General features: G+C 35.3%; 109 protein-coding genes, 1 tRNA gene and 3 pseudogenes (2 of these 113 only partly in view). 33 read left to right on the top strand and 80 right to left on the bottom strand.

The genetic code is table 11. The features are described from left to right. The 7 genes and pseudogenes from NBX25_RS08960 to NBX25_RS24785 all read left to right on the top strand — a co-directional run. A protein-coding gene (locus tag NBX25_RS08960) for a type IV secretion system DNA-binding domain-containing protein (RefSeq protein ID WP_250253410.1) crosses the window boundary here: on the top strand, positions 1-657 show its end. It extends 1,338 nt beyond the left edge of the window; the window shows 657 of its 1,995 coding nt (coding positions 1,339-1,995); the start codon falls outside the window, past its left edge; its stop codon occupies positions 655-657. Then, entirely contained in the window at positions 654-1,493 is an 840-nt protein-coding gene (locus NBX25_RS08965; RefSeq protein ID WP_002978090.1) for a M23 family metallopeptidase, read from the top strand. Before NBX25_RS08960 ends, NBX25_RS08965 begins: the two co-directional genes overlap by 4 nt. A 31-nt stretch (positions 1,494-1,524) precedes the next feature. Next, positions 1,525-2,220, top strand: a complete 696-nt coding sequence (locus NBX25_RS08970; protein ID WP_002978089.1) for a hypothetical protein — start codon at positions 1,525-1,527, stop codon at positions 2,218-2,220. A 52-nt stretch (positions 2,221-2,272) separates the two neighbouring features. Further along, positions 2,273-4,288 carry a hypothetical protein gene (locus NBX25_RS08975; RefSeq protein ID WP_002978088.1) on the top strand — a complete coding sequence of 672 codons (2,016 nt, stop codon included), beginning with the start codon at positions 2,273-2,275 and terminating at the stop codon, positions 4,286-4,288. A gap of 66 nt (positions 4,289-4,354) precedes the next feature. Continuing rightward, complete coding sequence (locus tag NBX25_RS08980; RefSeq protein ID WP_002978087.1) at positions 4,355-5,035, top strand: hypothetical protein; 681 nt, start codon at positions 4,355-4,357, stop codon at positions 5,033-5,035. Continuing rightward, positions 5,028-10,169 carry a helicase-like domain-containing protein gene (locus NBX25_RS08985; protein WP_250253411.1) on the top strand — a complete coding sequence of 1,714 codons (5,142 nt, stop codon included), beginning with the start codon at positions 5,028-5,030 and terminating at the stop codon, positions 10,167-10,169. Before NBX25_RS08980 ends, NBX25_RS08985 begins: the two co-directional genes overlap by 8 nt. Before the next feature lie 186 nt (positions 10,170-10,355). Beyond that, positions 10,356-11,135: pseudogene (locus tag NBX25_RS24785) on the top strand (recombinase family protein); the annotation flags it as partial. A gap of 748 nt (positions 11,136-11,883) precedes the next feature. Here NBX25_RS24785 and NBX25_RS08990 read toward each other — a convergent pair. From NBX25_RS08990 to NBX25_RS09000, 3 genes are all read right to left on the bottom strand, one after another. Then, positions 11,884-11,955 (bottom strand) — tRNA-Arg (locus NBX25_RS08990). Between the two features lie 68 nt (positions 11,956-12,023). Next, on the bottom strand, positions 12,024-13,802 hold the full coding sequence (locus NBX25_RS08995; RefSeq protein ID WP_123911118.1) for a TonB-dependent receptor: 1,779 nt from the start codon (positions 13,800-13,802) through the stop codon (positions 12,024-12,026). 72 nt (positions 13,803-13,874) lie between these two features. Beyond that, positions 13,875-16,838: a tetratricopeptide repeat protein gene (locus tag NBX25_RS09000; RefSeq protein ID WP_250253412.1), complete on the bottom strand. Its 2,964-nt coding sequence runs from the start codon at positions 16,836-16,838 to the stop codon at positions 13,875-13,877. 257 nt (positions 16,839-17,095) lie between these two features. Between NBX25_RS09000 and NBX25_RS09005 the strand changes: the two genes are divergently transcribed. The 3 genes from NBX25_RS09005 to NBX25_RS09015 all read left to right on the top strand — a co-directional run bounded on the left by NBX25_RS09005 (position 17,096) and on the right by NBX25_RS09015 (position 21,591). Continuing rightward, positions 17,096-19,336: a CocE/NonD family hydrolase gene (locus NBX25_RS09005; protein WP_250253413.1), complete on the top strand. Its 2,241-nt coding sequence runs from the start codon at positions 17,096-17,098 to the stop codon at positions 19,334-19,336. Positions 19,337-19,440: 104 nt separating this feature from the next. Beyond that, complete coding sequence (locus NBX25_RS09010) at positions 19,441-21,123, top strand: APC family permease (protein WP_123911115.1); 1,683 nt, start codon at positions 19,441-19,443, stop codon at positions 21,121-21,123. A gap of 132 nt (positions 21,124-21,255) precedes the next feature. Next, positions 21,256-21,591 carry an Mpo1-like protein gene (locus NBX25_RS09015; RefSeq protein ID WP_123856305.1) on the top strand — a complete coding sequence of 112 codons (336 nt, stop codon included), beginning with the start codon at positions 21,256-21,258 and terminating at the stop codon, positions 21,589-21,591. A gap of 219 nt (positions 21,592-21,810) precedes the next feature. Here the strand turns inward: NBX25_RS09015 and NBX25_RS09020 are convergent, their stop codons facing one another. The 3 genes from NBX25_RS09020 to NBX25_RS09030 are packed head-to-tail and all read right to left on the bottom strand — an operon-like array spanning position 21,811 to position 23,555. Next, entirely contained in the window at positions 21,811-22,272 is a 462-nt protein-coding gene (locus tag NBX25_RS09020; RefSeq protein ID WP_250253414.1) for a hypothetical protein, read from the bottom strand. A 24-nt stretch (positions 22,273-22,296) separates the two neighbouring features. Then, positions 22,297-22,749 carry a lipocalin-like domain-containing protein gene (locus NBX25_RS09025; protein ID WP_250253415.1) on the bottom strand — a complete coding sequence of 151 codons (453 nt, stop codon included), beginning with the start codon at positions 22,747-22,749 and terminating at the stop codon, positions 22,297-22,299. Then, positions 22,749-23,555, bottom strand: a complete 807-nt coding sequence (locus NBX25_RS09030) for a hypothetical protein (protein WP_250253416.1) — start codon at positions 23,553-23,555, stop codon at positions 22,749-22,751. The genes NBX25_RS09025 and NBX25_RS09030 overlap by 1 nt, the downstream gene beginning before the upstream one ends. A gap of 284 nt (positions 23,556-23,839) precedes the next feature. Here NBX25_RS09030 and NBX25_RS09035 point away from each other — a divergent pair, with 284 nt between their 5' ends. Continuing rightward, positions 23,840-24,454: a DUF4377 domain-containing protein gene (locus NBX25_RS09035; RefSeq protein ID WP_228412786.1), complete on the top strand. Its 615-nt coding sequence runs from the start codon at positions 23,840-23,842 to the stop codon at positions 24,452-24,454. 194 nt (positions 24,455-24,648) lie between these two features. Here the strand turns inward: NBX25_RS09035 and NBX25_RS09040 are convergent, their stop codons facing one another. Continuing rightward, complete coding sequence (locus NBX25_RS09040; RefSeq protein WP_123911110.1) at positions 24,649-25,578, bottom strand: SPFH domain-containing protein; 930 nt, start codon at positions 25,576-25,578, stop codon at positions 24,649-24,651. Positions 25,579-25,723: 145 nt separating this feature from the next. Continuing rightward, a complete protein-coding gene (locus NBX25_RS09045) occupies positions 25,724-27,079 on the bottom strand; it encodes a deoxyguanosinetriphosphate triphosphohydrolase (RefSeq protein WP_123911857.1) in 1,356 nt (451 codons plus the stop codon). Between the two features lie 160 nt (positions 27,080-27,239). Here NBX25_RS09045 and NBX25_RS09050 point away from each other — a divergent pair, with 160 nt between their 5' ends. Next, a complete protein-coding gene (locus NBX25_RS09050; RefSeq protein ID WP_123911109.1) occupies positions 27,240-27,866 on the top strand; it encodes a class I SAM-dependent methyltransferase in 627 nt (208 codons plus the stop codon). A gap of 182 nt (positions 27,867-28,048) precedes the next feature. Continuing rightward, positions 28,049-28,783 carry a DNA-formamidopyrimidine glycosylase family protein gene (locus NBX25_RS09055; protein ID WP_250253417.1) on the top strand — a complete coding sequence of 245 codons (735 nt, stop codon included), beginning with the start codon at positions 28,049-28,051 and terminating at the stop codon, positions 28,781-28,783. Between the two features lie 26 nt (positions 28,784-28,809). Here the strand turns inward: NBX25_RS09055 and NBX25_RS09060 are convergent, their stop codons facing one another. Further along, positions 28,810-29,532 carry a LytR/AlgR family response regulator transcription factor gene (locus NBX25_RS09060; protein WP_250253418.1) on the bottom strand — a complete coding sequence of 241 codons (723 nt, stop codon included), beginning with the start codon at positions 29,530-29,532 and terminating at the stop codon, positions 28,810-28,812. Beyond that, positions 29,529-30,608 carry a sensor histidine kinase gene (locus tag NBX25_RS09065; protein ID WP_250253419.1) on the bottom strand — a complete coding sequence of 360 codons (1,080 nt, stop codon included), beginning with the start codon at positions 30,606-30,608 and terminating at the stop codon, positions 29,529-29,531. Before NBX25_RS09065 ends, NBX25_RS09060 begins: the two co-directional genes overlap by 4 nt. Before the next feature lie 199 nt (positions 30,609-30,807). On the opposite strand from NBX25_RS09065, the gene NBX25_RS09070 reads away from it, so the two are divergent. After that, positions 30,808-31,236, top strand: coding sequence for a hypothetical protein (locus NBX25_RS09070; RefSeq protein WP_250253420.1), 429 nt, complete (start codon positions 30,808-30,810; stop codon positions 31,234-31,236). A 51-nt stretch (positions 31,237-31,287) separates the two neighbouring features. On the opposite strand, the gene NBX25_RS09075 is transcribed toward NBX25_RS09070, so the two are convergent. Continuing rightward, positions 31,288-31,623 carry a DMT family transporter gene (locus tag NBX25_RS09075; RefSeq protein ID WP_250253421.1) on the bottom strand — a complete coding sequence of 112 codons (336 nt, stop codon included), beginning with the start codon at positions 31,621-31,623 and terminating at the stop codon, positions 31,288-31,290. Positions 31,624-32,690: 1,067 nt separating this feature from the next. Between NBX25_RS09075 and NBX25_RS09080 the strand changes: the two genes are divergently transcribed. The 3 genes from NBX25_RS09080 (at position 32,691) to NBX25_RS09090 (ending at position 34,420) form a co-directional block, all read left to right on the top strand. Then, positions 32,691-33,410, top strand: a complete 720-nt coding sequence (locus tag NBX25_RS09080; protein ID WP_123911105.1) for an AAA family ATPase — start codon at positions 32,691-32,693, stop codon at positions 33,408-33,410. Further along, positions 33,407-34,171, top strand: coding sequence for a YggS family pyridoxal phosphate-dependent enzyme (locus NBX25_RS09085; RefSeq protein ID WP_250253422.1), 765 nt, complete (start codon positions 33,407-33,409; stop codon positions 34,169-34,171). The genes NBX25_RS09080 and NBX25_RS09085 overlap by 4 nt, the downstream gene beginning before the upstream one ends. Before the next feature lie 75 nt (positions 34,172-34,246). Next, the gene (locus NBX25_RS09090) at positions 34,247-34,420 is read left to right on the top strand and encodes a hypothetical protein (RefSeq protein WP_164464477.1); all 174 of its coding nucleotides are present in this window, start codon (positions 34,247-34,249) and stop codon (positions 34,418-34,420) included. A gap of 145 nt (positions 34,421-34,565) precedes the next feature. On the opposite strand, the gene NBX25_RS09095 is transcribed toward NBX25_RS09090, so the two are convergent. The 29 genes from NBX25_RS09095 to tpx (NBX25_RS09235) all read right to left on the bottom strand — a co-directional run bounded on the left by NBX25_RS09095 (position 34,566) and on the right by tpx (NBX25_RS09235) (position 59,356). Next, positions 34,566-35,261 (bottom strand): aspartate/glutamate racemase family protein, encoded by a 696-nt coding sequence (locus tag NBX25_RS09095; RefSeq protein WP_123911103.1) that lies wholly within the window; start codon positions 35,259-35,261, stop codon positions 34,566-34,568. Positions 35,262-35,418: 157 nt separating this feature from the next. Then, positions 35,419-38,277, bottom strand: coding sequence for an aminomethyl-transferring glycine dehydrogenase (gene gcvP / locus NBX25_RS09100; RefSeq protein WP_250253423.1), 2,859 nt, complete (start codon positions 38,275-38,277; stop codon positions 35,419-35,421). Between the two features lie 623 nt (positions 38,278-38,900). Continuing rightward, positions 38,901-39,548 (bottom strand): J domain-containing protein, encoded by a 648-nt coding sequence (locus NBX25_RS09105; protein ID WP_123911101.1) that lies wholly within the window; start codon positions 39,546-39,548, stop codon positions 38,901-38,903. A 417-nt stretch (positions 39,549-39,965) separates the two neighbouring features. Then, the gene (locus tag NBX25_RS09110) at positions 39,966-40,541 is read right to left on the bottom strand and encodes an alpha/beta hydrolase (protein ID WP_250253424.1); all 576 of its coding nucleotides are present in this window, start codon (positions 40,539-40,541) and stop codon (positions 39,966-39,968) included. A 257-nt stretch (positions 40,542-40,798) separates the two neighbouring features. Further along, positions 40,799-41,056 carry a hypothetical protein gene (locus NBX25_RS09115; protein WP_089735915.1) on the bottom strand — a complete coding sequence of 86 codons (258 nt, stop codon included), beginning with the start codon at positions 41,054-41,056 and terminating at the stop codon, positions 40,799-40,801. A 92-nt stretch (positions 41,057-41,148) separates the two neighbouring features. Further along, on the bottom strand, positions 41,149-41,481 hold the full coding sequence (locus tag NBX25_RS09120; protein ID WP_123911099.1) for a hypothetical protein: 333 nt from the start codon (positions 41,479-41,481) through the stop codon (positions 41,149-41,151). An 11-nt stretch (positions 41,482-41,492) separates the two neighbouring features. Continuing rightward, a complete protein-coding gene (locus NBX25_RS09125) occupies positions 41,493-42,047 on the bottom strand; it encodes an RNA polymerase sigma factor (protein WP_228412785.1) in 555 nt (184 codons plus the stop codon). Between the two features lie 586 nt (positions 42,048-42,633). Further along, positions 42,634-44,640 carry a S9 family peptidase gene (locus NBX25_RS09130; protein ID WP_123911097.1) on the bottom strand — a complete coding sequence of 669 codons (2,007 nt, stop codon included), beginning with the start codon at positions 44,638-44,640 and terminating at the stop codon, positions 42,634-42,636. A 169-nt stretch (positions 44,641-44,809) separates the two neighbouring features. Then, positions 44,810-45,268: a DoxX family protein gene (locus NBX25_RS09135; RefSeq protein WP_250253425.1), complete on the bottom strand. Its 459-nt coding sequence runs from the start codon at positions 45,266-45,268 to the stop codon at positions 44,810-44,812. A 102-nt stretch (positions 45,269-45,370) separates the two neighbouring features. Next, positions 45,371-45,829: an SRPBCC family protein gene (locus NBX25_RS09140; RefSeq protein WP_123911095.1), complete on the bottom strand. Its 459-nt coding sequence runs from the start codon at positions 45,827-45,829 to the stop codon at positions 45,371-45,373. 52 nt (positions 45,830-45,881) lie between these two features. Beyond that, positions 45,882-46,310 (bottom strand): SRPBCC family protein, encoded by a 429-nt coding sequence (locus NBX25_RS09145; protein ID WP_123911094.1) that lies wholly within the window; start codon positions 46,308-46,310, stop codon positions 45,882-45,884. Between the two features lie 82 nt (positions 46,311-46,392). Further along, a complete protein-coding gene (locus NBX25_RS09150) occupies positions 46,393-47,226 on the bottom strand; it encodes an SDR family oxidoreductase (protein ID WP_250253426.1) in 834 nt (277 codons plus the stop codon). A 48-nt stretch (positions 47,227-47,274) separates the two neighbouring features. Beyond that, positions 47,275-48,141 carry a VOC family protein gene (locus NBX25_RS09155; RefSeq protein WP_250253427.1) on the bottom strand — a complete coding sequence of 289 codons (867 nt, stop codon included), beginning with the start codon at positions 48,139-48,141 and terminating at the stop codon, positions 47,275-47,277. Between the two features lie 424 nt (positions 48,142-48,565). Continuing rightward, positions 48,566-48,823, bottom strand: coding sequence for a helix-hairpin-helix domain-containing protein (locus tag NBX25_RS09160; protein WP_164464475.1), 258 nt, complete (start codon positions 48,821-48,823; stop codon positions 48,566-48,568). A 17-nt stretch (positions 48,824-48,840) separates the two neighbouring features. Next, on the bottom strand, positions 48,841-49,254 hold the full coding sequence (locus NBX25_RS09165; protein WP_123911091.1) for an SRPBCC family protein: 414 nt from the start codon (positions 49,252-49,254) through the stop codon (positions 48,841-48,843). Positions 49,255-49,329: 75 nt separating this feature from the next. Then, positions 49,330-49,761, bottom strand: a complete 432-nt coding sequence (locus tag NBX25_RS09170; RefSeq protein WP_250253428.1) for a VOC family protein — start codon at positions 49,759-49,761, stop codon at positions 49,330-49,332. Positions 49,762-49,844: 83 nt separating this feature from the next. Continuing rightward, on the bottom strand, positions 49,845-50,621 hold the full coding sequence (locus tag NBX25_RS09175) for an alpha/beta fold hydrolase (RefSeq protein WP_250253429.1): 777 nt from the start codon (positions 50,619-50,621) through the stop codon (positions 49,845-49,847). 3 nt (positions 50,622-50,624) lie between these two features. Then, positions 50,625-51,149: a DinB family protein gene (locus NBX25_RS09180; RefSeq protein WP_250253430.1), complete on the bottom strand. Its 525-nt coding sequence runs from the start codon at positions 51,147-51,149 to the stop codon at positions 50,625-50,627. Positions 51,150-51,318: 169 nt separating this feature from the next. Continuing rightward, a complete protein-coding gene (locus NBX25_RS09185) occupies positions 51,319-51,780 on the bottom strand; it encodes a DinB family protein (RefSeq protein WP_123911087.1) in 462 nt (153 codons plus the stop codon). Positions 51,781-51,793: 13 nt separating this feature from the next. Then, positions 51,794-52,216 carry a VOC family protein gene (locus tag NBX25_RS09190; protein WP_250253431.1) on the bottom strand — a complete coding sequence of 141 codons (423 nt, stop codon included), beginning with the start codon at positions 52,214-52,216 and terminating at the stop codon, positions 51,794-51,796. Between the two features lie 77 nt (positions 52,217-52,293). After that, positions 52,294-52,884: a Crp/Fnr family transcriptional regulator gene (locus tag NBX25_RS09195; protein ID WP_123911085.1), complete on the bottom strand. Its 591-nt coding sequence runs from the start codon at positions 52,882-52,884 to the stop codon at positions 52,294-52,296. A 264-nt stretch (positions 52,885-53,148) separates the two neighbouring features. Beyond that, positions 53,149-54,360, bottom strand: a complete 1,212-nt coding sequence (locus NBX25_RS09200) for a DUF763 domain-containing protein (protein WP_250253432.1) — start codon at positions 54,358-54,360, stop codon at positions 53,149-53,151. An 83-nt stretch (positions 54,361-54,443) separates the two neighbouring features. Next, complete coding sequence (locus NBX25_RS09205) at positions 54,444-55,574, bottom strand: FAD-dependent oxidoreductase (protein ID WP_250253433.1); 1,131 nt, start codon at positions 55,572-55,574, stop codon at positions 54,444-54,446. A gap of 49 nt (positions 55,575-55,623) precedes the next feature. Beyond that, a complete protein-coding gene (locus NBX25_RS09210; protein WP_250253434.1) occupies positions 55,624-56,457 on the bottom strand; it encodes a helix-turn-helix domain-containing protein in 834 nt (277 codons plus the stop codon). Positions 56,458-56,495: 38 nt separating this feature from the next. Continuing rightward, the gene (locus NBX25_RS09215; protein WP_123911081.1) at positions 56,496-56,900 is read right to left on the bottom strand and encodes a glyoxalase superfamily protein; all 405 of its coding nucleotides are present in this window, start codon (positions 56,898-56,900) and stop codon (positions 56,496-56,498) included. 113 nt (positions 56,901-57,013) lie between these two features. Continuing rightward, on the bottom strand, positions 57,014-57,361 hold the full coding sequence (locus NBX25_RS09220; protein WP_250253435.1) for a VOC family protein: 348 nt from the start codon (positions 57,359-57,361) through the stop codon (positions 57,014-57,016). Positions 57,362-57,445: 84 nt separating this feature from the next. Next, on the bottom strand, positions 57,446-58,135 hold the full coding sequence (locus NBX25_RS09225; protein ID WP_250253436.1) for an alpha/beta hydrolase: 690 nt from the start codon (positions 58,133-58,135) through the stop codon (positions 57,446-57,448). Between the two features lie 68 nt (positions 58,136-58,203). Next, the gene (locus NBX25_RS09230; RefSeq protein WP_228412783.1) at positions 58,204-58,779 is read right to left on the bottom strand and encodes a Crp/Fnr family transcriptional regulator; all 576 of its coding nucleotides are present in this window, start codon (positions 58,777-58,779) and stop codon (positions 58,204-58,206) included. Between the two features lie 73 nt (positions 58,780-58,852). Beyond that, the gene (tpx, locus tag NBX25_RS09235; RefSeq protein ID WP_123856370.1) at positions 58,853-59,356 is read right to left on the bottom strand and encodes a thiol peroxidase; all 504 of its coding nucleotides are present in this window, start codon (positions 59,354-59,356) and stop codon (positions 58,853-58,855) included. 326 nt (positions 59,357-59,682) lie between these two features. Between tpx (NBX25_RS09235) and NBX25_RS09240 the strand changes: the two genes are divergently transcribed. After that, complete coding sequence (locus tag NBX25_RS09240; RefSeq protein ID WP_123911078.1) at positions 59,683-61,899, top strand: NADP-dependent isocitrate dehydrogenase; 2,217 nt, start codon at positions 59,683-59,685, stop codon at positions 61,897-61,899. Positions 61,900-62,031: 132 nt separating this feature from the next. Then, a complete protein-coding gene (locus NBX25_RS09245; protein ID WP_250253437.1) occupies positions 62,032-62,526 on the top strand; it encodes a DUF6265 family protein in 495 nt (164 codons plus the stop codon). 109 nt (positions 62,527-62,635) lie between these two features. Here the strand turns inward: NBX25_RS09245 and NBX25_RS09250 are convergent, their stop codons facing one another. From NBX25_RS09250 to NBX25_RS09265, 4 genes are all read right to left on the bottom strand, one after another. Next, positions 62,636-63,628 (bottom strand): MBL fold metallo-hydrolase, encoded by a 993-nt coding sequence (locus NBX25_RS09250; RefSeq protein ID WP_250253438.1) that lies wholly within the window; start codon positions 63,626-63,628, stop codon positions 62,636-62,638. 150 nt (positions 63,629-63,778) lie between these two features. Next, positions 63,779-64,780, bottom strand: coding sequence for an aldo/keto reductase (locus NBX25_RS09255; RefSeq protein ID WP_123911076.1), 1,002 nt, complete (start codon positions 64,778-64,780; stop codon positions 63,779-63,781). An 87-nt stretch (positions 64,781-64,867) separates the two neighbouring features. Beyond that, positions 64,868-65,773, bottom strand: coding sequence for a helix-turn-helix domain-containing protein (locus NBX25_RS09260; RefSeq protein ID WP_250253439.1), 906 nt, complete (start codon positions 65,771-65,773; stop codon positions 64,868-64,870). Between the two features lie 389 nt (positions 65,774-66,162). Next, complete coding sequence (locus tag NBX25_RS09265; RefSeq protein WP_123911075.1) at positions 66,163-66,621, bottom strand: hypothetical protein; 459 nt, start codon at positions 66,619-66,621, stop codon at positions 66,163-66,165. A 482-nt stretch (positions 66,622-67,103) separates the two neighbouring features. Here NBX25_RS09265 and NBX25_RS09270 point away from each other — a divergent pair, with 482 nt between their 5' ends. Further along, the gene (locus tag NBX25_RS09270; RefSeq protein ID WP_068943752.1) at positions 67,104-67,391 is read left to right on the top strand and encodes a GNAT family N-acetyltransferase; all 288 of its coding nucleotides are present in this window, start codon (positions 67,104-67,106) and stop codon (positions 67,389-67,391) included. Here the strand turns inward: NBX25_RS09270 and NBX25_RS09275 are convergent, their stop codons facing one another. Then, on the bottom strand, positions 67,392-68,489 hold the full coding sequence (locus NBX25_RS09275; RefSeq protein WP_250253440.1) for an MBL fold metallo-hydrolase: 1,098 nt from the start codon (positions 68,487-68,489) through the stop codon (positions 67,392-67,394). It abuts the gene before it with no gap. A 174-nt stretch (positions 68,490-68,663) separates the two neighbouring features. On the opposite strand from NBX25_RS09275, the gene NBX25_RS09280 reads away from it, so the two are divergent. Then, the gene (locus NBX25_RS09280; RefSeq protein WP_123856382.1) at positions 68,664-70,199 is read left to right on the top strand and encodes a S41 family peptidase; all 1,536 of its coding nucleotides are present in this window, start codon (positions 68,664-68,666) and stop codon (positions 70,197-70,199) included. A 94-nt stretch (positions 70,200-70,293) separates the two neighbouring features. On the opposite strand, the gene NBX25_RS09285 is transcribed toward NBX25_RS09280, so the two are convergent. From NBX25_RS09285 to NBX25_RS09295, 3 genes are all read right to left on the bottom strand, one after another. Next, positions 70,294-70,884: a hypothetical protein gene (locus tag NBX25_RS09285; RefSeq protein WP_250253441.1), complete on the bottom strand. Its 591-nt coding sequence runs from the start codon at positions 70,882-70,884 to the stop codon at positions 70,294-70,296. 12 nt (positions 70,885-70,896) lie between these two features. Continuing rightward, entirely contained in the window at positions 70,897-71,406 is a 510-nt protein-coding gene (locus NBX25_RS09290) for an RNA polymerase sigma factor (protein WP_250253442.1), read from the bottom strand. Positions 71,407-71,538: 132 nt separating this feature from the next. After that, positions 71,539-73,167 (bottom strand): NADP-dependent glyceraldehyde-3-phosphate dehydrogenase, encoded by a 1,629-nt coding sequence (locus NBX25_RS09295; protein WP_250253443.1) that lies wholly within the window; start codon positions 73,165-73,167, stop codon positions 71,539-71,541. A 241-nt stretch (positions 73,168-73,408) separates the two neighbouring features. Between NBX25_RS09295 and tpx (NBX25_RS09300) the strand changes: the two genes are divergently transcribed. The 3 genes from tpx (NBX25_RS09300) to NBX25_RS09310 all read left to right on the top strand — a co-directional run bounded on the left by tpx (NBX25_RS09300) (position 73,409) and on the right by NBX25_RS09310 (position 74,781). Beyond that, entirely contained in the window at positions 73,409-73,909 is a 501-nt protein-coding gene (tpx, locus tag NBX25_RS09300) for a thiol peroxidase (RefSeq protein ID WP_394343549.1), read from the top strand. A gap of 139 nt (positions 73,910-74,048) precedes the next feature. Further along, positions 74,049-74,342 (top strand): hypothetical protein, encoded by a 294-nt coding sequence (locus NBX25_RS09305; protein ID WP_250253444.1) that lies wholly within the window; start codon positions 74,049-74,051, stop codon positions 74,340-74,342. A 139-nt stretch (positions 74,343-74,481) separates the two neighbouring features. Beyond that, the gene (locus tag NBX25_RS09310) at positions 74,482-74,781 is read left to right on the top strand and encodes a hypothetical protein (RefSeq protein ID WP_250253445.1); all 300 of its coding nucleotides are present in this window, start codon (positions 74,482-74,484) and stop codon (positions 74,779-74,781) included. A 75-nt stretch (positions 74,782-74,856) separates the two neighbouring features. Here NBX25_RS09310 and NBX25_RS09315 read toward each other — a convergent pair whose 3' ends face one another. Genes NBX25_RS09315 through hutU form a run of 4 tightly spaced genes read right to left on the bottom strand, consistent with a single transcriptional unit; the run spans position 74,857 to position 79,035 of the window. Continuing rightward, the gene (locus NBX25_RS09315; RefSeq protein ID WP_250253446.1) at positions 74,857-75,630 is read right to left on the bottom strand and encodes a Rossmann-fold NAD(P)-binding domain-containing protein; all 774 of its coding nucleotides are present in this window, start codon (positions 75,628-75,630) and stop codon (positions 74,857-74,859) included. Positions 75,631-75,672: 42 nt separating this feature from the next. Further along, positions 75,673-76,434 carry an MBL fold metallo-hydrolase gene (locus NBX25_RS09320; RefSeq protein WP_250253447.1) on the bottom strand — a complete coding sequence of 254 codons (762 nt, stop codon included), beginning with the start codon at positions 76,432-76,434 and terminating at the stop codon, positions 75,673-75,675. A 54-nt stretch (positions 76,435-76,488) separates the two neighbouring features. After that, entirely contained in the window at positions 76,489-77,031 is a 543-nt protein-coding gene (locus NBX25_RS09325) for a Crp/Fnr family transcriptional regulator (RefSeq protein ID WP_123911063.1), read from the bottom strand. 18 nt (positions 77,032-77,049) lie between these two features. Beyond that, the gene (gene hutU / locus NBX25_RS09330) at positions 77,050-79,035 is read right to left on the bottom strand and encodes a urocanate hydratase (RefSeq protein WP_250253448.1); all 1,986 of its coding nucleotides are present in this window, start codon (positions 79,033-79,035) and stop codon (positions 77,050-77,052) included. 263 nt (positions 79,036-79,298) lie between these two features. Here hutU and NBX25_RS09335 point away from each other — a divergent pair, with 263 nt between their 5' ends. Continuing rightward, positions 79,299-79,733 carry an endonuclease domain-containing protein gene (locus NBX25_RS09335; protein WP_250253449.1) on the top strand — a complete coding sequence of 145 codons (435 nt, stop codon included), beginning with the start codon at positions 79,299-79,301 and terminating at the stop codon, positions 79,731-79,733. Between the two features lie 131 nt (positions 79,734-79,864). Here the strand turns inward: NBX25_RS09335 and NBX25_RS09340 are convergent, their stop codons facing one another. From NBX25_RS09340 to NBX25_RS09355, 4 genes are all read right to left on the bottom strand, one after another. Continuing rightward, complete coding sequence (locus NBX25_RS09340; protein ID WP_250253450.1) at positions 79,865-80,158, bottom strand: hypothetical protein; 294 nt, start codon at positions 80,156-80,158, stop codon at positions 79,865-79,867. Between the two features lie 50 nt (positions 80,159-80,208). After that, entirely contained in the window at positions 80,209-81,198 is a 990-nt protein-coding gene (locus NBX25_RS09345) for a 2-hydroxyacid dehydrogenase (protein ID WP_250253451.1), read from the bottom strand. Between the two features lie 62 nt (positions 81,199-81,260). Continuing rightward, the gene (locus NBX25_RS09350; RefSeq protein WP_123911058.1) at positions 81,261-81,530 is read right to left on the bottom strand and encodes a prevent-host-death protein; all 270 of its coding nucleotides are present in this window, start codon (positions 81,528-81,530) and stop codon (positions 81,261-81,263) included. Between the two features lie 277 nt (positions 81,531-81,807). Continuing rightward, positions 81,808-82,458 carry a protein-L-isoaspartate(D-aspartate) O-methyltransferase gene (locus NBX25_RS09355; RefSeq protein WP_123856418.1) on the bottom strand — a complete coding sequence of 217 codons (651 nt, stop codon included), beginning with the start codon at positions 82,456-82,458 and terminating at the stop codon, positions 81,808-81,810. Between the two features lie 124 nt (positions 82,459-82,582). Here NBX25_RS09355 and NBX25_RS09360 point away from each other — a divergent pair, with 124 nt between their 5' ends. The 7 genes from NBX25_RS09360 (at position 82,583) to NBX25_RS09390 (ending at position 89,587) form a co-directional block, all read left to right on the top strand. After that, on the top strand, positions 82,583-83,551 hold the full coding sequence (locus NBX25_RS09360) for a Gfo/Idh/MocA family protein (protein ID WP_123856422.1): 969 nt from the start codon (positions 82,583-82,585) through the stop codon (positions 83,549-83,551). Positions 83,552-83,869: 318 nt separating this feature from the next. Then, complete coding sequence (locus tag NBX25_RS09365) at positions 83,870-85,600, top strand: cellulase family glycosylhydrolase (RefSeq protein ID WP_250253452.1); 1,731 nt, start codon at positions 83,870-83,872, stop codon at positions 85,598-85,600. Positions 85,601-85,666: 66 nt separating this feature from the next. Next, positions 85,667-86,545 (top strand): CGA/CIA family class A beta-lactamase, encoded by an 879-nt coding sequence (bla-A, locus tag NBX25_RS09370; RefSeq protein ID WP_250253453.1) that lies wholly within the window; start codon positions 85,667-85,669, stop codon positions 86,543-86,545. 56 nt (positions 86,546-86,601) lie between these two features. Then, positions 86,602-87,012: a hypothetical protein gene (locus tag NBX25_RS09375; RefSeq protein ID WP_123911055.1), complete on the top strand. Its 411-nt coding sequence runs from the start codon at positions 86,602-86,604 to the stop codon at positions 87,010-87,012. A 10-nt stretch (positions 87,013-87,022) separates the two neighbouring features. After that, on the top strand, positions 87,023-87,913 hold the full coding sequence (locus NBX25_RS09380) for a 3-hydroxybutyryl-CoA dehydrogenase (protein WP_185145613.1): 891 nt from the start codon (positions 87,023-87,025) through the stop codon (positions 87,911-87,913). Between the two features lie 81 nt (positions 87,914-87,994). Next, positions 87,995-89,311, top strand: coding sequence for a hypothetical protein (locus NBX25_RS09385; protein ID WP_250253454.1), 1,317 nt, complete (start codon positions 87,995-87,997; stop codon positions 89,309-89,311). 36 nt (positions 89,312-89,347) lie between these two features. Continuing rightward, on the top strand, positions 89,348-89,587 hold the full coding sequence (locus NBX25_RS09390) for a DUF8828 family protein (RefSeq protein WP_123856434.1): 240 nt from the start codon (positions 89,348-89,350) through the stop codon (positions 89,585-89,587). A 49-nt stretch (positions 89,588-89,636) separates the two neighbouring features. Here the strand turns inward: NBX25_RS09390 and NBX25_RS09395 are convergent, their stop codons facing one another. The 5 genes from NBX25_RS09395 to dnaN all read right to left on the bottom strand — a co-directional run bounded on the left by NBX25_RS09395 (position 89,637) and on the right by dnaN (position 96,024). After that, positions 89,637-90,047 (bottom strand): META domain-containing protein, encoded by a 411-nt coding sequence (locus tag NBX25_RS09395; protein WP_123911052.1) that lies wholly within the window; start codon positions 90,045-90,047, stop codon positions 89,637-89,639. A gap of 441 nt (positions 90,048-90,488) precedes the next feature. Beyond that, complete coding sequence (gene pheT / locus NBX25_RS09400) at positions 90,489-92,891, bottom strand: phenylalanine--tRNA ligase subunit beta (RefSeq protein WP_250253455.1); 2,403 nt, start codon at positions 92,889-92,891, stop codon at positions 90,489-90,491. Positions 92,892-93,149: 258 nt separating this feature from the next. Beyond that, positions 93,150-93,764, bottom strand: a complete 615-nt coding sequence (locus NBX25_RS09405; RefSeq protein ID WP_250253456.1) for a DUF417 family protein — start codon at positions 93,762-93,764, stop codon at positions 93,150-93,152. 64 nt (positions 93,765-93,828) lie between these two features. Continuing rightward, on the bottom strand, positions 93,829-94,659 hold the full coding sequence (locus tag NBX25_RS09410) for an AraC family transcriptional regulator (RefSeq protein ID WP_250253457.1): 831 nt from the start codon (positions 94,657-94,659) through the stop codon (positions 93,829-93,831). 234 nt (positions 94,660-94,893) lie between these two features. Next, positions 94,894-96,024 carry a DNA polymerase III subunit beta gene (dnaN, locus tag NBX25_RS09415; protein ID WP_123856442.1) on the bottom strand — a complete coding sequence of 377 codons (1,131 nt, stop codon included), beginning with the start codon at positions 96,022-96,024 and terminating at the stop codon, positions 94,894-94,896. A gap of 252 nt (positions 96,025-96,276) precedes the next feature. Between dnaN and NBX25_RS09420 the strand changes: the two genes are divergently transcribed. Further along, positions 96,277-96,630 carry a diacylglycerol kinase family protein gene (locus NBX25_RS09420; protein ID WP_250253458.1) on the top strand — a complete coding sequence of 118 codons (354 nt, stop codon included), beginning with the start codon at positions 96,277-96,279 and terminating at the stop codon, positions 96,628-96,630. 108 nt (positions 96,631-96,738) lie between these two features. On the opposite strand, the gene NBX25_RS09425 is transcribed toward NBX25_RS09420, so the two are convergent. The 19 genes and pseudogenes from NBX25_RS09425 to NBX25_RS09510 all read right to left on the bottom strand — a co-directional run. Continuing rightward, complete coding sequence (locus tag NBX25_RS09425; RefSeq protein ID WP_250253459.1) at positions 96,739-97,197, bottom strand: GyrI-like domain-containing protein; 459 nt, start codon at positions 97,195-97,197, stop codon at positions 96,739-96,741. Between the two features lie 214 nt (positions 97,198-97,411). After that, a complete protein-coding gene (locus tag NBX25_RS09430; protein ID WP_250253460.1) occupies positions 97,412-97,600 on the bottom strand; it encodes a bacteriocin-like protein in 189 nt (62 codons plus the stop codon). A gap of 67 nt (positions 97,601-97,667) precedes the next feature. Next, entirely contained in the window at positions 97,668-98,000 is a 333-nt protein-coding gene (locus NBX25_RS09435) for a gamma-glutamylcyclotransferase family protein (protein ID WP_250253461.1), read from the bottom strand. Beyond that, positions 98,000-98,629, bottom strand: coding sequence for an SGNH/GDSL hydrolase family protein (locus NBX25_RS09440; RefSeq protein ID WP_123911045.1), 630 nt, complete (start codon positions 98,627-98,629; stop codon positions 98,000-98,002). Before NBX25_RS09440 ends, NBX25_RS09435 begins: the two co-directional genes overlap by 1 nt. Before the next feature lie 95 nt (positions 98,630-98,724). After that, positions 98,725-100,176 (bottom strand): amidohydrolase family protein, encoded by a 1,452-nt coding sequence (locus NBX25_RS09445; RefSeq protein WP_250253462.1) that lies wholly within the window; start codon positions 100,174-100,176, stop codon positions 98,725-98,727. A gap of 11 nt (positions 100,177-100,187) precedes the next feature. Next, complete coding sequence (locus tag NBX25_RS09450; RefSeq protein ID WP_250253463.1) at positions 100,188-100,601, bottom strand: barstar family protein; 414 nt, start codon at positions 100,599-100,601, stop codon at positions 100,188-100,190. Next, positions 100,582-104,277, bottom strand: coding sequence for a phosphoribosylformylglycinamidine synthase (locus tag NBX25_RS09455; protein WP_250253464.1), 3,696 nt, complete (start codon positions 104,275-104,277; stop codon positions 100,582-100,584). The genes NBX25_RS09450 and NBX25_RS09455 overlap by 20 nt, the downstream gene beginning before the upstream one ends. 178 nt (positions 104,278-104,455) lie before the next feature. Then, on the bottom strand, positions 104,456-105,883 hold the full coding sequence (locus NBX25_RS09460) for a serine hydrolase (protein WP_250253465.1): 1,428 nt from the start codon (positions 105,881-105,883) through the stop codon (positions 104,456-104,458). Between the two features lie 15 nt (positions 105,884-105,898). After that, the gene (locus tag NBX25_RS09465) at positions 105,899-106,876 is read right to left on the bottom strand and encodes a WG repeat-containing protein (RefSeq protein WP_250253466.1); all 978 of its coding nucleotides are present in this window, start codon (positions 106,874-106,876) and stop codon (positions 105,899-105,901) included. Between the two features lie 47 nt (positions 106,877-106,923). Continuing rightward, positions 106,924-108,351 carry an adenylosuccinate lyase gene (purB, locus tag NBX25_RS09470; protein ID WP_047096071.1) on the bottom strand — a complete coding sequence of 476 codons (1,428 nt, stop codon included), beginning with the start codon at positions 108,349-108,351 and terminating at the stop codon, positions 106,924-106,926. Between the two features lie 306 nt (positions 108,352-108,657). Beyond that, positions 108,658-109,137 carry a hypothetical protein gene (locus tag NBX25_RS09475; RefSeq protein ID WP_250253467.1) on the bottom strand — a complete coding sequence of 160 codons (480 nt, stop codon included), beginning with the start codon at positions 109,135-109,137 and terminating at the stop codon, positions 108,658-108,660. A 79-nt stretch (positions 109,138-109,216) separates the two neighbouring features. Then, entirely contained in the window at positions 109,217-110,227 is a 1,011-nt protein-coding gene (locus NBX25_RS09480; protein ID WP_250253468.1) for an RHS repeat-associated core domain-containing protein, read from the bottom strand. Positions 110,228-110,243: 16 nt separating this feature from the next. Continuing rightward, positions 110,244-110,783 carry a hypothetical protein gene (locus tag NBX25_RS09485; RefSeq protein WP_250253469.1) on the bottom strand — a complete coding sequence of 180 codons (540 nt, stop codon included), beginning with the start codon at positions 110,781-110,783 and terminating at the stop codon, positions 110,244-110,246. A 642-nt stretch (positions 110,784-111,425) separates the two neighbouring features. Continuing rightward, positions 111,426-111,606, bottom strand: a pseudogene (locus NBX25_RS24885) (RHS repeat domain-containing protein); the annotation flags it as partial. Positions 111,607-111,671: 65 nt separating this feature from the next. Beyond that, positions 111,672-112,196 (bottom strand): hypothetical protein, encoded by a 525-nt coding sequence (locus tag NBX25_RS09495; protein ID WP_250253471.1) that lies wholly within the window; start codon positions 112,194-112,196, stop codon positions 111,672-111,674. A 4-nt stretch (positions 112,197-112,200) separates the two neighbouring features. Further along, on the bottom strand, positions 112,201-112,887 hold the full coding sequence (locus NBX25_RS09500) for a JAB-like toxin 1 domain-containing protein (protein WP_284346222.1): 687 nt from the start codon (positions 112,885-112,887) through the stop codon (positions 112,201-112,203). After that, a pseudogene (locus NBX25_RS24695) lies at positions 112,885-113,070 on the bottom strand (RHS repeat-associated core domain-containing protein); the annotation flags it as partial. The pseudogene NBX25_RS24695 and the gene NBX25_RS09500, both read right to left, overlap by 3 nt. Before the next feature lie 3 nt (positions 113,071-113,073). Further along, positions 113,074-113,577, bottom strand: a complete 504-nt coding sequence (locus NBX25_RS09505) for a hypothetical protein (RefSeq protein ID WP_123911577.1) — start codon at positions 113,575-113,577, stop codon at positions 113,074-113,076. A 4-nt stretch (positions 113,578-113,581) separates the two neighbouring features. Beyond that, positions 113,582-115,343, bottom strand: the 3' portion of a protein-coding gene (locus NBX25_RS09510; RefSeq protein WP_250253472.1) for a DUF6443 domain-containing protein. It continues 1,748 nt past the right edge of the window; 1,762 of the gene's 3,510 nt are visible here — the last part of the coding sequence; its start codon lies off the right edge, out of view; the stop codon is at positions 113,582-113,584.

Below are 115,343 nucleotides of genomic sequence, written 5' to 3' on the forward strand. Positions count from 1 at the left end.
ATTCTGAATAGAACGCTGCGCCTGATCAATTCGAAGCATAATCTCCAGGGAGGAATTATTGCAGATGAGTTCCCAACCATTTATATCCATAAAATCGATAATGTGGTTGCAACGGCTCGGAGCAACAGGGTTGCCGTGTTACTTGGCCTACAGGAAATTCCACAGCTAAGACAGTTCTATAAAAAGGAGGTGGCGGATACCATTTCTGCCATTGTCGGAAATATAATTTCAGGTTCCGCCAGAGATAAAAATACATTGGATTGGCTGGAAAAACTATTCGGAAAGATCAAACAGAAATCGTATTCCCAGTCCATATCACAACAGGGAACGACGACCAGCATCAATGAGAAGATGGATAACATGATACCTGCAGGAAAGATTGCAGCGTTGAAGACCGGTGAAATGGTAGGGATGATTGCACAGGGTGAATTAAACGATACAGATGAATATAAAACATCTGCGATTCACGGAAAAATTAATCTGGATATGAAGACCATCAAAAAAGAGAAACATAATTACGTTGCAATGCCGGTCTATTATTCATTTCTGGATAAAAAAGGTAAGAACCGTAAAGAGGAAATACTGATGTCCAATTTCAGGAGGATCAATCGGGAAGTCGAACTTATTGTCAATGAACATATAAAAACAGCATCATGAAATCAATAGCTAGAAATTTTTTAACAGGATTGATTTTTTCTTTTCATCTGTCCATGTTTGGTCAGTTCAATACACTTACACCTGTATTGCCAAAGAAAACAGACAATTCAATAACAGACAGGTACATTCGAGATATCAATGAATCAAAACAAAAAAACGGCAAAAAATTTTGGAAGAATATTTTTCACAGTAATAGCAGGTCAGAGCTGAAAAAAGAACTGGACTCCTTAAAAGCTATCATCAAAGAAAGTTCAGAAGTAAATCGAAATAAATGGAATATGCAAAAAATAAAAGATTCACTGATTTTACAGCTTCATAGTCAAACTGTTAATGTTGAACAAAAAAGGTCTTTATCAATCACAAAAAAGGCTTTTGAAAATGGCTCTAAAGAATTAGCATTCTCCAAAATAGCGATGCCATTGAGCCGTGAAATTTCTATTGCATCCCCGTATGGAACAAGAATGCATCCGGTATTCGGAACAGCCAGAATACATAATGGCATTGACTTAAAAGCCCATTACGAGAATGTATATGCCGTAATGGACGGTATGGTTACTGAAACGGGCTGGGACAGTAAAGGAGGAGGTAATTTTATTAAAGTAAAGCATTACGGCCGTTTTGAAACGGCTTACCTACATCTTTCGGAAATCTACTACAGAGCCGGAGAATTGGTGAAAGCCGGATACATCATCGCAAAAAGCGGTAATTCCGGAAACTCTACCGGAGCGCACCTGCACTTTTCCGTCAGGGAAAATGGAAAGTACATAAACCCTGGACATTTTCTCAATGACCTCATCAAAGCTGATCAGTTGCTTGCTGCATCGTATCAGAACTAAAAAATACAGTCAACAATAAAAATATCATATTATGCAACATCACAATCTACCGACTGAAGACCTCAAAACCTACGGCATCATTGACGAAGACCTGACATTTTCAAAAAAATTAAGTGCTGATGATGTCCAGAAGTTTTTGAGTGGTTATACGATAGTCGCTGACAACAATAAGAATCGTGCTACTTTTCAGCTCACCGACAATAATACCCAACTGAAGGTTATCTTTCTTGAAAGGGACAAAAGCCTCTCGGAAATTCTCAGAAACAGCAAAGAAAAAGTTCAATACACAGACATCAAAGACTTAACAAAATCACCGGACAAATGGAATATAGAAAAAAAGGCTTTCATTTTCGATAAGGAAAATGAGAAAATAGTGGAATTCGATTTTATTAAAAATGCCGCCTCACTCACAGCTATAATCGCAGATAAAAAGGACATTCAGGAATTAAATCGCTATAAAATTGAACTGCAAAAGCTTAAAAACTTCCTCTACGACAAAATTGACCAACACCCTCAGATTGCTAAAGAAATCTCAAATGATATGAATATCGTTTCCAGAGAGATCGATTCCGTAAACAACATATCTGGTGATGAGAAGCAAATGGCTAAAAGTGGTAATTCTAAAATCGAGCTTAATGTCAACGATAAAGATCTATACGAAGATGCCAATCAAATGATAGAGGATGAGGAACAACAGCAAGAAGAAAAACGGAAGTTTAAAAGATAAACCTAACATAACCTTCTGCTTTCTATATCAAGTCATAAAATATAAATATTAAATGGATTTATTTGAAGATTACGACCTACTGCCCGAAGAGTTAAAAGCAGTCTGTGGCCATTGGCAGGAAAAAGCCGCCCACTTAGGACTCGATTATAATGATTGCAAAGCTTTTCAGGAAGAATGCGAGGCTATCGGTTATACCTTTGATTATGGCCTGGATGCGGAGCCGTTTGATTTGCGGCCTATGAATATTGAAAAACAGGACTTTTATACTAATCAAGATCAAACGCCTGCAGCAATTACAAATGCCCTAAACTGGTACGCTAAATACATTACTCCCCTAACACGTGCCTATAAGGATTTTGTAAAAGAAATGGAAAATACTTCTCCGGAAATATTTTTCCATGATGGTGAGCGGAAATTTTCTGATCGCGAGAAAAAATTTATGCAGATTCATTCTCAAAAGAATAGAGGAACTGATAACGAAGCAGATAAACAAAAATTCCTCTCCGATGTCTGGGCTAAAGAATTGAGCAAGAAGACTGAACTGAGTAGTGGTTTGACCTATACGCAAATTGATGAAAAACAGGCTCATCATTACCGCATTTTTGAAGCCGAGCTAAAAAGGTCGGGAATGGATTCTGTCGCACGTCCGTATGAGACAAACTGGGATGAAAATATGATTTCGGCGTCAGATCTTCCGGAAGGCTGGATGTGGAATGATTATGATGATGGAAGTGGTTCCCTTAGGAGTCCAGATGGTCATAGCTATTACAGCTATGACCTTCAAACCCAGGAATGTCGATCACCTTATGGCAATAATGAATGGATAAGTATGAAGGATTTTTATGATGTTCCAAAAAGTTTGGACGAATTTAAACGCGATGCCGAAAAGGACTTAAAGGAATCAGCAGCTCAAAATAATCTCTCTCCAAAACTTTCCGAAGAGGAGAAAAGAAACCTACTTAATTATAGGATATTAAAAAAGGAAAACGAATTCATACTGGACAACTTAGAGATTACGGCAGACCAAAGAAAAGCTTATGCAGAACAAGAGGAATTCGGAACAACAGATGGAGATTATACCCTTACAGAACACCAACTGGACAAAATCCCGGATGTCATCGAAGGTCATGTGATGTCAAAAAATGACAAATATGAGTTAGCTTATGGAGTATTGGAAAGAACACTATATGGCGTTTCGTATGAATTATTGGAAAGCGGCGAAATCCTTAATATTTATATGGACGAAGATGCTTTTCCACAGTACAGAATATTAACAACGAATGATATAAAATTTAACAATCAAAATCCAAACATGATGGAAACACAAAAAGATTTCGACCAGGTACAGTACCTGAAAGACCAGATGAAATACCTTGGCTTCGGTGAAGGTGAACAACTTCACAAAGATCTTGAAAAGGGGATCAATGCTAAAGAACAGCAGTTTGAAATAAAAACAGGTTCGGACAAAGCCTCACCTGGAAACCATGTTGACTTTACATTGAAATTCAACAAAACCGAAAGAGGCGGAATTTTCCTCAATTCATATCAGGCAACATTGACCAATGAGAACAATGAAGAGCGCTCTCACAATTTTCCGGTGAGCAGGGAAAGCAGCTTTACGGCGAAGGAAGCCATTAATCTTCTGGAAGGACGAAGTGTGAAGATTGAATTTCTTAATCCTAAAACCGACCAGGTAGAACCTGCCTTTGTTCAATTTGACTTCAATCAGCCCAAAACCGATAAAGGAAACTACCTTTTCCAGAATTTCTACAAAAAATATGGTGTAGACACCGATAAGATAGCCGACAAAGCTGGCCTTATTTTCGATAAGCCGGAATGGAAAGAAACTGCCATAAAATCCTTGGAGAAAGGGAATATAGTCAAAGTAAAGTTTAAGCAGGATGATTCTGTCATAGAAGGAAAAGCTATTCTTGATCCCCAGAATAGAAACCTTAAACTCTATGACAATGATATGAATCGGCTTAACAGCAATAAGCCATTGGAAGGTTTAGAACAGGATAATAAGCACGAAAAAAACAATGTGAAAGAGCAAAGTATTAAAAGATAATAATACCTGATCATTATCTGAAGGCGGTAAGTCTGATGATTTGCCGCTTTTTTTAAATCAAACAAGATGAAATTAAAATTGACACTATTATCCGCAGCACTTTTATTTGGTTTAATTTCCTGTCATAAAGAAATAAAATCCGAAAAAGGAGGAATCGACATTATTTCGAATGTCTACTTTGATGCGTCTAAAGGACTGGATCAAATGCAGAGCTTTCATATCTCTAAAATGAGCTATTCGTTAGAAGGTCTGATCGAGATTGTTCCGGACCGCTCATTTCCTGAAATCAATAAGCAGCTATTTCTGATCATAGATTCTATGTATTATCCATTGGATTCCGAAAGAAAGACTGCTATACTTTCAGAGATCGGGCTCAAACAAAAACCGCTATCGGTATTTGATAAGAAAGCAGGTGCTGTATTTTCAAAAGAATGGATTCCGAATTACAGGAACAGAAGAAAATTATCTGACACCATTTTGTTTGGGAAACAATACAAGCGTTTCGAGATCAATTCTCCCTGGAACTATACTAGGTTTTATGTTTACCCTACTGACACTATCCTACCCTATTCACTGTACAAGCATGCGGAAAAGGATTATTGCGGCAGGATTGAACGTATTGATTCTTACAATAAGAAGACTGATATTTTCGTAACCCTTCAACTCATTACGAGAAAAGACTGGGATCCGGAGGCTAAAGAACTATTTGAATTTAATCAATTTGTAAATCAAAGTAAGAATGATTGAGCCCATAATTAATGACATTTCTATTATTGAAGGAAATAAAAATGAACTGATCCTTTTTCCAAAAGGTGAGGATGTAAAGTCATTCCAGAAATTGTTAGAAATTAACAGACAATCCAATAGCAGGACGCTTGTTTCGCTGAACACAGCTACCAATACCAAGAAATTCCTGAACCGTTTTCAAAATTTCGATGGAAAGATCTTTCTCTGTTTTGAAGGCACCAGAACCGGAGACGCGCTAACGCTTAAAATCCTTCTGGAATATAAGGAAAAGAACATTAAAGATATTCGAAACGTATATGCAATTTCTCAAAATGGCAATAAAGATCTGACTGCATATCTTGAAAAGAAATTGCAACAACAAAATATAAATTCTAACTTAGTAGAAACAAAACTCTCAGAAGATGCCGAGACTAGAACTAAATCAAGCGGACTATCCGAAACTAAGCACTTGGAATCCGGAACATCTGGACAAAACCTTGTCGGAATTGGTGATGAAGACCAATCCCAACATAACAGAAATTACGGAGTCAGACAAAATATGGGCAGCGACAATGCTGGAAATGGATTTGGAGACACAGAGCGGGACGATTTCAGAGCCGGAGAATCAACAAGAAGAGCCATTGACACAGCAGAATCGCAGAATGATGAACAAAAACATTCCGTGGGGCGAATCATATCCGGGAGAATTGCGCCCAGTGCAGGAAGATACAAAAGAGGATTTTCCGAAATAAGTGATACTTCTACAAAGGAGGTAGAATTAGAAAGTATCATTTCAAAATATAATGGTCAAAAGCTGACCAATGAACAAGTTGCAGAAGTAGTGTCCGCAACTTGTTTTATTTCTGAGAGTAAAGAAGTCTTCATTAATGAAGGCATCTCGATTACCGATGAATTAAAAGACATTTGTGGTCAATTTAAAAGCGGTGGGATAGCCAAGGAAGGTCGTGGGATACTTGACGAATATTATACTGACCGAAAAATCGTAGATGCTGTCAGAAACCTTATTAAAGATCAATTCAAAGGTCAGACTGAAATTTCCGTTTTGGAACCGAGCGTCGGTACCGGAAATTTTTTATATGCTGCCAAAGACCTGCCAGTGAATGTTAGTATTTCCGCATTTGAGATAAACGAAACTACAGCAAAAATTGCTAAAATTCTACACCCCGAAGCGTCTATTAATGTTCGTTCTTTTGAAACAGAATTTATTGATGAGCAAGGAAACAAAAACGAAATATATCAGCATTATGATTTAATTATAGGTAATCCCCCGTATGGAGAGCATCGGGGTTTCTACAAAGGATTGGGTGAGGAATCGAAAATTTCCAAGTACGAAGACTATTTCGTTAAACGTAGTCTAGATGTTTTGAAACATGATGGAATCTTAGCAATGGTTCTTCCTTCCGGCTGGCTGAACCGCCAGAATAACCTTAAAAATGCTGAGCTTGTAAAAGCTTTCCGGTTACCGACCGGAGCCTTCGCAGGAACAAAGGTTGGGACTGATATTATTTTTCTTCGAAAAGACAGCCAGAAAATCGCGCATAACATTTCTGACCATTTTGAAAGGAATCCCCAAAATATTCTGGGCGAAATCCGCGAAAAACCTAATCGTTTTGGAAGGATGGAACTCTACGTTCACGGAAACCTGGACGAAGCATTAAGTCAGTTACAAAGGCTTCAAGAAGTAAAGAAAACTGAACGGATAGGAAACCTTTTCGAAGATTTGTTATATGATAACCTCGAACCAGAAAAGCAAGCAGACAATATAGTTTCAGCCAAAAAAAGTGATCTGGGAAAAACAGCTGAAATTGATTTTGTAGAGGTTCAGAATAAGATTCGGGCAGTGCTTTCTACTCTTAATGATATAAAATTCAAATCACTTGCAATTTTAAAGGAGACTGACAAATATAAAAAGCTACAAGGTCAATTATCCGAAAATCCAAAAAAATTTAATCAAGAACAACTATCTGAAATTCTTGAAAAGGCTGATCGGGTCATTCAGTCCCACCAAACAAAAAAAGATTCAGAGTATAGGATTCAGACTAAACCGGAAATAAAGAAAGGAGTATTAAAGTACTTGTTTTCCAAAAAAGATGAAATCGTTAATACTTCTCTTCAGAGCAATTCTGATATCTCACCTGAGGAACTGGAAGCTTTTCGAGACAGGACTTATGAAGGAGTCTTAAATAAAAACGGTAAGCATCATCAATATGCGAATTTCATTGATGGAAAATGGGTTCATGACTTTTATTATGCCGAAGGAAACATTTATAAAAAACTAGAGCAATTAGAAATTGATTTTAAGGCTTCCTTTTCCGAAGGATACTCAGAAGCTCAATATTTAAAGCAGAAAGCATTACTCGAAAGTGTTCTTCCGAAACCTAAATCTATAGACGAAATATATATTAGCCCCAATCACGAATTTGTGCATCAGTTCGCATTGGGGCAGGTAGAAAAAGAAAGATATAATTATAATACCAAGCTCAGCGAAGTTGTTATTGTTGATTATAATCTAGCGGAAAAATTTAAAGATTTTGTTGGGACTTTATCAAGCGATGCCTTCCAAGGATCTTCAGCATGGGAAGTCAGACAATTTGTTGATAACGATACGGTAACTGGTAGTGACAAGGAAAGAAATGCACTCATAAGGGAAAGAAGAAAAGCCGCCGCTAATGACCTTTTCCAGAAATTTATCCGGGAAGAGTTATCGGATGAGCTTCGGGAGCGATTTGTCAAAGAGTTTAATAGGAATTACAATAATATCCACGTTCCTGACTATTCAAGATTTCCTCTCTTTTCAAAAATTCATAAAAATTTCAAGGGACAAGAACTTAGATTAACCGAGGTTCAAAAAGCAGGCATAGGAAGACTGACAACAAAAGGTGTTGGTCTTCTGGCGCATGAAGTGGGATTTGGAAAAACACTATCAGGAATCCTTTCTATGCACGAAGCAATGGAACGTGGCAATTCTAAAAGACCCTTGATCATTGTACCGAACGACAGTATTCTTAAACAATGGGTGGAAACGATTTTTGAAACGATACCTGATGCTAAGGTTAATGTCCTTGGTAATTTGGGTAACGATTATGATCTTTCAAAATTTGATAACAAAAATGGGGAGATTACAATCGTTACTTATGAAGGCTTTAACAATATCGGATTTTCAGAAAGTATCACTCTGGATCTTTCTTCTAAGTTTTCCTATATATCAGAAAGCGAATTACGAAGTGTAAATTCCATAAGCGAACGGGATTTCCAAAAAGAAATGGAGAAAATCAAAGAAGTGGAGGGCAAAATGAAGCGTGGAAAAATCTACGATTGGGAAGATTTTGGTTTCGATCATATGACCTTCGACGAAGTTCATAACGCAAATCATATTGTAGGTAAAGTAAGAATTGAAGACAGGAGATTCTCTTCCGACTTCAGAAGTCAGAACCAGCAGACTTCCAAATTAGGCATCAATACCTGGATGGCTGCGCAATATATTCAGGAAAAATACAACGGGAGGAATGTCACTCTACTTTCCGCTACTCCATTCACTAACAAACCTCTTGAATATTATTCTATCCTTTCATTGATCGCCAATAAACGTCTGGAAGAATCAGGGTATTTCAATGCCAATACATTCTTTGAAACCTTCATGGAGGCTGATAACGATATGGAGATCGACGCGAAGGGCGATGTGAAGTTCAAAGCCAATGTTCGCAGGTTCAAAAATAATTCTTTGTTCCAGCAGCTTTTATCAGAATTTATTGATATAAAAGGCGAAGAAGATAATCCTGAACTGGTCCGTCCTAATAAAATTAATAAAGAATATAAAATTGAACAAAATGACCTGACTGAGGAACAGTATGAACAATTGACGGATAACTTTGATGAAAATGAAAAGGGGGCAATTCTTACTCATATTCTTAATGCGAGGTTAATTGCTATTTCACCTTATTTGTCGCCGTACTATTATGGAGAATTTCCCTCAGTAGATGAATTTATTGAAAATTCGCCTAAGTTGAATGAAACAATGAATCTGATCCGGCAGAATAAGCGGGACATTCCGGAAGCGGGACAAATCATCTATTCTGAGCTAGCTGTTGCAGAATTTCCAAGGATGAAAGAATATCTTGTGACAAATATTGGTTACAAACCTGAAGAAATAGGCATAATTACGGGCGCGACCACTAAAAGTCAAAGAATATCGATACAAAATGATTTTAACATTGGAAAAATAAAAGTTATTATCGGAAGTGAAGCCATCCAAGAGGGAATGAATCTGCAGGAAAATACCACTGATCTTTATCTGCTATCACTGCCCTACAACTTTACCACATTAAGACAAGTTGAAGGACGTGCATGGAGACAGGGAAACAGACACGAAAATGTGAGAGTTAATTTTATGCTGACCAATGACAGCATCGATGTATTTATGCTTCAGAAGTTGCAATCAAAACAGGCAAGGTACCTTGAAGCTATGAAGAAAGGTGCTGATGTACTTGATATCTCTGATATCAGCACGCAGGAGCTCAAAACTGCCATTATTACAAATCCTGAAACCAGGGCGAATATTGAAATCGAACTGATGAAAAAGAAAATTGAAAGTAAGAAAAATAAGTTTTTAGCGGATTCTGCATTTATATTAAGAAAATATGAGGGATTTACCAAGGTTCAACAGGAGGTAGCAAGAGCGCAACATAGTTATGACAGGATATTAGGTTATTCAAAAGAGACGGGAGAAAATGCAGAGTACTGGACCGATCAGCTGACAAACTATCAGAAAGCTATTGATGCTGCTAAGGCTTTAGTTACAGAGGTTATTGAAGAATTGGCTATGAAAGGTGTGAATGTTCATGAAATTGAAAAGCAAACAAAAGCTACTGAAATCAAAATTGCGCAGCTGGATAAAAAATTAGAGGATCTTCCAGATATTAAAATACATTTACTCGTTCAGTACAAAAAAGAGAAAGAAAAAAGAATGAAAACCAACAAAGAAATAGATTTTATGAAGGAAAGGAATTTCGAGAATCAGGTGCTATTTTCTATTACCCCAAAGGCGGAGGCGCATAATGCAAGTATACTACTTAAAAAAGAGGAGCAAAAAATAGGTAATCTGATTACCGATAAGGATATTAAAAGGACAAGATAGACTTAAATAGTTGTTCACCTCTGGTTTCAAATACATGCTATTGGCATGAAGTAAACAGCTGATATTAGTTACAAAGACAACATATGGACCAGCTTATTTGCATATAAGTGAGTTTAATTTTATATTTATATGAACAAACATATTATTCTTTTTTACAATCCGTAATTTATTATTTACAGACTTACCATGAAGATAGCAGATTTATATATTAGGGTATCAACAGATGAACAGGCTGATAAAGGTTATTCACAAAGAGATCAGCACGAGAGGTTAGAAAAGTATTGCCAGCAGAATGAAATAACCATTGGTCAGGTAATCTTTGAAGATCATTCAGCTAAAAATTTTAATCGTCCTGAATGGAACAATTATATTCAAAATATAAAGAAAAGAAGTTTGCGATCTAACTTGATTTTATTTACAAAATGGGATCGTTTTAGTAGAAATGCAGGTGACGCATATCAAATGATTAAATTGCTTCTAAGCAATAACATTTCGCCACAAGCTATAGAGCAACCATTAGATATGTCAATTCCTGAAAATAAGATGATGCTAGCCATTTATTTGGCTGCACCAGAAGTAGAAAATGACCGACGAGCCCTAAATACTTTCTACGGTATGAGAAGAGCCCAAAAAGAAGGACGACTAATGGGCACTGCTTCCTATGGATATATTAATAAATGCAGTGAAGATGGTAGAAAATATATAGCATTGAAAGAGCCAGAAGCATCAAATATGCGTTGGGCTTTTAATGAGATTGCCAAAGGTAAATACTCTATAAATCAAATTAGACTAAAGATGAACACTATGGCTGGTACTAAAATAAGTAGAACATCTTTTTATAGAGCAATAAAAAATCCATTGTACTGTGGAAAGATATATATTAAGCCATACAAGGATGAAGATGCATGTACAGTTGACGGCAAACATGAAAGTTTAATTTCAGAAAGTTTGTTCAATAAAGTGCAAATGGTTTTGAGCGGTATAACTACAACCGAAAGACCAAAGGGCAAAATTAATGCTGCAAAAGAATTTCCGTTGAGAGGATTTTTGAAATGCCCAAGATGTGGAGGGCATATTTCAGGTAGCGGTTCAAAAGGGAAAAAAAGTATTTACTATTACTATCACTGTAATTCTACTTGCGGCTACAGGTATCGTTCTAATATAATTAATTGTGCATTTGAAAAAGAATTACAAAAATATGAGTATCACGAGGGAGTTAATACTTTACTCAAAGAGATAATCTTTACTAATTTCAAATATATCCAAGAAGATATTGATGCACAAAAGAAAGAAATTTCCAGCCAGATCCAATCCTTAAATAATCGTCTCAATAATGCGAGGGAAAAATATTTAGAAGATAGATTGGACTATGATGATTATCAACTTATAAAAAATGAATGTAAGAAGAAAATTGATGATCTTGAAATCTCTCTACAGAATCATAAATTATCTAATAAAAATTCTGACATTAAGCTCAAGCTTGATCGCGTGATTAAAATCGTCCCAAACCTGTATAAACTGTATGTACAGGGGAATGATGAAACTAAAAACACCATACTGTGTTCGATATTAGCAGAAAAACTTGAGTTTCATGAAAATTCATTTCGAACACCTAAGCTAAATTCCGCACTCTCTCACATATTATTGATTAGCAACAAGTTAAAAGATAAAAAAAAAGGAAAAAGCACTTTTGAAAATGCTTTTTCCCGAAAGGTGACCGCAGAAGGATTCGAACCCTCACTGTCGGAGCCGAAATCCGAAGTTCTATCCATTAAACTATGCAGCCGTATTCTTGAGGAATAAATGATAAGTAATGTATAATTTCAAAATTACTTATCATTCATTGCTTTGGATTTAGAAAGTAATCTTCACACCACCCAGAATTTGTGGACCTAAGACTTTATACGCCTTGTAGGTCTGGTATTTTGAGCTTAGAAGGTTATTTCCGAGTGCGAAAATACTGAAATTTTTGTGAATTTTATACTCTGCAGAGAGATTTAAATCCGCATAACCACCAACTTTATCGTTCGTATTTTCTAATGAACGGTAAATCATCCCATTAGGAGCTTGGGCGTTTGCAATTCCTTCAATTGAAAAAGAGTTCGTTGTTCTGTCGCTAGCAAAAATACCTTTGAAACCTAGTAATAATTTCTTGTCCAGCATTGTATATTTAGCACCAATACTTGCGTTCAATAATGGAACGTTGTAGATATTATCGTAGTTCTTCAAGTTATATTTTGTAAACCTTACTTCCCCGTCAATCATTAAGTTTTCTAATGGGAAATACTGTACACTCCCTTTAATATCGCTTACATTTCCATCATCGTAGATCGCAGAGAATGTGTTGGCAAAATCATAAGCAGAACGGTTCAGGGTATAATTGTTGTCGAAAAGACTGTTTGCTTTAAAGAACATGATGTCTTTCATTTTTCCGAACCCGGCAGAAACATCATATTTCAATGTTTCATCAATATCTCCTCTTAATCCTACATAAAAGTGATATTTCGTTTCTGTAGGCTTTAAGTACTGATCAGAAAGCACGTAAGGATTCTCCTGAAGAAGATCTCCGTATGTATTAAGCTTAAGACCACCGTCTACCCCTCCGTAGAATTTAAATTCTTTAGCAGCAGCCACCTGGAATTCTGCTTGTGGGAACCAATAGGTTTTATTATTCTTCACCTGGTCCATCAATCTGTTCGAATTCTTAGCATTCAGGAAAGAAAATCCTGATCCTAACATCAAATAGGATTCTCCTTTTCTAAAGGTTACTTTTGGCGTTAAACTCGTATTAAAGAAATTAGAAGAGTTTTTATCAACGATGGCAAAATCTGTTTTTACAGCTTCTAAACCTACGCCTAAATCTGCATTCAGATTAATTCCTGATTTTCCTAATTCAACAGCATGCTTAGAGAAGTTAGCCAAAATAGAAACCTGATTTTCCTGAGTATCAAAATGATCTTTCAGGAATGATGATTTTACTCTTACATCATTCAAAATTTCATTAGAATAGAAATCATAGTATCCATTCACTTTGAACTGATTCACTTTTTGCTTCAGATCAACATCAGCATTTGGAGTCAGTGCATAGATCCCGTAATAGTTATAGTTATTCAAACCATATTCAGCATTAATATTGAATTTCCCTTTATCTCCATAAGAGTTCAAGAAAGCTCCAATCGTAGCTGAAGTCTGCTTTGATTTCCAATCGTAATCATTTTTAAGACCACTGGTAGAAAGCAAATGCACATCTGCTCCTACTTCAAACTTATTTTCAAGGGTTTTGGAAACATTCCCATCCAACAGAATCTTCCCATAATTTCCCATTCCGAACTGGACATAGTTATTCTGAGCTGTTCCGTCAAATTTCGGTGCCACATCTTCTCCCTGGATTGTTGAAGTTTTGAAGTCAGAAACCGCAGGAACATCTGTAATGGTATATCTTACAGGGGTCTGGGATTTCTCTTCCGGCGGATAGTTTTTAATGGTTTCTACGGAAGTCTTCTTTTTTTCAATCTTCTTCACTTCCGGTTCTCTCTTTTTATTAAGAACCAGTTTTTCCTCCTTGATCTGGGAAAACGCAAACTGCGAAACCCCTAAAAATATGATGGATAATAATTGAATTTTTCTGTTCATTACTACTTCTTGTATTTATGTATCCATGTAAAATGCATTAATGACTGTTTACATGAACAGGATACTGCATTTTTACTTTTTAATCTGCTTTTTAACTTCTTTCGCTTCTGCTACGATGTCCGGGAAGCTCTTATAATTAGAAATAATCTGGTCACATGTATAACTTGCCTGGTAGTTATCTTTTAAGCCAATATAGTTTTTAGCCATCATTACCAATGCTTTTGCACCCCAATATTCTTCTGATGCATAATTATTTGCAAGCTTAAAGATGGTTTCATTAGAAGATTTGAATGCTTTTCCTTTATTCTGATAATAAGCTTTTGCATACAGTGCCTCTGCTGCTACCGAAGTATTGGACGATTTTTCAAGAGAGGTATAAGCTGTTTGAGCATCTTTATCTTTTCCTGAATTCATCAAACTTCTAGCCTTAATTACTTTTGCCGTTTCTATAACAGCTGCAGAGTTTTTAGAATTAGCAATAACGGCATTGGCCAGTTTTTCTGCTTCAGAGAAGTTCTTTTCATCCGCATACAACTTCATCAACTCAACATTAGCATAGTTTTTAATGCTGATGTTGGAAGAATTTTTAATGCCTTCCAGATATTTCTTAGCTTCTGTTGTATTACCCTGTGCAATGAAAATCTGGGCTAAACGGGTTTGAGCATCATCCTGATAATCATTCTGAACTCCAGCCACCTCCTGTAAAACAAGTAAAGCTTTTGTAGAATTATTGGTTTGATAATAGCTTTCTCCCAATTCATATTTAGCCTGATAAAGGCCTTCTCCTGTTGGATTCTGCGTCAGATATTTCTCATAATAAGAAATAGCATTTTTATAATCTTTCTTAGCGAAATATTGTTTTCCTGTAGATAAGTTAATCTCATCAATTTCAGAAGCATCAACATTGACCCCTATATTTTTGGCAAAGTTTTCATACCCTGAAACATCGCCATTTTTCGTGAATATAGGTTTTGCTGCCTGAGCAATCTTTTGAGCATATGCAGTATTTTTATACTCTTCTCCCAACGATTTCAGTTCAGAAAGTGCTTTATCATTTTGGTTCTGATCGATATAATTTTGTGCTCTGTAAATAGATGCATTGGCGATCAGATCTTTGTCTGAAGATGTTTTAATAACCTTTCCAAAGTAATCATTGGAATTCGCAAAATCATCCTGCGCTGCATAAGCCGTTCCTATTTCATATTGAGCATCATCATAATACTCGGAATCCGGATATTTTGATAATAAGTTTTTCAGATTATTGATCTTCGCTTGGGTATCCCCTTTAAATCCTAAAGCCATGGCTTTCTGATATACAGTATAATCTGTAGCGTCTGCATTTTTATCATAGATCGCAATCGCTTCATTCAGGTCATTATTCGCATAGTGAATATCTGCCAGACGAAGTTCTGCATCATTTTTAAATTCAGGTTTAGGATTCGCCAGATATTGTTTGAAGTAAGTGGCAGCCTGATCGAATTTTTTCGCTTTAAAATAAGCATATCCCAGATCATAAGGCAGCTGCTGCTTTTCCGGGAAATTTTCATTTAGAAGCTTTTCGTAACGAACAATGGCAGACGGATAATTTCCTTTCTGATAATATACCTGTGCCAGCCAATATAAAGCTCTGCTGTTAAATTCTTTATTGATATTAAAGCCTAAGCTTCTTAAGAAATACTTTTCTGCTTCATCATAATTCCCTTTATTGAATTCTTCTGTTCCTAATAAATAAGAAACCTCCTGATCTACTTTGTTGATCTCAGGGGAAGAACTTTGCAATCGGTCAATAGCACTCAACGTTTCCTTATAATTCCCGGAATATAGGTATGATTTCACCAATAGTGATCTCATTTCTGAGGCATTGGAAGCGTTTTGGTTTTCGTTGATATAACTTTGAAGAACGGTAGACGGATTTTCAAAAGGGTTTCCGATATCATATCCTAATTTAGCATACTGTTCGTGGGCTAACTTTTTCACCTTTGCATCATAATCCATCTGGTAAGAAGAACGGAATGCAGAAAGAGCCTCTTGCTTTTTATCAACAGCTAAGTAAGCATTCCCCAATTGATAATAGGCATTTTGCGCCAATGCTGAATTACTGTTAACAAGCTGGTTATAATAAGAAACTGCTTCGTCATACTTTTTCAGCTGAGCCGCAACAAATCCCATTTCATAAAGGTCATTTTCCGATGGGTTCTGCTGTACATTCAGATAATCTTTCAAATGTGGATAGGCAGCATTATAATCATTCTTCATGAAATAACTCTCTCCGATGATCTTATGAACTTCTGCTTTGTATGACTCTGAAATATTTTCATTCAATAGAGCATTCCCTTCAGAAATAGCTTTATCATAGTTCTTATCATTATAATACATCTGTACATAATACGGACGTACCAGCTTCGAGAACTTATCCTGATCTTTTATAGAATCAAAATACTGGAAAGCTTTATCATTTTGCCTGTTGCTGTAGTACAGGTGTCCAAGCATATAAGCGATCTCTCCTTTCTGAGACTGATCAGCAGTTTTATAAGCTTCCTCTAAAGCATCAGTAGCTCCTTTAGAATCTCCCATCATAAACTTGGCATACCCCAATTTCAGAATATACTGGGTATTCTCTTCTTTTGAAAGCTGGTATTGGTTAACCTTTTTCAAAGTTTCCAATGCTTTGTCAAAATCTTTTTTAGCCAGATAATAATCCGCTAAAGGAAGATTAGCCTGGGCAAAATAAGCAGAATTAGGATATTCTTTCATGAAAGCAGTCAATCCTTCTTCAGCATGATTTTTCTGAAGAATCACACCAATCACATTATCAAAAAACTGCGCCGCCTCCTTTTTCGAACGGGACAAATTCTGATTGTAGAAATATTGTCTTGCATATTCGTATTGGGAGGCGTTGTATATTTTGGTTTGATAAAGATTCTCAGCTAGATTGAATCTATAATTTTCTTTCTGGGTAAAATATTGGGACTGTTGAGCATCGGAGATTCCGAAATAAATGACCGCAGCCGCTAAAAGTATTTTTTTTGATTTCATTCTTCTTGATATAAGAAAATTAGTCTAAATAAGTTAACGAAAATATTAAAAACTTATTGTTTAAGCAAGTTTTAGCAGATTTAATAATGTAAAGCAGTGAATTCATAACAGTAAAAAACATTTCACTATCACATGATAAAAATTCTTACTTTAGTCTGGTAAAAATGTAAACAATTTTAGTAAACAGTTAACAAAATACATTTTGATCTGATACTTTTTCAACAGCAGCTAAAAACATACCATAAATACACTGTAACATGAAATTTAAGATACTTTTAGCATTAATTTTTGTCAACCTAATGCAGGCTCAAAAATTTTATTTCCCCAAAACAGCAGTCACAGATTCCCTTATTTTGGAAAAACAGATGCCAGAATTAGCGACTAAGGTGATCTCTAACCTTCAGACTGTGAAGTACAAACCTAAAAACGATGTAGATTTTTCAGATGCTCTTTTCCGCCTGCAGATGGTGGCTAAAGACTACAAAAAATCCATTATAACCCTGGCTGAACATCGTAAACAGTTTGCTGACCATAACATGGCCGGATATAAATCTATGGGATACGAAGTCTACAGTATGGCAAAATTAATGGAAGCGGAAACGAAAACTTCATTTCCTAAAGCACTTCAGACAGCATTTAATAAAAAATACGAAAGTCTGGATGAACATTTGCTTCCCAGGGTTGGACTTGCTGTGAATGGTGATGTCAATAATTTCAGAAAACTATTGAAAAAAGCACTGGATAAACAAAAAGGAAAAGACAGTATAGATTATGCTTCGGCGTTGGCATTATGCAAAGCTTATTTAAATTATAAGACTTATTCCAGCATCCATCCTCAGGTGATGCAGCTATTGATGGTAAAGGACAAGGAAAAATTTATTACAGAAACAAAAGATCTTAAAACCCGGAATGGAAATACACTGACCATTACCATTATCAGAAAAAAGGAGAACAAATCCCCTCTTCCGGTTATTCTCACCAGTAATATTTACGCTGGTGAAATTGATCATTTTTTTGGAAAAAGAGCTGCGGTTTACAACTATGTAGGAGCTGTAGTCAATACCAGAGGCAAAAGAAACAGTACTGATGAGAACAACCCTTTTGAGCATGAATCACAGGATCTTTATGAAGTCATTGACTGGGTAAGCAAACAACCTTGGAGCAATGGTAAAGTAGGAATGATCGGAGGAAGTTATGTAGGATTCAGCCAATGGGCCGCTGTGAAAAAACTGCATCCTGCCTTAAAAACTATTGTTCCACAAGTTTCTGTAGGAATCGGGATTGATTACCCTGCCCAGAATAATGTATTTATGAATTACATGCTGCAATGGATCCAATACGTAACCAACAATAAATATACTGATGAGGCAGATTTCAGTAATGCTGCAAAATGGGATTCTATCAATACGGCATGGTATAAAAGTGGTAAATCATTCAGAGCGCTGGACACTATAAGTGGTAAGCCCAGTAAAATATTCCAAAGATGGCTGGATCACCCGGGTTATGATCAATACTGGCAAAAAATGGTTCCTTATAAAGAGGAATTTGCGAACATCAACATTCCTATTCTCACAACTACCGGATATTATGATGATGACCAGATTGGTGCATTATATTATTACAAAGAGCATATGAAATATAACAGAAATGCAGATCATTATCTGGTGATGGGCCCTTATAATCATGGTGGAGCACAAAGCTTTGGATTCACTTATGTCGAAGGAAGCCCTATAGATCCGGCAGCCAGAATCAGTATTGATGATCTTGCTTTTTCATGGTTTGATTATATTCTTAAAAATGGAAAAAAACCGGACCTTTTAAAAGATAAAGTTAATTTCCAGGTCATGAATACCAATACATGGAAACATGTTCCAAGTTTGGATAAAATACATACTTCCAGTCTTAAATTTTATCTTCAGAATAGTAAAAACAATGCTTCGGTTTTTAATAAACCCAATCAACAAAGCTTTACCCCACTCAAGGTTGATTTCAAAAACAGAAATGATAAAGACACTTATTACGCTGTAAGCAAAAAAGACAGTATTAAAACCACCAATTCCATTTATTTTGAAAGTGAAGTACTGGATAAGGATCTTATCATCAGTGGAGATATGTCAGGGATTTTTAATATTTCTGTCAATAAAAAAGACCTTGATACCAATACTTATCTCTATCAGATCAAACCTGATGGACAACTTTTCTGGTTATCTTCCCATATTGCAAGAGCCAGCTATGCTAAAGATCATGAAGTACGCCAGCTTCTTACCCCAAACACAATTGAACAGATTCCTATGAAAAATGCTTATGTTATGAGTAAAAAGATCGAGAAGGGAAGTAAATTGCTTTTGGTGATAGGTATTAACAAAACGCCTAACTGGCAACTCAACTACGGAACAGGTAAAGATGTAAGTGATGAAACTATCGGAGATGCGGTAGATCCTTTAGAAGTAAAATGGTATAATGACAGCTATGTGGAAATACCTGTTTATAAAGACTAAATGTTTCTAATTATGCTATTTTATCCAAATGTTGTTAATGACTGTTAACATCAAAATAAAAAATCATTACATTTGCTTTTTTTCAAATCAAATATAGTTATTGAATGAGTCAACTTTTTAGAAGAAAAATCTATTCAGATACAGATACTTCAACAGGACTTTTAAGAGTCTTAGGCGTTTGGGACATTGTATTTTTTGGTATTGCGGCGATTATAGGAGCTGGAAGTTTCAGCAGTTTGGGAGAAGCCGTTTTCAGAGGTGGTCCCGGTGTCATCCTTCTATATTTGATTTGTGGCTTTGCCTGCGGTTTTACTGCCTTATGCTATGCTGAGTTTGCCAGCAGAATTCCTACCGCAGGGTCTGCATACACCTATGCTTATGCCAGTTTCGGGGAATTAATTGCCTGGATCATCGGCTGGGCATTAATTATGGAATATTCTTTCGGAAATATTTATGTTGCCTTTTCATGGTCTGATTATTTCACCAGCTTTTTAGGGCGTCTCGGAATGCATATTCCCGATTATCTTACGTGTAGTTATACGGAAGCCAGCAAAGCTATCCGGAACGGTTCAGAAAATAAAGAATTAATCAATGCATGGAATACAGCCCCATTGATCGGAAGCCTTAAGTTCATCGTGGATGTTCCTGCTTTGGTCATTAACGGATTAATTACATGGCTGTGTTATGTAGGTGTAAAAGAAAGTAAAAACTTCAACAACTCTTTAGTAATTTTAAAATTAGGCGTAATTCTATTGGTAATCCTGGTAGGTTTCGCTTATATCAACACCGATAACTGGACACCAATAAGTCCCACAACAGGCTCTCCTTCCTTTATGCCTAATGGATTTACAGGAGTGATGAGCGCTGTCTCAGGGGTTTTCTTTGCTTATATAGGTTTTGATGCCTTAAGTGTTCTTTCCGAAGAAACAAAAGACCCTCAAAAGACTTTACCAAAAGGGATGATTATCTCACTTGTATTATGTACTGTGATCTATATTGCTCTTACGCTGGTATTAACGGGAATGGTAGATTACAGAAAATTTGATGGTGTGGGAGACCCGCTTTCCTTCATTTTTGAAAAAACAAATGCCAATGTAGCATGGATGGAACTGGTGGTTTCTTTTGTTGCCATTGTTGCCATTACCACGGTGTTATTGGTTTTCCAAATGGGGCAGCCAAGAATCTGGTATGCGATGAGTCGTGACGGACTAATGCCTCAAAAATTCCTTAAGATTCATCCAAAATATAAAACTCCGTCTTTTGCAACCATTGTTACGGGGATTGTAGTAGGGATTCCTATCTTATTTACAGATAAAACATTCATTCTTGATTTTACGAGTATCGGAACAATCTTCGCATTTGTTTTGGTTTGTGCCGGAGTCCTGACACTTCCTGCCAAGGAAAAAATAAAAGGCAGATTCCACCTTCCTTATATCAATGGTAAGATTATTTTCCCTGTTGTTTTCATTGGAGGACTGATCGTTTTCTATTACTGGCAGCCTGAGTTTTTCCAAACACTGATGAATTGGAGTGACCCTAAAGAGGGAGAGTTCAGAGCTTCTATCTTCTTCTTTATCCTGATCAATCTCATCTTATGTGGGGTTGCTTTTATCAAGAATCTTTCTCTTATTCCATTAGTAGGATTAAGTTCTTGTTTATATCTTCTTACCGGAATGAGCCATGAGAACTGGTTCTGGTTTGGGATGTGGTTCCTGATCGGAATGTTTATTTACTTCTTCTACGGGTATAAAAACAGTAAGCTCGGAAAAGAGTTAAAGAATAGCTAAAACAATATATAAAAGCATTAAAAAAGGCAAAATGGCGGGATAAGCTATTTTTCCTTTTTTCTTTTTTATCCTTATTTAAAATCGGCAGAATTATTGCTACACATTCAACAGAAACAATAAACTAATGCCGCTATGTCTGAAAGAATCAAAACCTATAGAGAGTTTTATCAGTTTTATCTCACGGAACACAGTAAAACAGGAACCCGAATATTCCATTTTATCGGTACATTACTTGTATTTTTTGTAATAGGATATGTCATCAGTTCAGGAAAGGAAAGGTTTTTATGGTACATTCCTATTTTTGGTTATGGGTTTGCCTGGTTTAGCCATGCTGTGATTGAAAAGAATAAGCCTGCCACCTTCAAGTATCCGTTGTGGTCACTGATCTCGGATTTCAGACTTTTCTTTGAATTACTAATTGGAAAACAAAAGTTTACAGGCACTAATAATCAAGTACAGAATCCGTAACGACACACCATTCTATTTTTGCTCTCAACATCATGTTTTTTAAACCATTAGGAGGAATTAAAATGGTAGGAATATTAACCATTACAACTTCCTTTTAAAGATGGGATGTCATTCTGGATGTAACGGAGTGAAATGAAGAATCTCACCTTCGTTGGAATGACAATAGACCATATAAATTGTTGGACCTCTTAAATCAAAACGCCTGAACTCAGATTAAATTTAGCCAGATGAAGTTGAATTTTTCGGTGCAGTCATTTTCCCTATCCAATAACCTAAAGATGGTAGGATAAAAGATAATATGAGAGGCAATACAAGGGAAAAACCTGTTCTTTCCAGCTCTACAATCAAAGGGAATAAATAGCCATTATAGACTATTAAAGCCAGGGTAAAAATAAAGCTGTCCCCCCCACTTGTGGAAAGAAGATTAAAATTATTTCCAAATTGGTCAAACAACCCGGACATTGCAAAGAATACAATGTTTACAAAAAACATCCACAGGACAGATCTATACGTCATTTTTTGCTTTGCGTTAAAGTATCCGGCAAGAATTAAAAAAAGCGACATAATTGCAGAAATCGAATAATCTACAATGGTAATAACTTCTTCACTACTCCCCTTTGCAAAGAAATAAATAGCATACAACAATAAATTGATGAGATAGATGACTGTAACAAAATTCATAGGATTACCATTATATATTTATGCTTAATACTGTTTTTCCAGAATATCATAATGAATTGTATTCAATACTTTTTCTAAGGCTGCATCTTTATCTTTAACCGGTTCCGGAATATAACTTGAAAAAGTGATCGTTTTATCTTTATTGAAGGTTACTACCACCTCTTCAAGAATGTTTTTATCATCTACATAAAACTGGATTCTATTGTCTATGACCTTCCAGAAAGAAAGCCTTGGCTCTGATGGTGTGCAATTCCCTACTTTCCCCTCTATATAATTATATACGGCAAAACCATCCTCTCTTATCGCATAGTTACGCATCAGCCTGCAGTTGTCAAAGTCTTTAACAACCTTCTTTTTCCCTTCATAAAACCCTGATTCTTTTAGTTTCCAAAATCCTATAACATCTTCTTTTTTTAAGGTCTGCGCGCTCACCAAAGAAGTGAAGCTCAAAGCAGAACAAAATAACAGCTTCTTCATTATTTTTTCTTTTTCTTTTTAATATTAGGACTTTTAGGAGCCTTATCCATCTCTTCACCCACCTCAATAAGTCCCATCGACATCATAGAGGCAGGATCACCATGCTTCTCCCCTTCTTTCCAGGTTTCAAAAGCCTTTTCGCGTAGTCCCAGCAGATGATAATAAGCTCCCAGAACATTATATCCTTCTGGATCACCAAGGTTTATTATCTTTTTGGAAAGTTCTATCAGTTCCGGATGAGGCTTCAGCTTTTTATCTTTAATTTTTTCAAGATCACCAAAAAATCCAGGGGTATATTCCATCATCTTTAGCCCAAATGCATTGAGGCAAGCTTTAGCCAGCCCTTGATTACAAAAGTCGTCACTAATTTTGGTATAATCGTTAGTATTTAAAAACAGAGCATCTAATCCTGACATATTCTTAGTCTTATCATAATACCCCGCCAATAAACCTGCTCTTTTCTGAGCCTCTTCAGGATTTAACCGGTTATTAACTTCAGTACTGTCTTTTTTACGAACCCAAACTCCGTTTTTAACCCAGTCTGAAATACCTATTAATTTATCTTTTTTAATCTTAAAAATAAATACATCCTTATCCGGAATCACGATCAAACTATCATTTCTGGTAAAATAGTAACTGCTTTTAAAGCCATCCGCTATTTTACCATTTCCATCAAAATTGAAACTTTTATAGAAAGTCTCATTTCCCTGCTCCTCAAAATATCCCTGTAATGCATTATCTACTTTTTGAGCGAACATACTACTGGTTACAAAAACACCAGAAATTAATACCATTAATTTTTTCATCAATTAAAATTCTTTCTCTTTTCTAGCAAAATATAAACTCTATATTTCTTCAATTCCCATCATATAATAGAATTCTATTCAGAGCCTTTGATCCTGTCTATAATTCCCTGACCTCCAATATTTCTCCTTCTCATCCTGCACTATTTAAGATATACATTTCTCTGATTTCGTTTATTGAAGCCCTCAAATTAAATGATTAAAAAATGAAAAAACAATACCGGAAATCCGCTAATTCAAGAAAATTTCGGCATGGTAATTGCCAGGTATGCGCTAAAATCAAGTTTATGAAAAATATAGCAACAATTCTAAAGGGGGTAGCACCCGCATTCGCATTATTTGCAATGACACAATGTACAACAACAGCTGGGGTATCCGCTGGAGATGAAAAAACTTTCATCGTAGGACCACAAACAGCAGACTGTACAGGAGTAGCTCCTATGAAATGTTTGCAGGTAAAAGAAAAAGCTTCTGAAAATTGGACTAATTTTTACACAAACATCGAAGGATTTACTTATGAACCAGGGTATGAATATGTTTTAAAGGTAAAAACAGAAAAAATTGCTAACCCACCAGCTGACGCTTCTTCAATAAAATATACATTGGTAAAGCAGGTTTCTAAAACGAAAAAAGACGTTCCTGCAGCAGGTGAAAAAACACTTATCGTAGGAGCACAAACTGTAGATTGTTCTGCAGGAGCAGGCCGTATGAAGTGTTTACAGGTAAAAGAAAATGCTTCTGAAAACTGGGGTAATTTCTACAGCAATATTGAAGGGTTCACTTACGAACCGGGTTACGAATATGTTTTAAAAGTAAAAACAGAAAAAATCGCTAATCCACCAGCCGATGCCTCTTCAATAAAATATACATTGGTAGAACAGGTTTCTAAAACAAAGAAATAAAATAAAAAGGCTTCAGAGTTTTCTGAAGCCTTTTTATTTTATAGTTAGGAAGCCTAAACATGGATGTTGTGTTGAAAGTTATATCAGAAAGAAAGTCTTCACTAGGTATGGATAAACTAATTAAAAAATATTTATTTCCTTCTTTGGCTGCCACAACTTCCCTCTTCTAGCTTTCATCATCCTTATTACTATTCCTATTGCTTTTGTGGTGGTTCAGGATATTTTCCTTTACTCGCTTCTCCTACTGTATTGGCTGTTGTCATTGCTACCACAAGGTCATTCAGCATACTGCTGGCTGCCGTTGGCGAGTTGGGAAGAAGAACAAGATTACTTCTGTTACTTGCTCCTACGGAATGGAGGGTATCATAATGCTGTGTCACAACAATAAGCGCTGATGCTTCGTGTGAATTGATTTCTACATTGTTCAGCATTCTTACAGATTCTTCAAGTCCTTTTGCAATTTCCCTTCTTTGATCTGCAATCCCCTGCCCTTGTAATTTTTTAGATTCTGCTTCTGCTTTTGCAACAGCCACAATTCTGATTCTCTGAGCTTCGGATTCATATTCTGCAGCTGTCTTTTCTCTTTCAGCCGCGTTGATACGGTTCATCGCATGTTTCACCTGCTCATCCGGATCAATATCTGTTACCAATGCCTTAATAATGTCATATCCGTAGCTGTTCATCGCTTCCTGAAGTTCACTTTTTACAGCTATCGCAACATCGTCTTTTCTCACAAAAACATCATCCAGTTTCAGTTTAGGAACTTCGGCACGTACTACGTCAAATACAAAAGAAGTAATTTGGTTTTCCGGATTTTCCAAACGGTAATAAGCATCTCCTACCTGATTTCTGATGACCTGATACTGAACAGAAACTTTCATCTTGATGAATACATTATCCAGTGTTTTGGTATCAATCATTACATCCAACTGCTGGATTCTAAGGTTTAATCTTTTAGCGATCTGATCTATAATGGGAAGCTTAAGATGAAGCCCTGAATGTTTTACTCCTTGAAATTTTCCAAAACGTTCGATGATTGCAGCCGTTTCTTGCTTAACAACAAAAAACGATGCAAATAAAATAATAAGCCCGAAAATAATAACAGGCGCCAGAAAAATACCCATAGTTTAGTTTTTATATTGATTCTTATAAAGATAGAAATAATATTTAAACCAGGGAGAATTATAGGAAGGAAGTCAGAAGCTGGAAGCAAGAAGTTATTGAAGTGTGGGGTTGTAACTTCCAGCTGCCAGCCTTAATTTAATAGAATTATACCGTCATTCCGATATCAATCCCTTTAATTTTTCTATAAAGGTCTGTGGCATAGTTATCCGTCATTCCGGAAACGAAATCTATGATTCCCAATACTTTCTGATAATCTGTTCCGTTTTCATAAACAAATTGTCTTGGAAGTAACTTTAGTGCTTTTTTATCATAAGATTTTCTTTCCTCTTCCGGCTTAAGAATGGAAGGAATGAAATGATCCAATAATTCATACATTACGTTGTATCCGGCATTCTCAATCTCCACAACTGCTTTGTGATTATAAATTTTTTCTACAGAAAAGCTGGCAATATCCTGTAATGCTTTATTTTCTTTTTTATAGATATCTAGTAAACCATTACCTAGATTTCCTTCAAGGATCGTTTCAAAGTTATATTTGTACATCTCAATCGACTTATTAATTAAGGCATTGATTACTTTCGCCCTTAAATAAGAGATCTGTTCGTTTTCGTTAGAGATAGAACTTAACTTTCTTTCAATTCTTTGAACATCATCCGTTTCAGATTTTACAAGTTCAAAAAATAAATTTTTACAATCTGCCGTTGAAACAATTCCCAATCGGTGCGCATCTTCCATATCGATAATATTGTAACAAATATCATCGGCAGCTTCTACCAACCATACAAAAGGATGCCTTTTGAAGATATGAGGCTCTTCACATTCGGAAATAAGTTGAGTTCCTTTAGCAATTTCGAGAAATATATCTTTTTCATTCTGGAAAAACCCGAATTTTTTACGGTGAATGATCCCCTTTTTCTTAGCTACTGCTTCACATGGATATTTGGCAATACTTGCTAGGGTAGAAAATGTAAGCTGAATTCCTCCGGCATCTTTTCCCTGCTGCTGCTGAGCCAAGACTCTGATAGCATTGGCATTTCCTTCAAAATTAACCAAATCTGCCCATTCTTTTTCATTGAACTTAGACTTCAGGTCTTTTTCATTTCTTTCAAAATAACTTGCAATGGCATCTTCTCCTGAATGTCCGAAAGCCGGGTTTCCCACGTCATGACAAAGACATGCCGCAGCAATTACATTTCCTAAGTTATAGAGATAAAAATTCTTTGAATCTTCAGTAAGTTCATTTTTATAGTCCTCAGCAATGAATTCACCAATAATACTTCCTAAACTTCTTCCCACAGATGATACTTCCAGGGAATGTGTCAACCTGTTGTGTACAAAAACACTTCCGGGAAGAGGGAAAACCTGGGTTTTATTTTGCAGTCTTCTGAATGCAGAAGAGAAGATAATCCTATCGAAATCCCTTTGAAAATCAGTTCTTGAAGCTTTAGTATGTGGATTGTTTCCTGTACGTTGATTGGTGAAAATCTGGTTTAAATTCATCATTTTTCAAAATTACTCCAAATTTTAATTGTATGGAATAGTATTTAGATATTTATTAAGCAGACATTATCATTCAAAAAATCTATTGCCATCAGAGTTTTTTCCGTTAGTTAATACAGGTAAAAAGATCCTACATTTGATACAACTTAAACTATTAAAAATGAAAGACAACGCATGGCTTGACAAATGGAATGAAAGATATACCCACGAGGAATTTGTATATGGAACAGCTCCCAATAATTATTTGGAAGAACAACTCAAAAAATTAAAACCCGGCACCATTCTGTTTCCTGCTGACGGTGAGGGAAGAAATTCTGTTTACGCAGCATTACAGGGCTGGAAAGCATCATCTTTTGACATTAGTGAACAAGGCCGACACAAAGCTTTGCAACTTGCAGAGCAGAATGATGTAACCATTGATTATCAGGTGGGAGAACTCCAAACATTGGGTTATCATAAACAACAATTTGATGTAATTGCTCTTATTTATGCTCATTTTCCAGCAGATATTAAATCATCCATCCATCAAATGCTGGATCAATATCTTCGAAAAGGTGGATTTATTATTTTCGAAGCTTTCAGTAAAAAACATCTTGATTACGTCACAAAAAACGAAAAGGTAGGTGGTCCAAGAGACATTGATGACCTATTTTCTATAGAAGAAATTAAAGCAGATTTCCCTAACTACTCTATCATAGAGCTTCAGGAAACAGAGATTGAACTTAAGGAAGGATTATTTCACAACGGAACAGGCTCTGTGATCCGCTTTGTAGGACAAAAACAATAGATATCAACCGTATTATTTTTATTCTGTAGGAATCTGGTTCTGGATTTTGGAAATGCTTTAGTGAGGTTCCTACGGAATGACAAATGGAATAATTCAATCAGTATTTTAAGTTCCGGCTATAGTGAATTCTATATTTTAATTTTACGGAATAGTATTTGAACTTTTACAAGAAAAGTAACACCATGCCTGAAGGTCCATCTATTATTTTAATGAAAGAAAACCTGTTGCAATTTGTTGATCATAAAGTAACAGAAGCATCTGGCAATGCAAAATTTGACAAGGAAGCATTTATGGGTCAAATACTTCGTGAGATCCGCACTTTTGGAAAACAAACCTATCTGGTCTTTGAAAAATCGGCCATTCGTATTCATTTATTGATGTTTGGGTCTTATAGTATTAACGAGCAGACGAAACCGGACAAGAGCTTAAGGTTAGCGCTGCTTTTCTCAAGCGAAGGGATGTATTTTTATACCTGCTCTGTAAAAACTGTTGAATTAGAATTTCTTTCCACTATAGACTGGGAAGCAGATGTGATGAGCGATCTATGGAATCCTGAAAAAGCTGAAAAGAAGCTGAAAGCCCATCCACAAATGATGGTATGTGATGCTTTAATGGATCAGAATATATTTTCAGGTGTTGGAAATATCATTAAGAATGAAGTTCTTTTCAGAATTGGTGTACAACCGGAAAGCTTAATAGGGAATCTTCCTGCTAAAAAGCGAAAGGAGCTTATTGCAGAAGCCAGAAATTACAGTTTCGAATTCCTTGAGTGGAAAAGAGAATTTACGCTGAAAAAACACTGGCTGGTTCATACAAAATCAGTCTGTCCGGTGTGTGGACAAAAGCTGATTAAGAAAAAAACAGGAATTGGAAAGAGAAGAAGTTTTTATTGTGAAAATGACCAGCAACTCTATTAATGTAACCAAACAGATTCATTATAAAACTAATCTGCTCCTAAAAGTCCGCCGGCATATTTTATGAAAAAATCTGCTTTATAAACTTCTCCGATTGGAATTTCAGACTCTTCAATATAAATATTATGATTATCAAATGAATCAATATAATCTGCATTTACCACATACGATTTACTTACCCTGATAAAGTTCTCTCCTAGAATTTTCTGATGAATTGTTTTTAAATTCATCGCTGTAATAAGCTTTTGCTGTCTGGTATGAATGACAACATAATCTTTCAGTCCTTCTATAAATTTAATGTCTGAAAAACTGATCTTATAAAACCTCCGGTCTGCTTTAATAAATAAAAAATCAGCTGTATTGGATTCTACTGTATTCTTTATGGTATTCTTAGAGAGAAGTTCGGTATACAATACGGCTTTATTAATCGCTTTTTCAAGTCTTTGCGGATCAATCGGTTTTAAGAGATAGTCTACCGCTTCCAGTTCATAACTTTTCAAAGCATATTGGGAATAAGCTGTGGTAAAGACAATCAATGATTTTTTTGGCAGCATTTCTGCAAATTCCAGCCCTGTTACCATAGGCATTTCAATATCAAGGAAAATAAGATCTACCTCATTATCTTTAAGAAAATCCAGTGCAGAAGGAGCATTGGAAAACTCACCCAGAATATCAATCTTTGCCGTTTCATTAATCAGCGAACGCATTTCGGCTCTTGCCAGAGGTTCATCATCAACTATAATACAATTCATGATACAGGAATTTTTAAATGGATAGTATATTCTTTGGGTTCAGAAGTTATCTTAAGATCAAAAGTATTATTGTAAAGAAGCTCTAGTCTTCTTGTAATATTGGCAAGACCAAGACCGCTATTCTTTTTATCTGAGAGAAGATAATCAGTATCCCGGGAATTGATACATCTGAAATAGAGATCCTGTCCTTCCATACTGATATTTATTTTCACATACGATTCTTTACCATTGATATCAACACTATGTTTTACAGCATTTTCTAAAAAAGTAGTAAACAGATTCGGAGGAATAAAGGTTGTATTGATAGTTCTGTTCCCAACTTCTGTCTGAATGCTAAAAGTAAAGTTTTCACGTCTTATTTTTTCTAGGTTTAAAAAATTAGACAGAAAATCAATTTCTGAAGTTAATAATGTTTTCTCTGCACTGTTTTCGTAAAGCTGATATCTTAGGAATTCCGAAAGCTTAACGATCACCACTGAAGCTTTTCCGGGATCTGTTCTAATCAATGCTTTAACATTATTCAGCATATTAAACAGAAAATGAGGATTGATCTGATTTCTTAATTCATTTAATTCCATCTGCATGGTGAGATTGCTGAGCTCGTTTATTCGTTGATTATCCTTGATCCATTTCTGCAGAAGTTTGATCGTAGTAGTTGTCAGAATAATGGGAACACACATTAATACGCCTTCATAAATTCCGCCTTTTTCGGTTTCCCTTGGTAAATATCCGGTTCTGAAATCAGCAAAAAAAATTCTAAACCCATACCCTATCATATTAATTCCTATGACTCCCATGATGATAAGAAGCGTCAAATAAGCAATGTATCGTGTTTTAAAAAAGAGCCTTGGTACAAGGATATAAATATTTATATATATCATTGTAATCAATATTGTATATACAAAGAGCAGCACGTACCACTGATATATTCCTGAAAATGACTGCCAGAATCTGGCACTATACAGCCAAAGGAAAAAGGATATAAGAAACAGCACATGTCTGGCATATTTGTAACGTTCATCCACCAGAAAATCCATGACAAGTGTTTCTTTAAAATGCCATAATCTGTATTTCATATTCTTACGTTAATATATAGATACAAAAATAGGTAATCCTTGAACTTCTCTCCATAATATTATACAAAACCTATATTTTATTATACCAATTATGTCTTCAATACCTCACTGGATTTCGTATAAAATACCAGCGGTTTGGTATAAAAACAGAAATATACATCCTAATTCTCTTTTTCTTTGCAGCGTTTAATCAATGTATATGGAATTAGAAGTTTTTCAGGAATTAACCGAAGAGATCACATTAGAATGTTTTTTTATGACAGAATCACAACAGGAGGAAAAGGTTATACAGATTATTGATCTACATCATTTTATAGAATGTTTTGATTCGAATATCAACATTCTCAACTGCATCCAACATCCTATTAATATTATAGAACAAAACGGAGTAAAAAAAGGACTTCTTTTTTATAACTTGAAACATTCATCTTTCCCGGACTTTAATACTTCTGAAGAATTCAAAAGAAGACATGGATTGTCAGAACTTTGGTTTGTATTTGTGGAAGAAGAAACAGTAACTCATACCATTCATCACACTAATTTTATAATCGAAAACAGCCTGGAAATTTTTTATGACAGGATTTTTCTGTTTCAGTTTTTTCAATCCAATATACAGAGGCTAAAATAAATAATGAGTACTGGATAATACAATAATGATGATAAATTATCCAATCAAGAATTAATGGGTTCCCATCTTTGAAAACACATTAATGACAACTACTCCTAAAATAATGAGAGCTATTCCGATAATGGCAGGAAGATCCGGAACCTGTTTAAAGGCCACCACTCCGATGATTGTGATGAAAACGATTCCTACTCCAGACCAGATGGCATACGTAACTCCCACCGGAATCTGACGAAGGCTCAAACTTAAAAAATAAAAAGCGCAGGCATATCCTATTACCGTAACAACGGATGGCCATAATTTTGAAAACTCTTCTGATTTTTTCAGAAAGGTAGTGGCTATGATTTCAAATACAATGGCCAAAGCCAAAAAAAGATAACTGCATCCCATAAAGTATTATTTATACAAAAGTAACAAAAGCTTTCTTTTGTTTTAAAAAAGAAGTCCTCAAGTTCTATATTTCGTTTTGTTTAGTTTAGATTTAAATCCCAATAAAATGACAAATGAGAGTGACATTTCCGCTTCTGACATCATCAAAATGTCATAGATTCTGACAACTGACAAAAAAAATCAACGCAAAAATCACCGATCAAAATAAATTTCCTTAACATAGAAATTTGTTTTACACTGAAATTTTACACAATAAACCTTCACTTCAGACCGATACTATGCGCCGCATTATTTATTGTTTGTTTTATCAAGTCTAATATATAAGTCTGCAAACGGTTAACGTTTTCATATTTTTTTAAAGGCGAAGTAATAAATATATTAATAAATTCACAATAATACATTAACAAAATGTAAACAAAAAATCTCTTAAAAATTAAATGAAACACTCATAACACACTGATATACATCATGGTGTTTTACTTTGGCACGTGATTTGAAAGCTGTAATATTGCAATTGAAAGATTAATAAAAAAAAGTCAAATAATTAAAAATAATACAAAATGGTAACTTATATCGGTATCGCAACATGTTTAGTAGTATTCTCATCATATTTCATGACAGTAAGAAGAGAAAGAAACTAATCATTAAAATCAATAAGCCTATAGCAAAACTATACTAATTATATTGTTTTATGTTTTTACTCTGAGAGATCAGATCGCTCTTTTACCAATGTGGTAAAAGGGCCCAAAAACATAACAAAAAGATCTTAGTTTCATAACAAATTTTAATATCCAAATGAATAAATCCGAACTCATGCTCGGATTTATTTTTTTTTGATAATGAAAACAGTTTCCATCAAGCTGGACATTCAATGTATCTATACTTTGAAAAAGAGAATACAATTAAAACCACACCATTACTCATTACTCATTACTCATTACTCATTACTCATTACTCATCATTAATAACGCTCTCCCTGGCCTACCCGTTTATTCTCAATCAGGATGCTCTGCGTCATGTAATAAAGCCTTATCTTTGTTAGATTCAAGAAACTATTAATTGTCATCATGAATCTGTACAACCTTATTATTCAAGATAAAGACCAGGTAAGCCTTAACGATGTATTTCTCAATAAAAACAACAGAGATCAGCTTGTACAGCTTATTAAGGAACATACTTACAGCAAGGAACTTCAGGAGTACGGCCTTCCCGTGAATCATAAAATCCTTCTTCAGGGAAGTTCAGGATGCGGAAAAACAATGACAGCAAAGGCAATTGCCAATGCGCTTGGAAAAAACATCATCATTTTAAATTTAAGCAATATTGTTTCCTCCAGAATTGGGGAAACCTCCCAAAATATTAAAATGATTTTTGATAAAGCTGCAAGAGAAAGATCTGTTCTTTTTCTTGATGAACTGGATCAGATCGGAAAAGCAAGAGGCAGTGACGATAAAGATGTGGGGGAAATGAGAAGACTGGTGAATACTTTACTGCAGCTTATTGATTATTATCCCGAAAACGCGCTTTTACTGTGTGCTACCAATCACCCTGAGATTATTGATACGGCTCTGCTAAGACGTTTTCAACTTAGAATCCATTATGAAATGCCTTCCACCGAGTTTCTGAATACTTTCTATGATACCCTGCTCAGCCAATTCCCTGAGGATATGAGAGCGATTGAAAGAAAATACTCTATTTCATTTGCAGAAGCTAAAGACCATGCTTTAACAGCCGTAAAAACAGCTTTAATTCAAAAACTGGAAGCTAAAGAATCCATCCAGTCATGAAAGAAGACATTCTTCACAACCTGAAAGTCATCAATATGCGGATTAAAAATGCCTGTGAAAAGGCAGGAAGAAATCCTGATGAAGTTAAGCTTCTGCTGGCCACTAAAACCGTTTCCGCGGAACGTATTAAAATAGCACTGGAAAACGGACCACCCTTTATTGCAGAAAATAAAGTTCAGGAACTGAAGGAAAAATATGAAGATTTAAAAGAAACTCCCCACATCAATCATTTTATCGGGCATCTTCAGACTAATAAAATCAAAGATATTCTAAAATATGATGTCATCTGTATTCAATCACTGGATCGTTTAGAGCTGGCAGAAAAACTGCATCAAAGACTTTCAGCCGAGAACAAAACGATCGAAGTTTTGATTCAGGTAAATACCTCGAATGAAGAAAGTAAGTTTGGAGCAGATCCAAATGAGGCTATTGAATTAACCAGAAAAGTCTCCGAATTCCCTACATTGAAAGTAAAAGGTCTCATGACCATTGGATTATTCAGTTCAGAAGCAGAAAAGGTAAGACCATGTTTTAAAATTCTTAAAAACCTACAACAGGAAATCATTCGTGAAAACATTCCCAATGTGGAAATGGATGAACTTTCTATGGGGATGAGCAGTGATCTTGAAACAGCTATAGAAGAGGGCGCTACTATTGTGCGGATTGGAACGGCAATATTTGGAGCCAGAATTTATCCGGACAGCTATTATTGGGATGAAGGAAACAGCAATAAAAGAAATAATCATTTAAATAGCCACTAAAAACACTTTACCTATAGTCTATAAAATCGGTATACTTTTTGATTATAAAACATTAATAACCAAATAAATGCAATTATGATTAGAAAATTACTATCGAGCTGTCTATTGATGACAGTATTATTCTTTTATTCTTGTGAAAAAGAAAACACACAGATGAAAAGTGGAATCTCCATTGAAACGATTTCAATGATTACCGTTCTTACTATGGGAGTAGCCATTCTGGTGGCTTACAGTTATAAGAGACGATAAAGAAAGAAAGAAATATAGCACATCAACAAGCTACTCCATTTTGGAGTGGCTTTATTTATATTTGAAATCTTAGAAATAAAAGAATTATTTAGGTAGGATGCTTGTCCAAATCAGAAGCTTTTCTCTCCGTTGAAGACTCTATATATTATGATGTTAAAGCCCACTCAACTGCATTTTCAGCATGTATTTGAGCAGTTGCAAAGAGATCTATAGATACATCCCCTTGCTTAATGAGCAATTCAATCTCTGTGCAACCCAAAATAATGGCTTCAGCACCATTTTTCACAAGCTCACCAATAACTTTCAAATAGTATTGTTTTGAACTTTCTTTAATGATACCCTTTACAAGTTCTTCATAGATAATCCGATGTACCTCATTTCTCTGGTCTTCTTCGGGAACAGTTATTTCAATACCATATTTCGTTTTATATCGTTTTTTTAAAAAGTCTTCTTCCATCGAAAATTGGGTAGCTAACATTCCCAGTTTCGTATATGATTTTTTTTGAATTTCTGCTGCTGTACTGTCTACGATATGTAGTAAAGGAATATTTATATTTTGTTCAATTGCTTCTGCCATTTTATGCATAGTATTCGTACAGATCAAAACAATATCAGCACCTCCACGCTCTAATCGCTGAGCAGCAGCAATCATCTTTTTCTCAAGGGTTTCCCAGTCTCCTTGATGTTGCAACAATGCAATTTCACCAAAATCTACCGAATACATCAAACACTCAGAAGAATGACTTCCTCCTAAAATTTCCCGTGTTTTTCTATTTAAGATCTGGTAATACAATACCGAGCTTTCCCACGACATACCACCAATTAAACCAATTACTTTCATATTTATTTGAGATTAAACAAAGAAAGATAGTGAATAATCTTTTACTATTTGTAAAAAGTGATCGTTTAAGGCAAAGTCTCCCGAATTATGGTATCTAAAAAAACAAAAATCCCTCTCATTGCTGAGAGGGATTTATTATATCTGGAAAAAACTCTGATTACATATAAGCTTCAATCGGCTCACAAGTACATACTAAGTTTCTGTCTCCGTAAGCTTCATCTACTCTTGATACAGAAGCAAAGAATTTGTGATCTCTTACCCACTCTAGCGGATAAGCTGCCTTTTCTCTGCTGTATGGTTTATCCCAAGAATCAGAGATGACCAATTGTTCTGTGTGAGGAGCGTTTTTCAATACGTTATTTGCCGGATCAGCCTGTCCGTTAGCAATCTCATCAATTTCATGCTTGATAGAGATTAAAGCCTCTGCAAAACGATCAATTTCAGACTTGCTTTCAGATTCTGTAGGCTCAATCATTAATGTTCCTGCAACAGGGAAAGAAACCGTAGGAGCATGGAAACCATAATCCATTAATCTCTTCGCCACATCAGCCACTTCAATTCCTAAAGATTTGAACTGACGGAAATCTACGATACATTCGTGAGCTACTCTTCCGTTTTCGTTTGAATATAAAATTGGGAAGTGTTCAGCTAAAATCAGCTTAAGGTAGTTAGCATTCATAATGGCATGTCCTGTCGCTTTTTTCAGACCTTCAGTTCCTAACATTTTAATATAAGAATAAGAAATGTTTAGAATTAATCCTGAACCGTAAGGTGCTGCAGAAATACCATCAATAGCTTCTTTAGTTCCAATTTTGATGTTTGCATTGGAAGGAAGGAATGGGACCAAGTGCTTAGCCACACAAATTGGACCTACTCCAGGACCTCCACCTCCGTGAGGAATGGCAAAAGTTTTGTGAAGATTTAAGTGACAAACATCTGCTCCAATGTTTCCTGGACTTGTAAATCCTACCTGAGCGTTCATGTTGGCACCGTCCATATAAACCTGTCCTCCATGTTCATGGATTAGGTTAGTAATTTCCTTGATGTTAGCATCAAAGAATCCATAAGTAGACGGATATGTAATCATTACAGCTGATAAATTAGCTGAATGTAATTCTGTTTTAGCTTTAAGATCTTCGAAATCGATTTCACCATTTTCAAGGTTTTTCACGACTACGATTTTCATTCCTGCCATTGCCGCAGATGCCGGGTTAGTTCCATGTGCAGACTGAGGAATCAATACTACATTTCTGTGGTGATCTCCTCTTGAGATATGGTATTCTCTGATAACCATTAATCCTGCATATTCTCCCTGCGCCCCTGAATTTGGCTGCAATGAAGTTCCTGCGAAACCAGTGATTGTTGCAAGATCTTTTTCAAGCTCTGCAATCATTTGCTGATATCCTCCAGCCTGGTCTACCGGTACGAACGGATGTACACTTCCCCAATCTGCCCATGAAAGCGGCAACATTTGAGTAGCTGCGTTCAGTTTCATCGTACAAGATCCTAAAGAGATCATTGAGTGAGTCAATGATAAGTCTTTTCTCTCAAGACGTTTGATGTAACGCATCAATTCTGTCTCCGTGTGATATCTGTTGAATACTTCTTCTGTAAGAATCTGATCCTTTCTAAGGTTTTCTTCAGGAATGCTGTATCCTTCTTTGATTTCTAACTTGAAAGTCTGCTTGTCTTTGAACTGAGCGAAAGAAGCCATCAGATAATTTAATTTCTCCAATGTAGTACTTTCGTTGATCGCAACGCTTACAACCCCTTCTGTGAAGTAATTAAGGTTAAGTCTGTGATCCTGCATCATTCTCATCAGTCTTCCTTTCTCTTCTTCCGGCATTGTGATTTTCACGGTATCGAAGATAGGCTCTTCTACTACCTGATACCCTAGTGCTGCAAGCCCTCCTTTCAAAGCATTGGCTTTAAAATGGATTTGGTCAGCGATATAGTTTAATCCTTTTGGACCGTGGTACACTGCATACATACCAGCCATTACCGCTAAAAGAACCTGAGCAGTACAGATATTAGAAGTCGCCTTCTCTCTCTTAATATGCTGTTCTCTAGTCTGTAACGCCATTCTTAGTGCACGTTTTCCGTACATATCCTGAGAAACTCCGATGATTCTTCCAGGAATATCTCTTTTATATTCTTCTCTACAAGCAAAGAATGCTGCATGAGGACCTCCGTATCCTAAGGGAATACCAAATCTCTGAGAAGTACCTACCGCACAGTCAGCACCCATTTCAGCCGGTGATTTCAATTTCACCAAAGCCATCGGATCACATGCAACTGCTACCTGAAGGTCTAATTTTTTATATTCTACGATGTTTTCTGTATAATCCAGAACGATTCCGTTTTTACCAGGATATTGCAATAGAACACCATAATAAGAGGTATCAAATGCATGAGTCTTATGATCTCCTACAACTATTTCAATTCCTAATCCCTCAGCCTTAGTTTTCAATACAGAGATTGTCTGAGGCAATACAAGGTCAGAGATAAAGAATTTATTCGCTTCACCTTTCTTCTGATCTTTAGTTCTGTTGTTGAAGAACATGTGCATTGCTTCAGCAGCTGCAGTAGATTCATCCAACAAAGAAGCATTAGCAAGACCAAAACCGGTTAGGTCACACACTACAGTCTGGAAATTAAGAAGAGCTTCCAGTCTTCCTTGTGCAATTTCAGCCTGATAAGGAGTATATGCAGTATACCAGCTAGGGTTTTCAAAGATATTTCTCTGAATAGCTGATGGTAAAAGGGTGTTGTGGTATCCGAAACCGATATAACTTGTATAATCAGTGTTTTTTGATGCCAATTCTTTAGAATGGTTCAGCATTTCGTATTCCGAAAGTGGCTCTGAGATCTCAAGATCTTTTTCTAAACGGATGGAAGAAGGAATGGTCTGAGAAATTAACTCTTCAATACTAGAAACGCCAAGTTTTTCCAACATCGCCTGTTTATCGGCTTCATTTAGGGAAATGTGACGGCTCACAAACTGTTCTGTATTCATTTTTATTTATTAGATTTTGTTTGTAAAAAGATGGGTAAAATTACAATTTTTTACACGATTGTACAACAGCATATTTTCCATGATAATTCACTAAATAGTTTACTTATTACAAACCTATCAGCTTTTGATAACAATCGTATGAAGTTTAATCTATTTTAAACAGCCATTGTCTCAATTCTACAAATAGTATTCAATAATACAATCATTTTATTATCAATAAGACAATGAAGATTCATTGGAAATTGGGTGAAATTTTCAGGTAAAAGTTAAAATAGCAAAAATCTGTTTTTATTTATAACAGGTAAAAAATAAAAGTATTGGTATGGAAAATTTGAAAATTCACATACAAAACAGAGTACGGTTTTAAGGCAATCCAACCTTCACAAATAGGACTTCGTATTGCTATTCATCAGGTTTCAAGAATTTTATGAAATTTTATTAATTATATTTATTCTAAATTAATATATTTGCACCATGAATATGATTGTCCCGTTTAAAGTTCCGCCTTTGGCACCTGTGTATGCATTTAACAATGAAGAGATGTTTTGCGAAAAGAAATCTTGCTGCAAAAAATTTAAGAAAGGGAAAAGATGTAAAAAGTGTCCTGGAAGGAAGAAAATGGCTTAAAAAAACTCCTTTATCAGGAAATATAAAGCGATCACCAGCACAATAACACCCCAAAACAGCATTACAATTTTAGGCTGCCCGGATTTGTTGATCTCCGTTCTCGGTTGTGATTTAAACATTTCCTCCACTGTATTTTTGAATTTGTCCGTATCATTTTCAAAAACCTCAGTAATAGTAATTCCCTGAACTACAGTTTTATGCAATAATGAGTTTGTTGCGTGAAGCAATAGTTGAAATTTTCCATCTTTGAATTCTGTGATCTTAAAGATCCTTTCCCCATATGGCTTTTCAAGTCCGAAAGGCAAAACCTTTACTACATCAGCATTGCTTGTCTGCCAGTTGATAATAATCTCCTCTCCTCTTTTTGCATGAATTTTATTCGCTGTAAAAGTCTTTATTGCAGGAGGAATATTATATCTAAAGCTTCGCTGATGACTTTCTAAATTCTGATCATAACTGCGTCTCCTGATTGGATCACTCAACATTTCATACGCTTCCTGAATTTCGCGGAAACGGTCTGCAAAGAAATCATCATTATCATTTTTATCGGGATGATATTTTAGAGATAGCTTCCGATACGCTTTTTTGATGTCTTCTTCCGAAGCATCCTGAGGTATACCGAGAAAATAGTAGTAGTCTTTCATTGAACAATACAAAAATAAGGATTTATTTTTCTTTTTACTTTGTATTCATCGTAAATAATAAGCAGGTATTTCTGACAATTCCAAAGTCTGATAGTAATTGTTGGAACGCGCAAGGGCGCAAAGAAGACTAATAGGCTTTATATTTTTAAGACGCAAGGATCTTATCTGCGAAAAGTTGAATACTGCCTATTTGATGGCCACTAATCCACGAATGAGTTTACTTGTATAAAATCTATGTTCCCTTTAGTTTGTAAACTTAATTTCTTTTTTACAAACTAAAGGGTACATAGAAAAGGCTTTTTCAATTGATATTTTAAAGTACAATACTTTTTATTTGTGTATTCGAGGCAAAAAAGTCTTATACTCTTGTGTTTTCCAACAAATCATATAAAGTCAATTACTTGTATTTACTCTATATTATTTACGATTGATCCATTCTTTTGTTGGAAGAATCCAGGCATCAAGAGCTTTAAACAGAAAGCCATGATTCAACCCTGTATTAAGCTCAATTTCTTTAAAATCTTTAATTTCAGACCTGATAAATCGCTGCTCCTGAGATAGAGGAACATGCCCATCATCAGTTTTCTCTGTAATAGACAAAATCTTTCCATACAGCCTGAAATTTTCATCCTTCTCTAAAGAATCATCTTTAAAGCTGGCTCCAATAAAAACGAATTTCAGCTCCGGATTTTTTTCATAATAGGAAATATATTGTGCGATATAACCGCCCTGAGATGTTCCGACAACCGTAATATTCTCAGCTTTAACTCCCTTTTTTATCAGGCGGTCAATCTGTTTCTTTATTTTCCTAGCATATACGGCCGGATCAGTATTGGGCTTTCTTTTTTCAAAAAGAATAACATTGCCACTATCCTTCAATTGATGAAGTACTTTTTCATACTCCACAATACCATATTTAGGATGGGCTTCATCAGAAGGATGTTCTTCCAAAAATTTATTGTGCAGAAAGAAAATATATTGCTTATTTTTCAATTCAGATTTCTGCCCATAAACACTTATAGAAAAAAAAGCGATTATAATGATGAAAATATTCTTCGGTGTCATAATCGTAAAATAAAATATTTAATAAAAAGAAAACAAATTTAGTATTTAATCAATAAATTCACTGCCAAAACATTCTTAAATCCTTCTTAACGATTTGACTTATTTTAAAATAAAAAAAAATTCGGGATCGGGAAGCTTTGCTTCCCGATCCCGAATTTTAACAATTTCAATTTAGTTTTTACTTTTTATGCTTCACAGGTATTATCCTTTTTGCAGCATCTTGAACTGAATTCTTTTTTGAATTTCCCTTTCAGTTCCTGATACTCCTCATCATTCATTTCTCTGATCTTATCGGCTAATCCGAAAGGAGATTTTTCTTTGATTCCATATTCATCAAAAATACCTCTGATAAATCTTTTTCTTTGGGCAGCTTTTTTAGCGATTAAGGCTACACCCACAACGGCTAGTGCTCCAAGAGCACCTTTTAATGCTGAATTTTTCATTTTTTCAAAATTTTAAATTTTACTACTTCTTGTTTTTTATAAAGACGAATGAATTTTAATTTTACTTTACTACTTCTTTAAAATTTTTTAAATTATTCGTTATTTCTGTTGAAGAATCCTCCGGAACATCTGTTTCTCCAGGCTTCTTTAAATTTTTCTTTCTCTTCAGGCGATAATCCTTCCATTTTCTGTCTCATTTTTCGCTCTTTGAAGTCTCGCATGCCCTTGCCAAAATGAAAACCTCCGAAAAGGATTTTACTTAAGATCAGGATACCCATTGCCTGCCAGTAAGTAATAGATTTCACCCCTAAAATTTCAGGAAGAAGACAATTCCAAAGCGACATTACGATCCAGGTAACGGCTAAGAGAATTAATGGCGGACATAACAATAAAAAAATCCAGCCCTTTTTGTGTTTATGATTCATAATTTCTTTTTCTAACTTTTTAAATCTTCGTATAATTTTCTCAATCTGTTTCTCAGGTGCTTCACAGCATAGTTTTTTCTACTGATGATAGTCTTGATGTTTTCTCCCTGTTCATCGGCGATCTCCTGGAGGGTTTTGTCGTTGAGTTCGTTTTCTACGTAGACCAGCCTTTGTTTTTCGGGAAGTTCATCCAATGCTTCAAACAGTTTTTTCCAGATCTCATCCTGAAACATCTTTACTTCAGGACCTGCGCTTTCATCCATCAATAAAATATCTTTGATGGAAAAACTTCCGTCTTCGTCCTCATAGACGAAATCCTCAAGATTTTCTGTTTTCTTTTTACGGTAACGGTCTGTAATTTTATTCGCCGTTACCCTGTACAGCCAGCCCCCAACATTCACAATCTCAGAAAGATTGGTAATACTGCTGAACTGATACCACACTTCCTGCAGGATATCTTCTGCATCCTCCGTGTTTTTCACTTTAGGACGAATATAAGACATCAGCTTCCCTCCGTAGTTGGAAACGGTTTGTGAGATGATGCTTTCTTTATCCTTTTGTGGCATTGTTATTTTTTCGACAACCTCCATACTGATATGACGGCTATCCTTTTGGTTTTACTTTAATAAATTTAAAATATTTTTCCGGAATTTCGGTTTTTCTTTTATTCATCGGGCTTTTATTTCTTTTGTTTATGCATCAGCCACTCATTATTTACTGCTCATTGCTGATTATCCATTTTTCGGGGGAGCTATTTCCTGCTATCCGCTCATACTCCTCGCCCCAAGCTTATTCCATACATGCTGTGGGGTAACCGCTGCTATCAGGGCTAGATTTTATATTTGTATTCACTTCAAATTCATCCTTGAAAAGACAAACTTTACTATAATATAAAACTCTTTATCCAAAATTATGACGTTAAGAATCTGCGTTATCTGTAAGATCTGCGAGAAAACATATCTATCATTCAATTTTATCACAGATAAAACTCCTGTACCTTAAAAGTATAAAGCTAGTCAATAAGTTTGCGTCCTTGCGTTTTCCAACCTCAGCATCCAATTTCTAAAAAGATTGCTTCGCTACACTCGCAATAATAAAAAAGAAACGGAAGACATCATATCCTCCGTTTCCAAAATTATTAAAATTGCCTGTTTATTTTTTATTGAAATTCTCAGCAAAAAATCCTAACATAGATTTATACAATTCGATTCTGTTAGGCTCTTTTCCAAATCCATGTCCTTCGTCATATTTTACCATATAAGGAACTTCAAATCCTTTTGCCCGCATTGCTTTTACGATCTGATCAGACTCGTTAATATTTACCCTAGGGTCATTCGCCCCCTGTACCACAAATAAAGGTTTCTTAATCTTATCAATTTGAAATACCGGTGATACTTCTTTAGCAATTTTAGCTTCTTCAGGGTTATCCAAATCATACCAGATCTGTTTTACCATTTCTTTATAAGGCTTCCAATATTCCGGGAAGGAATCAAAAAAAGTAAAGATATTAGATACTCCCACATAATCTACACCACAAGCGTATAGGTCCGGAGTTTTAATCAATCCCATTAAAGTAGCATATCCTCCATGGCTTCCTCCATAAATTGCTATTTTATCCTTATCTATCCAACCTTGGCTGATCGCATATTTTACTCCATCTTCCACATCATCCATAGCTTTTCTTCCGATCTGCTTGTAGCCAGCTTTTTGGAATTCTTTTCCATATCCCCCTGAAATTCTGAAATTCACCTGAAGCGTGGCATACCCTCGGCTTGCAAACAATTGAGTTTCCGGATTGAAACCCCAATGATCTCTGATTCCCTGAGGACCACCGTGAGGGTTTACGATCAAAGGAACTTTTTTCCCTTCCAAAGCCGCTTTAGGTAGTGTAATATACCCACGAATGGTTAATCCGTCTCTACTCTTGAATTCAATAGGCCTCATTTCAGCCATATCTTCTTCTTTCAGCTGTGGCATCAGATTATAAAGAAGTTTTGTCTGTTTGGTTTTGGTATCATACTCATAGTAAGTTCCGTATAATTTGTCACTTCCTACCACTACCAAAAGTTTATCATCATTATCGTCTGACGAAACAATACTAAACTCTTTATCTCCAAACTGGGCTTTTAATTTGTCATCAACTTCCTTATAAAACTTACTTACGGGAACTGTCTCACCTTTCAAACCTTCATAGCTGATGTAATCCAGTTCATAATTTCTGTTTTTACCTGCTAAACTTATCGAACTCACATCAAACACAGGATTAGCATACACTTCCTTGATTACTGCATTTTTCTTAAGATCATACAAAACAATTCTTGTCTTATCACTATCCAGATTGGTCACTACATAAGCTTCATCTTTATTCTTAGAATTATCATTAAACCTGATAATGCTGAAGGTATCCGACCAGTCTGCAGATTTCAGAAGATTGAATTTTCCTGTCTGCAAATCTTTGTAATAAGTTTTAGTAGTCAGCCCGTTTTCAAGAACACTATATCCTCTTAAATTTCCGTCTTTATCAAAAATATACCCATCAATAGGACTATTGACATCTTTATTTTCATACAGCTGAGTCATTTCCCCTGTTACAAAATTGATTTTATAAGGTTCAAAGATCTGCTTATTATTTTTATTCATGGTGACCACAACGAAATCGGTATCTTTTATCGGGTTAATCTCTCCCAATGTAATTCCGTCAAATGGGGTTAAATCTTTAAGATTTGTTCCGTCTACATTTGCTGCATATAAGTGAATATTTTCATTTCCTCCTTTATCTTGAGTATAAAACAAACGACTTTTATTCAGCCAGCCATACGCTTTTATCAAATCATCTTTTTCAACAATAGCCTTGGTAATTTTCCCAGAATTCAGGTCTTTAACATATACGTGATTTTTACGGTCTTTATCTTTTTCCTTATAAGAAAGGTATTTCCCATCGGGAGAAATTTTAAATGCTGAAGCTTTTGGCCTTGCAAAATAATCTTCTACTTTATATTTGAAGTCTCCTTTATCGTAGGATACCAGTTTCTCAAGATTGGCTTTTGTAGATGGAAGCGTGGGATCTCCCGGAAGTTTAGCTGCGGAGTTTTGTGCATTTATCATAATAGAAGAAAGTACAATATAAGCTGTACCGAAAATTTTGTAATTTAGATTCATAACTTACGTTTTTAAAATTAAAAAACAGATTCCCCAATTCAATATTTTACTCAATAAAAAATCAGATTCTTTATATATAAGACAACTCAAAACAATAAATGTTACAATATTTAACATTTATTATGACTGTTTTAAAATAAAAAAGCAGTCCTGAAGACTGCCTATACATTTAATGTAGATAAATTCCGAAATACCAGGTCCATGCTATTAAAATGATCTGCATGGGAATTCTCTGTTTATAAAGATATTGCATCCCCGGACCTGTGTAATCTGCTTTAAAAATATTAATCTTCTTTTGGGATGAATTGATATTGGCTATAAAAACCAATATATAGAAAATAATCAGCAAAACAGCTGTCATTTCACGAATAGCAGGAATCATAAGGCCTATTCCTGCAGCAATCTCCAAAATCCCGGTACTATACACCCAAAATATTTTGGCAGGAATATAATCCGGAATCATCATTGCCATTCCCTTTTGAAATTTAAAATGGGAGAATCCTGTAAATAGGATAAAAACCGCCATTCCAAGATTCCCTGAGAATAAAAGATCCGGCTTACCCTGAAATAGCATGGTTCCCAGTAAAGCCAATATAAATGTCCCGAAAAGAATTACTAATAATTTCATATTTTCTTGAATTGATACACAATAGATAAAGAGATTGGAAACAAGGAACAAAAATTGCAAAATACACAATTACAGCTCCTTAATCTTAAAATCCAAACTCTTTTATACTGAGCTGAGATTTCCCCCTTCAGCCAAACTCTTCACAACGATCAATCCTTTTGTAAATCCTGTCTCCATATGATCCCGCCATTCACTGTCTACCTGAACTTCAGTGTGAAGCTTAGTTTTCCCATCAAAATCTATCAGAAAATATTTTTCAAAACAACCGCTCCACTCCATAACTTCTTTGCTTTGTGTGTCTTCTACTCCATTTTCGGTCATTCCCAAATGCTTAAAAACAATTTGATGGGGTTCCTCCAGGCTGTCTATGGTAGAAACCATTCCATCTCCTTTTTCATTAAGGAAATAAGTCTTTCCGCCAACCTGCCAGTCGGATTTCATAACAGAAGATCCGGCACCAAAGTATTTTGTCCATTGGCTGTACGTTTCAGGACTCCAGAGAATATCCCATACCTTCTGTAAAGGAGCATCTATTATTGTTTCGTATGATAGGGTTTCCATATTTTAAAATTTTGTGATTGATTGTCTTTTTACTTTTTAAATGAGCATTGCTTTAAAGCTGATTTTCTGAAAGGTGTTTGATAATATTCAGCGCTTTGGGAAATTTTTCTTCAAAAAAATCTTTAAACTCCGCCGGAGTTTTAATGACTGCTTTCAATAGTGTTCCTTCATCATTTTCTTCCAGGAAATAAGATTCCGTTGCATCACCCCAATCCTTAGCGACTTCAATTCCTTCATAAATTTCTCCCAGGTGCAGAAATTTAATTTCCTCATTGGGAATCACTTTTTCAACACGGCTGTACATCCCGTTATGTTTAGGGTCTAAGAATTTTATAATGTTATTTTCTTCCAGTTCTCCCTCATAAAAAGAACCTTCTGTAAAAGCCGTTGTCCATTGTCTGTAGGTAATATCTCCCCAAAGGACACTCCATACTTTTTCAGGTTCTGCATTGATTTCTAATTCATATGATAATTGTTCCATAATGTATTAAATATATTAAGTGATTTTTAAATTTAATGATTGGGTAGCCAAAATGAATACGCTAAGATCATAAGTATACCTTTTAACCTCCAACAAAATCTCCGCCATTAATATGAATTACCTCACCTGTAATATAACTGGCATCTTTAGAAGCAAGAAAAACATAAGCCGGAGCTACTTCTGATGGTTGACCAGCACGCTTCAGCGGAGTATCTTTCCCAAATGTTGAAAGATCATCAAATGCTTCTTTTACAAGCGGCGTCCATATAGGCCCCGGAGCAACACCGTTCACCAAAATTTCTTTTTCAGCAAGATTATCGGCCAATGAACGAATAAAGGATAAGATCGCTCCTTTTGTTGCAGCATAGTCAATCAAATGATCACTTCCCCGATAAGCGGTAACAGAAGTGGTACAAATAATCCGACCTCCTTTTTTCATCATCGTAAGAAAATTCCGGGTAAAAGAAATCATAGAAATGATATTGGTATCAAATGTCTCTTGAATCTGATCATCAGATATTTTTTCCAGACTATTTTTTGAAGTGTGAATTCCAGCGTTATTAACAAGAATATCAATCTTCTTCCATGATTCTTTAATCTTTTCAGCACATTGGGTTCTGAACACTTTTCTGGTAAGATCACCTTTCATCAAAAGGCATTTTCTGCCTTCTTTTTCTACCAGTCTTTTGGTTTCTTTGGCATCATTATCACTTTTCTTATAGATAATGGCAACATCTGCTCCTTCCCTTGCAAAATGAACGGCCACCGCCTGGCCTATTCCACTGTCACCTCCGGAAATAACGGCTTTCTTATTTAATAACTTTTGACTTCCCTGATAGTCGTCCCGGATAATTTCCGGAAACTGCCCTTCCTTAGGGACGCTCGACTTAGATTGTGATTTGTTCTGTGTTTTCATAAGCAAACCTTTTCTCTACATAGCATCAAACAATAAGCCGAAATATCTTTAAGAATTATAAGCGTCTTCTAAATCCTGAATAATAATTTTCTGCATTTTCATCATCGCCTGTACCACTTGATAGGCTTTTTCCTGATTCGGATCGTTCATTAGTTGAATCAGCCTTTTAGGCACAATCTGCCAACTTAACCCATATTTATCTTTTAACCAACCACACATACTTTCTCTGCCTCCGTTTGAGGTAAGTGCATTCCAGTAAGTATCGGTTTGCTGTTGGTCATCGGTCATCACAACAAGTGAAATACCCTCATTAAAATCAAACTGATGATCGTAAGAATTATCCATACAGAATAAAGAGTAACCATCAATAACAAAATTGGCATGCTGAACATTTTCTGTTGGCTCAGGATTAGAATGACCTTCACTTCCATCACCATATTTCAAAATATTTCTAATGCTTGAATTTGGGAATGTTTGGGTATAAAGCTCCATTGCTTCTTTGGCTTTTCCATTATTTTCATGAATAAACATCAAAGTAGGAACTATTTTCTGCTCCTGTGCTTTTTCTCCTAAAAATAATTGCCAGGTCACCCCATATTTATCCTGAACCCATCCATATTTCTTACTCCATGAATATGACCCAAGTTCCATAAGAGCCATCCCCCCTTCCAGTAACTGATCCCAATATTTTTGCACCTCATCTTCGGAATCACAGATTACCATAAATGAAATAGAAGGATTCTTTTTGAAATGAGGACCACCATTCAAAAGCATTAATCTTTGTCCGAACAAATCAATGTTCATTACCACAGGAGTATCTGCCGTAATTTCGCCACCAAAAACCTTACAGTAAAATTCTGCGGATTGCTTGGCGTCTCCGTCATACCAGAGACATGGAAAAATATCGTTATTCATAAGTTTAAATTTTAAAGGTTGATTTTATATTTATTCTTTCTTAATGATAGAATTTATTTTGTAGACAATTTATTCATAAAATCTGTAGAAACTGTAGATTTTATGATCTTTTTCTGGGTTAAGAATCTTTGTTATGCTCTGCTTTATTCAGAATAACAGAGACACTCTTTATTTTTTCCACTTTGCAGATTAAGCAAATCTAGCTGAACATATTTATAAAAACCTGCGAAATCTGTGAAATCTGCGGGAGATTATTCTTGAGATTCTTCATTATACTCCGCTCCATCCAGAATGATAGAGATGATGTAAGTTTCATGGTAAAAAATTACATGCATAAAGCAAAGCAAATCCAATGTCCTTGTGCTCAAAAAGAATTGCATCTATCTATTCACAACGACACGATAAAATTCAGGGCTTTTTACTTTTATGCTTCCTTAAAACACATCTGATTCTCCTTCATATAGTCTTTTAGCTTCATCATTGCATTTTTCCCGAAACCATGTAGCTGCAGTATTTCTTTTTCAGAATAATCCGATAGTTTTTCCAAAGAATCTATTTTTTCCTTCTTCAAAGCTCTTCTTGCAGGTACTGCAATAACTCCCAGTAGAAAATCTTCCTCAGGATCATAGCTTACAGCATATATGGAATTCAAACTCTTTGACATGATAACTAAATTGATCATGGCGACACAACGTATTTTTAATGGTTCTCAACGTACTTATGAAAATTATTGAGAATAGCATACCAGCCATCTCGCTGCATCTCCACAGAATTTTGTTTCTCCGGATCGAAAATTTCGATAACTTTTGTAGTATTCTCATCAATCTTATCAAAGATCACCTCTACTTTACGCCCGTCTTCCATATGGTATTTTATGAGCTCATGAGGTGTTACTTCATCATAAACCCCTTCAAAATCAAATGCAAAGCTTTTATCCTTTGCTTCCATTTTGTTTTTAAATTTTCCGCCTACCTTCAGATCGTTTTCAGAACTTGGACAATGCCAACTTTCATGGGCAAAATTCCATTTGGTAATATGCTTGGGTTCATTGAAATAATTCCATACTTTTTCTACCGGTGCTAAAATGGTAATGTCTATTTTAATTGGATCCATAGTTTAATTTTTTGATTGAATAAAAGAGCTGCCCGAAAACGGGCATCTCTTTTTATAATTTAGTTAAATATAAGATTATTTCGTGTATTCTTTATTATAGTTTATCATCCAATGAACACCATATTTGTCCTGAAAACTTCCAAAATAGTCTCCCCAAAACTGATCTTCAATGGGCATTTCTATATTTCCACCTTCAGAAAGCCCTTTAAAGATTCTGTCTGCGTCCTCTCTAGAGTCCGGGAAAATGGAAACATAATTATTATTTCCTACATTCAGCTTCTGCCCGAAGCTAGGAACAATATCAGAAGCCATTAAAAGATCACTTCCCACTGGAAGAGCAATATGCATTACTCTGTTTTTTTCTTCTTCAGAAAGGTTTTCAGTACCGGGAGCATTTCCCATTTTATGAATTTCACCTACGAATTCACCACCAAAAATGGATTTGTAAAAATTGAAAGCTTCTTCAGCGGTTCCATCAAAATTTAGGTACGGATTTAATTTTGCCATGATTTTTAATTTTAAAATGTTATTGTTTATTTGAAGTACGAATGGTTCACCCCTTAGACAAATCTCAATCGTATTGTAATTGTTTAATTATTTAAAAAATTTGCAACTTCTTTTATAGTAAAGTTGACTAAATTTTCATTGAGGCTGCCATCAAAATCAGCCATCATATAAGTTCCATGTCCTACAGGAAGGATCATTAATTGTGAATTTTCTACCAGCCTCCACATTGCTATGGTATGTTCCGGTTTCATCACATCCTTATCTCCACTAATAAATAAGGTAGGTGATTGTATGGAGCTGAGCACTTCATCACTCCAATCTACAAAGGTTTGCATTCTTTTACTATCCTTCTCGAAGAGATTTTCCAGTTTAGAAAAGTCTGGATTTAGATTCAAAAAGTTGATTTTGAAAGGCTCCGGCATGGAGTCAAATGTAGCTTCATTCATCATTTCAAAAAAGCCATCCATCATTCCGTTTCTTTTATAAAACGCTGAAGCCACAACCAGTTTTTCTACAATTTTGGGATGACGATGCCCAATCTGCATTACGGTATTTCCACCATTACTGAACCCCCAGAATGAAGCTTTATCAACATTCAGGGCCTTCAAAAGTGCTGCTACATCATCAGCGTCCTGTTCAAATGTTTCAGGAATATCACGGTGTTCACTTCGCCCATGATTCTGGAGATCTATTCCAATAAGCTGAAATTCATTTTCCAGCCTTGCAATGACTTCTTTAAAGTCATAGAGAATAGAGGAACCTCCACCATGAATTAAAACCAGGGGTTTTCCTGAACCATAGATTTCATAATACATCTGGATCCCGTTGACTTGCTTATATCCTTTTTCTAATGGATTCATAGATTAATATTTAATATTTTCATCCACATCATACTTCATTCCCGGATAGTCTAAAATTCTGCGCATCAAACCTATTTGCCCGCAGAGATAATCTTCCCGACCAATGCACATACCAACAAAATTGAGCTTGGTTTCTTTAATAAAAGGAATATTCATCCCTATTTCAAAGATTTCATCAAGTTCTTCATCGGTTACCTCCAATAACTTCTGATATACTTTTTCAGAAATATCATGAAAATTTTTCTTCAAATCTTCTAGTGTTGGATATGTAAAGCTTTCGTCCAATGCTTTCCCCTGAAAGAACAAATCATTATTAGGATCTTGCTCCTGAAGCCCAAGCACCCAGCCTAAGCCGTAGCGCATATTCACAAAGTTTCCTGCCATCCAGATAATATGGTTGGTTTTGTTTTCAATTCTTTTCAAAGCATCTTCTTCCGAAATACCATCCAAAACATTGATAAAGCTTTGGGTATGCATTCTATAAGCCGGAATAACGAGTTCTACTTTTTTTGATTTTGGTGTGTCCATTATTTTGTTTTTTTGATATTAAAGTAAGAAAAATGAAAGGGTGCATTGACAAGCTTTCTGCTTTTAAAGTGCAGGAGTTTTTATCTACGATAAAATTGAATGATGGATATATTTTTCTCCCAGATACCACAGATTTTTAAGCTTAATCAAGAGGCTTTTTACTGATCTATCATTTTATTCCTCCTGATTTACCCAAGAGCCTGCGAATATATCCCAACTGTCCGGAGTGATAGTTCTCATGAAAGCAGAGTGTTGCAATATCATTAATATTTTCAGGATTAAACCTATCAAGGGTATTTAATTTTGCTTCCAGTTTTTCCTGAGATTTTTGCAGATATGACTTTAATTCTTCAAAATCTACAAACTCATCTTTTTTTTCTAAAGCAATAACCCCTCTCTTATAAGCTGAAAATGGTTCTCCATTCCATACTGAATCCTCTCCCAGAATATGTAACAAACCATTTCTTACGTCAATTAAATGTCCTAACACCCAGTTCATACAATTGGCTTCACCATTAGGAAAAATCATTGATTCCTCATGGGTAATTCCTTCTATATTGATTGAGATCACTTTATAGGTAACACTTACCTGGTGTTGTACCAATGTTATCTCATTTGATTTCGCTTCCATCTCAAATTCGATATTATGATTGATGAATTTCTGTAGGCATCTTAGAAAGATCAGCATGCATTACTTCCCACTGATGTCCGTCTATATCAGCAAAAGCACTTTGGTACATCCAACCGTAATCTACTGTTTCACTGTATTTGGATCCCCCATTCTTGATAGCTGTGTTTACCATTTGATTAACTTCTTCCTGGCTCTCTACTCCAATAGCAAGAAGTACCTGCGTTGTATCCCCTTTTGCAAAAGGTCTATTGGTAAAGGTTTGAAAAAAAACTTCTCTCAGAAACATGGTGTAGATATGATCTTCCTTCATCACTACACATATTGCTTTATCATTTGAAAACTGTTCGTTGATTGAAAAGCCAAGCTCTGTCCAGAATTCTCTGGTTTTCTGTACGTCTTTTACAGGTAAATTGACATAGATTTGACTGATTTTCATTTTTAATAATTTTGGTGTTAAACTGTAATCCAAAATTACCAAGGTATCGTGAAAATCAACTTGTCATAAGGCAAGATTTAATTTTTCTTGGGATGAGACACTAATTCTTTCCGAATTCTACTTAGGGAGGTATCGGTTACTCCAAGGTAGGATGCAATCTGCTTCAATGGAGCAAATTGTATTACTTTGGGTTTCTGTTCCAGAAGATTCAGGTATCTTCTGGTAGCTGAAAGGGTGAACATTTCTACAGACCGTTGCTTGTAATCAAAAAGTTCCTTAGACATCCAGGCTCTTCCCCATTCTCTAAGATTGGGAATTTTGTGAAAAAGTTCCTGAAAAGTATCGTAATCCAGTTTCCAGCATTCACAGTCTGTAATACAAACAATATTTTCCTGAGTGGGAATTCTTTGAAACATAGATAAAACCTCAATAATCACCTCATTTTCCACGAAAAAATGAGTAGTCACTTCATTTCCGTTAAAATCATTTACAAATGAACGGGCCAATCCGCTATCCAGAATATAATATTCATTAGCCATCTTGCCTTCTTCAAGAATAAAATCACCTTTTTGAAAGAATTTCTTTTCGTGAGCCTGAAATATTTCATCAAGTTCTTCCTGAAGAAAAAAAGGAAAATCGTAACATATTTCAAGTGATTTGTGAGTCATCTGGTCAATTTTTTTAAGACTTTAAAAATAATTTTTTTAATTGAATTAAAAGCAATAATTATTAAACAATATAACTAAACCGTTATTTGACACCATATAGTTCACTGAAATAACGATAATTTAAGTAACTCCAACAATTAAACACTTGCTTTAAGTAATGGAGAATACCCCCCTGTCAAGTCCACGATTTGACATCCCTCCGGTGGAGAAAAATGGTTATTATGGAGATTTGTTGTTATTATAACAATGGTTAATTTATCTTCATTAAAATAAAGAGAGCTGGATGGGTTTAGGAGAACTAAGTTTTTGAGCATCTCCCATCACTGTTTTCCCTCCAAAACGCCATGAATTCTGACGTTCTTCTTCAATGACTTCCTGGATATCAAAATCCGGAGTGAAATCTTTTTCAGCGCTGGCTACTATTTGATGAAGCTTATTTAAAGTATTGAGTTTATCTGAATTTCCCAGTTTTGATTTTTCAATCCCTTTTCTGAGAATGCCAATGCTTTCATCATATACATGGATTGGAACCGGGAACGGATGTCCGTCTTTTCCTCCATGAGCAAAGGAAAACCTTGCTGGATCGGTAAATCTTGATGGAGCTCCATGAATGACCTCACTCACCAAAGCCAAAGATTGCATGGTTCTTGGTCCAACTCCTTCTAGCATCAGTAAATCTTCAAAATTCTGAGGCTGTTGCTCACGGGTAATATATAAAAGTGCACCCAAACGCTTAAGATCAACATCGGAAGCCTGAACATCGTGATGAGCAGGAAGAATCAATCTTGAAAAATCTTTCATAACGTCTATAGAATCCGTGTGAGAAATATCCAGAATTCCTTTCCGGTTTTCCGCTGCCTCGGCATCCGTAAGGTTTAGAATACGTCCTCTTGAAACCCCGTTAATTCCGGTATGAGGCTCCTCTACAAAAGAGGTCATGTTTCCGGAATGCCAATGATAGCGTCTTGCTGTACCATCAGATTCGTGCATTCCCTGCTGAACAACACTCCAGCTTCCATTATCTGAAAGAATAAAATTATGCAGATACAACTGATAGCCATCCTGAATCGCTGTATTATCAACTTTTGCTGAAAGTTTGCTTGCTTTTACAAGTTCATGCCCATTTAAGCCTGTTTTATCTGCAATTTGAATCAATTCAGACGGAGTTTCTCGTGAAAATTTCCCCTTTCCGCCACAAATATAAAGTCCGAGTGATTGGGAATTAGGATTAATGGAACGTTTCAAAGCTCCCATTACCGAAGTGGTTATTCCTGAAGAATGCCAATCCATGCCCATCACAGCACCAAAACTTTGAAACCAAAACGGATCTGCTAATCTACGAAGCACCTCATCTTTACCATAATCCGTCAGAATAGCTTCAACAATGGAAAGTCCGAGAACAGACATCCGTTCATAAAGCCATGGCGGTACTTTGCCATAGTGAAGGGGTAAATCTGCGGTTCCTGAACGTTTCATTTCTATTTTAAAAACGTAAAGGTAGCATTATTAATCTTAAATTTTAATGATTTGACTCAGTAATGAAAACCTTAAAACGATAACTATTTAATCAATTTTGTAAATGAAAAATCAGGATCACGCATTTCTATTTCGTTTTTCCCTGACTGCATTTGTGCTTCTTTCGCATAAATGAACATTTTTTGCTCATAATCTGCAATAGCATCTTCTATGGTTTCGAAGGTTCCCTGGGTTAAATTATCTGATAAAATTAATGCATCCATCAATCCTGTATTTACGCCTTGTCCTGCAAAAGGAGGCATTACATGAGCTGCATCTCCGATAAGTGTTACCGGTAAAAGGCGGTCCTTTTTCCAAAGTTTATCTAATGGGATTACTCTTGTGGGTAATCCGACGAAAAAAGAAGTTGAACGAAATAATTGTTGATAACGATCACTCCATTTAGAAAATCTATTGGAAAGAAACCGGATTACCCAATCTGTGTCTTGAAAATCAGGAAGATTGTTCAAAATCCATTCATCGGGCTTTTTAAATATTACTCCATAAGTAAGCGCTCCATTATTATAGGGATTCACTACTAATAAATTACCCTGATAAGCTGCCATAAGTCTTTTTCCGTCACACCATTGATAAAATTCCGGGCAATTGATTTCAGGTTGCGGAATATCTCCCTGGATAATAAAAGTCCCGGTCTCTTCTATCTCAGTTTCTGTTACATATTGCCTCACTTTAGACATTCCGCCATTGGCACCGATGACCAAATCCGCAATACTACTGGGTTTGTTCTCAAAATGTAATAACCATTGACCGTTGTCTTCTTCCATACCGGTAAACTTTCTGTCCCAGACTACGGTATTGTCTGCCAGCCCATCAAGTAACATTTCCCTCAAATGATTTCTATTAATCTCAGGATTGTCGTGCTGATTTTCAGGGGTAATTTTTTTGGTCAATAGCAGATTACCTTGCTCGTCCGCAATATGTATTCCCATAGGAATGGAAGTAGTATAGTATTTGTCAAGCAATCCTGCCCGTGCCATTGCTTCTTGCCCTGAGTTTTGATGAAGGTCCAGTGTTCCGCCCCAAACTCTTGTATCTGCATCTTTATCTCTTTCGTAAACAGTTACCTCCACTCCTTTCTGCTTGAGTAAAACAGCCATTGTCAAACCAACAGGCCCGGCGCCAATAATTGCTATCTTTTTATTTTTCAATATCATAATTTTGTAGTGTATTAATTTCTCTACAAAATTCACAAATATCTATTGGTTAAGCTTGTATAAATGCGACAAAATCACTGTTCATTATTTGCTTTCTTTTTCTTGTTTCTCTGGCAAATGCAGCGGGTGTTACTCCCGTATACCGTTTAAATTCCCTACTCAAATGAGACTGGTCAGTATATCCTAATTCCTGAGCTAATCCTGCAATGTTGGATTCAGGATAAAGCCAAAGATGATTTCTCACCTGTTCAAAACGCATAAGCCCTGACACGTCTTTAACCGTATGACCGGAAGATTGTTTGAATTTTCTTTCTAATGTACGAACCGTTGTATGAGCGGCGGCGGCAATCTGGTTTACGGGAATACTTCCTTTTGTTTTTTTCAAAGCTACTCCTGCTTTAAATAACATACTGTCAACAGGTACTTGCGACCGTATATCCACAAAGCATTGTTTCACTTCCAATATTGCATCGTCTATTCTACCAGCAAGAATTTGTTCTTTCAAGGAGGTCTGAAGCCGGGCAACAGGATGTTCAAACAGGTACACTCCGTTTTCACTTTTACCAGGCAGCAATCCTAATAAGTCGAAAACAACCCAGGGAAAACATCTGATTCCAATAATCTCCAAACGGTTTTTTGCGTGAAAAACAACAGGTTGATTGAGGAGTCCCATCATGAATGGAGAGGGCAATTCTTCTACATTGCCCTCATGAGGAATACTACACCCATCACCAAAATGGAAAATAATTTCAGCATAACCATCAGGCATCACTTCAAAACTTGATAACTGCTCTCCATAATCCCGGCTATTATACCAAAAACATTTGATACTGTCCCGAAGTTCTTCAGGTGCTTCAAATTCCTGATGTATTGCTGATAGCATACTATGAATACATTATAAATAATATTAATCGAACAAGATTATTCAATCACATCGAACTTTAAAGTGCCATGTTTTACCTCATCAAATTTTTCATTGAAAATAATCTTATTTCCAAACGGATCATTGACGGTGAAAGAAACAGCATCATAAAAAGTTTTTTCAAGACCAGGCCGATTGTATTTGTAGTTTTTGTCAATAAGTTCTTTATGATAATCTGCAATACCTTCGCCCCAGATAAAAATACTACTTCCGGGACTTGCATCCCCATGATGTTCAGTAAGGTGAAGAATAATATTATCTTTTTTCACCTCTATATAAGCCGGCATATTTTCTTCAAAGCGATGCTCCCAGGCAATTTCAAAGCCTAGCCAATCCATGTAGAATTCAAGGGTTTTCTGATAATCAAAAATTCTGAGTACAGGAATAATGTGGTCTGCTTTCATAATATTCAAGAGATTTATGGAGATGTGTAGACTATTTTTAGGTTTTGGCTAAAACCCGAATATTTTTCTTTTCATGGAAACAGATTAAAGTCTGTTACTATTGAATGTGCGTTTTATTGATGGGATAAAATATTAATTACTTTTCCGAACGGATCTTTTACAAAGAATCTGCGGACTCCCCAATCTTCATGGGTAATATCATAAACAATCTTAAATCCTGCCTTTTTCATTTTATCATAAACTTCATCTACATTATCCACTTCTATAGACAAATCCGGAACTTCAGTCTCATTACCTCCCTGTTCTGCAAAACTGATCTGCACTTTTGCTTCTTCTTCAGTCCCTAAGGTCTTAATCCAGCCATGATCCATCAAAACATCAAGTTCTAAAATATCCTGATAAAAGTGATCCCCTTTTATAAGATCATCCGTTTTTATATTGGCTACAATTCTTTTTACCATATTGATCTTTATTTAATAAAAAAGCTCTGTGAAAATACTTGAAATTTTCCAGAGCTTTGTCTATCTTGATTGTTATTTTGTATTTTAAAGTGATCCTGCTGCTTCTAAAATCAATTGGGTAACTTCATTAGGATGTGAAGCTAACGAAGCATGTCCTGCATCCAATGTAATTATTTTCTTAGGCTGAAGGCGCTCTGCCATTTCTTTTTCCGTTTCTGCAGGAATCATACGGTCATTGGATGAAATCTGATACCAGCTTGGTTTTGTTTTCCATGCCGGCTCTCCTGCTTCATCTCTAAAACATTGCCCATGAATAGGCTTTTGAGACAATGCCATTACCAGCGCTTTTTCATCATCCAGATCCTGACAGAAAGCTGATTTAAATTCATCGTATTTGATCCATAAAAACCCTTTACTATCTGGATAAATACTTGCTCCACCCGGAGACTCTCTTCTTCCTAGAAGTGCCCCTAAACTATCACCAGCATCCGGTGCAAAGGCAGCAATATACAATAATCCAACTACTTTATCATGGTTTCCAGCTCCTGAAATAACTGCGCCACCGTAAGAATGTCCTACTAAAAGAACTTTCCCTTCCTGAGCATCAATAAGATCTTTTGTTTTATCAATATCGTTCTGTAATGAGGTAAGAGGGTTCTGAACACTTCTCACTTTATATCCTGCTTTTACCAGAGAAGGAATAATGTATTGCCAATGAGATCCGTCTCCCCAAGCTCCGTGTACCAAAATAATGGTTAAATCTTTTTGTTCCATAATAATAAGTATTAAAATTTGATAATGATAAAGCTACCAACTAAAATATTATCAGGCGTTAACTTAAGTTAATTTACGATCCTGCTCCGGATTCTACTCAAAGATTGTTCTGTGACTCCAAGGTAACTGGCAATATGTTTCTGTGCAATTTTCTGAAAAAGCAGGGGCTGTTTTTTTAAAAGATTTAAATACCTGTTTTCCGGAGAACGACATAGTAAATCATCAATTCTTTTTTTGGCATCCAGATAAATCTTCTCACTCATCATCCGTCCGAATTTCTGCCAATAGGCTTCTTTCTGATATAATACCTGCAAATGCTCTTTGCTCAGCAATAAGATCTCACAGTTTTCTAATGCCTGGATATTCATATTGGATACGGTATCGCAAAGTATACTTTCATAATCGGTAAAAAATTCATTCTCAAAATAAAATCCGAAATTAATTTCTCTGCCCTGATCGTTGATATAAAAACTCCTGACCGTTCCTTTTTTGATAAACCCCAAATATTTGCATTTTTCGCCCTGTTTCAGGAAAAAGTCTGATTTTAAAAGGAGCGTATCCTTAAGAAGCGTATAAAATTCATCAAAATGCTCCTGATCTACCTGAAAGAGTCCACCGTATTTTTCGTAAAGTTCTGTCATCATATATTGTGTGTTTTAGATTCAAAAAAAGCCTTGCAAATCAATTTCACAAGGCTTTTTACAAAAATTATTTCTACTAATTGTTTAATGCTGCAAGGGCTGCATCATAATTAGGTTCATCAGCAATTTCTGAAACCTGCTCAGTATACACTACTTTATTGTTTTCATCTGTAACAATTACAGCACGGCTTAAAAGTCCTTTCAATGGAGAATCTGTGATCGTTACTTCATAATCATCCCCAAAGCTGCTTCTGAAATCTGAAAGGGTTTCCACTTTATCTAATCCTTCTGCTGCACAGAATCTTCCTAATGCAAAAGGTAAGTCTTTAGATACATTGATTACAACCGTGTTTTCAAGTTTTGAAGCTTCTTCATTGAATTTTCTGCTGGAAGCTGCACAAGTAGGTGTATCAATACTTGGGAAAATATTGAATACTTTCTTTTTTCCTTCAAAAGTTTCAAGAGTCTTCACATTTAATCCTGAATCAACCAATGCAAAATCTTTAACGCTGGTTCCTACAGCTGGTAATGTTCCTATTGTGTGTACTTCGTTTCCTTTTAAAGTGATTGTCGTTGACATAATATTTATTTTTTTAGTTTTTCAAATTTAATCAAAATAGAAAATTTTTCTATCTAATATAAGGTTAAATTAATCTTAAAGTAGAAATAAAAACACTTTAGTCTGTCCATCAGTTTTTTAAACAATTCCCAATCTGAATTCAAGTCTTAAAAACTTCAAAGTTGAATTTAATATCAATTTTAATGCATCCGGAGAATATACAATTGTTCAGATATAAAAACCAAAAGAAGCTTTTGACTGCTTTTTTTATTTAAAAATTCCCTAAAAAAACAATCATATTTAGTAAATTTGTGGGACTTTAATTTCAAATAATAAATAACAGTATAATGTCAGAAAAATCAAAAATTTACTACACATTAACGGATGAAGCTCCAATGCTGGCTACTCACTCGTTTTTACCTATCGTAAAAGCTTTCACTAAATCAGCAGATATTGAGATCGCTGTTCCGGATATTTCCCTGGCAGGCAGAATCTTAGCTAACTTCCCTGAATTTTTAAAGGATGACCAAAAAATTGGTGATGCTTTAGCTGAATTAGGAGAATTGGCAACTCAGCCGGATGCAAACATTATCAAATTACCAAATATTTCTGCTTCTGTTCCTCAATTAGATGCAGCTATTGCTGAGCTACAAGGAAAAGGTTTCGCAGTACCAAATTATCCTGCAGAACCTAAGAATGATGAGGAGAAAGCAATTAAAGCTAAATATGCAAAGGTTTTAGGAAGTGCGGTAAACCCTGTATTAAGAGAAGGAAACTCTGACAGACGTGCTCCAAAAGCTGTTAAAAACTATGCAAAAGCAAATCCTCACAGAATGGGTGATTGGGCTTCTGACAGCAAAACTGACGTAGCTCACATGAACAATGGTGATTTCTACGGAACAGAAAATTCTACAACATTAGAAAACGCTACAAAATACAGAATCGTATTCAAAGGAAATGAAGGAGAAACCGTATTGAAAGACTTTGCAGGCCTTCAGGCTGGTGAAGTAATCGATTCTTCTGTAATGAACCTTAATGCTTTGAAAGTATTCGTTCAGGAAGCTATTGAAGAGGCTAAGAAAAGAAATGTACTTCTTTCTGCTCACCTTAAGGCTACGATGATGAAAATCTCTGACCCTATTATTTTCGGGGCTATCGTAGAAACCTTCTTCAAAGAGGTATTCACTAAGTATGCTGAGACTTTCAAATCTTTAGATATTAATCCAAATAACGGTCTTGCTGATCTTTTCGAAAAAATCAAAGGAAATGCTCAGGAAGCTGACATCAAAGCTGATATTGATAAAGCATTAGCTGAAGGTCCAAGAGTGGCCATGGTAAATTCTGACAAAGGAATTACAAACTTCCACGTTCCTTCTGACATCATCGTTGACGCATCGATGGCTGCCCTTGTAAGAGGTGGAGGTAAAATGTGGAACAAAGACGGAAACGAAGAAGATACCGTTTGTATCATTCCGGACCGTTCTTATGCAGGTTTTTATCAATCAGTAATTGATGATATGAAAGCGCACGGAAAATTAGACCCAACCACTATGGGATCAGTTCCAAACGTTGGTCTAATGGCTCAAAAAGCTGAAGAATATGGTTCTCACGATAAAACGTTCCAATTATCTTCTGAAGGAACTGTAGAGGTTCAGGATGAAGCTGGAAATGTTCTTCTTTCTCAGAAAGTAGAAAAAGGAGATATCTTCAGAATGTGTCAGACTAAAGATGCTCCTATCCAGGACTGGGTAAAATTAGCTGTAAACAGAGCAAGACTTTCTGATACTCCGGCTATTTTCTGGCTAGACAAAGGAAGAGCTCACGACAGAGAGATTATCAAAAAAGTAGAAAAATATCTTGCTGATCACGATACTACAGGTCTTGACATCAGAATTCTTGATGTAAAAGATGCCATGACTGAAACGCTTAAGAGAGCTAGAGAAGGAAAAGATACGATTTCTGTTTCAGGAAATGTATTGAGAGATTACTTAACAGACCTTTTCCCAATCCTTGAGCTTGGTACTTCTGCTAAAATGCTTTCTATTGTTCCATTAATGAACGGTGGTGGTTTATTTGAAACAGGTGCCGGAGGTTCTGCTCCAAAACACATTGAGCAATTCCTTGAAGAAGGATATTTAAGATGGGATTCTCTAGGTGAATTCTTAGCACTACAGGCTTCTTTAGAGCATTTAGCACAAACTCAGGGGAATACAAAATCTCAGGTTTTAGCGGATGCATTGGATGAAGCGAATGCTAAATTCTTAGCTACAGATAAGTCTCCTGCAAGAAAAGTAGGCCAGATTGATAACAGAGGTTCTCACTTCTATTTAGCAATGTATTGGGCTGAAGCTTTAGCCAACCAAACTGCTGATGCTGAATTAGCCGCTCAGTTTGCTCCGGTTGCACAGGCAATGCAGGAAAACGAAGAAGTAATCAACGCAGAATTAATTGGTGCTCAAGGTAAACCTCAAAACATTGAAGGTTACTACAAAACTGATACGTATAAAACTTACGCAGCGATGAGACCAAGTACTGTTTTAAATGAAATCATTGACGGAATCTAATTTTAGAGACTTCAATTTATGATACAAAAAACCTCGCAAATTGCGAGGTTTTTTATTTTAGTAATGCCTCCATAAAACAACACTATCCTTTTTATTATTTTTTTATATATTCACAAAACCAAACTTATTATCATGAAAAATTCATTACTTATTTTATTTGCTACAACATTAGTTTTATCCTGTAACCAAAATACAAAAACTAATCAAAGTGGAAAATCAGAAACGAACTCGGAAACTGAACATATTGCAAATTTTGATTGGTTAACCGGAAAATGGAAAAGATCAAATGAAAAAGCAGGAAAAGAAACTTTTGAAAATTGGAACAAAATAAGTCCGACAGAATATGCTGGAATTGGATTTACCATTCAAAAAGGAGATACGATAAGCAAGGAAAATATGAAGCTCCTTCATTCCAATGGAAAATGGAGTTTATTTGTTAAAACTCCGAAAGAAAAACAACCCATTGAATTCAAAATGACCGGATCCAAAAGCAATGAGTTTATATGTATAAATGATTCATTAGACTTCCCAAAACGAATTCAATATGGGTTAGAAGGCCAAAAATTAAAAGCTATTATTTCTAATAATGAAATGAAAATTCCATTTGAATTTGAAAAAGAGAAATAATACTTTTTAGCTTTTTTTATTGGTATGGGGATATAAGACTAAAACTAAATGATTTTTTATAATAATAGCGGACTTTAGCCCGCTATTATTTAATATTTTAAAAACTTTCTTAATTCATAAAACTCTCAGCAATCCACTCAAATCCCGGAGCTTTTATTTTTGTGAAGCCCAGTCCTGGCCATGGCAAATGAGAAGCAAATGCCCTGATTTTTGTATCCGCCAACTGTTTAAGAAATTTCTTCCTCGAAGTGGCGGCAATATCCAGATCTGTATCCCCTGAAAATCCCCAATCAGGATGAGGGAAAAGAATAAGATCTGAGTGAATAAGATCAGCAATATACATCAGCTTTTCATTCCCTGATGATATTGTCGTAACGGTTAAACCGGGAGTATGTCCGGGAGCTAATTGAAAATTGAAATGATTATACAGCGTCCTGTTTAAATCATAAAATTTCAACGTTGGCTGAATAGCTTTCAATATATTCTGAAGTGCCGGAATAATCTGGGTTAGCATTTCGGGATGAGCCTTCAAAGCACTGTTATTAAAATCATTAATGGAAGCATTCATCCAAAAATCATATTCTATTTTCGAAATAAAAATAGCAGCATTGGGAAAAACAAGCTTATTCTGTTTATCTACCACTCCACCCATATGATCGGGATGGGCATGAGAGAGGAAAATATCTGTGATATCGTTTGCTGAGAATCCTGCTTTCTGAAGGCTTTTTAATAAAAAACCAGTTCTTTCATCCGCAAATATTCCCATCCCTGTATCCATCAGGATCAGTTTTTCTTTTGTTTTAACAAGCAGGATATTGATCGCCATATCAATATAATCTTCTGATCGGAAATTGTCTTTAAGTATTTTTTTTAGTTCAGTCACATTTCCTCTTGGCGCAAATGAACTCAGATTTTTTTCATGAATATATCCATCTGTCAGAATAAACAGTTCTAATTCTCCCAATTTAATCTTTTTAAAACCGGAAAGATCATCTCCTGTTTTTCCGGAAATGACCTTTGTTTCTGCTAATACATTCGAAAAAGGGAGAAGACTTAATGTCCCTGCTAACAACCCGTTTTTCAATAGTTCTCTTCTATTCATAATGTAAAATAGTGTTTTTTACATTCATCATAACCTAAATAACATCTCCCGGAAAGGAAATGTTCTATGGCAATGAATGTGATAATATTTTTTAATGTAAAAAAACTGAGCTTCTGCCATTCAGAAACTCAGTTTAGGTATAATTAGTGTTTAGTTATTAACCAATTTCATTGATCCTTCACTATATCGTTCTCCTACATTCGGATATTTTTTCAGAATGGCATCAATGGTATCCAAATCTGACTGGGACAACTCAATATTGGCCGCTGCAACATTTTCTTCTAAATACTTGATACGTTTGGTTCCTGGAATTGGGATGATATCGTCTCCCTGATTCAACACCCATGCTAAGGCTAACTGGGTTCCTTTTACTCCTTTAGAAGCAGCAAATTCATTGATTTCATTCGCCAGTTTCGTATTGTTTTCAAGATATTCCTGCTGATAACGTGGTAATGATTTTCTAAAATCATCATCTCCCAGGTTTTGTACTTCATTAATATTCGCAAAAAGACCTCTTGCCAATGGGGAGTAAGGCACTAATGAAATCCCTAATTCTCTGATAGTTGGCAGAATTTCATTCTCAACATCTTTGGTAAGGATAGAATACTCTGACTGTAAAGCAGCTATCGGATGAATTTTATTGGCTTTTCTAATAGATTCTGCGGAGGCTTCAGATAATCCGATATATTTTACTTTACCTGCTTTAACCAACTCTGCCATAGCACCCACAGTTTCTTCAACCGGAACATTTGGATCTACTCGGTGGGCATAATACAGATCTATCGTATCAATTTTTAACCTTTGAAGACTTAGATCCACAGCCTTTCTGATCCATTCCGGAGAACCGTCAAAATAAGTTCCCGGAGCACCACTATGACTGGCTTTTCCATCTTTAAATCTGAATCCGAATTTAGTAGCAATAAAAATTTTATCCCTGTTAGGTACTAAAACTTTGGAAATTAACTTTTCATTTTCTCCATTGGCATACATATCCGCTGTATCCCAGAAGTTAACTCCTAAATCCAATGCTCTGTGCAGAGTACTGATACTTTCCTGTTCATCTGATGGACCATAAGCAAAGCTCATCCCCATACAGCCTAATCCAATTGCAGAAAGTTGTTCGCCGGTGTTTCCTAATTTTTTAAATTTCATGATGGTATTTATTTTAATTCTATGAGACAAAATTAGAACATGAACCCACCATCTTTGATATAGAATTCAAACTAAGAACTATAAAATTCAAACAAGGTTCAATCTTAAGGCATTAGGAGTTATTCCAGTCTGTTTTTTAAAATAGTTGGTAAAATAAGCAGGTTCTTCAAAACCTAATCCATAAGCAATTTCGGAAACATTCCAATCTGTATGCGTCAACAAGGCATTCGCTTCCTGTATTACCCTTGCCGTGATTTGCTGGCTTGTGGTTTTCCCCGTAATCTCTTTTACAGAACGGTTTAAAGAATTGACATGAATAGAAAGACTCTGAGCATAATCATTGGGCGTTTTTAACTTCAAAAAAGCTTCAGGACTGTCAATCGGAAACTGTCTTTCCAACAGCTCCATAAATAAAGAGGCTACTCGTTGAGAGGCATTCTGGTAAGGTTCAAAGGTTTCTGCCGGATGCATTCTCATGGTTTCATGGATCATCAGGTGAAGATACGCTCTTAGCATATCATACTTATGAACATAATCCGATTCAATTTCCGTCATCATTTTAGTATACAGATTAGAAAGAACCTTTTGTTGCTCTTCTTCCACAAAGAAAACCGGAGTTCCCCCAATTTTGAATAGAGGTGAGTCCTGGAGATTCCCCAAACGGCTTCCGTTTTGTAAAAAAGATTCTGTAAAAAGACAAAACCAGCCTTTCTGATCTTCATCATCTGCTTCCCATGAATACGGAACAATAGGATTGGAAAATAACAAGGCAGGACGATCCACGCGAATCCATTTATCAGCATAGTGAAGTTTACCCCTTCCTATAATCAGAGAAATTTTATAATAATCTCTCCTGCTGTAAGGGGTTAGGGGGGAACAATATTCCCTTGAAAACACATTGAAATGCCCCAAATTTTGAGGTCCCAGACATTGAGGTCCCAAATTGGGAGCATTTCGTTCATAAAAGCCTTGTAATGATTCTTTAGAGTCCATAGATCAAAGTTATAAAATTCAAACAAATTAATGGATATAATTATTTTATTTGTCCAAGAGAATACCAAGATGGAAGCTAGAAACTAGAAGATGGAAGTTTTTTTAGTTCATTAATTTTATTGATATTTTTTTATTGAATAAGCTTTTTGAGATCTTAAATGAACCATAGAACCTTTAATTTTTATATTAATCAAACCAAGAACCATTGATGTATAGACACCTAAAAACAATATTATTCATTATTCATTATTCATTATTCATTATTCATTATTCATTATTCATTATTCATTATTCATTATTCATTATTCATTATTCATTACTTATCATAAAAATGGCCAGCACGAATGCCAGCCATTTCAATAGTGAGTATATATAATAGTTGATAATGGTTAATCCCAATCCCCATCCCCATGGCGTCCATGGTTGTGTTTATTTTGTTTCTTGTAATACTTTGCTCTTTCTTTATAGTATTTATCCCTGTCTTTACGGTATTTTTTATAATCGTTTTTTCTTTCGTATACAATAACAGGGTTTTGCCCTCTATAATATCTTTTTTTAAAGACAATATATTTTTCTCTTCCAATAATCCTTTCCAGCTCTGAATATCGATCTCCTCTCCATCTTCCAGGCTCTACTACATATACTCTATTCCATGAATTGTAATCACGGTATCTATCGTTCAATGCATAAACCTGGTTTGCTTGTGTAGTGGAAAGCAACAGATCAGCGACTACTGTCTGCCAATTAATATCTGAAATACTTCTTCTATAATCATTATAATAATCCGATTGGGCATAGCTTAGACTAAACGTCCCCATCAAAAATACTGTTAACAATAACTTTTTCATTTCATTCCTCTTTTAAATTAAACACGGTGAAATAGTCAATTAAAGTGCCAACTATTAACTCTAATTCCTAATATTTGTTAATAAAAAACATAAACAACTGATTATCTTTATAATAATTTATAAATTCTAACAAGTTCTGAAATTTTTATTTGCAATAAAATGATATTTTTAACGGGTATATATGATTAAACAGAGATACGAGGACGGATTTTCAGTTTAAAGTTCATTGGTTTTAAGGTTACACTTCAATTGTAAATTATTTGTTAGGATTAGGCTAAAGACAATAGGTTATGTTGATATCTATATGGATAATAGTTGTTTAATGACAAAACCTTTTACCTTTTAATTATCTAATACTTTTATAAAATTCGTTAAGATTCTCAAAAACTCTTATTTCATGTTAAATAATTTTGTAATTTTAAGGAAGAGAATGCTTTCGGGAGTTCTCAGAATTATTTTTTATCAACCAAATCTCAATAATTATGGAAAATATAAAATTTATGGTATCTCCATATCAGGATGAACTGCAGTTGTTTATTGATGAGAAAAAAGCGGGTTATATGTCCATAGAGGTTGACGGAAGACTTCTTATTGTATATTATACCAAGCTGGATGAAGAGCGTGAAGGTAAAGGCTATGCCAAATTATTGCTGGATGAATTGGTTCGTTATGCAGAAGAAAAAGATTTGCTTGTAGACCCGGAATGTGATTTTGTACGTCAACAATTTGAAAATCATCCCAGAAGGTATAAAGACATCTGGCATGCTTAATCAGGCCTCCCACCAGACTGCAAACTGCTGATCTTTAAGATGAAGATCTACCACCTCTCCAATCATCGGAGTAAGGATATCTAACCCTTTTTCTTTACCGAGACTTGTTATTTTCTGTAAAGGCTCATTCCAGGGATGAAGTGCCAATGCAAATTTAGCAGCATGTACCGGAATGATATGTCTGGTATCAATATCTATGGCTGCCTGAATGACATCTTCCGGTAAAGTATGAATATACCTCCATGCTTCACCATATTGTCCGTTTTCAAGAATAGCATAATCAAAAGGTCCATATTTCTCTCCTATCATTTTAAAATGGGAATCATAACCACTGTCACCACCAAGGAATATTTTTTTAGTAGGAGTTTCCAGTACATAGGAAGTCCAAAGGGTATCATTCTGCTTTAATCTTCTTCCTGAAAAATGTCTTGCCGGGGTAAAGATCAGTTTTATGTTATTTTTTAACTCAACTTCTGTTCCCCACTCTTCTTCAATAAGTTGTTGTTCCGTATATCCCCATCTTTCCAGGTGTGCCCCAACTCCTAATGGAACAATAGCCATTCCGGTACGATCTTTAATGGATTTAACAGTCGGATAATCCAGATGGTCAAAATGATCGTGGGTAATCACAAGATAATCCAGATCCGGAATGTGCTCAGGTTTAAAAATGTCAGATCCTTTAAACGCTTTATTAAAGTATTTGAAAGGTGAGCCATACAGGCTTAATACAGGATCAATTAAAAATGAAACACCATCGGTCTGTATATAATAAGATGAATGCCCTAACCAGATGAAAACATCTATATTTTTATCCAGACTTTTCAAATCTGTAGGAATGGAAGGAATTTCTCTTAAAGGCTTCAGTAAAGGATGCTTTTTTCCTAAAAAGAAATCACAGGTTACTTTGGTCATTTTATAGCCTTCCGCAAGGGAGGGTGTATGACTGATATTCTGAAATTGTTTATTCCGGTAAAGCTTCGACTGTCTCATACGTTCCAATCGTTTTCCTTTTGGTACTGCACCGAATGCCGGTCTGTTAATTACTATACAATAGGTTGCTGCCAACAGAATCACAACCACAAGAATCCAATACATCATTTGTAAAAAATAAACATCAAAGGTACCTACTTTTGCGCTTACATGAAAATAAGATGCATTTGAGTCTATTTTTTAACTAAATTTATCATGTGTTTCAGAAAATTTATTATTCATTTAAGTGATGATTAATTTTAAACTTTCTATTTTAGCGGCTTAAAAAAACTCAAAGATATATTGAAAAATTACTCGGTAATATTTATTCTGGCCATGCTTTCCTCATGTGCGTCTATCAGAAGGCACAACGAACAGCGGGCCTCATGTATCCCACCGGAGCAGCTTAAGGAAGATGTAGATTTTGCCTACTCAAAACTCCAGCAGATGCATCCACAACTGTATTGGTATATCCCCAAACAGGAGTTAGATCATAAGTTTGACAGTCTTAAGCAAACCCTTAACGAACCTCTTACCCCACTTCAGTTCTATTTTAAACTTCAACCTGTAGTTGCAGGAATCCGGGAAGGGCATCTTTCATTAAGAGTTCCGAGAAAAAAATTCACAAAAAGAGAAATTAAAGAATTAGAACAGAAAAAAGGACTGTTCAGCAGATTTGGTTATTATATTTCCGGAGATCAAATGTATATTACGGAAAACAGAGATTCTATTGAAAAGATTCAGCCGGGAACTGAAGTTCTGTCTATCAACAATATTCCGGTTTCAGACTATATCAAAAAATACAGAAACGTTATCAGCAGTGACGGGTATAATACTACTTTTCAACCCTATTTTTTAAAGGATCTCTTTTTCAATTATTATACTGCAGAAAACGGATTAGCAGACAAGGCCATCATCGAAACGCTTTATAAAGGTGAAAAACGTACTTACACTTTAACACGGGAATCAAAATTAGATACCGATATTCAAAAGGATAAGGAGATGAATAAGCGTACTCCGGAGAAAAAACTTAATGATTATGTTGCGGCCAGCAACTCTTATAACCGAAGTTTTAGGTTTCTGGATAAAGACAGTACGATTGCTTATATAAAAGTGAAAAGTTTCTCCCGTGAATATTCGGGAGAGTTTTACAAAAAAACTTTTTCAAAGATTAAAAATGCAAAATCAGATTACCTCATCATAGATGTCCGTAATAATTATGGAGGTTCTCTTTATGAGATCAATAATCTGTATTCCTATCTTACAGATAAACCTTTTACCCTGATAAAACCTTCACAGGTTACCTCAAGAGATATCCCGTTAAGGACCAATTATTTTAGAAAAAGTACTCCGTTAGACTATGCCATTAAAAGTATCTCTTATCCAAGTTACTTTTTTGCCCAGGCTTTCAGTACTTATAAAAAGGATGGAAAAGTTTTCTACAAAATGAAAGCTGATAAACCTACAAAGCCTAATAAGGAAGCTTTTCACGGTAAAGTTTTTGTTCTTATTAATGGCGGAAGCTTTTCTGCCTCTTCTATTATTACGGCAAAGCTTAAGAATGATAAAAGAGCAACTCTTGTAGGAGAAGAAACAGGAGGTGCCAATGACGGAACAGTGGCCGGGTTTTATTCTTATCAGAAACTTCCTAATTCCGAGATTACATTTCCAATCGGGCTGCTTCTGGTACAACCGAATATTGATTTTTCAGACACCAAAAAAGGAGTGATTCCAGATATAGAGATCAAAGAAAATATGCAGGATATTATTGATAAAAAAGACCCGCAGCTGGATTGGATAAGAAATGAAATTGGTAAGGAAAAGGCAGAGAAAAATTAACTGAAAAAGAAAGATTTTGAAGTGAGAAAATTCAACATTTGTTAATGTATAAATAGGTTTCGGCGGGCTGAAAGCCCGCCGAAACCTATTTAGTTTACCTCTTCAGTTCTTTTAAAAGGGATTCTATATGATTGATATATCTTCCATAATAATGATGAAACCAGAATTTTCCAGAGAAAAACAGTAAAAACAATCCTCCGATGACACTTCCAATCAGAATAAGTGCAATCTTCGTCTCGCTTAAAGGCTGTGGCCAGGGAATAAACTCCAGCACAATAAGGATCTCACATACTATAAACGGTGCAAAACTGATATAGTAGGATAAATAATATTGTTTATTGAGGTTCAGCTGAGTCATGAGGTCCTTGAGAGAATCATTGGTTTTAAGTTCTGTATTGCTGATATTATTATACAGTTTAAAAAACTTGCTGTAAAAGAAAACGGTAACAATAAGCATTGAAGCAATCAAAACCGTAATATACAATTGAAGTTTAAAAGGTCTGCAAACGGAGCAAACCATAAAGGCAAAAATGAAGATTCCTACCACCCACCAGAATTCCATACGCATATTTTTACGTACTTTTTCTAGGGGAAGATTGATTTTATGGCGTTGCTCTGTATTAATTTCAGGCGTTTCGTTTCCAATATCTTCATTCCAGGTATTTTTTAATTCATCTATATTCATTGGATTACTGATTTAAGGTTGGTTAGGGGTATGTTGGTTTAAGATATCTTTCAATTTATTTTTGGCCCGGTTCATTTTCACCCTTGCATTTCCTTCGGAGATCCCCATCTGTTCGGAAATCTGTTTTCCTGAAAAGTCTTCCAGGTAATAGAAAATAAAGGCCTTGTCAATAGGATTAAGGAGATGAATCGCTTTATACATTTCAGTCATCCGCTCTTCTTTATCATTGTCATATTCTTCGTGAGCAATTATATGATTAGAGAAGTCTTCATTTCCGATAAAACCTCTTCTTTTTTGATTTTTGAGAAAAATAATCGCTGTATTTAAAGCAATTCTGTACAGCCAGGTTGAAAATTCGCTTTCCCCCCTGAAGTTTGGATATGCCTTCCATAGCTGAAAGGTAATCTCCTGAAAAAGATCATCGCGGTCCTCTTTTTCGGACATATACATTTTGGAAATCTTAAAAATGATTCCTTTATGCTTTTCAATCTTATGGATAAACTCTTGCTCTAGTGAGGTCATAGCTTGTTACTCTATAGAGTTAGTTTTGATTTAAAAAAATTGTTACAGAAATCATTGAAAAAAAAATCCTTAAAAAACAAAGAAGCTTTTCAAGGATTTTTATTGTATGTTCTGTACCACAAGGGATTATTGCTAAAAAATATAATCTGTGCTTAAAAAATTGGAGTCATGCTCCCTTACAATGGTATTCAGTAACTTTTTATTAGAATCTGTAAGTTTTGCGGCTACCAGAGATCTTATTGAAAAGGAACGCAAGGCATCAAAAACAGAAAGTGTTCCTTCTGCGCTGTCTTTTCTTCCGGTAAACGGAAATACGTCCGGACCACGCTGTGCCTGGCAATTGATATTCACACGGCTTACCAAATTTACAAAAGGGTCAATCAGTTTTGCAACTTCCTGTGGATCTTCACTGAAAATACTTACCTGCATTCCATGGGAAGCATTGACCTGATAATCTATAGGTTCTTCAATATCTTCAAAAGGAACCACCGGAATGACAGGACCAAATTGTTCTTCATGATATAACTTCATATCGCTATTTACAGGATAAACTACAGCGGGGAAAACAAAGGATTCTTCTGTGTAACCGCCCTCTTTATTTAAAACAACAGCTCCTTTCTGGATGGCATCTTCAATACATTCTTTCAGATAAGAAGGTTTATTGACTTCCGGAAGCGGTGTTACTTTCACGTCTTTTTCCCATGGTAAACCTGCTTTCAAAGCGGAAACAGCTTCACTTAACCTTGTGGTAAATTCTGCTGCAATTTCTTTCTGTACAAAAATCAGTTTTAAAGCTGTACAACGCTGACCATTGAAAGAAAGTGCACCAAGAATACATTCACTAACCGCTACATCAAGATTGGCATTTTTGGTAACAATAGCTGCGTTTTTAGCATCCAGACTCAGGATTGCTCTTAAACGGTTCACTTTAGGGTGTAATTTTTTCAATCCATTCGCTACTTTACTGGAACCGATAAAGGCCAATACATTGACTTTTCCGCTTTCCATGATCGGAGTAATAATCTCAGAACCTTTTCCATATAAAGTATTTACTGTTCCTTTCGGGAAAGCTTCTTTAAAGGCATTCAATAAAGGATAATGGGCTAAAACCCCGTGTTTAGGTAACTTAAACAAAATGGTATTTCCCATGATTAATGCCGGGATCAGTGTGGTAAAGATCTCATTCAAAGGATAATTGAAAGGGCCCATACTTAAAACCACCCCCAAGGGTGCTCTCCTGATTTGTGCAATGGTTCCTTCTGCCTCCTGGAAACGGGAAGATTCTCTGTCCAGATCTTTTAAAGCATCAATCGTCTGGTTGATGTAATCTACGGTGCGGTCAAATTCTTTGGTAGAATCAGCCAGTGTTTTTCCTATTTCCCACATCAGCAGTTTGATAATCAGATCACGCTGTTGGATCATCAAATAGACGAATTTCTGCATGCACTTGATTCTGCCTTCCACGGACATTGTTGGCCATTCTCCAAGGCCGTTATCGTAGGCTTTTACACAAGCTTCCAGTACTTCCATGGCTTCTTCAGGGCCGATATTTGGAATACTTCCCAACAATTTTCTCTCCAAGCCGTTTTCTGTAGGGATACAAACAGGGGAATAAATATTCTGGGTTTCTCCTTTCCATTCCACCAGCTCACCATTGAGAAGATAGACTTTCTGATGAATTTCCGGGACTTTATATTCTTCGGGTATTTCGTTTTCGCTTTTAAAAATATCTTGAAATGCTGGATTGTTTCCTGAACTCATATTTTTAGTATTTAATAATTTGAATCTGAATTGTGAAGAATAAAGGTAGATGTAAAAATTGATTTTAAGAATAGTGATTCAATAGATTTGCTCTATTTAAGAGCTATTTGAACGAAAATTAACTCAGCCAACTGAAAAAAACGATACTTTTGTTTAAAAATAAATTTCAATGTTTTCAAAAATAGTTTTCAGTACATTATTTCTTTTCTCAGCGTTTAGTTTCGCTCAAAAATCTAAAGCGATCAATACTGTTTTATTAAAAGGAACACCTGTACGTACTTACTCCAAATTACCGGATGTAAACAAACCTGCTCCTAAATTCACCCTTACGGATGTTAATATGAATGACCAGAGCTTAGATGCTTACAAAGGGAGATATGTTATTTTAAATATCTTTCCGAGTGTGGATACGGGAGTTTGCTCAGCATCTGTGCATCATTTCAATGAGGAGGCAGGAAATCTTCCCAATACAGTGGTTCTTTGTATTTCCAAGGACTTACCTTTCGCTCAAAAAAGATTTTGTGGTGCGGAAGGAATCAACAATGTGGTGATGCTTTCGGATTTCCGTTCTGATTTCGGATGGAATTACGGAGTAGAAATGGTAGAATCTTCTATGAAAGGACTTCTCAGCAGAGCTGTTGTCGTAATAGATCCTTCGGGAACCATTATCTATGAAGAGCAGGTACCGGATATTTCTCAGGAACCTAATTATGCAGCGGCAATTCAGGCTGTAAAACAATAAACAAAAAATCTCCGGTAACAGATAATTACCGGATATTTTTTGAAAGATATAATGATTAAATACTGTTTCCGATTATGGAAAACCATAATAATAATCAGATTGTTAAACTTATTTTTGTTAGATTTTAAATTTAAAAATTATGGTAAACTATGATGAAAGTGACTTAATTTACAATGATTATGTCGAAACAACTACAGATGGAGATGACCCAAATTACACTGCTATTCGGGACAGAGAAAGGGTAAGCAAAAATGAGCTTTATGAGCTCGTTTGGTTTTGTGACGCTTATGTAAAGAATAATGATGTTCCTAAAACAAAAGCAAGTTTTCAAAAAGTTGAAAAATTACTGAGGTTACCACAAGTAAGTCATGTTGTAATGAGAGATGAGCTTAATAGTTTTGTGACTAAACATTGGAATTCTAACTTAGTTTAAACTAGAATCCACCCAAAACCTGCCTCACAGCAGGTTTTATTTTCAAAGTGAACAAAAATCTATATCTATTTGGCAGGTCTTTATTATTCCCTTATTATTTCAAACAAAATTTTAACTTTGAAAATATTAGAAAACCACAATGGGATTCGAATACAAATTAAAAACAAAACTCACAGACCAACAAACCACTGAAATTCAGGATTTGTTAGAAAGCTCTGATCTTTTCGAGAAAAAATATGAATATGCCCATCAGGTATTTCGGGATTTCAGACATGCAGAAAACACTGGAGAAATGCCTAATATCAGTATTATTTTTGAGGAAGATGGTATCTATATTTGTCAGTATGGCTCTTCTTATGTGTGGAAAGATCTTGATGAACTTAAAAACTATATAGAGAAAGAACAAATCGCATATAAAATCATTGACTATCAGGATTAAAAATATAGTTACATAAACCTGGAAATCTAAAAAAACCTGCTTAACAGCAGGTTTCTATTTTTTAAGACATCATCATTAAGAACCATTCGTAAGATGAAAATATCGTGGATCAGGATATTGAAATTCATAATCCAGCTCTGAAATTAATTTTGAAGGTGATATTGTTCTGCCTTGGGTGGTGCGTTCACCTGAATACGACAGATCTTTCTGTGCATTGATGATCTCTTCTTTATTAGGATGCACAGGCGCCACCACATTATAGACTTTGGACTGAGACTTATTCTCCAGCATTTTTTCAACGACTGAACAAATATCCGCATAATGAATATGGTTGACCAGCAGATCCAGATTGGATATATTATAATTCTTTAGAAGCCTCTGGTCCCCCATTAACCCTGCTAATCTCAAAATATTAACTTCAGGAAATCTGCTTTTTATAATACCCTCGCTTGGCACATCATCTGCAAGACGGTCATCTTCCGTAAACTCTTTTTCAGTATCAGGATATACTCCTGTAGAGCTCATCAAATAGACCTGACCTTTATAGTCCCCAAGAAATGCAAGTAAATTCTTAGCTCTATCATACAAAGGAATTTCAGCTCCTCTCACTCCCGAAAACGGAACCGTGATAATCACCGCATCCAACTGTGGCGCTATTTCCCACTCCTGCATTGTTTCCGATATATCTTCATCCGGAAAGCTGACCTGAGTGATGTGATATCCTTTAGCGGATAAATCTTTTATCTTAGACGCTGAAGTGGTGGTTGCAAAAATCTCATATTGACCCGATAACTTCTCTGCTATATGAGTGCCTAACCAACCACAACCTATAATTCCAATTTTTTTCATTTTTTAATTTATGAATCTATTTGTTAAAAAACAAATGTTTGTCTATGAATCCATCAACACTTCTCCATCCTTCAAAACCCTATACTCCTGTCCTACCTCATTAGAAATTCTTTTCAGATCATTCTCATCAAACAGCTGTGGAATATAACATTTCTCATGCGAAAACAATCCATAATGTATCGGAACTAGTTTTTTAGCATGTAAAAGATGAGCCGCAGTAAAAGCTTCCTTCAAATTAAGTGAAGCCGGAACCGGGCTGTATTCCAATCCTATTATTTCAAAGTTCACAACAACACCATTAGCAGGCAAAAATGCATACTCTATATTTTCATTCTCTTTTCCCAATTTCCAGAACTGGTTATGCCAAATGGTATCTCCACCATGAAAAATTTTAGTGGTTGCATCTTCCACGATCCATGAAGACTGAATTTCTCCTACTCCGTCCATTGCAAATACAGGTTTAAAGGTAATACTGTTTTCTGTAAAAACTTCATTAAGGTTCAATACAACCATTTCAATATCACCCATAATCTTTCTGACAACTGATTCTAACCCTGAGTATACAATTAGTTTCCCATTCTTTTTCAGGCATTTTTCCACAACACTTTTATCAAAATGATCCAGATGCATATGGGTAAATAAGATATAATCTGCTTCTATCTCATCTGTAAAAGAGATCACTTCGTCTACAGCCTCTCCTAATACAGGTTTGTAATAAGAAAAATCCTCTACTGCATCCATCAAAACTGTTTTCCCCTGAGAAATCAGTTTTATTCCTGCCCAGTTTAATTTTTGTATTTCCATATTCTTTTTTCAACAAAGGAAAAGACTTATAGAAGGTCAAACAATAAACAAAAGTTAATTAATTCTCTTTCTGATTCGGCTCAGAGAAATTGGAGTGATCCCGATATAGGACGCCAGATATTTTAAAGGAATATTCTGAATATAATGAGGCTTGTTGGCTAATAGATATTCGTAAAGATCCTGAGGAGTATTTTTAAGCAGAAGCATTTCGCGTTTCATAGCGGCATTCAGTTTCCTGGTCAGATAATAATTTTGCACAAAACGACACTCAGGGTTTACAGCGAACATTTCTTTTACCTCATCTAAAGTAATTTCCCAGGCAAGGCCACTGCTGATGGACTCATAAATACCTTCAGAACCTTTATCTCCAACGGTAAAAATATCACCGGGAAAGTAGAATTCTGCACAAACTTCGGTATCGATGTCTGAGGTACTGTTAATATAGTATTTACGGACAAGCCCATCTTCAAGAAGATAGGCTTTATGGTCCGGGAATATGTTTTTCTTTGAAAACTCAACCTCAGCAAATTTCTCCCAAACAGGATCACTATCCTCTACATTGAGGTGTGAAAACAGTTGTTTGTTAATACTAGCCAATGCTGAATTATTTATAATTTACAGTAAATTTTCGTCTACAAGGTTCGGAAGGGTTACCTTTAGGTTAGGTTCAACTTCCATAGCTCTTTTAATTGCGAAAATAGCCCCTTCATTTCTTGCCCAGCTTCTTCTTGAGATTCCGTTATTCACGTCCCAGAAAAGCATAGATTTTAATCTTCTGTCGGCATCATCACTACCATCCAGCAGCATTCCGAAACCTCCATTAATTACTTCTCCCCAGCCTACTCCACCACCATTATGGATAGAAACCCAGGTTGCCCCACGGAAACTGTCACCAATAACGTTGTGAATAGCCATATCTGCCGTAAACCTGGAACCATCGTAGATATTGGAAGTCTCTCTGTAAGGAGAATCTGTTCCAGAAACATCGTGATGATCTCTCCCTAATACTATAGGTCCTATTTCACCATTTTTAATCGCTTTATTGAAGGCTTCAGCAATCTTCATTCTTCCTTCTGCATCGGCATACAGGATTCTTGCCTGTGATCCTACTACCAATTTATTTTCCTGTGCTCCTTTGATCCACTGAATATTATCCTTCATCTGCTGCTGGATCTCTTCAGGAGAGTTTTTAATCATTTCTTCCAATACAGCACATGCAATTTCATCAGTTTTCTGTAAATCTTCCGGTTTTCCGCTTGCACATACCCAACGGAATGGTCCAAAACCGTAATCAAAGCACATTGGTCCCATAATATCCTGAACATAACTTGGATATTTAAATTCTCTTCCTAATGTTGGATTATCTGCCATTACATCTGCTCCGGCTCTGGAAGCTTCCAATAAGAAGGCATTCCCGTAATCGAAGAAGTAAGTTCCTTTTTCTGTATGTTTATTGATCGCTGCAGCGTGTCTTCTTAAAGTTTCCTGAACTTTTTCTTTAAATAATTCAGGGTCTTCAGCCATCATTGCATTGGATTCTTCAAAACTTTGTCCTACCGGATAATATCCACCCGCCCAAGGATTGTGAAGTGATGTCTGGTCTGAACCAATATCAATTCTTAAATCTTCTTTGTCAAATTTTTCCCAAACGTCCACAATGTTTCCAAGGTACGCTAAAGAAACCGTTTCTTTATTTTGTTGTGCTTCTCTTACTCTTTTTACCAATGCATCAAGGTCTTCATAAATTTCATTCACCCATTTCTGATCATGACGAATTTTGGTGATTTTTGGATTTACTTCTGCACATACGGTAACACAACCGGCAATATTTCCTGCTTTTGGCTGAGCTCCACTCATTCCTCCTAATCCTGAAGTTACGAAAAGTCCTCCTTTTGGCTCTTTATTGATCTTTCTGAAAGCGTTTAAAGCAGTAATCGTTGTTCCGTGAACAATTCCCTGTGGGCCGATGTACATATAACTTCCTGCAGTCATTTGTCCGTACTGCGTTACGCCAAGAGCATTGAATTTCTCCCAATCATCCGGCTTTGAATAGTTCGGGATCATCATCCCGTTCGTTACGACTACTCTTGGTGCATCTTTATGAGACGGGAACAATCCCATCGGATGTCCTGAATACATGACCAAAGTCTGTTCATTGGTCATTTCAGAGAGATACCTCATCGTCAACAGATACTGTGCCCAGTTGGAGAAAACAGCACCATTTCCCCCGTAAGTAATCAATTCATGAGGGTGCTGAGCAACTGCATAATCCAGATTGTTCTGAATCATCAGCATAATGGCTTTCGCCTGCTCAGATTTTCCCGGATAATCTTCAATGGATCTCGCTTTCATCTCGTAATCCGGACGGAAACGATACATATAAATTCTTCCGTAATCCTCCAATTCCTGCTTAAATTCAGGAATTAATTCTGCATGAAACTTGGGATCGAAATAACGTAAAGCATTCTTTAATGCCAGTTTTTTCTCTTCTTCCCCTAAAATTTCTTTACGCTTTGGAGCATGGTTGATATTGGTCTCGTATGGTTTTGGTTGTGGCAGCTGATTAGGAATCCCCTGCTGTATCTGTTCTTGGAATGTCATATTGCTATTTAAAGTTCTATGTTTAAACAATGTTTGAAGTTTTAAAGATATTCAAATTATGAAATATAGGCAACAAAAGAGGGGAAAAGCAAAGGAGAAAGAATGAATAAGCAAAAAAATTGATTATCAACCCTGTGAAAAGATAATCAACAGTATATTTTTAAATACTATATTTGAAAAGATGCACTCACATTCCCCTCCTCTGGAGGGGTGGATTTCAAAATTCAAAGAATTTTGGAAGACGGGGTGGTTAAAACACACAAATGAAAGAAATACTAACCTCCATCAATGGAATTCCCATTCATAAAAATTTTGTAGAAAACCTTCCCTATAATCCCTATTTAAAAGTATTATTAAAAGAAAAACGTAAAGCCAGAATACTAGGTGAAGTTATCTTCTGGAAAAAAGTTAGGGCCAGAACTTTTCATCATATTGATTTCGACAAGCAAAGAATTATTGGAAACTATATTGTCGATTTTTATGTGAAATCTTTAGGATTAATTATAGAAATTGATGGTTCAAGCCATGAAGGGAAAGAAGTTTATGATGACATTAGGCAAAAATATCTGGAATCTTTAGGTCTATTGGTTTTTAGGATTGCTGATTTTGACGTAAGAAATAATCTTGTGTTGACTATGAAAGATTTAGAGGATTTTATTATTACGCATTATGGAACCACCCCGTCTTCAAAAATTTGATAATTTTTGAATCACACCCCTCCAGAGGAGGGGAATTTCTTCTTACAAAATAAGATTATAACCCAGATGAAAAATAAAAAACCTCACTGAAATTCAGTAAGGTTATTATTTATTGTACGTATAAAAACTTCTTAAGTTAGAACATCATCATTTTCCTCTTCATGATCGTCCTCATTATCACTGAGGCTCCAATAGTTGTTTTCTTCATCTTCCTCTCCTATTTCTTCCATTTCATCATCCTCTTCGGTTCCTGGGATATCCAGGCCTTTATCTATTTTGTCATCATCTATATCTTCGTCAAATATAGGATTCCCGTCTCCATCCAGCGAAATATGTTTTTCTCTTTTGAATATATCTTCGTTGGGATCATAATCCATACGTTCTAACCTTTTATTCTGTTCATTAATATTGTTTTCTGGTGCCATAATATTTAGGTTTTAAGGGTTACTATAGTCAGAACAAAAATAATTCCAAGTTATGATGAGTGATGGGAATAAACGTCTGGATTCACACAATTAGGCATCTGTTCTCCTTTTGAAAAAGCAATAAGATTTCCGGCAGCTAGTCTTGCCATTCCGTTTCTGGCTTCAATGGTTGCTGAGCCAATATGGGGCAATACACAAACATTAGATAATTCTAAAATAGGATTGTTCGAAGACATAGGTTCCGGATTGGTAACATCAAGACCTGCCCCCCAGATCTTTCCTTCAGTTAATGCATGATATAAGTCCTGTTCCTGATGGAAACCGCCCCTTGCTGTATTGATAAAGATAGCATCAGAATTCATCTTTTCAAATACCGACTGATTGAATAGATCTTTATGTTCAGGAGTATAATTGGCGTGAACACTCAGCACGTCTGAATTTCTAACCAATTCATCAAAGGAAACATAAGTTGCATCAAGTTCTCTTTCTGCTTCTTCATTGCGGTGACGATTGTGGTAAATAATTTCCATATCAAAGGCTTTTTTACACTTCTCAGCCATTTGAGAACCAATTCTTCCTAATCCGAAAACACCCAGTGTTTTACCATAGAGTTCCTGTCCCAAAGCATGCAAAGGATCAAAAGCACCCCAGTTTCCTTCTTTTACTTTTTGAAAATTATAACTTGCCCGTCTTGCTACCGATTGCATTAGTAAAAAAGCAACATCAGAAGTCGCTCTGCTCAACACATCCGGTGTATTTCCAATCGGAATATTCCTTACATTCGCTTCTTTTACATCCACATGGTCAAATCCCACAGAATACAATGCGATCGCTTTTATATTAGGGCAGGAATCAAAAAATACTTTGTCATATTTAAAATCACCGCCAACATTTAAAATAACATCTGTATTCTGACAATACTTCAGCCATTCTTCATAAGTTAGATTTTCACTTTCAGGAAATACAATCTGTAATCCTGCTTCCTGCAACATATTGATTCCGACCTCAGGAATTCTTTTATTAACAAAGACTTTCATCATTACTTTTTTGGATTTAAATAAAAAACCTCACTTGCAAAAAGTAAGGTTATTCAACTTTAATATTAAATATTATTTTTTTCATCAGAATGGTTCTTATTCTTCTCCCAAGCCTCAGAAGCTATTTCCTGAATTTCTTCCCAAACTTCTTTTACCGACTTCTGTGCATGGGTCATAAATCCCTGTTTTGTAGCCTCCTGATTCTTGCTTTTCATATCATGAATATAATCTTTTACCTGCTGGGAATAGCTTTCTACACTATATCCGGGATTATTGTTCAGGTTCTTTTGAAGATTACTGAAATCATGGGACGCTTTGAATCTGTTTGTGTCCATAATCATAAGATTTTAAGTGGGTTTGTTTTTAAAGAAGTCCAATTTCTATTCCGAACTGAACCAAAAATTTATTAAAAAAAACACAAAAAATTTTAAATTATATCAACTACAAAATTTTTCTTTTTCAATATGATATCTTCCTGATTACACCTCAAAATTCACATTTTTTTGGCCTCGATTGCATCCTATTTCATTAAGAACTGGTCTTTGAGACCAGCTTCTCTACCAGTTCTATGACTCAGCAATTATTTTTTAATTCAGAATTCAATCTTAGTTTTTATTGATTGGTGTTTCCCAACATCGGAACAAACTTATACGCTCCAAATTCTTCTTTTTCAAACTCTGTAGGCCCTACTTTTGTGAATCTGTATAACACCTGTTCATCTGTTGGTCCTAATGGAATCACCATTATGCCACCTACCCTTAACTGTTTCAATAATTCCGTAGGTAAAGTTCCTGCTCCACAGGTTACAATAATTTTATCGAAAGGAGCAAAAGTGGGAAGCCCGGCGAATCCGTCTCCAAAGCTTTGGAATTTAGGATATAAATGAAGTTCTCTCAATTTGTTTTTTGAGAAATCGAAGAGATCCTTTTGTCTTTCCACTGTATATACATGAGCTTTCATTGCGATTAAAACAGCGGTCTGATATCCACATCCGGTTCCTATTTCCAGTACTTTCTCACCTGCTTTCACCTGTAACAATTCAGACTGTTCTGCTACCGTTGATGGATGAGAAATGGTTTGATGCGCCAAGATGGGGAAAGCCCTGTCTTCATAGGCAAAGTCTTCAAAAATACTTTCAATGAAAAGGTGTCTCGGAATTTCATTCATTGCCGAAAGTACATTTTCATCCGAAATCCCGATTCTGTATCTGAGATATTCTACTAAATTCTTTCTTTTTCCTTTATGTACAAACGAATCCTGCATGTGACAAAAGTAAGAAATTAGATTTTAGATTTTAGGAATTGGATGAAAGAATTATCCACAAAAAAACAAATTCTGCCTTTCCGAATATAACTTCTTTCTTATCTTTACAGAAATTTATACAGCTATGTTAAAAGCAGGTTTGGTAGGTGCCGGACACTTGGGAAAGATCCATTTAAAACTTCTTAATCAGTCAGATCGATATGAGTTTGTAGGCTTCCACGATAAAGATATTGAAAACGGGAAAAAATTAGAAGCCGAATTCGGATATAAATATTTTGAAAATTTTGATGAATTGCTTGAGCAGATTGATATGCTGGACATTGTTACTCCTACAGTCTATCATTATGATTATGCATTAAAAGCAATTGCAAAAGGACTTCATTTCTTTATTGAAAAACCAGTTACCCAAACCCTGGAACAGGCAGAAGAAATCCTGCGTTTATGCCAGGAGAATGGCATTAAAGCACAAGTAGGACATGTGGAAAGATATAACCCGGCTTTCATAGCAACCAAGGAATATATCAACAATCCGATGTTTATTGAAATTCACCGTTTGGCTGAATTTAATCCTCGGGGTACCGATGTTTCTGTGGTATTGGATCTTATGATTCATGACCTTGATATCTTGCTAAGCATCGCAAAATCTAAGGTAAAAAACATCCATGCCAGCGGTGTGTGTGTAGTAAGCAAAACTCCTGATATTGCGAATGCCAGAATAGAATTTGAAAACGGATGCGTTGCCAACCTTACCACGTCCAGAATATCAATGAAAGCTATGAGAAAAAGCAGATTCTTCCAGAAAGACGCTTATATCTCAGTAGATTTTCTTGAGAAAAAGGCAGAAGTAATCAGAATGAAAGACGCTCCGGAAAGCCCTACTCCATTTGATATGATTATTGAAAATGCTGAAGGAGAGAAAAACCAGATCTTGTTTGAATATCCAAATATTCAGCCTAACAATGCTATTCTTGATGAATTAAATTCTTTTGCTGATGCCATTACGGGTGATAAAAATGTAGAAGTTTCTCTTGAAGACGGAACCGAAGCCTTAAAGGTTGCTTTAGAAATTATGAAGCTTATCAGTCAGAAATAAAAATATACTGTTTTCATTAACAGTAATACTTACAATGCTATCTTAATAATCAAAAAAAGGTTATGAGATAGCATTTTTTATTGATTACAGATGTCATTTAAAAAATAAAATCACTGATTTATTATCAGAAAGTCAGTTTCAAAACAAAAAAAAATAATATATTTGAAAAACAATTCAGCAAATATTTGAAAGATTGTGTTTTACATATCCAATGGATTCCGGCCAGAATAAGTGGTCTTCATATAGACTCTTATTATGATGCTACCATTTTCTTATAATTAAAATCTAATTTCCTCATTATTTAAAATCAAAACAACTATGAAAAGATCCATCCTATTATCCGCCTTATTATTGTCTCAATTTGGGACATCTCAATTATTAAAGACTTCAGGACAGAAAATCGTTAATGATAAAGGTGAAAATATCCAGTTGAGAGGCCTCGGTTTAGGAGGTTGGATGCTACAGGAAGGCTATATGCTGAAAACAGCTGATTTTGCTGGCCCTCAATATAAAATTAAGGAAAAAATAGCTGACCTGATTGGTGAAGATGGTATGCAGGAGTTTTATAAGGCTTATTTAAAGAATGGAATTACGAAGCAGGATATTGATTTTTTAGCAAAAGCCGGTTTCAATTCCATCAGACTTCCGATGCATTATAATCTGTATACTCTTTCCATAGAAAAAGAACCGGCAAAAGGTAAGGATACCTGGCTGGAAGAAGGTTTTAAAATGACCGACGATCTTCTTCAATGGTGTAAAGACAACAAAATTTACCTGATTCTTGATCTTCATGCTGCCCCTGGCGGACAAGGAAATGATGCCAATATCTCTGATAATGATAAGACTAAACCTTCTCTTTGGGAAAGTGAAGAAAATCAAAGAAAAACAGTTGCACTATGGAAAAAACTAGCAGAGCGCTACAAAAACGAACCTTGGATTGGCGGATATGATATTATCAATGAGCCTAACATCAATTTCACAGGAAAAAACCCCAACGGAACAGACGAAATGTCAAATGCTCCTCTTTGGAAACTACAGAAAGACATCACCGATGCTATTCGTGAAGTTGACCAAAAGCATATTATCTTTATTGAAGGAAACGGCTGGGGCAATAACTACAACGGATTAATCCCGATTTGGGACAACAACATGGCTTTTAGCTTTCATAAATACTGGAATTATAATGATGATAAAACCATTCAGTTTGCACTGGATTTAAGAGAAAAACATCATATGCCAATCTGGCTTGGAGAAACCGGTGAAAATTCAAATGTATGGTTCACGGAACTGATTCAATTGCTGGATAAACACAATATTGGATACGCTTTCTGGCCTATGAAAAAGATTGATAATATCGCCGGAATCACGAATGTAAAAACAACTCCTGAATATGAAAAACTCTTGGCTTATTGGAAGAATGGAGGTGAAAAGCCTTCTAAAGAATATGCTAGAAAAGCTTTGATGCAAATCGCTGACAACTACAAATTCAGCAATGTAGAAGTTAAAAATGATGTTATAGATGCGATGTTCAGACAAGTTTCGGACGATTCTACAAAACCGTTTAAGAACCACCAGGTTCCCGGAAGAATATTTGCATCAGACTATGACCTTGGAAGAATGGGTTCGGCTTATCTGGATAAGGATTTCATTAATCTCTGGGTAAGTGATCCTGCAAAAAGATCAGAATGGAACTATGGTCAGCAAATGAGAAATGATGGTGTTGACATCTATTCATGTCAGGATAAAATAACCAATCAGTATTATGTAGGAAAAACAGAAACCGGAGAATGGTTACAGTATACAGTCAATTCCAAAGTGAATAAAAATTATACCTTCGAGATCAGATACTCGAGTATTAATCCTTCCAAAGTAAGGATTGAGGATGCTTCAGGAAAAATATTGACAAGCGTCGCACTGCCCTCTACAGGCAAAAATGAAAACTGGACTACCATTTCTACGAAGAGTATCCCATTTCAGAAAGGAGAAAATAAATTCAGAATCGTATTTGAAAATGAGGGCGTAAATCTGAATTATTTTGAAGTAAAATAGTAATAATTACCTTAAATTGCAGATCCCTTTTAGATGCTAAAAGGGATTTCTTTTTAATCTGTTATTATGAAAAAAATAGCCGCAATTTTCCTTTTAATATCTACGTTTGCGTCAGCACAAAAATCATCTTTGGAACAAAAAATAAGTGCAATTACAAAGAATAAGCAAGCTACGGTAGGAGTTTCTGTTTTAGGATTTGAAAATCATTTTAAATACAGCCAAAACGGTGATAAAAAGCTTGCTATGATGAGTGTTTTCAAGTTTCATGTGGCCTGTGCAGCACTGGATCTTGTAGATAAAGGAAAACTTTCGTTGGACCAAAAGGTTTTTATTAAAAAATCTGAACTGTATAATACATGGTCTCCTTTCAAAACTAAATATCCTGAAGGAAATAGAGAAGTTACTTTGTATGAAATCATAGACTATACGGTAGCATTAAGCGATAATAACCTCTGTGACATCCTGATAGAACTTGTAGGAGGGACCCAGGCTGTGCAGAAGTTTATGAATTCTAAAGGAGTTAAGGACTTCCAGATTAAACATAGTGAACGCGGGATGGCTCTTAACGGATGGGACTCGTTATTTGAAAATTATACTACGACCAATTCTACCGTACAGCTTTTGAAAAAGTTCTACGACGGAAAGTTGCTTTCAAAAAAATCTACCGATGATCTGATACAGATAATGCTGGGAACCCAAACGGGAGCCAATAAAATTGTGGAACAACTGCCTAAAGGGACTCCAGTAGCCCATAAAACGGGATCTTCCAGTATCAAAGATAATATTCTTACGATTGCAGAAAATGATATGGGAATCATCACTCTTCCTAACGGAAAACACTATGCCATAGCGGTATATGTAAGTAATTCCAAGGAATCAGAAGCAGAAAACTGCAGAATAATCTCTGACATTTCAAAAGCAGTCTGGGATAATTTTAATAAATAAAATATTAAGCTTAATTTTAGCGCAGAGAATCGGATTGATTCTTTGACTTCATCAATATGAAAAAAGGACTATTAGCAGCGGCTTTATTTTGCTCTACATTCTTCTTCTCACAGAAGAATCAAAACTATTTAAAGATCGGCTATACAAGTGTATGCTGTGGTACGGCTTCTGAAAAACCGGTCATCAGTTACCTGAAAGAATTTAAAAGGAAAAATCAGATTAGAAGTCTGGAGATCCTGATGCAAAAAGGAATGGGCAGAGAAGGCGAATTTGAACTGTATGTAGGTACTGATTTTCTAACCCTCACCCAGAAAAAACGACTTATACGCGGACTTACAGCTTCTATTTCTAACCAGAATAATAACAAAAAGTCGCAAAACATCGGAAATATAAATTTTGATTCCACAGATATCGCTCATCAGGAGGATCTCATGAATGCAAAAAACTTAACTATCTATAAAAAATAAAGGAAAAATGATCAAAAACATTGTAGTTATCGGAGCAGGAACCATGGGAAATGGTATTGCACATACTTTCGCACAAAGCGGTTTTAAAGTAAATCTTGTAGATGTATCTCAGGAAGCTTTAGACAGAGGATTGAAAACCATTACTACGAACCTTGACAGAATCATTGCAAAGGGAAACCTTACCGAAGAGCAAAAAGCTGAAACGTTGGGAAACATCACTACTTTCACCGCTCTTAATGATGCTGTGGGAGCTGCTGACCTTATTGTAGAAGCTGCTACTGAAAACCTTGATCTTAAATTAAAGATCTTTGGTCAGATGGATGAATTGGCTCCTGCAGGTTGTATCCTTGCCACTAATACATCTTCTATTTCTATCACGAAAATTGCTGCTGCTACAAAAAGAGCAGATAAAGTAATCGGAATGCACTTTATGAATCCGGTTCCTATCATGAAGCTGGTTGAAATCATCAAAGGATATTCTACTTCTAAAGAAACTTTCGATGCTATTTATGATATGAGCAAATCATTAGGAAAGGTTCCTGTAGAAGTGAATGATTATCCAGGTTTCGTAGCCAACAGAATCTTAATGCCAATGATTAATGAATCTATTGAAACACTATATAACGGTGTAGCTGGTGTAGAGGAAATTGACACGGTAATGAAATTAGGAATGGCTCACCCAATGGGACCGCTTCAATTGGCAGATTTTATTGGTCTTGATGTATGTCTTGCGATTCTAAACGTAATGTATGACGGATTCAAAAATCCTAAATATGCTCCGAACCCATTATTGGTAAACATGGTAACAGCAGGAAAACTTGGAGTAAAATCAGGAGAAGGTTTCTATGATTACTCTGAAAGTAAAAAAGCTGAAAAAGTTTCAAAAATGTTTTTAAAATAATTATTCAAATTATGAGTTGTGCGTTATAAGTTATAAATTTGGGTTCTCAACCTCTACTTATACTAAATAACTACAGCTTTGATGAAAATTAAAGAGAAAAATATTCAAATATTATTGGTCATCACTACTATAGTGATGACCATTTTTCGTTTTTTACTCAATGAAAAAGGAAGAGTAAATCCGGATTCTATCCGCTATATGAGATTTGCTCACGGACTGCCTGTTATTGATAATACAACGACTCCTCTGGGCTATCCTTCAGCCATAAAATTCTTTACCTACTTTGGATTGGATGAGTTCTGGAGCAGTAAACTAATCGGCATTCTCGGCTGTCTGTTTATTATTTTATTCGCTTGGCAAAAGAAATTCTATTTCAGGGAGTCAATTGTGGTATGCAGCTTATTCAGCATTCTTTCCATTTTTGCTTTTACAATGAGTGAAGCACTTATTTTACCTTTTATATTCCTTTTTCTGTATACGTCAACCCTTATTATTGATAGAAAAATAGAAGGCTGGAAATCGGTTTTTTACCTTTCCCTATCTTTGATTATACTGTATAATATAAGATATAGTGCACTCTTTATCATTGGTGGAACAGGCTTGTATGGACTTATTTTCTGGAAAAGAAAGTATGGACCTTCCTTCATCATTTCGGCAGCTATAGGAATGATTTTCATTGTATTGTATAAGTTTTTATTCATTGATTATTTTAATAAAGACTATGTACAGGACTTTTTGGAAATGGGACTTCACACGACTCCTGAATTATTGGTAGAATTATTCCAGGGATTGAGTACTACTTTTAATCCGTTTATTCACATGGCCAATCCTGCCGGTGGTATTATCAATTATGGAATTTACGGAATTGGTGTATTAAATATTCTTTTCATGGCATTCCTTTTTATTAAGCAAAAGCTTTCAGATCCTGAGTTCTTTTGTGTTTTCATAGGAATTTTAGGAATTGTCTGTTCTTATTTTATACAGTATTTCTATTCCATAAACCCTATGGATTATAGATTACTAGCTCCCTTTAGCTTTCCGCTCTGGTTGGTTTATTTTAAAAAACTGTTTGAAATCTTCAATACTAAAGTGTATGTCATTGGTATTTTGAGTTTGATGTCCGGAATGCTGTTCACTTGGCTTTCAAAAGGGAATTATCTTGAAAACAGAAAAGCGATTACAGAATTTTTAAAGTCGGAAAATTTAGATAAAGTTCCGCTGAAGTTTTTTATTATTGAGGAAAAAGATTTGGAGAAAGTGCAATTAGCTGAGCTCATCAGCACTGTAAACCCTCAGTTAACGGTAACCTTCAAGCCTCAGGATACTCTAAAAAAAACAACATTAACGCGTTATAAAGTTTTACAAAAAGTTAAGATCGACAAGAATAAATATCAATAATTTTATTATCTTTGAGAAAGTTAAAACATTAAAAAAATGAAATTACCAAAGTTTTTATTAGCAGATAATTCGGAATTTCCAGAAGATCTATTCGTAGTCCACACAGAATATCCAAGATTTATCCTAAATGTTGAGGAAGAGGAAGTTGAGTGGTTAGATGATCTTGAAGGAGACGATGAAGAAACTATGGCAGACGAAGCTACGAAAGTGGTAGAATCAGCATTCAAATGGTGCGATGAAGAGTTGGCTAAGTACGACGAAGAAGAGGAAGATTAATAACATCTAAATCATAAAAAAGGAACTCAAATTGAGTTCCTTTTATTTTTTATTCTGATTTATTGAATTTCAATAATAAAAGATTGTCTTTATAAAGCTCCAGTACATTTCCTGAAATTACATATTTGTTAGCTTTACTCATCATATCCATAAAGTTCTGCTCTACTCCGATATTGTTACACATCATTTTGGTAGACCCCATTTGTCCTGCTGAAAAACCTCCTGTAGAAGGATCTATTGTAGCCGTTCCAAAATAGTTGTTACAACCTGCATTTCCGTTGATCTTTTCTCCTTCAATATTTAATGTTGGAATTTTGCCTTTTACGTTATCGGCTAGTGTCCATTTTGTATTGGCAAGAGCCGGCTGAGCTTTTCCTACTTTAGAAGCAGATGGACTTGTCATGGTTCCACACGATACCAATACTGCTGCTGTACATATACTTAAAAAAAGATTTTTCATTTTTTACTTTTTGAATTAACCCAAATTTACGGATTTTATCTTATTTAAACGGGCCACTGTCAATTTTATTATTCTTTAACAGTTGATATTTTTTACTTCATCATGGAGCAAAGAGAAGCCATCTCAACGTTGGAATGTTTATTTGATAGATTGGAAAATACTCAGGCGCAAGGTGATGAACAATTCTAATGTTCTTTAAAGCACCAGGATTTTATCTGCGAAAAAATTGTATGCTGCTGACATATGCTTTCATGATTTGCCACGAATGCACAACTAAAATAATATATACCCCTAAAGCCTATATGTCTATGTTATTTTTTTTAAACCACATAGACACATAGAATATTATTTCATAATCTATTTAATCCCTAGAATAATTTAAAAACAAAAAAAAACGGACTTTAAAAAGCCCGTTTCAATATATTTCTGTAATCTTATAAATTAAGATCTCAATTCTGCATTGAATTCTTTCTGGAAAGATTTAATTAGAGAATCCATTACTTCAGTGATTTCCTTGTCTTCCAGTGTTTTTTCTTCATTCAACAGCTCAAAGCTCATGGCGTAAGACTTCTTACCTTCAGGAAGGTTTTTCCCTTCATATACGTCGAATAAGTTAATCCCTTTAATGAATGGGGATTTGTTTTTCTTCGCGGTCTGGTATAGCTCCTGATAATTAACATTCTTATCAATCAATAACGCCAAGTCTCTTCTGATCTTGTTGAATTTCGGAATATCTTTAAATTTCAATTCGTTTTTAGAACGTAATTCCTGAGCCCATTCAAGTTCAATTTCAGCATAGAAGCAATCCTGATCAATATCAAAATCCTTCAACAATGCCGGAGCTACTTTTCCGATTCTTACCAAGACTTTACCTTCTGCTTCATAAGCTAATGCATCAGAAAATCTATCATCAGATAAAGCAACTTCTTTATAATTTACTCCTAATCTTTCCAATAAAACGTTTACATATGCTTTAAGGTTGTAAAAGCTTACTGCGGATTTAGGCTGTAACCAGTTTTCAGCTACATCTCTTCCCGAAACAATAATGGCTAATTGTTTTCTTTCTTCGTATTTCTCTCTTTTGTGGTAGATTTTTCCTAATTCGAAGAACTTGATGTCTGCATTCTTTCGGTTAATATTATAAACCGTATTCTGAAGAAGCCCTTCTAATAAAGATTTTCTCATGAATGCAAGATCACCACTTAGAGGGTTTAATAGTTTTACAGCATCTGTTTCGTCTTTTAATGAAGTTAATGAGTTGTTCATTACCTCATTGAAACCAAGACTTTGTAAAGATCTTGCCCAACTGTTTTCCAATTCATCCTGATCGTTTGCACTTAGCTTAACCGGTGTAAATGAAATCTTCTGAGGAGCATCAATTTTATTATATCCATAGATTCTTAAAATCTCTTCAATAACGTCAATCTCTCTTGTTACGTCTGCTCTGTAAGCAGGAACAGAGATTTCAAAGCCGTTAGGAATTTCATTTAAAACCTGGATTTCCAATGCCTTAAGGATCTCTTTTACTTTCTCTCTGTGAATTTTTGTTCCTAAAATCTGTTCAATCTTAGAGAATCTTATGATCACATAGTTATCTTCTATTTTCTTAGGATATTCTTCTAAAAGCTCCCCTACCAATTTACCTTCAGCAATTTCCTGAATCATTTTGATAGCGTGCGTAATAGCTGTTCTTGTAAGATTTGGATCTACCCCTCTTTCAAATCTGAAAGAAGCATCAGTATTTAAACTGTGAAGTTTTGCTCCTTTTCTTACCGCAATTGGATTGAAGTAAGCACTTTCAAGGAAAACTGTTTTTGTAGTTTCAGATACACCTGAATTTTCACCACCAAAAACCCCGGCAATACACATTGGAGTATCCTGGCCATCTTTAATCATGATCTCAGTACCGTTCAGTGTTCTTTCTACTCCATCAAGGGTAGTGAATTTTGTTCCCGGTTTTACCACCCCTACTTTCACTTTTTTGTCTGCAATTTTATCTGCATCAAATGCGTGAAGCGGCTGTCCGTACCCGTGAAGAATATAGTTGGTAATATCTACAATATTATTGATCGGGCTTAGTCCGATTGCCTTTAATCTGTCTTTTAACCAGTTGGGAGATTCTGCAACTTTTACATCTTCAATCACCGCACCGATATATCTTGGACAAAGTTCTGCATCTTCAATTTCTAACTTGAAATCGTGAGTTCCTTCGTTATTTAAAACTTCGGAAGCTACTTTATTAAATTGAGACTTCTGCTGGTTTGTAGAAAGAAACGCATGAAGATCTCTTGCAACACCATAGTGAGACATGGCATCTGTTCTGTTGGGTGTTAATCCAATTTCAAGAACCTCATCATTCGTTAATTCAAAATAGTCTGCAAAGTTTTTACCTACTTCATATTTGGTTTCATCCAAAACCATGATTCCTCCGTGATCTTCGCTTAAGCCAAGTTCATCTTCTGCACAGATCATCCCTTGAGAAACCTCACCTCTGATTTTTGCTTCTTTAATTTCAAAAAAGTTTCCGGTCTTATCATAGATCTTTGTTCCAACAACGGCTACAGGAACTGTTTGTCCTGCTTCTACGTTAGGAGCTCCGCAAACAATATTCAATATTTTTCCGTTTCCAACGTCTACTGTTGTCTTCTTCAGTTTATCAGCATTCGGATGTTTTTCGCAGGTTAACACTTTACCTACAACAATTCCTTCCAGACTGCCTTTTACACTTTCGAATTTATCTATCCCTTCAACCTCAAGACCTATGTCTGTAAGGAATTCACCGATTCTTTCAGTTTTCAATTCCGTTTTTACAAAGTCTTTCAGCCAGTTGTTTGATATTTTCATTTGCTTATCTATCTACTTGTTTAATTCGTCAAACGAAACATGAGGTTCCATCTGTACTATTTTTGAAACTTTTATTTGAAATTCCATCCCGTTATTGAGTCGGTTTTTCGCGGTACAAATGTCGTGTTTTTTTGAGAAATACAGAAATTTCAGAGCGATTTTAAGAGAATTAATTTTCATTTATTTTTCATCGGAAGACTGAATAAATCAATCTATACTCTGCTTCTCCTTACAATTTTACTAAGTAATTTAAAATCCTTAAGCTGATGGCTTTAAAACTTTCTTTAGACTATCGGAAAATAAAACCAATCCGCCAGCCATCATAATGATGTCTTTTATAACGAGGCGCCCCGCTCCCGATAGGTAAGGAAATCCGTATTGAGGGGTCGGGTAATCACCTCCAAGATTAGGAACGTATACTTCAGGAGTAGTCACCAGAAAAGATAAAGTAACCAGTGACATCAAAAACGTCAAAGCTCCTCCTACTGCTCCGATTTTAGGAAACCAAATTCCCAGTAAAACCCCAATTCCTATGATGACAATCATCGTACCCAATCCGTAAGAAAAAGTATAGGTACCGTTTTGTGTATGCCAGTCAATATTTTTCTTTACCACTTTTCCTTCCGGATTTTTATATAAAGTATATTCCGAAACAAGCTTTTTATCTTCATTCAGTACTTTGTTTCCTGCACTTTTGTAGAAGAAGCTCATGAAAGGGCTATTAGCAACAAAAGGTACTATTCCGTCAGCTTCATATTGAAAGGCTTTAAGCCCACCAATCCAGGCCATGACAATAAATATTGATATTCTCAGAAAGTTGAAGAAATAAGCATCCAACTTTAATAATCGATTGTATAAACTACTGTTTTGCATATGATTTACTTTTTAAACAAAGGTATTCACATGCCTACAGCCCTACCATAGATATTTCAGGATATTACATGGACATTTTTGCCACTATAGAAATGCCCACTTTTTCCCGGTATTGTTTTGGAGAACAGCCCACTGTTTTTTTGAAATACCTACTGAAATAGAATTCATCATCAAATCCTAATTCTGAGGCAATCTCTTTTATGGAGCGATACGTTAAATGAAGAAGTTTTTTAGATTCAAGAATAACTCTCTCATTCATCAGCTGACTAGGGGTCTTTCTAAATTCTTTTTTGACAACCTTACTTAAAGTATTATTCGTAATGTTGAGTTTATCACTATAAAATGAAAGCTCTTTTTCATCTTTAAAATTACCTTCGAGCAATTTCTGAAATTCCGCAGCATACTTATTGGGTAACTTTTCGTTGATTACTGAGCTATTTTCAATCCCGCTTTTTTGTTTACTGCCAATAGCAAGAATCAACTGGATATAAGTTTTAATAATGGATTGTGAAAATTGGTGTTTCTCGGATTCTTCTTTTTTAATATGATTAAAAAGCTCTAAGATATATTCATAATTCTCTTTTGAAAGTTCTATACTGGGATTCAAATAGATATTATTGAAAAGAAGTCCATTACATGCCACTTCTTCTTTATGGTATTCTATGCAGTAAAAATCACCATGAAAAAAAAGCATTTGAATGTTCTCATCGGTATTCGAAATCAGTTTCAACTTTTGATAAGGAGAAAGAAACAGAATATGATAACCATTATAAGGGTAATTGATTTCATCCACAGAAAATATCCCTTCTCCGTTCCATATCATCACAGTATAATTTTCAGTAGTAAATTCTGAAAGAAAATCCGAAGAAGAGTAAGATTGTATTTTCACATCCATAATGAGAGTTGTAATCCTACACAAATAACGTTATTTTTTCTGAAAATGTAATAATATGTGTGGTTGTGAGGTTGTTTTTAACGCAAAGTTTTTTATCATAGTTCCGTAGATTTCAGGGAGCAAAGATGGAATCAACAAGTTGATCTTAATTAAGCTTGGGGTAAGGTTTGAAAATACGTTCTGAAAACAAAAAAAGCCGGATCACTCCAGCTTTTAATATTTGTTATTTTAATCTTATAACCCGATTACCGGCATTGATAACATTAAAATATTTTCGTTTTCTTCAAGACCATCAAGTGGCTCAATGATTCCCGGTCTGTTAGGTTGAGACATTTTCATTGTAATATCATCAGATCCAAGGATTGTCAACATTTCAGTTAAAAATTTAGAGCTGAATCCAATGTTGATATCTTCTCCGTTGTAATCACAAGGAATCTGCATATCTGCTTTGTTTGCATATTCAGTATCTTCTGCATGAAGGTGAAGAATATTTCCTGAAAGCTTGAATCTTACCTGGTTGGTAGATTTATTAGACATGATAGATGCTCTCTTGATTGCTCCTAATAAAAGGTTTCTGTTTATGGTCAATACATTCGGGTTTTCTTTAGGAATTACCGCTGTATAGTTTGGATATTTACCATCAATCAGTCTACAGATCCATATGTGCTTACCAAAAGTAAATTTAGCCATATTCTCATTGAAGTCGATTTTCACATCTTCATTTGAGCTTGCCAGAATATTTTTGAAAATATTCAAAGGTTTTTTAGGCATGATAAACTCCATTGGTTCAGCATTCATCAGGTCTGCTCTTTTGTAAACAACAAGCCTGTGAGAGTCTGTAGAAACGAAATTGGTTTCGTTTTCTGTAAACTGGAATAATACTCCTGTCATTACCGGACGAAGTGAATCGTTACTGGTGGCAAATAATGTATTGGTTAAGGCTTCAGACAATACTCCAGCCGGCATTACCACGCTTTGAGAAGCGTCGAATTCTGGCAATTCGGGATAGTCATCAGCGTTATCTAATGCTACTGCGAAATTATCTTTTTCATCTAAAATCTCAAGCTGGCTTCCAGTTCCTTCCGCATTGTCCTTTACAACAAATGTTAAAGGCTGTTCTCCATATGTCTTGATAAAATCCTGAAAAATTTTAGCAGGAACAGCAAATTTACCTGAGTCATCAGACTTTACTTCCAGAGAAGTTACAAGAGTTGTCTCGCCGTCAGATGCTGTAATGGTAACATTATTTCCGTCTAATTCAAAAAGATAGTTTTCTAAAATCGGTCTCGATTGAGAGCTTGATATTACGCCACTTACAGTTTGCAACGCCTTCTGCAGTTCACCACTTGAAATAATAAATTTCATAGATTTATAAAATAAGTTTCTACAAATATAATAAATACATACAACAAAGAAAAGAATATTCCTGACGAGTTTTTAACAAAGATCGTCAATGGGGTTTCAGACCCGATATTACGTTCTGGTTTCCATAGTGGTATATTTTTATCTCAAATATTGACCACTGAATATATTTTAATCTTAATAATCCAAATATAACAGATTAACGGCAACAATCAAAATACAAAAGCTATCTTTGTTGAAATAAAGTAAAAAAACATGCAAAAACCTCCTCTCTATAAAAGTTTTCTGAATGCTTTCCGGGGTGTTTTTATCATGATTAAAACGGAAAGAAATTTTCAGATTGAGCTTCTTGCCTTCTTCATTAATCTCTTCCTTATTTTTTATTTAAAGCTTACTTACGCTGACGCAGCTTTAATTATTATGGCATCTGTAGCTGTTTTAAGCGCTGAAATTTTCAACACAGCCATCGAAAAGATATGTGATATCATTCAACCTGATTTTGACAAAAGAATCGGATTTATCAAGGATATAGCAGCCGGTGCAGTTATACTCATAGCCATCGCTTCTGTAATTATTGGGGTTCTGGTATATTGGAAGTATTTTTTTTAACCACCCCGTAAAATCTTTGATTTCACCACCCTCCGAAGAAGGAGAATGTCATGTCTCAGGTCTTCCATTTAAATGTTTATAAAGACAGGTATCTTAGTTTTTTGAGTTTTATTCCACAGCAATCAAAATATCTATTTCTGCATCAGCTGGATTCTGCGCTTTTTCTCCATACATTTCAAAATCAGCGGTAAACATTCTATCCAGATCCATATTCCATATTTTAAACCATTCATTGATGACTAAACCTTCTGCAAGATTGCCCTTTGCCATAAACTTCACATAATTGCCACCCTCAAAAGATTTCCCAATCATACCTTCGGGAATATGATCAAGGTTTTCAACTTTGCATCCTAACAGTGTAGTATAAGGTTTTGTATGGTCTTTTTCGTATTCTGTATAGATTGAATAAACGGTATTGTCTATTTTATTAGGAATTTTTTCCAATATATTTTCCTGCATCAATTTTTCCCATAATACCGGAATATCCTTTGCCGCCTGTTCATTCTCGTTGGTTGTTCTTACTGCAATACCGATTACCTTAAAAGGTTCAATTTTCACGTTGTTCATTTCTTAATTTTTTGTTGTAGGACAAAGATAGAGAAGAGTTGTGACAACTGTTTGTCAGGAGAGATTTTTAGGATTACTTATATTATATAGGTATAAATAATAGTTTTATATTTTGGTTAAAGCCTGTTCCTATTGATGATGTTATTTTCAAAAAAAACGTTTCTGAGAAGCAAATACTTTTCAGAAACGTTCTGTTCATTAGATTATTTTTATCTTACAAAGGGCAATAAGCATCCCAAGCTTCCCCTGTCATGCAGCCATCATATTTTGGACAATAGTAGTAATAGGGAGAAGTACTGCAGTTTCCATTTTCATCTTTGGGATAAATAATCCTAGGCGGGTTTACTCCTCCTCCTTTTACAGTTTTTAACGCCTGTCTTTTAATTTTTTTTAAATTTTTCATAGTAATTATTTTTGCTTTTTAAAACTACTAAATAAAATTCACACATCACAGATAAATGCAAGCAATATTATTTTCCTACATAAATAAACCCTTTATTTCCTGATTTAAAAATGGTTTCAATTCTTTTATAATCATCTACTTCATACTCATCCGCCTGAAGAATTTCTGCTTCGGTCACATCAAATAATATCCCTTCAACCTCATCATCAATACTGCCTGAGAACTCCAGGACAGGATGATATTTTTGACCGCTTTTTCGTAATACTTCAGGGTCTGTAATTTCAAGTATTCCTAATTTATATTGAGATAAGGTGTCTTTTTCACCTTGTAAAATTCGTCCGAATGTTTCGAGCTGAACCTGCTCTTTCTGTAAGGTTCCGTAAGAAAATAAATAAGGCATTATAAATACTTTTCAATGATTGGAATTGCAATTTCGGCCATCATTCCATAACCTTTTTCATTCGGATGAACTCCGTCTGCGGACAAAAAAATTTCTTTGTCTTTGAACAATGCTGAATGAAAATCAATATAACCTAAAGAGTAATCTCCTGCAATGCTCTTGAGAATATCATTATAAGCTATCACCTCCTCATTTGATCTTAATTTTCCTGAACCTACCACTATTCCATCTATATTTTTGGAGATAGGAAGAATGCTCACCAGGTAAATATCTTTGGAAAACTGTTGAGCGTTCTGAACAGCTGTGATGATATTATTTCTAAACTGTTCAGGATTTACGATCTGAACCTTTTCTTTTATCGCAAGATCGTTGGCTCCGTAACTGATGAAAACTAAATTTCCATCAGCAGCGTTTCTTGCCCTTAATTCTGTAGGCATTCGCTTTAACAAACCTTCTGTAGTTTCGCCACCGATTCCTAAATTGAATAGAATCAGTTCGTCACCATTTCCTTCATGGAATTTTTGCAGAGCATATCTCTTCAGAATATCTACCCAGCCTCCAAAAACACCATCATATTCTCCATAGGTTATACTGTCCCCAAAGAACAGTCCGTACACAATTTTTTTCATTTTTCCCAGCTGAATTCTAAATCACAGCTTTGCAATATTAAGCATTTATTACGGTATTCAGAACTGGTATATGCCTTGTTTATATTAAACATCAATCAGTGCAGTCCGACTTTACCAGCAGCCTGTTCAAATAGTTTCTTAGAATCGTAACCAACCCCTTTTTTGAATACGATTTCCGTATTCAGAACTTCTTTTATATTTTTTTCCGGGTCTCCATTGATAAGCACCAGATCTGCATCTTTTCCTGCTTCAATAGTTCCTGTTTTTTTATCAATTCCCAGATATTCGGCTGCATTCAATGAGGTGATTTTTACAGCTTCCGGAAAACTAAAGCCAGCTTCTGTCAACAATTCTAATGAATGTCTGTTGGCATAGCCTGGAATTACCCTTCCCGCTCCAGTGGGGTCACTTCCGGCAGTCAATCTTCCACCCATGGCTACAAATTGCTTCTCCCAGGCCATTTGTTTCTTAAAGAGTTCAGCATAGGCAACATCTTTACCTGCAACCAAATCATAATTTTTTTTGATGTTTTCCAAGACAGACGCTGCCAAAGCAACCTCCCCTCCTCCAGGTATAACTTCTCTGTCGGTATAAGGTTCAAATACAGGTAATGTAGAAGTTATGGTCACTTTTTTATTAATCAGGAACTGCATCAGCTCTTTCATTTCTTTACTGTCCACCGGTAACCGGGTCAAAGAAGCATTCGCATTACCAGGACACTTATTTTCTTTTTTATCAGCAATGAAGTCCGTACTGGCAAAAAAGCCGTGCTCAAGATTATCTATTCCAAGCTCAGCAGCTTCTCTGTAGGTAACTGAACATAAATGACCTGTCACCTTAATATTTCTTTTGTGTGCGGCAGCTATGGTGGCTGCCAGATCTTCTTTGGTGATATTCATATAAACTTTAAAAGAAGTACAGCCCATATCTGCCCAATAATTCACCATTTTCTCAGCTGTAAGAGGTGATTCAATTGCTAATATTTCAGGAACCATAAGACCTTCACGCTCAATATAAGGACCTGTAACATCGATATTCGGTCCGGCGATTTTCCCGGTATTGATCCATTTTTTCAAGGTAAGGTCTGTTTGCGGCTCTACACTTCCTGCAGTACGCATTGTGGTAACACCGCCGGCCAGATAGAGTTGAGGAAAGGATACCGGCATCTGCAGGGCCAGATAATATGGACTTACCGCCTTTCCATAGAACAGATGTTCATGCATCATGATCATTCCCGGAATCAGGGTTTTTCCCTGTCCGTTGATTATTTTCACCTTTTTAGGTATTTTTACAGATGATGAATTCCCTACCTTGGCAATTTTACCATTAATAATGATCATATTCTGATCTGTTCTTGCAGGCTTACCGGTACCATCTACTATCTTTACATTCGTAATAGCCAGGGTATCTGCCTGTACATTGACCAATGAAGATAATGTTGAGTTATTCACCGTTTTTTGGGCATGAACATAATTAGTTGATGCAAAATAAAAAATAGTTAATAAGGTCAGTCCTTTATTTTTCAGGGTATTTAAATTGTCCATCATTGTGCAGATATTTAATCTAAAATTAGTGTAATATTTTTATGTGACGATATAATTTCGATCAAAATTTCAAACAATGTCTGTCCCTTTCCAGCTCTCAATTCATCAAGTTTTTGCTGCATCAGTTGTATATTGAATAGTTTTCCCTGTCTGATCTTGTTTTCATAAAATTCCTGAGTAGCTTTTAGCCCTAAATCATCTCTTGATTTTTGTGATTCTTTCCACACGATTTCAATTTCTTCTTTATTCTCAAAGACTCCGAAACCGCCGTAGAGAATATCATCAAAGCCATCAAGGGTTCCTATTTTCCAATCTGTACCTTTCATTAATACATTAGAAGCTTCTTCATAGAAACCGTCTAAAGACAAAAAATGACCGCCATGAATGACGATCATTTTTCTTGTATTGTTATTTGAAGTATTCAACACCGTTTTTGAATATATTATGATAATTCGCGGTTGGTATATTTCTCATGAGACCTTCCGTAAATCTTTCCGGGTGTCCCATTCTTCCGTAGATCTTTCCGCATGGGCTGGTCACTCCTTCAATTCCAAACAATGAATTATTAGGATTGAATGGCATTCCGTGAGCAATGTTTCCATCGAAATCAATATACTGCGTTGCGATCTGTCCATTTTCATATAACTTCTTGATTTCTTCTTCTGAAGCCATGAAACGTCCTTCTCCGTGAGAAATCGGAATGGTGAAAGTCTGGCCTTTCATCCCTTTTAACCATGGACTTTCATCGTTTACTACTTTTACCGTTACCATCTGAGAAATGTGTCTTCTGATGGCATTGTGAGCCAATGTCGGAGAGTTTTCATCAAGATCTTTAATTCTTCCGTAAGGTAACAGTCCCGATTTAACCAAAGCCTGGAAACCGTTACAGATCCCGATAATCATACCGTCTCTGTCTAGTAATTCGTGTACCGCATTTCTCATCTTTTCGTTCTTTAAAACGTTAACAATGAACTTTGCAGAACCATCAGGCTCATCACCTGCAGAGAAACCTCCTGAGAATGCAAGGATCTGAGAAGTTCTGATCTCTTCTACCCAAGCATCGATGCTTTCATCCAATAGTTGATGACTAATATTAATTAAAGGTAGACTACTTACCACAGCACCTTCTTTCTGGAATGCATTTAAAGTATCATACTCACAGTTCGTTCCTGGGAATACCGGAGCAAATACTTTTGGCTGAGCAATTCCGTGTTTTTTGATGATGATATTTCTTGGGTTGATTGAGTTTGATTTTTCATCAATTTCAACCGTTAGCTTTTCTTTTTCTACTGTAGGGAAAAGATTTTCGAATGTCCCTGTGTAAGCAGATTCAAGATTCGTGATTTGGGTTTCGAGATTGTTGATCTTTAAAATACCAGAATCTTTTACTTCTCCGATTAGCTGAAGAGATGCGTTGCTTAATTCTTCTTTAGCTTCAATAAGTAAGCTACCGATATTTTTAGCTAGTAAAGTATTTTCATCAGCATTGATTTCAGCTCCTAATCTGTTTCCGAAACTCATTTTTGCCAATGCTACTGCTACTCCACCATCTTTTACTGTTTTTACAGAAACAATTCTTCCAGATTTGATGTTCTCAAAGATGAATGTGTACATTTCTTTTAAAGCATCATAGTTTGGAAGACCGCTTTCCTGAGCAATGTGATTGAAGAAATAGATTTTATTTCCTGCTGTTTTAAATTCAGGAGAAATTATATTTTGTTTCTCTCCATTCGCACATGCAAAAGAAATCAATGTTGGAGGTACATTCAGATCCTGGTAGGTTCCACTCATGGAATCTTTACCACCAATCGCTGCTAATCCAAGGTTGATCTGTGCATCATAAGCTCCTAAAAGTGAAGCTAAAGGTTTACCCCATTTTTCAGGTGCTTGCCCCAGCTTCTCGAAATATTCCTGGAAGCTTAATCTGATATTTTTATAATCACCTCCCATCGCAACAATCTTAGCAACACTTTCTACTACGGCATAAGATGCTCCTAATAAGGAGTTTTGCTTAGAAATTTCAGCATCAAATCCCCAGCTTGCTAAAGATACTGTTTTGATATCTTTTGCTCCTAAAATCGGTAGTGTCTGCACACTTCCTTCCATTAGGGTTTGCTGGTATTTCCCACCTAAAGGCATCGCAACGGTTGTTCCTCCTACTGAAGAATCAAACATTTCCAATAATCCTTTTTGGGAAGCTACGTTTTTATCTTTTAAGGTATTCAGGAAGTTTTCTTCGTTGAATGCCTTAGTTTCTGTTTTTACTTCTTCAAGGTGGTTGATTTTTACCTCCTGAGATTTTGAACATCCATTGGTATCAAGGAATGCTCTTGAAAGGTCTACAATCTTGTCTCCTTTCCAGAACATCTGCATTCTTCCTGAATCTGTTACTTTTGCCACTTCTACCGCTACAATATTTTCAGCTTCACAGAATTTGATGAACTTTTCTTTGTCTTTCGGATCTACTACAACCGCCATTCTTTCCTGAGATTCGGAAATAGCCAGTTCTGTTCCGTTTAATCCTTCATATTTTAAAGGTAATACATCAAGATTTACTTCTAAAGAGTCTGCAATTTCACCGATCGCTACAGAAACACCTCCCGCACCAAAATCGTTTGATTTTTTGATCAATCTTGTCAGTTCAGGGTTTCTGAATAGTCTTTGGATCTTACGTTCTTCTACTGCATTTCCTTTCTGTACTTCAGAACTCATGGTATGAATAGAGGTTTCGTCCTGTTCTTTTGAACTTCCACTTGCTCCTCCTACTCCATCACGACCTGTTGCTCCTCCTAAAATAATGATAGAATCACCGTTGGCAGGCTTTTCACGTCTTACCCAGTCTACCGGAACGGCTCCGGTAACGAAACCTACTTCCATTCTTTTGGCTTTGTAGCCTTCATCATAGATTTCAGAAACCATTGTGGTAGCAAGACCTATCTGGTTACCATAAGATGAATATCCGTTGGCAGCCTGTTTTGTAATAGTCTTTTGAGGTAATTTTCCTGGTAATGTTTTGTCTACTGATTCTAAAACGTCGGCAGCTCCTGTTAACCTCATTGCCTGGAATACGAAAGATCTTCCGGATAATGGATCTCTGATCGCTCCTCCTAAACAAGTGGATGCCCCTCCAAAAGGTTCAATTTCCGTTGGGTGGTTGTGTGTTTCGTTCTTGAATAATAAATACCAAGGTTCTTTTTTACCATCGTATTCTGCTTCGATCTGGATGGTACAAGCATTGATCTCATCAGAAATCACAAGGTTGTCAAGGTTCCCTGTTTTATGGAAATATTTACCACAAACTGTTGCCAGGTCCATTAAAGAGATCGGCTTCAGCTCACGGCCTAAGAATTTTCTTTTTTCGATGTAATCATTGAAAATGGTCTCCAATGTATGTTTAAAGTCTCCTTCAAACTGAATGTCTGACAATTCTGTTTCGAAAGTCGTGTGACGGCAGTGATCGCTCCAGTACGTGTCTAATACTTTCAATTCTGTTTCCGTAGGATTTCTCTCCTCAGTTTTAAAGTACTCCTGAATAAATTTCAGATCATCTAAGCCTAGTGCAAAACCGTGATTATTATAGAAATTTTCAAGTTCAGCATCATTGAAATTGATGAAATTTTCGTGGATTAATACTTTTGATGGTGTTTCATCAGCAGGAATATCCAATACAGACAGATCTTTTTCCTGAGACTCTACTTTATTAATCAAAAGGTCTTTGATTTTCATCAAATCAGCTTCTGAAACTCCTACAAATTCGATCAGCTTTCCACTTCTTACTTTTGATTTTTCATTTTCTGTCAATAAAGCAATACATTGTTGTGCAGAGTCTGCTCTCTGGTCGTATTGACCAGGCAGGAACTCCATCCCGAAATAAATGCTTTTTGCAGGGTTTTCTGTATGTAAAATATCAGTAACAGGGTCTACAAAAGTATTGTTCACTACTTTTTCGAATTCCCCGTCATTCAAATTAAAAATGTCATACACATTGTAGACTTTCACACTTTGAATTGCCGGAACAACTGCTTTTACTTCATCAAAAATTTTTGGACTTTCAACATCGAAAATTCCTCTTTTTTCTACGAAAATTCTTTTGTTATTAGACATTAGATGTCAGATTTTTAATATTAGATTTATTTTTCTTTTACTTTTTCTGAGTTTCAGAGCACCTACACCAGATTGTTACTTTCTGTTCTTTCTATATAGATTCTCTTTAGGGGATCATCTCCCAATATTACGGTGTACAAATTTACTCTTTTTACTTTCTTTAACCTCAATCTTTTTGTTATAAAACCAATGCAAGGTTATTATCTTTGGTACCATCATTATTGGATGCATTTTTAGGAGCTTCCATCCATTCTTCTTTATTCAATACAAATCTGAAAGAATAGGTCTTCCCCTTTTCAAATCGAGACACCGGAATCTCCAGTTCATAACGGTTTTTATCCTTTTTTACCATCTGAAACTCTTTATTTTCGGAATCCCAGTCGTTAAAACTCCCTGCAATGGATACCGTATGAAGAAGAGCTGCATTTAAGTTTACAGGATGCGTATAAGTGAAAACCACTTTATCGCCCTTTACAGAATATCCATATACCTGTTTTTTATCTGAAGTTGAGATCAGATCTTCCACCAAACTTGTAGTACCACTATAAAGTGTGCTATATGTTTTGGGTCCATTGATATTCACCATCATACAAATTCCTATATTCAGTTCTGGAAATATCGTAAACAGGGTATTTGTTCCATACGATCCTCCATGTTTAAATCCTCTTCTTCCATTGTTGGTAATAAAATGTTTATCCCACAAATAGCCATACCAGCCTTCTTTACTGTTATCAATATTTCTTTGAGATTCCTGTACTATTTTATTTTTGGGATCCAGTTCTTCTTTTAAAAACTTCATCATATCTCCTAAAGTAGATTCTGTTTTTGAACCTCCGGATCCCCACAGAAGACTTGTTGAAACCGGCATCAGTCTATAATTTTCGTGATACCCATTGGCTTGAGCTTCATCTTTTCCAAGTTCCAGTTTGGTATGATTCATCCCGTTTTTTGAAAAAATATTTTCTTTTAAAATGGTTTCGTAACTTTTTCCATATATATTTTCCAACATAAGGCCAGCCAATTCCAGGCTCAAATTGCTGTATTTATATTTTGTTCCCGGCTTCATATCCAATTTGACACTTGCCAGGTCTTTTTTAAAGTCTTCTTTTGTATATCCTTCGTTGAGCTTCTCGTAAAGAAAAGGAGTTTCATCGGTCATGTTTTTTCTCAGCTCATCATCAATAGGGAGATTTCTAGGCAAGGCCGTTTCATAAGAAATTAAATTACGAACTGTTATAGGAACTCCATTATATTCTAAGTTGGGATAAGACCCTTTCAGGTATTTACGTATATCATCATCCAGACTTATTTTTCCCTCAAGAACCGCCTGAGCTAACAATTGTCCTGTAAAAAGTTTAGTAACAGAATCTATGGCAAAATAGGTATTGTCATCTGCTTTATTCCCTTTTCCTTTATCTATTTCACCAAAGTGTCTCGTATACACTTTTCCGTCTTTGATAATTCCGATTGAAACAGAATAAGCTTTGGAATCTTTTGCAATCTTCTGAGCATTAGCGTCTATAATTGAGTAGACCGCTTTTTCACTTTGTGCATGGTTTTTTACGAATGCCAAAGTAAGAATGCATATAAATATACTTTTTCTCATGAGATTTAATTATGGTTATTTTTTGAATTTGTTTGGGTTATTAGGGTGCTCTTTCTGATATTGTTCTGCTTGTTGTATTTCATTTTTCAACCATTCTTCGAAAGAAATCATTTTATCTTCATAATTTAAGATATACACACTTTTTCCATCTTCAGATACGAAAAATTTCAAGTCATCGAATGATCCTAAATTTATTTTTTGATAATCATAGGTATTCACTTGATAATAGGGAAAGTTTTTTTGGGGTCTTTCTACAATTTCAAAAAAAAGTTTTTTTTCTTTTTCAGATAACTCATTATATACATTAACATAATGAACGTCTGAGATTATTTTATTGTATTTTTCAAAAAATTGAAGGATTTTCTCCTCCTTTTTATTGTATTGAAATGGATATGGATAGTATTTTCCATCAATATTAACGTCTTTCTCAGAATATTTAGTAAGTGGCTGAACTGTTTCGCCTTTAACGTTCAGTATTCCCCAAGTTCCCCCCACTATACTTCGATGTTCATCTTCTGTTTTTTCCCAATCACATCCATTACAAAAGGATGCATATCCATAATTGAAAGAGGAGACAAAATCATGTTCAGGCTGAATGGCTATTTTTCCGTTTCTATCTGCAAAGCCTATTTTCCCATTTTTCACAAATCTTCTGACACCTTCTGAAAAATAGTCTGCTCCGTTATCATATAAATAAGGCTTATATAAAAAATTACCTTTTCTGTCGTAAACATATCCAAAGGCATTTTTTTCATATTTTTCATCTCTTTTCCCACCAGCAAAGAGAATGGTTTCATTCTCTATCCCGTCTTTTACCAATTCGCCTTCTTTAATTCCGGTATAATCTTTAAATTCTGCTGGTATGATGATCTTTCCAGCCTGGTTTTTGACTCCAATCAAAGAATCTTTGGATTTAAAATACCTCAAAACTTCTTTCTTCTGAGAGAAAGCCAGTACAGGAATTAAGGTAATCAATAAAAGGACTTTGTTCATGGTTGGGTTTAAAATAAAATATGCAGCCCAAAAGGCTGCATATTGTTTTATACTTTAAGATCAGCTTCTAATCCTATTAAGTCTTTATTTTGATCTATAATCGGCTGCACTTCATTCTTGACGAATTCTTCCGTCTGAATCGGTGCAAACCCGATAAAGTTCTTAGGATCTAAAACTTCTTTTAATTTCGATTTATCTAATTTTAAAGAATCATCGTTTAAGATTCTTTCGATCAAATCATTTTCTTTTCCTTCTTCCTTCACTTTCTTGGAAGCTTCCATAGAATGAACTCTGATTACTTCGTGAATTTCCTGACGGTCACCACCAGCTTTCACTTCTTCCATGATGATATATTCTGTTGCCATGAAAGGAAGTTCTTCTTCGATATGCTTGTTGATTCTGTTCGGATATACAACGATTCCGTTCATAATATTATTCCAGATCAATAGAATTGCATCTACAGCAAGGAATGCCTGAGGAATGGTTAATCTCTTGTTTGCAGAGTCATCCAATGTTCTTTCAAACCATTGTGTAGAAGCTACCATTGCAGAACTTGTCGTTAAAGACATTACATATTTTGCCAATGCTCCGATTCTTTCACTTCTCATTGGATTACGCTTGTACGCCATTGCCGATGAACCGATCTGGTTTTTCTCGAATGGTTCTTCAATTTCCTTAAGATTCTGAAGTAAACGTAAATCGTTTGTGAATTTATGAGCTGACTGAGCGATGTTTCCTAATAAAGCTACCACTTTCGCATCAATCTTTCTATCGTAAGTCTGTCCGGAAACTCCAAACACCTTTTCGAATCCGAATCTTTTTGAAAGCTCTTTATCTAAGTGTTTTACTTTTGAATAATCTCCGTTGAACAGTTCAAGGAAACTTGCAGCAGTTCCTGTAGTTCCTTTTACTCCTCTGAAACGAAGGGTTTCTAAGAAGAAGTCTAATTCTTCAATATCAAGAACCAAACTTTGTAACCAAAGGGTTGCTCTTTTTCCTACTGTTGTTAACTGAGCCGGTTGGAAGTGTGTAAATCCTAAAGTTGGAAGATCTTTGTACTGAATCGCAAAGTCTGCTAAATTCTTCATTACGTTCACCAACTTTTTCTTTAAGATTAAAAGTCCGTCACGGATTTGAATTAAATCTGTATTGTCTCCTACAAAAGCTGAAGTAGCTCCCAAGTGAATTATTCCCTTTGCTGAAGGCGCCACATCTCCATAGGTGTGAACGTGAGCCATTACATCATGACGGAATTTCTTTTCGTATTCTGCTGCTTTATCGAAATCGATATTTTCAGCATTAGCTTTTAATTCAGCGATCTGCTCGTCTGTAATTTCAAGCCCTAAGTCTTTTTCGATCTCTGCTAAAGCGATCCAAAGCTTTCTCCAGGTACGGAATTTGTTATTGTGTGAGAAATTAAACAACATTTCTTCACTGGAATAGCGCTCTTCCAATGGATTTTTGTAGGAATTCATTCGTTCTTTTACTTTTTAGATGCACAAAAATACGATTTTTCAGTGAGAGATGAAAATGTTGGTTTTATGATTTTTTGTAGTGATGATGTAAGGGAAATTTTGAAAAGTTCTTATTCATTTTACATCATAATGGCTATTATTATTTTCCCACACAAAGAGTTTGTGTGGCATGTGAAAGGATTTGGTAGCATGAAGAAAGTATTCGGAGACTTGAAGCAATTTTTGTAATACAAAACCCACCGCAAAAAAACGATGGGTTTGTTTTTATCTATCGACACGAGCGAGACGCTCGTGCCAGCGAAGGGGTTACCAATTGTTATATCCTATATCTTTAAAATCCTTTCCGATCCTAACTTCATTCTTTATACTATTAAATATTTTATAGGCATTATCTTTTTCTTCTGGTACATAAAAGTTTATTAATTCATTCTTATTATTAAACAATAAACTCCAAACATATTCTTCATCAAAAAAGCTCACATTATTTATATTGGGGTTTTTATTTACATAGACTTTACCTGTTTTTTTAATTGATTTCATTAAAAAATTGATATCATTACTATTTTTGCCTATAAGTAAAATATTAACATTTCCATACTTGATAATGGCTCTTTTAAAAGAGTCAACTTTTTTTAGATTTGAACTCATATCACCTGTACTAAGATCCAAATCAATATTTTTATTTTTTAATTCGTCTTCTATATATATTATTGTTAAGAAATTATTTTTAAGATTGACATCTTTTTCCAAAATATTTTCATAAAAAGCATTTATGAAAGGATTCAATATCCCTTTCTTCTATGTAATATTCTGAGAATAAATAGTTATATATAATAAACAGGAAAAAATTAAAAGAATTTTTTTTCTAATCATAATAAGCACTTTTAGAGTTATAGTTCATATACTTTCCTTTCAAATATGTTCTAAATTTAACATTTTTAAAATCAGGATCTACAGTGTTATGATAATCCATATTTCCTCTAGCTCCTTCTACATCTGATTTCCTTGGGATGTATATATTGTCCTTAACATTAAACATATATCCACTAGGAAGATAATTACTTGGATGATTATGATCATGATTAGTTAAGACACTAGGATAAAAGGAATCACCATTAATATTAAAATTCTGCATATATTGTTTCGGATCAACGAATGTTTTTGAAGGCAATCCTAAAGTTGATACAACAGAAAACCCACCTTTACTAGAAGCATATGTTGAATTTGAAAATTCACTCGTTCCATTATTATACATATATTCTGCAACTTCTGTTGCTTTTGCCGGATTGTTATGGAAACTTAATGTTGTTAGAGTATTAGAGCTTTTCCCTTGACGATCTGTAAATGTTTCAGATAAAGTAATTTCCTGTCTATTTGCCTCAATATAACCTTTTTCTCCAACTTCAACACCTTTTGCATCCGCCTTTAAAGTCTTACCGTCACCTTCAAATTGATTTTCTGCATATATTACATCTGTATTTGAATCAGCAACTTTTGTTAGCTTTCCTAAGTTATCCCATTTGAAGATATCTGTAGCTTCTCTCCCGTCGGGGTCGATAAACCTCAATGGATTATTGAACGCATAGTTGTAAGGATTATGTCTCGTCATCTTCTCCGCCAACTGATCCATAACTCCCCATCTTCCAAGATCAGGCATATAGAATCTTGCCCCATAATCATACATACCCGTCTCCTGCAATTCCTTGCCATTATACTTATAACTATATAACCCTCCAAAATTAGAAGTTCCAAACATTCCTGATATATGGTTGAGACCAAAAGGATAATAGTTATTCGTATCGGTAATTTCCAGAACGCCTGCGTTGTTTTTTGCAAAATTTATCCTTGTATTTCCAAGGTGGTCTTTGTGCTGCAAAAAATTCTTAAACTACTCAATATCTTTTTTCAACTTTATTTGTTGAAATATCAAATTTTTCAAAAACTTCCTTAATTTTCTCTTCCTTTTCTGGCAAAGAATAATTTATTAGATTCATTTTTTTATCAAAGAGAAAAAACCATTGATAAGGATCACTAGAAATATTTTTATTAGGTGTGGTAAATTTTAATTCAGAATTATTTGAAATAGATTTATGGTCAATAATTTTCTTTAAAAACTCGATATCTTCGACTTTATTACCCTTTAATAATAGATTAAATTTTTTATACTTAAAGAAATTTAAATTTTTAGCCTTAGGGTCTATCATTATATCGCTATTATTTTCCCTAGTTATAATTATCATGTATCCTTGATCTTCATAATATAGACTTGATATATAAATTGATGATAAACTCGATACAAAATTTTCATCATCATTCACATAAATAAAAGCATCAATAAAATTATTAATTTTATAATTTTTAGATACACAAGGAATTTGTGACCAACTTAATTGGGATATAAGGATTAAGAGTAATATTAATTTATTTTTCATATGCTCCATTGCTATTATATGTTGTGTAAGAACCATTTCTATAAACTCTAAAAATAGTATTTTTATATATCGGATTAACTGTGTTGTCATAATCATAACTTCCTTCATAAGCATCCCTGTGTTTGCCTACATTTCCCCAAGGAAAATATCCACTTGGAAGACTATTTCCAGGATGATTGTGATCATGTTTTGTTAATGTGAAAACTCCTTCAAAAGATGAAAAGTTTGTCATTCCTAATGCTCTTGGATCAACCGGTGACTTTCCAATTAAACCAAAAGTTGAGATAACGGATTTTGTTAAATTTCCTCCTTTAGAAGTATAGGTCCCATTTGTAAATTCTGGTTTAGCATTATTATATAAATATTCGGCTAATTCTGTCGCTTTATTGGGATCATTAAGTTTTAATGTCGTCATTAAATCAGATTTTCCTCCTTTCGAATCTTTTAATGTACTTTCTAACTTAATTTCCTCCTTATTAGCAGCAATTGTTCCTTTTTCTCCAACATCTACACCTTGAGCACTTTCTTTAAGAGTTTTTCCATCTTTTTCAAATTGATTTTCAGCATAAATAACATCTCTATCGGAAGAAGCAACATTAGTTAACTTTCCAGCATTGTCCCATTTATAAATATCGGTTCCTTGTCTTCCATCTGGGTCTATAAATCTCATTGGATTATTAAAAGCATAATTATAAGGACTATATCTGGTCATTTTCTCCGCGAGGGGATCCACCACACCCCATCTACCTAAATCAGGCATATACATTCTCGCTCCATAATCATACATTCCCATCTCTTGCAGCTCCTTACCATTGTACTTATAGTTCTTACTACTTATTATAACTAGAGACTACCTTGGAGGTAGTCTCTCATATTTATTATATAATTTTACTCTTCATAGTCCTTTGAAAATTTCACTCCTTTTTTCAAAAGCAAACTTTTTATTTCTTTTGACTTTTGATAAGGAGATGTTATACGAATAACCTCATTTTTAGAATTAAATATAATATGCCAATTTTTAACACTATAATCTATTTGTTGAGTCGCCAAATTAAAGTTTTCATATTTAGTTTCTTTAAATGAGTTTTTTAATATCTCTGATTTTTCAAACGACTCATCTATAATTAGCTTATAATCTTCTATTTCATATACTTTACTATACTTAACATCATGTAATAATTTTGGATTCTCAAATGAAACATCTATCCAATAACTATTTTCGTAATATTCACTTGTGTTAGCTCCAATTAATAATATATTTTTATTCTTATCTAATTCTTTATTTGAGTTTCTATATTCAATATATGCCTTGACAATAGTTTGATATAAATTATTTTTTTTCTGACCTTGTATGTTATTTTTACAACCGCTAGCTATTAAAAGTATATAAGCTAATAAAATATAATTCTTCATAATCCTATTTTTTTGTTTTACCAGTGTATGTTGATGTTTGATTGGTATATCTAAAATAACCCACTTTCGGAGTATACTGATATACATTCTTAATGTTGCTATCGTAATTTTTACGATCTCCTCGATTTAATTCTAACTCACTTACCCATGTCCCATTTTTAGGGAAAGAACTAAAACCTGCTGGCCCGGGCTCAGAACCTAATGTATGAGAATGTACTCTTTCTTGCCGAGTTGCATTACTTATAAAATGTCGAGATGCTGATCCAGGCTGGCTTACATCAACATACCCTATTGCTTTAACAGCACTACTACTTTCATTTTCTGAATGATTAGTACTGACAATATTTGTAGAATACCCATCCGAAAAATTAAGTGTATCCTGTCCAAATTCGACCTTAGTATTATCCGCTGCAAATTCAAAAAACTGAGTAGCGGCTCCATAATCCTGTATTTGTAAATAGGTAAATTTTGTACCTCCAGGAACATCATCATGTCCTTCAGTCTCTAAAGGGACTGTTTTAGCTTCCCCTATTTGCGAATCTCCTGTAGGATTTGATTTTGTCACATTGGTACGAGCAATTTTTATAGATTTAGAACCTTCTTCATTGGTAATAGTATCATATGCATTATCATCTTTTGTTCTTTCTATATTACCATTGTTAAAAATCTTAATAATATCTTGATTTTGCATTCCATCTGGATCAATAAATCTTATGGGATTATTATAAGCATAGTTATAAGGATTCCATCTACGTGAAGTTTCCGCCAGCGGGTCGACCACACCCCATCTTCCTAAATCAGGCATATACATCCTTGCACCATAATCATACATCCCGCTCTCCTGCAACTCCTTGCCATTGTACTTATAGTTGTAATGTTATTTAGGTGGAGGTGGCGGGTTAGGAATTTTAGAATCTAGCAAATCTCGTGAAAACTTATGATAAGGAATTTCTTTAAGTCTTTTATCTTCTTTTAGTAAAATCAAGTCCTCAATAATTTCCTGTTGCCTTTTTGATAATTCGTGTGAATAAAATCTAAATTTGAGATTCTTCCCATTTAAATAATAATTTATCTGTCGTGGTTGGGCATCAGGAGTACTTTTAAATTGAATTGAATCATAAAAAGAGTTTAATATTCTTTTTTTGTAAAAAGCAAAATCAATCTTTTGAGTTGATTTAAAATATTTATATTTTACTCCATTGTCAACTGATATTAAATCTTCCTTACATATATACAAAGAGTCTTTGTCATTTATGAGGATTCCAATCCTTGGTTCATTAGGATTCATACTAAATCCCAATGATACTTCAATATACTCTTGCTTTTCTTTATGACATGAAAGCAAGAGTATACTAATCATTATAATACTAATTAATTTCATACAACTATTGATCTTTATGTTTGAGGCTTCCATTTTTATCTACTTTTATCATAGACCCATTAAAATTCCACATTTCAGTTTTTATCTGAGAATTACCTAACTTTAATTTTAGAGCTTCGTTTGCTTGCTTAAGAATTTGAAACCCTTCCTTAGTGTATGTATTTACTTTATTGTTTGTAGGATCTTTTAAATACTCATTCTGGATATAATAATGTTGCCCATGCTGAGATTCCCAAGTGTCATATTTTCTATATTCTTTTGGAATGCTACTTGAATTAACATAACCATCATCTTGAAGATCATTAGCTTCCAAATCAGCGTGAACAAAAGATTCGTGAACTATCTGTCTTAAGGTATTAAAAAACTGACTTCCAGAATCGCCATATGCTTTATTTGAAATCAAAATCGAGACATTCTTCTCATCTCCCTTAATTTTGCCTGTTGTAGACCCTCCTACGGATGAGTCTGTTTTGACTCCATATGATAGATCTATCCCTTTATTATGATACTCTCCATTCACCTTGGCTTCAAAAATAGTCTTTCCTCCATATTCAACTTTTTGTCCTTTCTCCATATATTTAGATAAAAAAGCTTGTCCTTCTTTTGTTTTAGCAAAAAACACAAAAGCTTTATATTGCTCTTCATTTCCTTTCTTCATTATATTACTCAAATCTAATTGCATCCCATCGGGATCAATATAAAGAATAGGATTATTTGCGGTATAATTAAATGGCGATATATTAAAATATTTCTCCGCCAACGGATCTATTACGCCCCACCTTCCAAGATCCGGCATATAGAATCTTGCGCCATAATCATACATCCCCGTCTCTTGCAGCTCCTTACCATTGTACTTATAACTATATAACCCTCCAAAATTAGAAGTTCCAAACATTCCTGAGATATGGTTGAGACCAAAAGGATAATAGTTATTCGTATCGGTAACTTCCAGAACACCTGCGCTGTCTTTGGCAAAACTTACCCGGGTATTGCCTAAGTGATCTTTATACTGGTAAATATAACGGTTTTCTGTGAAACTGTAAAAACCTTCTGAAGTGGGTACAAAATCCAGTTTCCATACTGGCGGATCTCCTATATTAGGAAAAGTTTTTCCGAGATTTCCGTAAGCCTGTTCTTCAAAAGCAGATTCGGTACGACAGGTCAGACAGAGTCCTCCACCTTCCCGGTATGAGTATTGGAAGCCATCCAGATAATCGGTCATACTGGTTCTAGCCGATCCTCTCGGAGGCCTCGTTGAATACGTTTTTCTTAGTTTGGTTCCATCTGCACGGTATAAATACATTAGGTTAGCATTAAATGGCTGCCCAATTATAGGATTTGCATTACTGATTGTGAAAGCATTGGGAAGGTTAAGGTGATTATAATCAATAGTATTCATCCCTTTATCTTTCATATTAATCATATTTCCGTTCACATCATAATCTATTATATTATTTCCGCCTTCATACCCGGTATCATTCATTGCAGATTCTATCACCTGATTCAGGCGGTTTCCGGTGTATTTATATTCAAGGTTATCTACCAATGCAGGAGTTTGACCTGATACAGGAGTGGCTTTTCGTTGCAGGGTATTGATGTTTCCATTCAGGTCATAGGTAAGATATTCATCAAAATTACCATTGGCAGGATTAGTGGCATTAGGTTCTGAGTAAAAGCCATTTTTTAAACGGTTCAGAGGATCATATTCATAGTTGTATCTTTTCAGAATATCTTCTGAAGAATTCTTCCAGTCGATCTCTGCAATA

The sequence above is a fragment of the Chryseobacterium sp. Marseille-Q3244 genome, assembly GCF_940807095.1.
GTDB lineage: Bacteria > Bacteroidota > Bacteroidia > Flavobacteriales > Weeksellaceae > Chryseobacterium.

Bases quoted from the DNA above. Each gene is read 5' to 3' on its own strand.
- NBX25_RS08965 (WP_002978090.1), top strand. From the start codon at position 654: ATGAAATCAATAGCTAGAAATTTTTTAACAGGATTGATTTTTTCTTTT.
- NBX25_RS08970 (WP_002978089.1), top strand. From the start codon at position 1,525: ATGCAACATCACAATCTACCGACTGAAGACCTCAAAACCTACGGCATC.
- NBX25_RS08975 (WP_002978088.1), top strand. From the start codon at position 2,273: ATGGATTTATTTGAAGATTACGACCTACTGCCCGAAGAGTTAAAAGCA.
- NBX25_RS08980 (WP_002978087.1), top strand. From the start codon at position 4,355: ATGAAATTAAAATTGACACTATTATCCGCAGCACTTTTATTTGGTTTA.
- NBX25_RS08985 (WP_250253411.1), top strand. From the start codon at position 5,028: ATGATTGAGCCCATAATTAATGACATTTCTATTATTGAAGGAAATAAA.
- NBX25_RS08995 (WP_123911118.1), bottom strand. From the start codon at position 13,802: ATGAACAGAAAAATTCAATTATTATCCATCATATTTTTAGGGGTTTCG.
- NBX25_RS09000 (WP_250253412.1), bottom strand. From the start codon at position 16,838: ATGAAATCAAAAAAAATACTTTTAGCGGCTGCGGTCATTTATTTCGGA.
- NBX25_RS09005 (WP_250253413.1), top strand. From the start codon at position 17,096: ATGAAATTTAAGATACTTTTAGCATTAATTTTTGTCAACCTAATGCAG.
- NBX25_RS09010 (WP_123911115.1), top strand. From the start codon at position 19,441: ATGAGTCAACTTTTTAGAAGAAAAATCTATTCAGATACAGATACTTCA.
- NBX25_RS09015 (WP_123856305.1), top strand. From the start codon at position 21,256: ATGTCTGAAAGAATCAAAACCTATAGAGAGTTTTATCAGTTTTATCTC.
- NBX25_RS09020 (WP_250253414.1), bottom strand. From the start codon at position 22,272: ATGAATTTTGTTACAGTCATCTATCTCATCAATTTATTGTTGTATGCT.
- NBX25_RS09025 (WP_250253415.1), bottom strand. From the start codon at position 22,749: ATGAAGAAGCTGTTATTTTGTTCTGCTTTGAGCTTCACTTCTTTGGTG.
- NBX25_RS09030 (WP_250253416.1), bottom strand. From the start codon at position 23,555: ATGAAAAAATTAATGGTATTAATTTCTGGTGTTTTTGTAACCAGTAGT.
- NBX25_RS09035 (WP_228412786.1), top strand. From the start codon at position 23,840: ATGAAAAATATAGCAACAATTCTAAAGGGGGTAGCACCCGCATTCGCA.
- NBX25_RS09040 (WP_123911110.1), bottom strand. From the start codon at position 25,578: ATGGGTATTTTTCTGGCGCCTGTTATTATTTTCGGGCTTATTATTTTA.
- NBX25_RS09045 (WP_123911857.1), bottom strand. From the start codon at position 27,079: ATGAATTTAAACCAGATTTTCACCAATCAACGTACAGGAAACAATCCA.
- NBX25_RS09050 (WP_123911109.1), top strand. From the start codon at position 27,240: ATGAAAGACAACGCATGGCTTGACAAATGGAATGAAAGATATACCCAC.
- NBX25_RS09055 (WP_250253417.1), top strand. From the start codon at position 28,049: ATGCCTGAAGGTCCATCTATTATTTTAATGAAAGAAAACCTGTTGCAA.
- NBX25_RS09060 (WP_250253418.1), bottom strand. From the start codon at position 29,532: ATGAATTGTATTATAGTTGATGATGAACCTCTGGCAAGAGCCGAAATG.
- NBX25_RS09065 (WP_250253419.1), bottom strand. From the start codon at position 30,608: ATGAAATACAGATTATGGCATTTTAAAGAAACACTTGTCATGGATTTT.
- NBX25_RS09070 (WP_250253420.1), top strand. From the start codon at position 30,808: ATGGAATTAGAAGTTTTTCAGGAATTAACCGAAGAGATCACATTAGAA.
- NBX25_RS09075 (WP_250253421.1), bottom strand. From the start codon at position 31,623: ATGGGATGCAGTTATCTTTTTTTGGCTTTGGCCATTGTATTTGAAATC.
- NBX25_RS09080 (WP_123911105.1), top strand. From the start codon at position 32,691: ATGAATCTGTACAACCTTATTATTCAAGATAAAGACCAGGTAAGCCTT.
- NBX25_RS09085 (WP_250253422.1), top strand. From the start codon at position 33,407: ATGAAAGAAGACATTCTTCACAACCTGAAAGTCATCAATATGCGGATT.
- NBX25_RS09090 (WP_164464477.1), top strand. From the start codon at position 34,247: ATGATTAGAAAATTACTATCGAGCTGTCTATTGATGACAGTATTATTC.
- NBX25_RS09095 (WP_123911103.1), bottom strand. From the start codon at position 35,261: ATGAAAGTAATTGGTTTAATTGGTGGTATGTCGTGGGAAAGCTCGGTA.
- gcvP (WP_250253423.1), bottom strand. From the start codon at position 38,277: ATGAATACAGAACAGTTTGTGAGCCGTCACATTTCCCTAAATGAAGCC.
- NBX25_RS09105 (WP_123911101.1), bottom strand. From the start codon at position 39,548: ATGAAAGACTACTACTATTTTCTCGGTATACCTCAGGATGCTTCGGAA.
- NBX25_RS09115 (WP_089735915.1), bottom strand. From the start codon at position 41,056: ATGAAAAATTCAGCATTAAAAGGTGCTCTTGGAGCACTAGCCGTTGTG.
- NBX25_RS09120 (WP_123911099.1), bottom strand. From the start codon at position 41,481: ATGAATCATAAACACAAAAAGGGCTGGATTTTTTTATTGTTATGTCCG.
- NBX25_RS09125 (WP_228412785.1), bottom strand. From the start codon at position 42,047: ATGCCACAAAAGGATAAAGAAAGCATCATCTCACAAACCGTTTCCAAC.
- NBX25_RS09130 (WP_123911097.1), bottom strand. From the start codon at position 44,640: ATGAATCTAAATTACAAAATTTTCGGTACAGCTTATATTGTACTTTCT.
- NBX25_RS09135 (WP_250253425.1), bottom strand. From the start codon at position 45,268: ATGAAATTATTAGTAATTCTTTTCGGGACATTTATATTGGCTTTACTG.
- NBX25_RS09140 (WP_123911095.1), bottom strand. From the start codon at position 45,829: ATGGAAACCCTATCATACGAAACAATAATAGATGCTCCTTTACAGAAG.
- NBX25_RS09145 (WP_123911094.1), bottom strand. From the start codon at position 46,310: ATGGAACAATTATCATATGAATTAGAAATCAATGCAGAACCTGAAAAA.
- NBX25_RS09150 (WP_250253426.1), bottom strand. From the start codon at position 47,226: ATGAAAACACAGAACAAATCACAATCTAAGTCGAGCGTCCCTAAGGAA.
- NBX25_RS09155 (WP_250253427.1), bottom strand. From the start codon at position 48,141: ATGAATAACGATATTTTTCCATGTCTCTGGTATGACGGAGACGCCAAG.
- NBX25_RS09160 (WP_164464475.1), bottom strand. From the start codon at position 48,823: ATGATCAATTTAGTTATCATGTCAAAGAGTTTGAATTCCATATATGCT.
- NBX25_RS09165 (WP_123911091.1), bottom strand. From the start codon at position 49,254: ATGGATCCAATTAAAATAGACATTACCATTTTAGCACCGGTAGAAAAA.
- NBX25_RS09170 (WP_250253428.1), bottom strand. From the start codon at position 49,761: ATGGCAAAATTAAATCCGTACCTAAATTTTGATGGAACCGCTGAAGAA.
- NBX25_RS09175 (WP_250253429.1), bottom strand. From the start codon at position 50,621: ATGAATCCATTAGAAAAAGGATATAAGCAAGTCAACGGGATCCAGATG.
- NBX25_RS09180 (WP_250253430.1), bottom strand. From the start codon at position 51,149: ATGGACACACCAAAATCAAAAAAAGTAGAACTCGTTATTCCGGCTTAT.
- NBX25_RS09185 (WP_123911087.1), bottom strand. From the start codon at position 51,780: ATGGAAGCGAAATCAAATGAGATAACATTGGTACAACACCAGGTAAGT.
- NBX25_RS09190 (WP_250253431.1), bottom strand. From the start codon at position 52,216: ATGAAAATCAGTCAAATCTATGTCAATTTACCTGTAAAAGACGTACAG.
- NBX25_RS09195 (WP_123911085.1), bottom strand. From the start codon at position 52,884: ATGACTCACAAATCACTTGAAATATGTTACGATTTTCCTTTTTTTCTT.
- NBX25_RS09200 (WP_250253432.1), bottom strand. From the start codon at position 54,360: ATGAAACGTTCAGGAACCGCAGATTTACCCCTTCACTATGGCAAAGTA.
- NBX25_RS09205 (WP_250253433.1), bottom strand. From the start codon at position 55,574: ATGATATTGAAAAATAAAAAGATAGCAATTATTGGCGCCGGGCCTGTT.
- NBX25_RS09210 (WP_250253434.1), bottom strand. From the start codon at position 56,457: ATGCTATCAGCAATACATCAGGAATTTGAAGCACCTGAAGAACTTCGG.
- NBX25_RS09215 (WP_123911081.1), bottom strand. From the start codon at position 56,900: ATGAAAGCAGACCACATTATTCCTGTACTCAGAATTTTTGATTATCAG.
- NBX25_RS09220 (WP_250253435.1), bottom strand. From the start codon at position 57,361: ATGGTAAAAAGAATTGTAGCCAATATAAAAACGGATGATCTTATAAAA.
- NBX25_RS09225 (WP_250253436.1), bottom strand. From the start codon at position 58,135: ATGGAACAAAAAGATTTAACCATTATTTTGGTACACGGAGCTTGGGGA.
- NBX25_RS09230 (WP_228412783.1), bottom strand. From the start codon at position 58,779: ATGATGACAGAACTTTACGAAAAATACGGTGGACTCTTTCAGGTAGAT.
- tpx (WP_123856370.1), bottom strand. From the start codon at position 59,356: ATGTCAACGACAATCACTTTAAAAGGAAACGAAGTACACACAATAGGA.
- NBX25_RS09240 (WP_123911078.1), top strand. From the start codon at position 59,683: ATGTCAGAAAAATCAAAAATTTACTACACATTAACGGATGAAGCTCCA.
- NBX25_RS09245 (WP_250253437.1), top strand. From the start codon at position 62,032: ATGAAAAATTCATTACTTATTTTATTTGCTACAACATTAGTTTTATCC.
- NBX25_RS09250 (WP_250253438.1), bottom strand. From the start codon at position 63,628: ATGAATAGAAGAGAACTATTGAAAAACGGGTTGTTAGCAGGGACATTA.
- NBX25_RS09255 (WP_123911076.1), bottom strand. From the start codon at position 64,780: ATGAAATTTAAAAAATTAGGAAACACCGGCGAACAACTTTCTGCAATT.
- NBX25_RS09260 (WP_250253439.1), bottom strand. From the start codon at position 65,773: ATGGACTCTAAAGAATCATTACAAGGCTTTTATGAACGAAATGCTCCC.
- NBX25_RS09265 (WP_123911075.1), bottom strand. From the start codon at position 66,621: ATGAAAAAGTTATTGTTAACAGTATTTTTGATGGGGACGTTTAGTCTA.
- NBX25_RS09270 (WP_068943752.1), top strand. From the start codon at position 67,104: ATGGAAAATATAAAATTTATGGTATCTCCATATCAGGATGAACTGCAG.
- NBX25_RS09275 (WP_250253440.1), bottom strand. From the start codon at position 68,489: ATGATGTATTGGATTCTTGTGGTTGTGATTCTGTTGGCAGCAACCTAT.
- NBX25_RS09285 (WP_250253441.1), bottom strand. From the start codon at position 70,884: ATGAATATAGATGAATTAAAAAATACCTGGAATGAAGATATTGGAAAC.
- NBX25_RS09290 (WP_250253442.1), bottom strand. From the start codon at position 71,406: ATGACCTCACTAGAGCAAGAGTTTATCCATAAGATTGAAAAGCATAAA.
- NBX25_RS09295 (WP_250253443.1), bottom strand. From the start codon at position 73,167: ATGAGTTCAGGAAACAATCCAGCATTTCAAGATATTTTTAAAAGCGAA.
- NBX25_RS09305 (WP_250253444.1), top strand. From the start codon at position 74,049: ATGGTAAACTATGATGAAAGTGACTTAATTTACAATGATTATGTCGAA.
- NBX25_RS09310 (WP_250253445.1), top strand. From the start codon at position 74,482: ATGGGATTCGAATACAAATTAAAAACAAAACTCACAGACCAACAAACC.
- NBX25_RS09315 (WP_250253446.1), bottom strand. From the start codon at position 75,630: ATGAAAAAAATTGGAATTATAGGTTGTGGTTGGTTAGGCACTCATATA.
- NBX25_RS09320 (WP_250253447.1), bottom strand. From the start codon at position 76,434: ATGGAAATACAAAAATTAAACTGGGCAGGAATAAAACTGATTTCTCAG.
- hutU (WP_250253448.1), bottom strand. From the start codon at position 79,035: ATGACATTCCAAGAACAGATACAGCAGGGGATTCCTAATCAGCTGCCA.
- NBX25_RS09335 (WP_250253449.1), top strand. From the start codon at position 79,299: ATGAAAGAAATACTAACCTCCATCAATGGAATTCCCATTCATAAAAAT.
- NBX25_RS09340 (WP_250253450.1), bottom strand. From the start codon at position 80,158: ATGGCACCAGAAAACAATATTAATGAACAGAATAAAAGGTTAGAACGT.
- NBX25_RS09345 (WP_250253451.1), bottom strand. From the start codon at position 81,198: ATGATGAAAGTCTTTGTTAATAAAAGAATTCCTGAGGTCGGAATCAAT.
- NBX25_RS09350 (WP_123911058.1), bottom strand. From the start codon at position 81,530: ATGGACACAAACAGATTCAAAGCGTCCCATGATTTCAGTAATCTTCAA.
- NBX25_RS09355 (WP_123856418.1), bottom strand. From the start codon at position 82,458: ATGCAGGATTCGTTTGTACATAAAGGAAAAAGAAAGAATTTAGTAGAA.
- NBX25_RS09360 (WP_123856422.1), top strand. From the start codon at position 82,583: ATGTTAAAAGCAGGTTTGGTAGGTGCCGGACACTTGGGAAAGATCCAT.
- NBX25_RS09365 (WP_250253452.1), top strand. From the start codon at position 83,870: ATGAAAAGATCCATCCTATTATCCGCCTTATTATTGTCTCAATTTGGG.
- bla-A (WP_250253453.1), top strand. From the start codon at position 85,667: ATGAAAAAAATAGCCGCAATTTTCCTTTTAATATCTACGTTTGCGTCA.
- NBX25_RS09375 (WP_123911055.1), top strand. From the start codon at position 86,602: ATGAAAAAAGGACTATTAGCAGCGGCTTTATTTTGCTCTACATTCTTC.
- NBX25_RS09385 (WP_250253454.1), top strand. From the start codon at position 87,995: ATGAAAATTAAAGAGAAAAATATTCAAATATTATTGGTCATCACTACT.
- NBX25_RS09390 (WP_123856434.1), top strand. From the start codon at position 89,348: ATGAAATTACCAAAGTTTTTATTAGCAGATAATTCGGAATTTCCAGAA.
- NBX25_RS09395 (WP_123911052.1), bottom strand. From the start codon at position 90,047: ATGAAAAATCTTTTTTTAAGTATATGTACAGCAGCAGTATTGGTATCG.
- pheT (WP_250253455.1), bottom strand. From the start codon at position 92,891: ATGAAAATATCAAACAACTGGCTGAAAGACTTTGTAAAAACGGAATTG.
- NBX25_RS09405 (WP_250253456.1), bottom strand. From the start codon at position 93,764: ATGCAAAACAGTAGTTTATACAATCGATTATTAAAGTTGGATGCTTAT.
- NBX25_RS09410 (WP_250253457.1), bottom strand. From the start codon at position 94,659: ATGGATGTGAAAATACAATCTTACTCTTCTTCGGATTTTCTTTCAGAA.
- dnaN (WP_123856442.1), bottom strand. From the start codon at position 96,024: ATGAAATTTATTATTTCAAGTGGTGAACTGCAGAAGGCGTTGCAAACT.
- NBX25_RS09420 (WP_250253458.1), top strand. From the start codon at position 96,277: ATGCAAAAACCTCCTCTCTATAAAAGTTTTCTGAATGCTTTCCGGGGT.
- NBX25_RS09425 (WP_250253459.1), bottom strand. From the start codon at position 97,197: ATGAACAACGTGAAAATTGAACCTTTTAAGGTAATCGGTATTGCAGTA.
- NBX25_RS09430 (WP_250253460.1), bottom strand. From the start codon at position 97,600: ATGAAAAATTTAAAAAAAATTAAAAGACAGGCGTTAAAAACTGTAAAA.
- NBX25_RS09435 (WP_250253461.1), bottom strand. From the start codon at position 98,000: ATGCCTTATTTATTTTCTTACGGAACCTTACAGAAAGAGCAGGTTCAG.
- NBX25_RS09440 (WP_123911045.1), bottom strand. From the start codon at position 98,629: ATGAAAAAAATTGTGTACGGACTGTTCTTTGGGGACAGTATAACCTAT.
- NBX25_RS09445 (WP_250253462.1), bottom strand. From the start codon at position 100,176: ATGATGGACAATTTAAATACCCTGAAAAATAAAGGACTGACCTTATTA.
- NBX25_RS09455 (WP_250253464.1), bottom strand. From the start codon at position 104,277: ATGTCTAATAACAAAAGAATTTTCGTAGAAAAAAGAGGAATTTTCGAT.
- NBX25_RS09460 (WP_250253465.1), bottom strand. From the start codon at position 105,883: ATGAGAAAAAGTATATTTATATGCATTCTTACTTTGGCATTCGTAAAA.
- NBX25_RS09465 (WP_250253466.1), bottom strand. From the start codon at position 106,876: ATGAACAAAGTCCTTTTATTGATTACCTTAATTCCTGTACTGGCTTTC.
- purB (WP_047096071.1), bottom strand. From the start codon at position 108,351: ATGAATTCCTACAAAAATCCATTGGAAGAGCGCTATTCCAGTGAAGAA.
- NBX25_RS09485 (WP_250253469.1), bottom strand. From the start codon at position 110,783: ATGAAAAATAAATTAATATTACTCTTAATCCTTATATCCCAATTAAGT.
- NBX25_RS09495 (WP_250253471.1), bottom strand. From the start codon at position 112,196: ATGAAGAATTATATTTTATTAGCTTATATACTTTTAATAGCTAGCGGT.
- NBX25_RS09500 (WP_284346222.1), bottom strand. From the start codon at position 112,887: ATGCAAAATCAAGATATTATTAAGATTTTTAACAATGGTAATATAGAA.
- NBX25_RS09505 (WP_123911577.1), bottom strand. From the start codon at position 113,577: ATGAAATTAATTAGTATTATAATGATTAGTATACTCTTGCTTTCATGT.